Here is a 115343-nt window from a genome sequence, read left to right on the forward strand (position 1 = left end):
TTATTAAAGCCGCTTCGCCAGTCGTTAAGCTTTTCCAAAGTCATATTGAGCTAAATAACGATGCAGCTAAGCAACCAATCACTTTCGATAAGTTGGGTACTGGTGATTACTTAGTGAAAGGCTCATTGGGTTTTGCTCAGGAAGGCTGGTACATTGAAGTACCTAAGGATGCCAACGGTAATACGGTAGTAGCAGTTGAATATTCAACCTTAGAAAATGGTGATCTTTCAATTAAAACTTATAAACGTAAGTTTGATGTGGAAAAGGCAGCCATTGTAGCTGATCTCGAAAATCCACTTGATATTCCAGAAGGCCGCTGGATTGATATTCGTCTGCATGAAGAACCTGAACCAGAGCCTGAAGAGCCGTTGAGTGAAACACCAGTGGATTTCCAGCCTACTAACTTATCTCAGGCAGTTGCTGCAGCCATGAATGGCGTGGAACCGCCAGAAATCTCAGACACAGACGAAACACTTTAATAACCCGCTTAAAAAGTGGGTTTTTTATTGCCTAAATTTTGGAGAACCATAAATGAGTTCAGGCGCAAAAATTCGATTATATGCTTGTGAAGAAGCAGTTTTAGGAACAACTCCAGCAAACCCGATCTGGTACACAGTTCGCCGTGTAAGTGATGGTTTATCTGAAAATGTTTCTACTGAAGAAAGCAGTGAAGTGGTTGATTCACGTTTTCGACAAGGTGGGGTAGTTACTGAAGCAGAAGTAGCAGGTCAGTTAGAGTTTGAATTATCACTTGGAACATTTGATCTATTCCTAAGTGCTTTAGCCTTCAATAATTGGGCGGGTAACGCTTTAAGTTTTGGTGGTACGGTACGTAAGTCATTAACGCTGGTTAAAGTTTTCGAAGATGTTGGCCAAGTCTTTATTTATCGTGGAGTACAGGTAAATACCGGTGAAATTACCATTCAAACAACCGGGAAGATCACTGGTAACTTTGGTTTAGTAGGTAGCTCGTTTACTCGTCAGCAAACGAACCCTGTAGTGAATCCGGTTGCAGCTTCGACTCGTCCGCTTGTCAGTATGCCAAACGTGGAAAACTTGCTTATTAATGGTCAATCAATTCAAGGTAAAGCGTGCATGCAATCGCTTACGCTTTCAATTAATAACAACCTTGAAGCAATCCGTTGTATCGGCTCAGGCAAATACACACCAGAGTTCTACATTGAAAAGATGATGGATATCGAAGCAAATGCTTCCTTCATGTTCTCGGCAACTGCGGCAGGGTGGATTGATGCCATTAAAACCCGAGATGTGTTTACTCTGACCTTTGATATTAAAGACAGCAAAGGCAGTAAATACTCGTTTAACTTCCCTCAATTAGAAGTGATGGAAGCCAATCACCCGGATGGTGGGGGTGATGACATCATTACTGTAGACATCAACTTTGCTCAAGTTCGTACAGCTCCAACGATTGTACGTGCTCTTGTGTAATCGGCTTAATCAGTAACAAAGCCTATGGAATCACATGGGCTTTTTAATTTCTAAAATTTCAGAGGTTGCTATGGCTTTAAAAGTTGGAATTATTAAAAGCTCGGACGTATCAAAATGGTGTGAATATAAGGATTCTGATGGGCAAGTACAGGCTGAGTTCAAAGTCCGTGGTATCGCTTATAAGCCTTTTCAGGTAGCTATAGAACGTGCAGGGAACCAGATCTCGTCTAAAGGCTACGATGTGATGGTGAAAGATGAAGATGCCAAGCTTTACCATGAATTGTTAATGGATGCATGTGCTGCCCATTTAATAGAAGACTGGAAAGGTGTGGTATTTGCCGAAGTAGTGGATGGTAAAACGGTCGAGACCGAAAAACCGTATACACCTGAGAATGCATCAAAGCTTCTAAATCTAGGTGACATTGGCATTTCGATCTGGTTATTCATCAAAGAGCAGGCACATAAGATTCAAGAAGAAGCAGATCAAGACAAGGCTTTAATTCTGGGAAAGTCATCGAGCTCTACAAATACCAAAAAACGTATGCGTCGAAAACGCCGCACGAAATCGAACAAATCAAATTCTTAGGTGGCCACATTCCGGATCCGCCGGAATATTCTTATGAGGCTGAATCTATCCTTTCGGCATTTAGCACTATTTGCAGATCCAGACGGTATGAGCAAAGCATCCCCTTATCATTAGACCAACAGGCAATCAATGTCTATGCTGAGCATAATGATTTGCCTGTTGCTGCTCATATCTTTAATGACTGTGTTTTTGCTTTGGATAACCTGTTTCTGGATGAGGCGCATAAGAAGGCGACGCAACGAGCGACGAAGACTTAAATGCTGACTTTCGGGACATAACTTAGACTTTGCGACGTGATATAGCGCGATTGATGTAACATAATACGGTCAAGTGGTTGACATTGGCACGACGATTCTGTATTGACACTGCTGTCATTAGTGGGTACGCTTGATGGTATAGAGACCCTGTTATCAAATGATAAGAGGGTATTTTTGTCACAGGAGGTTCGAATATGAACTTTTCGTTTATTTTTAACAATTCAAATAAAACCGATAACAAAAAAGAAGCTAGCAAGCTTATGTCTGATGCAGCGGATTCTTTTAAAAGAGCTATGCAAGAAAGTGCTACTCAGTATAATGACCATAGAAAAAAAGCTGAGGAGCAAATAAACCGTGGCGCAAAACTCACCAACCACAGAATCAATCTTTGATTTTTTTTACCTAGACAATCCAAAAATAAAATCATTTTATGCTCAGCTTAATGGACTAGGCTCCTTGAATGCTCTTAAAAATACAAGCCAAATTGGAGACACAAGGAAGTTGGAGGCTACAGTTGGTGTTCCTGCCGTAACAGGCGGAAAACTTGCTAATGACCACACTGTAAACACTACTTCAGAGCATCTTTATGATGGTATTCCTACTATGCCAAGAGAGATGATTAACCGGTTAGATGAACTAGGGTTCATTAACAGAGAGTTAAATGATGACATGCTGGGAAATCTTGTATTGCTTGAGGGACGCTTAGGGGTCACTGATATCGGTGTAGTTAAGGAGTTGGTTGAACCAGCTTTAAACTTTTACATCAAGGACTTAACCAAAAAGAATACCAAGGAAGCTCGGGAATTAGCAAAAGCATTAAAAGAAAACACCAAAGATGCAGCCAATATGGTTAGAGGAATACCTTTTGGGCTTGAGGCCAAGCTACTTCATGACACTGGACAAAAAGATGAAGAAACTGGTGTAAGTTTGTGTAATGAAGTATGGATGACATTGAATAGGGATGAAATTGTAGGTACCCCAACTGATTTGAATTTTAAACATAGTGAGTTTCTAGCTGGTAGCTGGTATGTTTTGGGTGTATTGGATGCTTTACCTTTTGATAATTTCACTTTTAATACAGATCCAAATGAATTTAGAGATGGTGTGGTCAGTATGATAAAAATGGTGAGAGAGTTTGCTGGCAGACCTCAGACCGCCTACGGTATTACCCCAATAGCAATATTTAGAGTTTTGAAACCAAAACTCTAGTAACATGATTAAAGACCACCTTCGGGTGGTCTTGCTTTATGTGACATTTAGTAACCAGTTTGTTAAAGTTAGTACACTTTATAACAAACGGTGAAATTCATGAAAAAATTATTGGCTACTGGATTATTGAGTTTGGGATTAGTTGGGTGTGCTACTACCCCTCAGCAACCATCAGAACCTGTAAAGTTTGAAAAGGTTTATCAAATAGATGGATTAAAGCAAGGCCAAATTTATGATGGCGCGCGTCAATGGTTTGCAACAGCTTTTCGCTCAGCAAATGCAGTAATTCAGTACGAAGATAAGACTACGGGTTCAATTATTGGCAAAGGTAATATGCCATACCGTTGTTCTGGGTTTGCTGATTGTATGACTGTTACTGCTGGTGATCGAGTAGATTTCACAGTGCGCGTAGATACAAAAGATGGGAAAATGAAAGTAAGTTACGATAATCTTACTCACTATAAACCAGCACAGGTAATTAGCGGAGTTCGCTATAGTGAAACCAATCGTACTATTACCGAAAATTATCCATCAGCTAAAATAATTATGGATGAATTAAATAAATCATCTGATCAAATGGCTGAAAAGATCAAAACTCAACAAAAAGTTAATGCTGATTGGTAAAGCAACTTTATTCACAAACCCACTCATTGAGTGGGTTTTTTATTGCCTAGAGGAAAGTAAAGATGGCACAAGAATCGCGTTTGGTTGTTGTTATTGATTCGCAGAATGCTGTACGGAATGCTAAGGCTTTAGCTGATGAAATGTCTAAAATTACCGAAAAAGGTGATTCAGCTACACGTACTTCCAAAGAACTGGGCAATCAAATCAACGTCACAAATAATATTGTTCAAAAATTTAATACCACGGTTAACAATTCTTCGTCTGTGGTAGGTAAAACTGGTGAAGCCACTAAACAAGCATCGCAGCAAGTCCAAAAATATGGACAAGAAATAAAAACGACAACACAAGAATTAGACAAGCAAGAAAAGTCTGCTCGTTCTTACAGTACAGCTATAAAGTCCTTAGCAGGATATATGGCTGGTTTAGTAACGATTAATGCTGCCATTAATAATATGGACACTTATACGGGCCTTCAGAACCGTCTAAAGCTCGTTACTAATAATCAGGCTGAATTGAATAAAGCGACTGAAGATACATTCCAGATCGCACAAAAAACCTATTCAGCTTGGGATTCTGTTTTACAGGTGTACCAACGTTTTAGTGACAATGCTCAAACACTGAATTTAACTATGGATGATACGGCTCGCTTAACTGAAACGGTATCAAAAGCTGTAGCAATTAGTGGAGCTAGCGCAGAAGCTGCTGATGCCGCTTTAGTCCAATTCGGGCAAGCTTTAGCAAGCGGCACATTACGTGGTGAAGAGCTTAACTCTGTAATGGAGCAAACACCAGCTTTAGCAAAAGCTATTGCACAAGGTATGGGCATCACCGTTGGTCAGCTACGGTCAGTAGCTGCAGAAGGCAAAATTACTTCAAAAGAAATCGTTAAAGCACTTAAAAACGCCCAAGACGATGTGGATGCACTTTTCGCTAAAACTGATATCACAATTGGTCAATCACTCACTCTTTTAAATAACGAAATCATTAAATTTGTTGGAGAGGCTGGTAAAGGTAGTGGTGCAGCACAGGTATTAGCTGGATCCATTCAAACTCTTGCAAGTAATTTAGATTTAATTGCTGATGGGGCTTTGGTCGTTGGTATTGGTTATATAACTCGTGCAATTTTAATTAAGAGTACAGCGGTTAAAGAGGGGATGGCATCAACATTAGCGAGCCGGCAAGCCTCTGTATTAAATGCTCAAGCAGAATATGCAGAAGCTACCGCTGCTTTGAATGCAGCAAAAGCTCATCTCGCGAATGTGCGAGCAACAAATGCCGAAACCCAAGCTAAATTTGGAGCAACTGCGGCAGCAACTCGATACGCACAAGCACAGGCAGCAGTAACTGCTGCTACAAATGCACAAACTGCTGCGCAAACTAGGCTCTCAGCAGCTTCTTCTTTAGTTGGTAGTATTGGTAGTCGAGCATTAGGACTTATCGGCGGACCAATTGGAGCAATTACCCTAGGAGTATCCGCTCTAGCAGCAACATATACTTATTTTAAAGGTAAGGCAGAAGAAGCGAATAGAACACTTGCTGAACAAGCCGAAGTGGCTAACCGTACAGCTGAAGAATTAAAAGGCTTAAAAGGTGAGGCAAAAACTAAAGCTATTAATGACTTAACAACGGCCTTTAAAGCTCAAAATGAGGAGTTGAAAAAAACAGAAATGGCTGTTGGTTCAGCTTTAATTGATATTCAAAACTTCGGTAAAGGTAATGTTGAACTTACAAGGATTTCTAATGAAGCTCGATTGGGCACAATTAGCTACAAGGAGGCTATGGAGCAACTTGCTAAACAGAAGTTACCTCCAAGCTTAAGAGATGCATTAAAGGAGCAAATCGACAAATACAATGAGGCTTATGAAAAAGCTGATAAGACCAAAACAGCCATTAAATTGTTTGGTATTGAAGTTATCTTAACAGGTAACAAAGCACAAAATGCAGCAATTGAGCAGCAGAAACATGCTGATGCTATCAAGAATACAAAACAGGCTGCAGATGAGGCTCAAAAGTCCTTACAGAAATTGTATGCAGATAAATTATGGGATACGCAATTTGTCGAGATAGTAATGAAAAAGGGTTTTTCTGAGTCTCAGGCTAATGATTTACTGAAGCTTTATAAAGATTCATTAGCTAAGGGTCTTAAGGCAGCAGACCGAGAGGCTATGAAAGCATTAACGGATACTTGGAAAGCAGAAGAATCAATCAAAGCCATCACGGATGCTAGAACTGATTCTATACGTGAGCAAAACAAGGAGCTTAAAAATCAGCAAAAAGTACTAAATGTAAATGCGAAAGTTCTAGCAAATGCTTCAAAATTCGGCTTTGCAGATCTAGAGTCTAAATACAAACTTCCATCAGGAACATTATCCGCGATTCATATGATCGAATCGAAAGGTAATGCAAAAGCCTATAACAAAGAAACCGGGGCGACTGGTGGATTTCAGTTTCTCGAAGGTACTGCCAAGCAATATGGCGTAAAAGACCGCACTGATTTAGCACAGTCTGCTGAAGGTGCGGCTAAGTATATGTCTTATCTTTTGAAGCTTTTTAAAGGTGATTTAGAAAAGGCTGTACGTGCATACCATGCAGGTGAAGGCAATGTAATGAAGGGTAAAGGTATTGGTAAAAATAATAATCAATACTGGAAAGACTATCAAAGTTATATGGCTGGTATTAATGGCTATTCTGCTGGCGATATTTCATCAAAAGACTTTGATAAGCTTATTCAAGATACAACTAAAATGGCTGAGGAGCAGGCAAAACTTCGCCTTCAGTTGGAGAATGAGGTTGCTAATCAAGTAACAAAGATTAGGAATGATCTGGCCAAAAAACTTGAGGATGTTGATAAAGCTAACTTTAGCCCAGAACGCAAGGCCGAAATTAAAGCAGAACTTCAAGCACGTGCAGATAATGATATTGCCATTGCTGAGCAAGCTACAAAGACTAAGCTTGATTCTTTCCGTGATTTCACCAAGTCGGAAGAGCAGCTTTTAAAGGACAGTTTTGCAAAACGTCAATTTGAAGCCGAACACGACTTAGAGATGACGAAAGAACAGCGTAAAGAAGCTGTTAATTTGTTAGCTCAACAGTTGCAACAAGAATTAGGTTTACTAAAACTTGCTCAAGAGCAACGTTTGTTTCAAGCTAAATTATTCTTGCTTTCAGAAACTGAGGCAATGCAAGAACGCTACCGATTGGAGCGAGAAGAAATTGCTAAAACAGTAAAAGATGAGGAGGAAAAACGTAAGCGACTGGCATTATCACGTGATCAAGAACGATTAGAAGCACTTGATCGTGCAGCAAAAGCTGGTCAAGCATGGGGTGGTATTCAAGCTGATATGAATGGCAGTGGTGAGTTCTATAGACTAGATCAAGAACGATCTAGCCGCCTAAGTGCCGCGACAAATCTACTTGATAGTCAGCAAGGTGTGGTTAATTTAAATGAACAAAATTCTATTGAGGCTTTAAATGCACAATTTGAGCAACAGCTTATAAGTCAGCAGGATTACGAAAACCAGAAAACAGCTATCATTCAAGCTGCTCAAGATCAACGTAATCAGATTGCTGCCGAATATGCAAAGAATGCTCAGGATATTGAAGATAAGTATCAGCAAGACCGCTTGAACACTCAAATTGCATTTGGTGGCCAAATGATGGGTTCTCTTACATCTATGTTTGGTTCAATGTTTGGAGAGCAATCTAAAGCTTACAAAATCATGTTCGCTGCAGATAAAGCTTATGCGATTGCAGCTGCGGGTATTGCGATTCAGCAAAATATTGCAGCAGCTTCAAAAGCTGGTTTTCCTCTTAACATTCCATTAATTGCTGGAGCTGTTGCACAGGGTGCAAGCATCATTGCAAACATCCGGGCAATCAAAGATCAAGGTTTTGCGGAAGGTGGTTATACAGGTCGAGGTGGGAAATATCAGCCTGCTGGTATTGTCCATAAAGGAGAGGTGGTCTGGTCCCAAGAAGATATTAAACGCTGGGGGGGAGTTGGTTTAGTTGAGAAAATGCGTAAGAGTGCAAACCCTGAAGCTTTTCTCAATAACAATGCCTCAGCTGATAGTGTCATGCGCCGTGCAATGATGAGCTCTAATGCCTTTATAGAAAGCCAAAAGCAAGCTGACATCTTTAATCAACCGGTTCAAGATACTCAGATTATCTATAAAGTTAATAGAGACACACCTAAGTTGGCGTCTTCGGCAAATTCTGACCTATTCCATGACGGTAAAGTCTATTTCTCATCCAATGGTTTAGTTCAGGATCGCTCAAATCTGGATGATGTTCAGGACTTTACTTTAGGAAGTACTTCACGCCCTCAAGCTGAGATTATGCCTTCAATTGAGCCAGCTTTACCGACAATCAATTTTAAAATTGAAGTGATTAATCAGGTGAGTGGGGCGACAGTTGAAGCCGAACAATTGGATGAGAAAACTGTCCGGATCATTGTTACAGATGAACTGGATAAGCAGCTTCCAAGAAAGGTACCGAAACTTGTAAGTGACCAAATCGCAAATCCAAACTCAACCATTAGTCGGTCTTTGACTGAGAATACGACAGCAAGACGGAATCGTACTTAATAATTTGAACCCTTTTCGGAGGGTTCATTTTCATAATATTTAAATTTCAAGGTGATAGAGTCTGTTTGCATTAAAATTGATGGTTAAGACATGAAAAAAATAATTGTAATTTCTACAACACTTTTAGGCCTTACGGGATGTGCCATTCCTGCGGTAAATAATCTCGTAAGATCTACAAATATGTATCAAGATGAAATAGCAGGTGATACAGCCAATTTAAGGGTTTATAGAAGTAATGTACCCATGGTGCAGTTCTATATTACTTATCAAAATAATGAGGGTGAAAAAATTTCAAAAAACCTAATAACTAAGCAGATTTCAAATAATTTAACAAAGTATGGCTCTATGCATGAGCCCAAAAAATTAAATATGCCTAAACCCACAATCAGTTTAAATAATGGTGAAGAGTTTTTTGAGTTTAAAGTACCCGCAAATAAGAAGTTAACTTTCAGGCTTACTTCTGTTATTGGGTCAACTACTATGTATAGTTGTGATGTAAAAATGGACTATCAGTTGGAAAGAAATGGAAATTATGAATTGATCCGTTTAAAACAGATCAAAGATTTTGTGAATCCAGCTTTACTGACTGAACCATCTCAAGATGGAGCTTACTGCAAGTTTGTAGTGAAAGAGATTTTTGAAGATGGTAAAGAAACTATTATTAAATCGATTTCTTAATGTTAAATCTTTTTTGTAATTAATTTAAATATCTAAACCTTATTTCATCAAACCACCCTTCGAGGTGGTTTTTTATTACCTGAAGGAAAGTTATGTACAAGTTAAAGCTAAATCCTCAGACCAGCGGCTATGGCGTAACACCGGGTGATGATGTAAAGCGTCAACAAATGGATGGTGGGCGTGGACGCTATTACATCGATGTAAAACGTAATAGCCACATTGTTGATGTTAACTGGAATTTAAGTAAAACCGATTTCAATAAAATGATGGCTTTCTGGCGGATCTATCAGAATAAGCCAGCCTCATTCTATGCGGATCTGGTCATTGATCAGGGAACACGTCAGCAATATCTATGCAATTTCATTCCAAACTCGTTCAAGACCAATGAAGTGAATGGCAACCTTTACCGGGTAAATGCACAGCTCGAAGTTGTTCAAAACCAGCCTAACCTTATCGCTGATCAGGCACTTATCAAAGATTGGGAGGTCTAATGGATAACGAATATGCCAAATTCTTTTTCAATCGAAAAGTAGATGTTTATCAATTGGAATGTATTGAACTATCACACCCTTCTTTTATGAATACTTACCGGGTAGTCCGTAATGATGATCGCGGGGTGTATGTTCAGCACAATGAAGGCGCGGGGCAAGTATTTTACGAATACCTTCCTATGACAATTCAAAGATCCGGAATGCTCGGTGATCTGGACCAGACTTTGACCGTTTCAATATCTGGGCTTGGTGATATTTTGCCGGATGAGTTTGAACGGGTAATTGAAGGCCAATATCCCGATGTAAAGCCAACAGTAAATTACCGGATTTACAGTTCAGACAATCTGAATTCTCCAATGTTTTATTTACTCGGACTGCAACTCTCCAGTGTTGCAATGAACCATAAAGCTGTGACATTCAAGGCTGAATCACCAAGATTAAATACTGCGAAGACTGGAGATATCTTTTCGCTTGATCGTTTTAGTGGTTTGAAGGGGGCTATATGAAGAGTCACGATCATTTGCTCGATAAGCAATATGACGAGGAACACTACAACTGTGTTCACTTCGCGCATGAAGCTGCAATGGATCTATATGATATTGATCGAGGAGAGGCGCTTGAGTTTTTTATGAAGCCCGTCAAAGAGAAGGTATTTCTGCCATCAAGATTGAAGTTACTAAATCCATTGCCCATGCCCAAGGAAGGCTGCATAGTCGCCTTTCACTCTAGATACCGAAACAAGCCCCCACATGTGGGGCTTTTTCGTTTGGGGCGTATTTTGCATTTGCAGGAATCAGGCGTTTCATGGATGCCAATTCAAGTCGTTCAAGCATTTGGATTTAATCGTGTGAGTTTCTATGATTAAGATTATTTATAAACAAGACCCTTTATCCGAAGACAAAACAATTGAACACGCTGAAACTTTGGGTCAATGGCTTACTTCAAAATATGACCATATGCCTGAGCATGTCCGTATTTTTCATACCATAAGCAATATGGATCATGCGGAAATTTCATTTGCGAATGAAGTCACACCGAAGAATGCATATGAATTAAAGCAGCTCGATTTCTTGCCAGGCACTTTCATTGTAATTGAGAATCCCAAGGGTATAGACCCCATAACTCTAGCTTGGATAGCGGTTGCTTCTATAGTTATGGGTGTGGCTGTTGCATTATTAATGCCTGTGCCCTCAATTACCCAAACCAACCAGAATAACAATCAATCCTCGTCTGCAAATAACGAATTATCAAACCGTGAAAATAAAACTCGCGTAAATGGTCGTATCGCAGATATTTATGGTGCCGCTAACGATACCCCTGATCTGATTACTGTGCCTTACAAGGTATATGAAAACAATGTCGAAGTAGAGCATGTTGTTGGTTGTATTGGTCGTGGTCACTATAAAATTAACGGTGCATATGACGGTGAAACCAACATTGTTGATATTGCCGGCGCATCGGTAGAAGTCTTTCGACCGGGTGTCGATATTGTCTCGGGTGAGCCATATTTCTCGCTTGGTACCGAAATTACAACTCCACCCTTAACGGTTCAGCATCAAACTTCTGTTAATGGCCAAGTTTTACGTCCTGCTGATACACAATCTTTAGAAGGTACGAACTACCTTCATTTTGCATATCCAAACGAGATTCTTCGGGCAACGGCAAACAACACAGATTTAACCACTAAGTTTGTAAGTAATGACCGCGTAGAAATCACGAATGCCTCATTCACGTTTAACGGCCAGACTTATGATTTAAACGGCACTTACAGTGTTCTATCGGTAGCTGATGATCGAATGACGTTATCAAATCCGGCGGCCGTTAATGCTAACTGGTTAAAAGTTAAAGAGTTAAGTGCCCAGCAAACAGCAGCTTTATCACCAAAGATCAGTTCAATAGGTGAAAAGTGGATTGGTCCATTCATTCTGGACAATGTCGAACGAAGTCGGGTGCTATGTAACTTTGTGGCCACAAATGGACTTTACACAGTTTCTTCAGGTGGAAATCAGGGAGCTGTAAACGTCACGATTGAAGTAGAAGTAACGCCGGTAAATGAATCGGGTGCAGCCATTGGTAATCCAATGCTAAAGCAGATCATTCTAAAGGGTTCGGCAAAGTCACGTCAGACAGTTGGCGCAACGCTGGATATGGTGACATTTCAAGGTCGCTGTAGTGTCCGTGCACGTCGTTTAACACCAACACCGGCGGTTACAACGGTAGTAGATGAAGTAAAGTGGCAGGCGCTTTATGGTGCTTATCCTTTGCAAAGCACAGTGTATGAACATGAAACGGTTTTTCGTGCGCGCACTTATGCAACCACTGGAGCTTTATCTGTTAAGTCCCGCAAGATCAATTTTGATCTTCAGCGGATGTTACCGACTTTTAAAAACGGCGCAATGACGACAGAGCTATTTCCAACATCAAGCTTTGCTGATGCATTGGTTTCAATGGCACTGGATGACAAGATAGGCCGCCGTACGATCGACGAAATAGATCTGGAAAATATCTATCGGACTTATAACGATGTAGTTGATTATTTTGGTACACCACTTGCGGCTGAGTTCTGTACTACGATTGATGATACAAACCTGTCTTTTGAAGAGCTGGTTACCAATCTTTGTGATGCCGTATTTTGTACCGCATATCGGCAAAACAATAAGCTCAAGCTTTATTTTGAACGTCCAACTGATAACTCGGTAATGCTGTTTAACTTCAGGAATATCATTCCGGATAGTTACAAGCATGACCTTACCTTTGGTGTGATGGATGACTACGATGGACTGATCTATGAATACACGGATCCGACCGACGATAGTCGTATCAATATCTATTTGCCAGACAAAGGAGCAAAGAACCCGAAAGAAGTGAAATCCGTTGGTGTACGGAATAAATGGCAAGCTCATTTTAATGCTTACCGGCTCTGGAACAAGCTTCGGTTCCAGCGTAAATCCATTACCTTTGATGCAGCACCTGAATCAGAATTACTGGTTTTACGTGACCGGATCGCTGTAGCTGATTATCGCAATGGTATTCATCAAAGCGGGGAAGTGGTACAGCAAGAGGGTTTAATCCTCACCTTAAGCCATGATGTAGATTTCATTGCAGGCAAGAGCTATGTGATTTATTTGCAAATGGGGGATGGCACAGTGGACCTTATTCCTGTTACCGCTGGATCTGCCAAGAACAAGGTGGTTTTAGGGCGGTTACCGAACGGGGCCTTAAAGCTAAGTCCTGATGATTTTGTAAATACCATCTATACAGTAGTTAATGACGATACCAAAGGCTCACTGCCTTATCTGGTTGCAAAAAGGGAACCGGCTGACCAGTTCTCTAATACCATTACGGCAATTAATTACGATGAACGTTATTACCTCAATGACAAGGACTTTATTGATGTGCCAGTAGATGATTCACCGATTTACATTCGATATGACCAGCTTGATATTAATTTGGCGCGTTTGTATCAGATGCAAAGAGGGGATTTGCCAACGACTGGCGAAATTAGCTTTGTAGTTGAAGCTGGTGCGCTGGTTTCAAGTTCGAGTTCTTACCGACCAGAAACCAGATTTGTCTATAAATTTGACTACAACTCTAGTCCTCCAAAACGAGAGTATATCGTTCCAGCTGCATCAGAATTACCTGCTATTGATACTGGTGAGTTTCCACCTGATCTGGTGGTGAATCTGACGATTAAAGGTGCTGTAGTTGGACGTGGTGGTGATGGCGGTTTACCTCATTTGGCATTTGGCGCTTGGGAAACGGATCCGGATTACAACTTTACCAAAACCCGCCGTGATGGGTTTCAGGGAGCACCCGGTTTATTGAACCGGCACAGCAAACTAAACCTGATTATTGATGGCGGTACTCTAGCTCGAGGCGGATCTGGTGGCGGCGCAACACCAAGCGGTATTTACACTGGATTGTCTTATGGTGTTCAGGGTATTCCGGGTGGGGCTGGTGCACCATTTGGAAGGGTCATGTCAGGCCAGCCAATTTCAAATGACTCACAAGACTGGCGTTGGTACTTTGGAAGCTATTTCAATGTTCTAAAAATCACTGATGCCGAAGCTTCGGTACCCGGTAAAGGTTATCGAACCCAAAATGACCGTTATGGATCTCCATTATCAGGTGATGGCGGTGGATGGGGCGAACGTGGTACCAAGTCTACCAATGGTGGAACATGGAATTGGCAATACCATGGAACGACGGAAGGCCAGCCGGGGCCGGGTGGACCTGCAATTGTTGGGGTGGCACCTCTAACAACTCAATTGATTAACGGAGGGAAAATCTTACAAACCCTTTAAACCTTAAAAGAACTATGAGCACCCAATTGGGGTGCTTTTTTATTGTCTAAAAATATCTGGAGAGATTTATGGAACCAGTTTCCACAAGCGGTTTAACAGCAATTTTAAAATTTTATGGTGCAGCAATTATGGTGACTTTAGCGGTCGCTTTAGTGGCAGCAGTTGTATTGATGACACGTATGCCTCGCTCACCACAAGAGTGGGCAGTTGGTTTGATCTGTACTGTTGTATCAAGCCTTGCTGGCGGCTCATTCATTATTGTGAAGTGGGGACTTCATGAATGGGTTACTGATGTATGGGGGATGATTGCTCTAGGTGGGTTCTTCTTTGTTTGTGGTTTACCCGGTTGGGCTTTAGTCCGTTGGATCTTTAATTTTATAGATAAACAGGAAGGTAAAACGATCGTTGAAGTAATCAAAGAGTTTAAGAAAGCCAGAAAAGACATTGAAAACAGCTAATGCCGCCTTCGGGAGGTTTTGTTTAGAAGTATCAAGTATAAGAGAGAAATTACCTGTTGACACTGCAAGCCGCTGACTACTACGAAAAACTATCGACAACCAATATTATGAAACGACCACCTTCGGGTGGTAATTCTTTTTTTACGGGTAGGAAAACGGGTATGAAGCGTGAGTCAACTAACAGAAACAATTTTTTAACAAAGTTAGCGGAAGCCCTTCCGCCTGATATTAAAAAACGGAAGGGGGTAAAGTTCGTCTATTAATTCTATAGGAAGTAAGAAATGTACTTTATTCCAAAAAAGCAAAAACCCCAGTGCGCCAACACTAGGGTTTTGGTTAACAGTTAAGGAGGGTTAACTATTAATGAATCAATCTGAGGAAAATGTTAGCACCAAACCCGGTATAAGTATAGAGGGTAAAATGAGTGAGAAAGACGCAGGTAGAGCTGCTGTAATCATGGCTTGGGGTAAAGCTATATCCCTAGTAATTGGTAGTGTTGCTGGAGCAATAACTGCTATTACGACTTTTTTTAAATATATATTTTAAAGCTATGAAACAAAACTTATGAAGCCGACTTATTTGAGATCGGCTTTTTATTGACTGTGCGCCTAAGGGCGCTTTTTTATTGTCTAAAGGAAACTTAAATGAACATCGAACAATACCTTGAAGAATTGATCAAACGTGAAGGCGGTTATGTAAATAACCCGGCAGATCGGGGCGGTGCAACCAAATACGGTATTACTGAAGCAGTTGCTCGAGCAAACGGATTTAAAGGAAACATGAAAGATTTGCCGCTTGATGTCGCCAAGTCTATTTATCGCAAAAACTATTGGACAGCTCCGCGTTTTGATCAGGTGAATACCGTTTCTTCAGCGGTAGCGGAGGAGTTATTAGACACAGGAGTAAATTGTGGTACTGGCTTTGCAAAACCTCTTTTACAGCGTGCACTAAACTTATTGAATAACCAGGGTAAAGCAGGTTGGCCAGATCTTACGGTCGACGGAATTTATGGACCTGCTACATTAAATGCTCTTAAAATTTATATGGCCAAACGTGGAAAAGATGGCGAGAAAGTATTAGTGCGAGTTCTTAATATCATGCAAGGCCAGCGCTACATTGAAATTTGTGAGCACAATCCAAGCCAAGAGCAGTTTTTCTATGGTTGGATCGCCAATCGAGTTGTTATATGAAAGTCTTTCATTGCAGACGATCAAAGATAGCTTTAACAATTACATTGCTGTGCATTCTATTTTCAGGATGCACAGCTCATACGATCAATAACAATGTGAGTGTTGGTATTTGTGTGAAAGCCCTCTGAGGAGAGCTTTTACAATTTATGCATTTTTTACATTACCTAACTGATTATTTTTACTAAAATAAATACATATTAAAATAGCAACTAATATTACTCCTGATGCTGCAAAACGGCTTAAGTCTAAACCTCCAGCGGAAAGGGGCTTATCTAGAAAGTCTCCAACTACAGCACCCAAAGGACGAGTTAAAATAAAAGTGCTCCAGAATAAAAATGTTCGTGAAACAGAAGTGAATTTATACAAAAACACCATCAATAAAATGAGTGCTGAGAAAAGAGCAATCCCGCCACTATAGCCTAATCCAATCGTATCTGCTGACCAGTCACCAAGAGCTGTACCCAAAGTTTGGCTAAAGGTAATTGTTAACCAATAAAAGACTTCTGATTTAGGTTTATTAACGGTATGAGGGGAGACGCTGCCTTCAACTTTATACCAACCCAATAATGAGACGATGACTAAGCCGAGGAGTAAGCTACTTCCTCCACTATAGCCAATACCTAAAGATCGAGTGACAAAGTCTGCTAATGTTGTACCAACAGTTGTACTCGCAATAATGGTAAACCAATATAAATATGGTTTATAACTTTTTGTCTTAATTTGACAGATCAATAAGATAATAAAAACTATGGCAAAAATAAAAGTACTAGTTAAATACCCAAGTTTCAATGACATTGAAAAACTATCTCCGCCAGTTTCACCAAAAGTAGTTGCGAAGATTTTAGTAATCCAGAATAGAAGGGTAACTTGGGGGACTTTAGTTATATACTCACTCATTTCATGACTTGAATTATTCATCTAAGAGTCTCAAATGATAAATTTATCAAACAATAAATTTTTAAAATTAAGATGAGCTTAAAGATTTGTTTTTAATAATATAGCTTTGTATTCTTATTGGTTACTAAGCTCATTTTTTAATTTCTATTTAAGTTTTACTAGCTAAGATTTCGAGTTTTTAATATTTAGTGGTTTTCAAATGCTAGTAAATTTTTTAAAATTCAAAGAGATATGTAATAATATTACACTATTAAATTTTAATTTGCTTTTATCTATCTGGCTAGGTTTATTTCTGAATATAGGTTTTTTTAAAAAAATCCATCAACTTACACCTTATAATGGTATTAAGTCAGTTCTTTTCTTAGGGGCGACATTAGTTATTTTAATAGCGGCATATAATTTAATTTTTCAATTAATAAATTGGAAATGGACTGCCAAAATCTTTGCAATTTTATTGATATTTATTGGTGGCTTTAGCTCTTATTTTGTAAACACATTGGGTATCATTATTTCACCCGACCAAATTCAAAATATGGTGCAGACCGATGTTTCGGAAGTTACCGATCTAATCTCTTTACGCTTTGTTTTATGGACAGTTTTTTTTGTTATTTTGCCCATTTTTTTAATTACTCAAGTTAAATTTAAACAAGAAAAAGCATCACGGTTGTTATTGAAGAAAGTATTCTCACTGGTAGCTTCATTTGCAGTGGTCGGTGTTTTACTTTTTACTTACTATGTCGATTTCGCTGCAATATTTCGTGAGCATCGTGATTTAAAAGGGATGATTTCACCGCAAAATAGTATTTCATCGCTTATGTCTTACTATCATAAGAAGGCTCCGAAGAAAAATCTGCCTCTTGTGATATATGGACAAGATGCTCATCAAGTTCAGCAAGTACAAAAGAACCTCCCTAAGTTAATGATACTTGTTGTAGGTGAAACGGCACGTGCCGAAAGTTTCTCTCTAAATGGGTATGCAAAAAATACGAATCCGGAGCTTTCTAAACAAGATATTTTCAACTTTTCGCAAGTGAGCTCATGCGGTACGGCGACAGCTGTTTCTGTGCCATGTATGTTCTCGGGTATGCCACGTGTAGATTATGATGAGCAATTAGCTAGTCACCGCGAAGGTTTATTAGATATTGCAAAACGTGCGGGTTACCAAGTGACTTGGATTGATAATAACTCGGGTTGTAAAGGTGCATGTGATCGCGTTGAACAATACCAGATTCCAGAAAACTTAAAGAAAAAATGGTGTAAAGATGGCGAATGTTATGATGACATTCTCATTGACAGCTTAAAGCAGTATTTGGCTACTATTGCCAAAGATGATGATCGTCCGCGTTTGATTGTTCTGCATCAAGTGGGTAGTCATGGACCTGCATATTACAAGCGTGCACCTGAGGCATATCAACCTTTTAAACCGACTTGTGATACTAATGCGATACAGGGCTGTTCGCAAACTGAATTGCTAAATAGTTATGATAATACAATTGTATATACAGACCATGTATTAAGCCAAATGATTAATACTCTAAAAGAAATATCAAAGTATCAGACAGGTTTATGGTATTTATCTGATCATGGCGAATCAACCGGAGAACATGGTTTATATTTACATGGTTCACCTTATGCAATCGCACCGAGCCAACAAACACATGTACCAATGATTATGTGGTTCTCTGAAAGTTGGAAACAACATAATCTTGCTCAAGTGAATTGTTTAAGCCAACAAACTAAACAAAAGTTAAGTCAGGATAATTTATTCCCAAGTTTGTTAAGTTTGCTGGATGTAAAAACTAAGGTAGTAAATAACAAACTTGATATGTTGAGCCAATGTAAATAAATATATTTTTAATTTATATAAAACGAAGCAAAATAGACTTGTTTCGTTTTATAAAATGTATTGGTTCGTAATTAGCACACATTTTAAGATCCCTCTAAAATTATTTAATAAACCTTCGTCAGCTATGCATCAAACTTACAACAATATAATTATTCTTAAAACCCAAAGACCACCCAGATTCTTTATAGAAAGGTTCACCATATTTAATTGTATGCTCGATATAAAAGTAAACCCAATATTTCATTTCTTAATTCTCAATTATTTAGTAAGTAATTTAATTTTTTCTAACCATTTTGCATATGCTTCAGTTTGCTGGGGTAGGTACTCATAATAATCATATGTGCCTTGTTCGCCAGACATTACATGGCCAATCATGAGTTGAGCCACATCACGCGATGTAAATGCACTGAAGTTAGTTCGTGCTGTTCTTCGTAGGTCATGAAGGGACCAATGCTTCATGTAAAAGTCATGATGTCGTCTTAGGCGTTCCATTAAGTAGGCTGGCAATGAATTTGAAGAACCATGGCTCATAGGGGTTGCTTCACTGTCATTAGTTAAGAAGTACTCACATGAGCTATAGTCGAAAGCTTCGACAATTAATGCCTCCATTTCAGGTAAAATAGGGCGAATGATTTCACGGCCAGTTTTCTTACCAGTCTTATTATTTACTACAGGAACAACCCATACTTTTCTTTTTAAATCGAAATCTGTCTTTTTAGCTTTTCTGAGTTCGCCATTTCTACAACCAAACATTAAACATAGTTTTAGGAAAATTTTGTTTTTAGGCAAAATATTTGATTCTTCAATAGCCATCAAAACCATTTTGATTTCTTCATCAGAAAGAAATCTGGTTCCTCTATTTCTCTCAATGCCCAAATCTTCCTTGGCATAAATGTCGGATAAAACATTTACTTCAAGTAACTGTCTTTTTTTAGCCCACTTAAGGACCTGTTTTGCATTCGTTAAAACCCGATCTGCGATAGAAGGTACTTCATCAGCTAGTTCTTCAAGTAAAGCTAACCATTGTTGCAATGTAATTCTGTCAACTGGTAAATCGCCAACTTCGGGAATTACGTGTTGCTCAAAGGTATTCTTAATTTGTTGGGCAGAAGTTTTCTTCTTCAGGCAATAACTTTCATACCAATCATTAAAAACTTCTTCAAATGTGCTTGCATCGATATATTTTTGCTGCTGTACACGAACTTCAACTTTAGGGTTCATTCCCTTATCTAATAGTGAACGCATTTCACTAGCTTTTACACGTGCATCTTTGAGAGAGATATGAGGGTAGGTACCAAGGTCTAAACGTTCAGCTTTTCCAGCAAAACGGTACCGAAGCTGAAAAACAATTTTACCTTTAGGTGAGACTCTGACACTCATTGAATCCCGATCTGCTATTTCTTCAACTTTATCACGTGCCTTGCCGTTATTAGCTTTCAGCCACACTTCAGTTAAAGCCATAGTCCACCTGTGTACATAATTTTGGTCGAGTAAGAGATAAGTGCGAATATGTACACGTATGTGTACATAATTGATGAGGCTTATTCTGTCCTAAAATGTCTTAGTATGTCTATATTAAAAATGGGGGAAATATTGAGAAATAAGGCTTTTATTGTAGTTTTTGTCTTAGTATGTCTTGGAGTGGCTAAATGGCATTAATTCTTTTGAACGATTAATGCCATAGTTGTTCCATATAAGCCATGACCCTGAGAGGCTTGTCAGGGTCAGTTACACAAAAAGTGAAGTCTTATTTTTGTTCAAGCCAAGCAGGTAATGCTGCCATAACTTGTCCAAACTTCTCGTTAAGTGGCGCGCCACCTTGTGCTAAGTCAGGTTTACCACCACCTTTACCACCTAACTCGGTCGCTAAATGTTTGATGATGTCACCTGCTTTTAGATTTGCAGTGTATTGTGACGCGACTGATGCAAGCAGGCTGACTTTGTCACCCTCTACACCTGCTAACACAATCACTGCGTTCTCTAATTTTGATTTTACACTGTCATGTAAGTTGCGAAGCGCTTTGGCATCAACACCCTGAACAGTAGTAATAAGCGTTTGACGACCAGCAATAGTTTGAACTTGGTCAATCAAATCAGCCGCTTGGAAGTTTGCCAATTTTTGGTTGAGTTGTTCAATCTGCTTTTGTAATGCAGAAACCAATTCTACATTAGCTTGTACACGCTCAACCGTTTGGTCTTTCTGTGCTTTTAATAAGCTATTAATGTGCTGGATATCATGATCAGCTTTTTGTACTACTTCTAATGCTTTAGTACCGGTCACTGCTTCAATACGACGTACGCCTGCAGCTACGCCACCTTCAGAAGTGATTTTGAATAAACCAATATCACCTGTACGTTTTACGTGAATACCGCCACAAAGTTCGATTGAGAAGTTTTTCTCGTCAATGACTGAGCCCATAGAGAGTACACGAACTTCATCACCGTATTTTTCACCGAACAACATCATTGCGCCTTTTGCTTTCGCAGTTTCAATGTCGAGTAGTTCAGTTGTTACGGCAGTATTTGCAATGATTTCAGCATTTACGAGACGTTCAACTTGTTGTAGTTGTTCAAATGACACAGGTTGGTCATTTGCAAAGTCAAAACGTAAGATATCACTTGCAACCAAAGAGCCTTTTTGTTGTACATGCGAACCTAAAATTTGACGAAGGGCAGCATGCAACAAGTGAGTTGCTGAGTGGTTACGCGCAGTAGCTTCACGAATGTCTGCTTTAACAATCGCTTCTACATTTTGATTGGTTTTAAGGTTACCAACAGTCACAATACCTTGATGAACAAAGGCACCACCAGACTTTTTCGTATCCTGAACTTCAAAAATACCTGTTTCGTTTTTGAAGATACCAGTATCACCAATCTGACCACCGCTTTCAGCATAGAAAGGAGTTTGGTTTAAAACGATAAGTGCTTCGTCGCCTTCAGAAACTTCATCAACTTGTACGCCATCTTTATAGATCGCTACAATCTGGCCTTGACCGGTTGTGTTGGTATAACCGTCGAACTGAGTTTCGCCTTCAACTTTTACAATGTTGTTATAGTCAACAGCAAATTTACCAGCATCACGCGCACGTTGACGCTGGGCAGCCATTTCAACTTCAAAACCTGCTTCATCAATAATAAAGCCACGTTCACGTGCAATATCAGCAGTTAAATCTGTTGGGAAACCATAAGTATCGTAAAGTTTAAATACAATCGCACCCGGAATAGTTTTATCTTTTAACTGAGCAAGTTCACCTTCAAGAAGTTTTAAACCTTGCTCTAAGGTTTTAGCAAACTGTTCTTCTTCACGAATTAAGGTTGCTTCAATGACTTCACGGCGAGCTTCTAACTCAGGATAAGCCTGTCCCATCACTTCAATTAATGGTTGCAACATTTTGTAGAAGAACGTACCTGTTGCGCCAAGCTTGTTACCGTGACGGACAGCACGGCGGATAATACGACGTAATACATAACCACGTCCTTCATTACTTGGGTTTACACCATCAGCAATTAAGAAGCAGCAAGAGCGGGCATGGTCTGCAACTACACGTAAAGAAGGCTGACCTTCATCTTCAATACCAATGATGTTTGCAGCAGCTTTTAATAAGTGTTGGAACAGGTCAATGTCATAGTTTGAATTAACATGTTGCAATACGGCAGAAATACGCTCTAAGCCCATACCTGTATCTACAGAAGGAGCAGGGAGTGGGTGAAGTACGCCATCAGCAGTACGGTTAAACTGCATGAAAACGTTGTTCCAGATTTCAATGAAACGGTCACCGTCTTCTTCAGGTGAACCAGGTAAACCACCCCAAATGTGTTCACCGTGGTCGAAGAAAATTTCTGAACATGGACCGCAAGGACCTGTATCACCCATTGCCCAGAAGTTATCTGATGCGTATTTTTCGCCTTTGTTATCACCAATACGGATAATACGTTCTGGTGCTAGGCCGATTTCTTTATTCCAGATGTCATAAGCTTCGTCATCAGTATGGTAAACCGTGACATAAAGTTTATCTTTCGGTAAAGCAAGCCATTGTTCGCTAGTTAAAAATTCCCATGCGAACTTGAGAGCATCACGTTTGAAATAGTCACCAAATGAGAAGTTACCCAACATTTCAAAGAATGTATGGTGACGAGCTGTATAACCAACATTATCTAAATCGTTATGTTTACCGCCTGCACGTACACATTTTTGTGATGTTGTTGCACGTACATAATCACGTTTTTCAAGACCTAAAAAACAGTCTTTAAACTGGTTCATCCCAGCATTTGTAAATAATAAAGTTGGGTCGTTGGCAGGAACAAGAGAACTCGATGCAACACGTGTATGCCCTTGCGTTTCAAAGTAGCGCAAAAATGCTTCACGAATTTCAGCAGATGTCATTAAACGAGTACTCACAACCAAGTCACTCCATATTTTCGAATTTGGCTAAAAGCATCACCACAAGTTTATTTGTTCATAAAACTCGCATGTGATACGGGGCTTATTTTTAAAAAACGCTAAATTGTAACGGAAAAACCCCACCGAACCAACGATTTTAGAGGGAATATCTTACAAAACTGTGATTTGGCTAAAAATCTATATTCAATTAGCCATGACGTGTTTTACTATATGCCTTCTTTCGCTTCTCGTTTTGTAGATAAGGATAGGTCATGCAACGTATCGCCATTAATGGGTTTGGCCGGATTGGACGTAATGTTTTACGTGCCTGGTTTGAGAGCCCGAAACAATTTCATTTTGAAATCGTGGCGATTAACGATATAGCAGATGTACATACACTGGTACATTTATTCAAATATGACTCAACCCATGGTCGTTTTAATGGCAAGGTTGATATCACCATTGAAAATGAAAAGATTTATTTAAATATTCAATCTAACCAGAGACTCTTAAAGGTTGAAGTTTTGCAGCAAAAACAGCCAGAACTTTTACCGTGGGCAAGTTTAAAAATTGATGTTGTACTTGAGTGTACAGGTTTATTCCGCTCCCATGCTGATGCTACCCGCCATTTAGAAGCAGGGGCTAAAAGGGTCATTATTGGCGCTGCGCCTTTTGATCATGTTGATGCTGCAATTGTTTATGGTGTTAACCATGCTGATGTGAAAGCGACTGATCAGATTATATCGAGTGTGTCATGTACGACACAGGCTTTAGTTCCACTGGTTAAAATCATTGATGATGCATTTGGCATAGAAACAGCGCTTATGACCGAAATTCATGCGGTAACAGCAGATCAGTCTGTGCTTGATCATGCGCATCGTGATTTGCGTCGTGCTAGAGCTTCTGGACAAAACATTATCCCGACTACTTCTAGTGCGCTTGGTGCTTTAAAGCGTGTGATGCCAAAAATGGAAGACCGTATTGATGGTTACTCAATTCGGGTACCTACCATTAATGTAGCGGCAATTGATTTAACGTTTATCGCGCAATCTCCAATTACGGTCCATCATATTAATGAATTGCTGATTAAAGCATCTCAAACAGATTATGCAGAAATTATGGCTGTAACAGATGAACCATTAGTTTCAAGTGATTTTAATCATTCGCCCTATTCACTTATTGTTGATTTAACTCAAACCATGGTTGTTGGACATCAAGCCAAAGTATTTGCTTGGTATGATAATGAATGGGGCTATGCAAATCGTTTATTGGATTTGTGTGATTCTTTCAAAAGTTAAATTTGGTTAATTGGAAACCGGGTGATAGTTCAGTTATTGCCCCATTCTTTGGTCTAAGAACTTTTATTGATAATGGAAGTCAAAAACAATAAGTCTTTGAATATTATTTTTAATTCATAGAGTCTACTTTTTGACTTTAGAGTTTATTAAGAAAGATTTATGCAAATTGTCAGGTGCATGGCACAAAGTATCATGCTACACTAAGAGAAATCGGGTGTGTTCCCGATTTTTTTATGTGGGGTCGTTCCACGTTGATCAGATTTTAGGCTTGAAATATGACCATTTCAGAGACATGGTTGCTGCCTGACGGGGTAGCAGATGTATTGCCGGAACAGGCGCAAGTCATTGAAAAACTTCGCCGTGAAGCTATAGATTTCCTCGCAGTACGAGGTTATCAACTGGTATATACACCATTTATCGAATACATCGAATCGTTGTCTTCATTATCAGAATCAAATCAAGACCTGGATTTAGTAACTTTTAAGGTGATTGACCAGCTTTCAGGCCGTTTACTCGGTATCCGTGCTGATATGACACCGCAAGTTGCACGTATTGATGCACATGTAAGACCTGTTGAAGGTGTTGCACGTTACTGTTACGCAGGGACTGTATTACATACAAAACCACAAAATTTCAATGCGACTCGCGCACCTTTACAATTAGGCGCAGAGTTATATGGGCACGATAGTATTGAAGCTGATGTCGAAATGGTCGACGTAATGCTTGGTCTAATTGAAAATGCCTATACTTTGCAAGGCGCACATTTAGACTTAGGGCATGTAGGTCTATTTCGTAGCTTAGTAAAATATGCTGGTCTTTCTAAAAATGAAGAGCATGAGTTATCTGATCTTTATCAAAGAAAAGCATTACCTGAGTTAGCTGAATTTACCCAAAATTTAAATATGGGTTCAGATTTCTATGCACTTGGCCGTTATGCAAGTGATTTAGATGCCTTACAAGCGCATTTAAGTGCAGATATTTTAAAAGATGCTGAATTTGATGCTGCATTAAATGCACTTAAAACCACTCTCGAACAGATTAAAAACCGTTGGCCAGCACTTAATGTTGGAATTGACGTGGTTGAACTTCGCAGTTACCACTACCACACTGGTTTGATGTATGCAGTTTATGCACCAAATCGTGCCGCACCTTTAGCGCAAGGTGGCCGTTATGATGGTATTGGGGAACACTTCGGTCGTGCACGTCCGGCTACCGGTTTTAGTTGTGATTTATATGCTTTAGGTGCGAACCAGTTTGCCGAAATCGAAACTGTAGTGGCACCTAAAGGTACAGAAGCTGATTTACTTAAAGCAATTGCGAATGCGCGTTCAGAGGGTTTACGTGTAGTTCAATTGTTAGGTAATGATGATTTAAGTTCTATTCCTTATGCAACACATCAATTGGTATTGCAAAACGGACAATGGAATATTGAAAAGATTTAAACGCCAGCAGTAAGTTTTTTACTGATGGTTTCCAATTTTAACAGCATGATGTAATGAGGCTATTATGGGCAAAAATGTTGTGGTACTTGGTACCCAATGGGGCGACGAAGGTAAAGGTAAAATCGTCGACCTGCTCACAGATCAGGCGGCTGCGGTAGTACGTTATCAAGGCGGACATAACGCAGGTCATACTCTTGTCGTAGGTGGTAAAAAGACTGTATTACACCTCATTCCATCAGGCATTTTACGTGAAAACGTATTGTGCTTAATTGGCAATGGCGTGGTGCTTTCACCAGCAGCATTAATTGAAGAAATGGGAATTTTGGAAGCTGAGGGTGTTCCGGTTAAGGAGCGTCTACGCATTTCTCCAAACTGTCCACTTATTTTGCCTAACCACATTGCTCTTGATCAGGCACGTGAGAAGAAACGTGGTAACGCTAAAATCGGTACTACAGGTCGTGGTATCGGTCCTGCGTACGAAGATAAAGTTGCGCGCCGTGCAGTGCGTGTTGCTGACCTTGTTCGTGGTGGTGCAGCGTTAGAAGAAAAACTAGCCGAAATGCTAGAGTTACATAACTTCCAATTGACTCAGTTCTACGGTGTAGAAGCGGTTAAATTTGAAGACGTATTGGCTCTTTGCAACCAATGGCGTGAAGTTCTTGCTCCATTAGTGATTGACGTAACTAAAGTATTACATGACTACCGCAAAGAAGGTAAGGCTGTAATGTTTGAAGGCGCTCAAGGTTCACTTCTAGACATCGACCACGGTACTTATCCGTATGTTACCAGCTCAAATACAACTGCTGGTGGTGTAAGTTCTGGTTCAGGTATGGGTCCTTTACATCTTGATTATGTATTAGGTATTACGAAAGCTTATACAACACGTGTAGGTGCTGGTCCGTTCCCAACTGAATTGGTTTACGATGCTGCGAGTGATTCTGGTGACCCAATTGGTAAACATTTGGGTACTGTGGGTCATGAGTTCGGTGCTTCTACTGGTCGTCAACGTCGTTGTGGTTGGTTTGATGCTGAAATCTTACGCCGCTCTGTAGATGTAAACTCACTTTCAGGTATTTGCTTAACTAAACTTGACGTTTTAGATGGTTTAGAAGAAGTGAAAATCTGTGTGGGTTATGAAAATACAGATTCAGGTTGTGTAGGTTCTTCTGATGCGGTTTCCTTCGAATGCTTGAAGCCAATTTATGAAACTATGCCAGGTTGGAGCGAGTCAACTGTTGGTTTAACGAGCATTGACCAATTACCTGCAAATGCTTTGGCTTATGTAAAACGTATTGAACAATTAATCGAATGTCCGATTGATATCGTTTCAACTGGTCCAGACCGTGCAGAAACAATCATTTTACGTCATCCATTCTCTGCGTAATTCGCAAAGATAAAAATAGCCTCCTAAAAGGGGGCTTTTTTATACCCTACTAAAGTGCAGTTTTGGTTTGGTTCGATTCAGATTAAAACATGATATATAGTTCAGGAATCATAGGCTCAGGATGAAGCTGCAACCCACTATTTCAAAAACCATTTTTTATTCTTTTTTATTTGCTATAGGTGGTTCACCCACATTAGCAATGCTGATTATTTATGGTCAAAATTATAATCCGGACTTCTTCATGACGGCATTTATGAGTCTTTCTGTCCTGATAGCTTGTGTCCTCATCCCTGTTGTTCTCATACAAAACAGTTATTTACTCTGGAAGAGGAAAAATCCTAATCTTGAAGAGAAAGTTAAGACTTTAAGTCACGTTTATCTTGGTTTAAACATAATATGTTTAATATTCTGGATTTATTTGATGACTTTATCTAATTGACCGTTACATAAATACTATGATCGTGAAGAAATGAGAGATTTAAAGCGTGAGTGGTATTTCTTATAATAAGTGCAAAAGAATAAACAGTTTTTTAACGATTTAGGTGACCCATGTTAATGAATAAAAAGTTCGTTCTAAGCTTGTGCGCAGCAGGTGCAGTAACAATTTCTGGTTGTGCCACAATGGCTGATATGGCAGGTGCAGATACCGCAACCTTAAATGCTCAATCTGCACAAAGTTTCAATAAAATGGTGCAGGAAGCGCGTGGTAAAGGTGCTTTAGATACAAGCTCAAGTACCTATAACCGTATTAATGCGGTTTTTAACCGTTTAAAACCTTATGCGAATCAAATGAATCAGACAGGCCAGCCATTTAGTTGGCAATTGGCTGTATTGAAGTCAGATACGATTAACGCTTACGTTGCACCTGGTGGCAAGGTCGTGTTTTATACAGGTATTGTAAATAAACTGAACTTGACTGATGCTGAAATTGCAGCAGTTATGGGCCATGAAATGACTCACGCCTTGGAAGAGCATGCAAAAAGTAAAATTGGCGCACAAGCTTTAACTGATTTAGCGTTAAATATTGGCTTAAGTCAGATTAATGGTGGTAATGTGAGTCAACTAGGCGCGGCTGCGGCTCAGTTAGGCACGCAAGTAGGTGTAGGTCTGCCATATTCTCGTAGTTTGGAAAGCCGTGCTGACCAAGGTGGTTTAATGCTAATGGCGCGTGCAGGTTATAACCCAAATGCAGCGATTACGCTTTGGGAAAAAATGAACAAGCTTGAAGGCAGTGGATCATCTTTCTTGTCTACTCACCCATCAAACGCTCAACGTATTAATGACATGCGTAAGAATTTACCTGCGGCATTAGCTATTTATAATGGTCGTAAGTAAGTTTTAACACTTATAGAACTGATGTTAAAAACGGATGCTTGAGCATCCGTTTTTGTTTTTAAGGAGCAGGATTAGGCTGTTGTATATGAATAGCCTCAATGCCTTGTAAAATCTCTGGTGAAAGCTCGATTTCAAAAGCTTGGATATTTTCTTTGAGCTGATCTAAATTGGTTGCACCAATAATTGTACTCGTCACAAAAAATTGCTGCTTAATAAAAGCCAGAGCCAATTGAGTCAGGCTTAAACCATGCTTTTCAGCAAGCTGTGCATATTGTTCAGTTGCCCATTCACTTTGCGGATTGCTGTATCTGCTAAAGCGAGGGAAGAGTGTAACGCGGGCATTGGCTGGTCGAGCCCCATTTCTAAATTTGCCAGTTAAATAACCAAAAGCAAGAGGAGAGTATGCAAGTAAACCTACACCCTCATATTTGGCAATTTCTGACATACCGATTTCATAGGTGCGATTAAGCAGACTATACGGATTTTGCACACTCACAAATTTACTCACACCTAAATTTTCAGCAAGCTGAAGAAACTTCATGGTGCCCCACGGTGTTTCATTAGATAAGCCGATATAACGAATGCGACCTCGATTAATCTCTTTTTGGAGAGCGAGTAATGTTTCTTCTAAGGGAGTAGTATCGTAATCATTTTGGGCTTGCTGATTACCATAAGCGAGTGTTCCAAAGAAGTTGGTATGGCGTTCAGGCCAATGTAATTGATAAAGATCTATATAATCAGTTTGTAAGCGTTTGAGAGAGCCATCAATTGCTTGTGAAATATGTTCACTATTAAACTTGGTATGGCCTTCTCGAATATGTGTTCCACCAAAACCAGGACCTGCAATTTTTGAAGCAAGGAATACTTTATCGCGCTGACCATGCTGTGCAAACCAATTGCCTAAGATGGTTTCGGTTGCTCCATATGTTTCTGGCTTAGGAGGCACGGAATACATCTCTGCCGTATCCCAAAAATATAAACCGTGTTCTAAAGCATAATTGAGTTGTTCGAAAGCTTCTTGTTGAGTATTTTGCTCACCAAATGTCATGGTACCTAAGCAAATTTCAGGAAGGTTAATGCCAGTGTGACCAAGTGGTTTAAATTGCATACTGCGAAATCCTTAAGAAATTTTAAGTTAGCCTAACGGAGAATATGTATTCAACTTAAATCATAAAAACAGAATAGTTTGTAAGCTTTGTGTATTAACTCATTGTTGCATATAAAAAAAGCAAACCGAAGTTTGCTCTTTATTCAATAATTACGAGTAATTATTCTTCGTCATCATAGTCTTCGTCAGTGACTGGGGTTTCTTCTAATGAAGTATCAAAAATTAGAATAGCTTTACCGTCAGTTTGAATCATACCTTGATCTTCTAAGGTCTTTAATACACGGCCAACCATTTCTCGCGAACACCCGACAATGCGTCCAATCTCTTGTCGAGTAATACGAATTTGACGGCCATTCGGCAAGATCATTGCTTCTGGTTGTGAAGATAGGTCGATTAAGCAACGCGCAATACGACCTGACACATCAATAAATGCAAGATCGGTCATTTTACGAGTTGTATTTTTTAAACGACGAACGAGTTGCGCGAAAACGGCATAGCTGAGATCTGGATACTGTTTGCTCAGTTCGTGGAAGTTGTCATATGAAATTTCTGCAATTTCACAGACATCACGGGTACGAACTTCAGCTGTACGTTGAGGGTTCGGTTCGAAAAGCCCCATTTCCCCAAAGAAGTCACCAGGATTCAAATATGCCACAACAATTTCACGTTCATCGTCTTCACGTAAAATAATTGAAACTGAGCCTTTTAAAATTAAATATAAAGATTTTGACTCTGTTCCGGCATCAACAATTGTGGTTCGTTTTGGATATCTGTTGATGTGAGCACGTTTTAACAATGCTTTAACGGATTCAGGTAGTTGCCCCGGAGATAAAGCATCTGTGCTGAGTTGTGAAAAATTTGAAGTCATGCTTGATATGTTCCGAATAGGGTAAACAATTCACACAAGCTCGAGATGAGCTATTACACAGAAGAGATGAAATTCCTTATCAACTCATTTTATGTTAGTGTACAAAACAAGGGTCTGTTGACATTTCACAGATGGTTGCGACATAAGACAATTTTTCTGGACGTTACGAAGCAAGAACTATGGAATTTAGTCATTCTAAATCAATAGAGCTTAACAACGAAACGAACAAAAAATCTGGCCTTGCGCTGCATCAAAGATGCTTTAATTGCACCTCAGATTCCGGCTGAAATTTAACAAACTTTATTACAAAACTGGACAAAGGATTGCCCTTGTCTGTGTTTTGCGTTTTATTTGGATTAATTTTTAGCTATTACGCAATCCATAGATGAAATGTCAACAGACCCTGCTTAAATTTATAATTTTTTTTGGGTAGTTGCAATGCAAACAAGTGTACATTGGCTAGAGAATGTTGCTTTTGAAGCGAAATCAGAGAGCGGTCATAGTGTAGTGATGGATGGCTCACCTGAGTACGGTGGTGAAAACCGTGGACCACGTCCTATGGAGTTGATATTAATGGGACTTGGTGGGTGTGCTTCGTTTGATATTGTGACTATTTTAAAGAAATCCCGTCAAGATGTGACGAATGTCGTATGTCAGCTTAAAGCTGAGAGAGCAGATGCAATTCCGGCAGTTTTCACCAAGATCCATTTACACTTTGTAGTGACAGGTAAAGCTGTAAAAGAAAAACAGGTCGCAAAAGCAGTAGAGCTATCAGCTGAGAAATATTGTTCAGCAAGTAAAATGCTTTCAGATGGTGGCGTAGAAATTACTCACGATTTTGAAATTATTGAAGCAGCGTAATTTTATTTGTGAATGCCTAAAAAATAAAAAGCTAACAGTCATGTTGGCTTTTTTTATGATAAGAATAATTAAAAAATAAAAGGAGAGTTAAGTGAATATCCGTTTAGCACAATGGGAAGATACCGAGACCATATGTTATTTACTTAAACAAATGGGATATTCACAGCCTTTAAAAGTAGTTCAAGAACAATTTCAAATACTAAGTAAAGATCCTAATGCGATTACGTTGGTCGCAGCTGACGATTTAAAAGTGTATGGAGTTTTATCGCTTTATTTTATTCCACAAATTGCCTTACAAGGTGAGTTTGCCAAAATATGTTATCTGTGTGTTGACGAGAAGATGCGTAGTAAAGGAGTGGGACATTTGCTTGTGCAAGAAGCAGAACGGTTAGCAAAGCAACGTGGTTGTGACCGAATGGAACTTCATTCGGGGATACAAAGACCTTTGGCACATCAATTTTACCTAAGAGAAGGCTATGTCGAAGCGCCAAAGTACTTTCGTAAAGCTTTAAATTAATGAGTCGTAGTTAGAAAAAGTTGAGGGTCTACCCGTGCATTGTTAAGGCTCATTCCCCAATGTAAATGAGGGCCTGTGACACGTCCTGTTTTACCGACTAGACCTAAAGTTTCCCCTTGACGAATATGCTGGCCTTTTTCTACTTTTATCTCGCTTAAATGGCAAAACATACTAATTAAGCCTTGGCCGTGATCGATTAATACAGTTTGTCCATTAAAAAAATAATGACCTGTTTGAACGACTACACCGTCTGCTGGAGCAATTACTTTTTGGCCTATTGGTGCTGGAATGTCTAGACCTGAGTGTGGAGCACGTTCTTCACCATTAAAAAAGCGTTTTCTTCCAAAAGAATTGGTAAATTTACCCGAAGTTGGGCGTATAAATTTTGGTAAGGCTTGCCACGAACTTTGCGTAAATGAACTATATACATCATTTTGTTCTTTAGCTTCTTGAGCGTAACGATCTAATTGACTTTGATTGGGATTTACATAGTCTTGATTGGTAACTTTAAGGCGTTGCTCAGCATATGGATAAGATTTAACTTCTATTTGAATAGGGGCTTTATTGGTATCGAGTTGAACACTACCAAGTGGAGTAGATAACGGAATGCCGAAAACAGCATAACGCTGCTGTCCTTCTTGGCTAATTAAAACCGGTTTGTGTTGAAAAGTGACCTGAGTAATATCCGAAGTTAAAGGAATAACTGCAATACCACCGGGTCTTCTTGAATCTTGGGGTAACTCCGCCATTGCTAGAGTCGAGCTGAAAAGACAAGTTGTTAATATAATATGTTTTAAGCGCATTTTTAATTTCAAAAAAAGGATGGAATTGGCAAGATAAATTAATTCTTAATTCGGGAATTCTCAATGAAGTCTTTGTGAAGACCATAAAATAGATGAGAGTAAATATAAATATTCAAGATATTTAATAAAATGTAGCCGAAGTGTACTTGAAATATATACAAAACAAACCCATATTATAATCGAGTTTTACTCGCAGTATTTTTTATAACTTAATGAAAAATATATAAAAATTTATTTGAAATCCGAAAAAGTGTTCCCATCTATTACACAAGTACGAATTTGTTGTGAGGAATAACAAGAATGCGATTTGAAAAATTTACGAACCGCTTGCAGCAAGCCCTCTCAGATGCTCAATCCTTAGCGATGGGTAAAGACCATACAGCTATAGCAGGTATTCATATTTTGAGTACTTTATTGGAAGAGCCGTCCAATATTAGTTTGTTGCAACAAGCAGGTGCACGGTTACCTGAACTTAAACAAAAGCTAGAGCAGGCTTTAAAAGATGCTCCGACTATTGCTAACCCGACGGGCGATGTCAATTTAAACCCAGAAGCAGTTAAAGCACTCAACTTGGCAGATCGATACGCGCAAAAAGCTGGCGATGAATTTTTGTCAACTGACTGGGTTTTATTGGGCTTGGCAGAAACTGGTGAAACAAAAAATATTTTAAGTGCCGTAGGTGTAACTCCCGACAGCTTACGCAAAGTAATTGAAAATATTCGAGGTAGTGACAAAGTCATGAGTAATAATCACGAAGACCAACGTGACTCACTTAATAAATATACGATTGATTTAACCGAGCGGGCTTTATCGGGGAAACTTGATCCGGTGATTGGGCGTGATGATGAGATCCGCCGTACCATTCAGGTCTTGTCACGCCGTACTAAAAATAACCCAGTACTCATTGGTGAACCTGGGGTAGGTAAAACCGCTATTGTTGAAGGTTTGGCACAACGTATTGTCAATGGTGAAGTACCAGAAGGCTTAAAGAATAAACGTGTTTTATCGTTAGATTTAGGTTCATTGCTTGCTGGTGCTAAGTATCGTGGTGAGTTTGAAGAACGTTTAAAAGCTGTTTTAAAAGATTTGGCGAAACACGAAGGCGAAATCATCTTATTCATTGACGAGTTACATACACTCGTTGGTGCTGGTAAAGGTGACGGCGCGATGGATGCAGGTAATATGTTAAAACCTGCGTTGGCTCGTGGTGAGTTGCGCTGTGTGGGTGCAACAACCTTAGATGAATATCGCCAATACATTGAAAAAGATGCAGCCTTGGAGCGTCGTTTCCAAAAAGTGCTGGTCGATGAACCAAGTGTAGAAGATACCATTGCGATTTTACGTGGTTTGAAAGAAAAGTATGCGACTCACCATGGCGTACAGATTTTAGACTCAGCGATTATTGCTGCGGCGAAAATGTCTCATCGTTATATTACAGACCGTCAATTACCAGACAAGGCGATTGACCTGATTGATGAGGCAGCTTCTCGTATTAAGATGGAAATCGATTCTAAGCCAGAAGCACTTGATAAACTTGATCGCCGTTTAATCCAGTTGAAAATGCAATTGGAAGCGGTGAAAAAAGATGAAGACGCAGGCAGTAAGGCCGAAGTTACTCATCTTGAAAAACAGATCGCTGAAGTCGAGAAAGAATACAACGATTTGGAAGAAGTGTGGAAAGCTGAGAAAACACTGGTAGAAGGCACTAAACAAGCTCAGGTTGAACTTGATAAAGCACGTATTGCTTTTGAAAAAGCTCAGCGTGAAGGCGATTTGGCAGAAGCAGCACGTTTGCAATATGGCGTAATTCCAGAGCTTCAAAAACAATTGGAGCAAGATGAAGTTGCTGAAGAAAACGAAGAGCCAAAACTCATTCGTACAAAAGTAACTGAAAATGAAATTGCCGAAGTCGTTAGTGCTGCAACAGGTATTCCGGTTGCTAAAATGATGCAAGGCGAGCGTGAAAAACTCCTTCATATGGAAGAGTTCTTACATGACCGTGTTGTAGGGCAAGATGAAGCAGTCGTTGCGGTATCGAATGCTGTTCGCCGTTCACGTGCCGGTTTGTCTGACCCGAATCGTCCTAGCGGATCATTCTTGTTCTTAGGACCCACAGGTGTTGGTAAAACTGAGTTGACTAAAGCTTTAGCTAACTTCTTGTTTGACAGTGATGATGCCATGATTCGTATTGATATGAGTGAATTCATGGAGAAACATTCTGTCAGCCGTTTAGTTGGTGCGCCTCCGGGTTACGTAGGTTACGAAGAGGGCGGGGTTTTAACCGAAGCTGTTCGCCGTAAACCATATAGCGTAGTATTGTTTGATGAGGTTGAAAAAGCGCATCCAGATGTCTTCAATATCTTGCTACAAGTGTTAGACGATGGACGCTTAACCGACTCACAAGGTCGTGTAGTGGACTTTAAAAACACGGTTATTGTGATGACATCGAACTTGGGTTCACAAGATGTACGTGAACTTGGTGAAGGTGCAACTGATGATGAAGTGCGTACTATTGTAATGAATGCGGTAAGTCAGCATTTCCGTCCGGAGTTTATTAACCGGATTGATGAGCTGGTGATTTTCCATTCACTCAAAAAAGCACAGATTCGTGGCATTGCCGATATTCAGTTGGACCGCTTACGCTCACGACTTGTTGATCGTGATATGAGTTTAACTGTAGATGACAGTGCATTTGACTTATTGATTGACGCTGGTTTTGATCCTGTATACGGAGCGCGTCCATTGAAACGTGCAATTCAACAACAGGTTGAAAATACACTAGCTCAAAAAATCTTGTCAGGTGACTTTGTTGCGGGTGATACCATTTTAGTTAAAGGCGAAAATGGTCACTTAGTGTTTGATAAGCTGAAACTCAGCTAAGTTTTTTCTGCTAAAACCGAAAAGAGAATATGGAAACATATTCTCTTTTTTTATATTTAACTTTTATGCTGATTTGAAGATATAAGCGCAATAATTGAGTCTGCTACTTTCTGTGTGAGAGTTTTAAGTTTTTGTTCGGCATGACCTGATAAAAAATAATGATAATGATAAATATGTCCTAGATAAGAAATACAAATAAAGAAAGTACCTACAGGTTTTTCCGTAGTTTCACTTCCGCCAGGTTTTAATAAACCTGTGCAGCTCACAACAATGTCAGCTTGTTGAAATAGGGTTTGACCAAGCCTGCACATTTCTTCAGTTACTTGTGGCGATTCTGCTGTGTAGGTTTCAATTAACTTTGGATCAACTTTTAAAACACTGATTTTAATACTGGGGTCATAACTGACTAACCCACCCAGTAAAATATCAGCACCACTATTTTTATGAATCGAAAACTGACTGGTTAAGTAACCTGAACTGGCACTTTCAATAAACGCGACTTTAAGTAAACGGTCTTCTAATAACTGACAGCATTGCTGAAGCATTATTCCACCTCGTATGGTGTTTATTTATGAATAAATCTAACTACAAATAAATTATAAAATCACGTTAAGTGATCTAAGGATCTGGTTCAAGTCTAAGATAAAAATCTATAAAACTATTTGAATATTCACAAAAAGCCTGTGAAGAATTTCAGGTTTTAAAATGATCAATGCTAATTATCGGGAAGTTTCTTTATAACATTGCGACAAGGTTAAAAACTTGTTAGTTTGATTCGATATAACAAACAATAACAATTTTAGGATGAACATGATGAACAATAAGCAAGGGTGTGTGCTGGGAATTTTAAGTTGTATAGCGGTATTACCGACGAATCTATGGGCTGCGCAGCCTATGAATGAAAGTGCGCTTGCAACTCAAACAGGAGCAGTAACGGCAGCTCTACCCGTAATTATTGCGAAAGCTCAAGATGATGCGAAGAAGCCAGAAATAGAGCAACGTCAAGTTCGGCAAACACTAGGGGATAACTATTTACAGCAGGTTCGATGGAATTCACTGCGCACAAGTGTGTTATCACCTTATCAAGAACAAAAGCAAAATCAGGTCATTGATGGAAAAGAGAAGAAAAAGTTAGAAATGGTTGCTCTGCCAGAAAGAGCTGATCGTTTTACGCGTTATGATTTTGAGTCAAAGAATGTACATGGTGAAGTTATCATTACCGTGAAGTAATGATAACTTCCTTTTTCAAATTCAGATTAACTTAATCCAGGATGTTGAATTTTCCATGCACGGTGGATTTTTTGATTACGTTTAAAATCGGGTCCAATCGTTTCAGAAGTAATTTCTTCAACGTCATATAAAGCCTCGATCTCTTCATCCATCTCAAAACCACGATAGTTATTTGAGAAGTAAAGTGTACCTTCACTTGTTAAGCGGTTCATTGCACGTTTAATCAAAGAGACGTGATCGCGCTGCACATCAAAAGTACCGTGGAACTTTTTAGAGTTAGAGAATGTTGGCGGATCAATAAAAATAAGATCATATTGTTCATGACCTTCTTTTAACCATTCAAAACAGTCACTTGCAAAGAACATATGCTGTTCGTCTGCATGATCTACCGTTAAACCGTTTAAAACGAAGTTTTCTTTTGACCAGCTCAAGTAAGTATTAGATAAATCTACACTGGTTGTACTTGCAGCGCCGCCTAAGGCCGCGTGTAAGCTGGCTGTCGAGGTATAACTATAAAGATTTAAGAAGTGCTTACCACGTGCTTCTTGAGCAATACGTAAACGCATTTGACGGTGGTCAAGGAACAAACCAGTATCAAGGTAGTCAGTTAGGTTCACTAAAATTTTAGCTTTACCTTCTTGCACGATGAAACGTTTATTGGCTGTACTTTGTTTGGTGTACTGATTGGTACCAGTTTGACGCGCACGTGTTTTAATAAAGATTGCATCGCGATTTAATCCTGTTACCGCACGAATAGCAGCAAGCGCTAAGTTGAAACGTTTTTTTGCTTTTTCAGGATCAATCTTTTTAGGTGGTGCATATTCCTGAACATGTAAACGGTCGCCGTATAAGTCTACAGCAAGGTTAAAGTCAGGGAGGTCTGCATCGTATAAACGTAAGCAATAGATATTTTCTTTGGTTGCCCACTTTTTCAAGGCAGTCATGTTCTTTTGCAAACGGTTAGCAAAGTCTTGAGCTTCTTCCATTTCAACAGGTTGAGCTTGCCAGTTTACCAAGAATGGTTGAGTGACTTTTTCAGGTTTAACTGTACCGAAACGAACATAAATCGGTAATTTACCATTCATTAAGCGTAATGTTTCTGGTGCTTCAAATGCTAAAACATCCGCTTGTTCAATTTGTGCGGCAATGATTGCTGCATATTGATTTGGGAAGTTCTTTTGTAAGAGGGCAGATAAGCCTAAGTAAAGAGAACGGTTAGAAGCTTTGTCACCTAAGCGCTCACCATATGGAGGGTTGGTAACGATAAAAGCAGTTTTATTTTCAGCACCGAAATCTGGCCAGTCTGCTAAAGTGCGCTCTTCAATTTGAATATCGCCTAGTAGCTTTTCAAAACCTGCTGCAATAATGTTTTCGCGTGTTGCTTTTACAGCTTCCCAGTCAGCATCGTATGCATAAAACTTAGGTAACGGTTGTTCAAGTGCTTTTTCATGACGCTCTGCTGCTTCGGCTTTGAGTGAAAGCCAGAGTTCACGGTCATGACCATGCCAACCATTAAAACCAAAACGACGTACAAGACCCGGCGCACGATCAGTTAAAATCATTAACGCTTCAATAATAAATGTGCCTGAACCACACATTGGATCAAGTACAATTTCCGGGTTACGTTCCTGAAGCTTGGCTTTTTGCAAAATTGCTGCTGCGAGGTTTTCTTTAATTGGCGCATCTGTCATGAAACGACGGTAGCCGCGTTTATGTAATGAATCACCAGATAAATCTAGACAGTAGGTATGCTCGGTTTTGCCCGCAAGCACATATAATGTAATTTCTGGTTGTTTGGTATCAATACTTGGGCGGCGACCTACAGCTTCCATAAAGGAATCAACAACACCGTCTTTTACACGAAGGGTTGCAAACTGCGTATTTACCTTAATTTCACGCTCTGCGTGTAAGCGAATTGCAAAGGTACTTTGTGGTGCAAAAATAAGTGACCAATCAAAACTAATTGCACCTTCATAAAGCTCTTCAGCTACATCACGTGCATCGTGGGTACGTTCAAGTTCATAAGTATGAATTGGAAGTAAAACACGTGAAGCAAGACGTGACCACATGCAAATACGGTAAGCATGTTCAAGCGTTCCTTCAATGATTAAACGTCCTGCTTTACGTTCTGTCACTTTGGTGCCAAGCTGTTCTATTTCTTCTTGTAAGAGGGTTTCTAAACCATCAGCACAAGTAATCCAATAGTGGTTTAAACGTAAAGAGGTATTCATAAACTCGATTGACCAAAACATATAAATATTAACGATGCAAAGTTTAACGTATTTTGGTGTCTAAAAGTTTTTAAATTATTGCAACCTATCACTTGGCAACCAATAAATTGATTTTTAAAGTTTAAAATATAAAAACTGGTATGTATTTTGCTAAATCTTTCGAAATAAAACTTATTTAATTAATCATTATTGATGGTTTTTAACCAATTTTTATGATTTGAATACATAGGGGAATATAAATGAAAGATGTGATGGGGAATGGTTTTATAGCGAATGCAGAAGCTTTCACACTAGCTACTCAAATTTATGTGCGTATGCGCAGAGTAACGGGACGGGTGATAGATGCAATGTATGTTGTTCAAAATAAAGACTATGCGAAATATGTAATTGCACTGGCACTAGAAGCAGAAGATGACGAATTAAAACGCTGTGTTGAACGATTAATGGTATTGACTGATTCAATACCAGAGCAGTCTCAAAAAGAAATGACAGTAAGTATTCAAACTAGTGAAGAATCAGAAATCACAGCCGAAGACATTTATCGGGCACAAGTTCCACATCATTATATTGGTGCTTTAAGGTAATCTGAGCACGGCTCTAAATTTTCTGGTCAATTTAGGGCCTTATTCTGTAAAGTTCTTCTGCGAAAAGAACGGAATTCAGCTACACTATGCACGTTTTCGCGATTCGACCCATAGGAATCCATTATGCATATTGCAGCGTTGCATCAACCGAGCCAGGTTCAGCTCAATCAAGACGGAAATTTAAAACATTTTTTAACGATTGAGGGCCTTTCAAAAGAAAACCTCACTAAGATTTTAGATACCGCGCAAAGCTTTTTAGATGATAATAATAATTTAATTAACCGCCCGCTTTTAGAAGGTCGGACGGTTATGAATCTCTTCTTTGAAAACTCTACCCGTACTCGTACTACTTTTGAAGCAGCAGCAAAACGTTTGTCTGCCAATGTATTGAACATTGATATTGCACGTTCTAGCACGTCAAAAGGTGAGACTTTACGAGATACGCTTTGGAACCTCGAAGCAATGGCTGCCGATATTTTTGTTGTACGTCATTCATCTTCAGGTGCTGCACATTTCATTGCTAAAGATGTATGTCCGAAAGTCGCAATTATTAATGCCGGAGATGGACGTCATGCCCATCCAACGCAAGCGATGCTCGATATGCTCACTATTCGCCGTGAGACAAAAAAACCATTTGAAGACTTGAGTGTTGCCATTATTGGTGACATTAAACACTCTCGCGTTGCGCGTTCAGATGTAGCTGCACTTCAAACACTCGGATGTAAAGATATCCGTGTGATTGCGCCGAACACCTTATTACCGGTTGGTTTTTCAGAATATGGCGACCATGTTCGTTTGTTCAATAACATGGATGAAGGCATTACCGGTTGTGATGTGATTATTGCTTTACGTATCCAAAATGAACGTATCGATTCACCAGCATTATCTTCGCAATCTGAATTTTACAGAATGTACGGTTTGAACAAAGAGCGCCTTAGCTTGGCTAAACCGGACTGTATTGTTATGCATCCGGGACCAATGAACCGTGGTGTAGAAATTGATTCGAGTATTGCTGATGGCGAACAGTCAGTGATTTTAAAACAGGTCACTAACGGTATTGCAGTTCGTATGGCTGTGCTGGCGTTGTCTATGCAAGGGCAACTCCAAGAACAAGGTTTAATTGAAGCGATTGCGTTGTAAGGAATGGATCACATGAGTATTGTAAAAATTGAAAATGTACGTGTGTTAGACCCAATCCAAAAAACAGACAGCGTACAAACTGTATATGTTCAAGACGGTAAGCTCATTGCCCCAGTCGATCAGGTTGAACAAACTATTGATGGTCAGGGTAAATGGTTAATGCCAACTATGGTTGATTTGTGTGCACGTTTGCGTGAACCGGGCCAACAGCAGCATGGAACGTTGAAATCAGAAGGTAAAGCTGCACGTGCTAACGGTATTTTGCACGTCATTACGCCGCCAGACTCAAAGCCGATTGTACAAGACAACGGTGCGCTTATTCATGGTTTAATTGAAAAAGCTTGGCATGATGGTGGTATTCACATGCATATCATCGGTGCCCAGACTCAAGGTCTAAATGGTAAGCAACCAGCAAATATGGCAGGTCTTAAAAAGGGTGGCTGTACTGCTGTTTCAAATGCGAATGCTGCTTTTGAAAATGATGATGTCGTTGTTCGTACATTAGAGTACGCTGCGGGTCTTGGTTTAACCGTCGTTTTCTATGCTGAAGAGCCACAACTTGCTAAAGATGGCTGTGCTCATGAAGGCTTTATTGCATCACGTCAAGGTTTACCAATGATTCCTGCAATTGCAGAAACCGTAGCGATTGCAAAATATCTGCTTATGATTGAAGCGACAGGTGTCAAAGCTCACTTTGGTTTGTTGTCTTGTGGCGCTTCGGTCGAATTAATTCGTGCTGCAAAAGCAAAAGGTTTACCGGTTACTGCCGATGTAGCAATGCATCAGTTACATTTAACTGAGCAACTAATTGATGGCTTCAATTCACTTGCACATGTTCGTCCACCATTACGTTCTGAGCAAGATAAAGAGCTTTTACGCCAGGGTCTAAAACAAGGTGTAATTGATGCAATCTGTACCCACCACGAGCCTTTAAGCAGTTCAGCTAAAATGGCTCCATTTGCAGAGACTCAACCGGGTATTACTGCATTTGATACTTATGTGGCTTTAGGTATTCAGCTCATTAATGAAGGTCTATTTGAACCTTTAGAATGGGTAACTAAAGTGACAAGTGCTCCTGCACAGGTAGCAAACATGACAGCTCGTTGGCAAGCTGAAGCAGGATGGGTGTTGGTAGATCCTGAGTTAAGCTGGACTGTAAGTAAAGACACTATTTTATCTCAAGGGAAAAACACCCCTTTATTGGGCCAAAAGCTTACAGGTAAAGTCTTACAGACTTTTGCTGTTTAATTTTAAGCCGCAAAATGCCAATATAAAATATAAACAGGTAGATCATAAAGATCTGCCTGTTTTGTAAATACTAGATGGAAAATTGTATATAAATTATTTAAAAAACAACAAAAGATTTCGAGCGCATTAGAATAAAAAACTATCAGCAAAGAGAAGTATTTGAATAATCAAAAAGTTGCTGGTTACGACGTATAAGATTCGGGAGAATAACCAATGTCGATAAACCCTATAGAACTGCTTAAAGAAAAAGTATCTTCAACAATATTAAATAATCAGGATGGATACCTCGGCGAAAAAACAAACGCTTTATCTAAGTTTTATCCAATTCTACTTTCATTATTAGCTGCTAAACCTGATCTTATAGGACAATTGAAAAACAGTTTGGCTCCGTCATTATCCGATCTTTTTTCTCATAATGAGCAAATTAAGAATACTGTGCTTACCCATTTAAGCGGTACAGCACCAAATAATGAAATCGAAAATACCCTCAATAGCGCATTAAAACCGAGCCTTAATGCAATTTCTGACGTTGCCGGAAATGATCAACAAAGTATTGTGAACTATTTACGTCAGCATGCTGAAACGATCCGTTCATATTTACCAGGATGGGCCGTGGGCTTATTAGCTCCATTAGGTATTGGAGCTGGTTTATCTTCTGTAACTTCATCGACAGCACCGCCACTTGCAGCAGCAACAGAGACTACGGGTAAATCTCGTGGTTTTTTACCCATTATTGCGCTCATTATTCTCGGGTTATTAATTGCTTGGTTGTGGCGCTCTTGCCAGCATAAAGAAGCTACACCTGCACCAGAAACTAAAGCTGCAAGCGGTGTAGAGGCCGCGGCTGCTCCAGCTACTTTAACTTTAAGCACCGATGATAAAGGTGCTGTGAGCCAGTGTCAGGCTGGAATTGGCGATCAAGGTTTCTTAGCGACATTACAAACTCAAGTTAAACAAGTCTTTTCAGCTACTAAAGATTGTGATGTTGATACAAGTCAAACTTATGCGGCTGCTTTTACCGATAAGGATGCTTTGGCAGGCGTGTTGGGTGCATTAAAAGGTATTCCAAACGCTTCTTTAGAATGGGTGGGTGACAAGATTACATTGAAAGCAGGTGATGCTGCAGCGTTAGAAGCGTTAACTGCTAAAGTAAAAGCACTTGTTCCACATACCGAAGTTGTTGCCGCAGCGCCAGAAACAGCTGAACAGTCTGTAAGCAACAGTTTAAGTGCTTCACAAACAGCCTTAACTGCAATTGACCCGAACAATGTAGATGTAAACGCACTAGTTAAAGCACTTAATTTACAAATTATTAACTTTGCGAGTGGCTCAAGTGACATTCCTGCAGATAACAAAGCTATTCTTGATCAAGCAGCAACCCTTTTAAATAAAGTGTCTGGTGTTAAATTAGATGTAGGTGGTCACACCGACTCAACAGGAAATGCCGCTGCTAATAAAGCGCTTTCTCAACGACGTGCTCAAGCAGTAGTAGATTATTTAGTTTCTAAAGGAGTGGATGCTTCTAAACTGGTTGCTAAAGGCCATGGTTCAGAACAGCCAGTTGCAGACAATACGACCGAAGAAGGACGCTTTAAAAACCGTCGTATTGAGTTTTCAGTAGCTCAATAAAAAACAGATTTTATTGAATTCTAATTTGAAAAAAGCTTCTCATTTTGAGAAGCTTTTTTTATAGAAATAAATATTGTTAGGTTGGCATGAAAATTAGTTTGTTAGGGAGTGGGCGTGTTGCCTTTCATTTGGCAAAGGTACTGTTGGCTCAAGGTCATCACATCGCACAAGTTTATGCGCGTGATTTTGAGAAAACCAAGAAGTTTGCAGAGCAAATTCAAGCGAAAGCATGTCAGTCTCTTCAAGAGTTTCAACCAAGCGATTTAATTATTCTAGCTGTTTCAGACAGTGCTATTGCTGAACTTGCAACGCAGGTACACGAGTTATTTCCCGAAACGCTTATGGTTCATACTTCGGGGAGTACAGACATTCAAGTCATCAGTCAGGTACATGAAAAAGCAGGGGTGTTTTATCCTTTGCAAACGTTCAGTCTTGAAAGAGACGTTGATTGGCAAGCCACTCCATTATTTGTAGAGGCGACCAATAAAGATGATTTAATCATACTTTCTGATTTAGCAAATAGCCTAAGTAAGCGAGTGTATCAATATACCTCTAAGCAACGTTTAACTTTGCATTTGGCAGCCGTGTTTGCCTGTAATTTTAGTAATTATTGTTTTGATATGGCAAAGCAAGTTGTAGATGCAGAGCAGGTCGACTTTGGCTTGCTTTACCCATTAATTCTGGAAACAGCAAAAAAAGCTACTGAAAATGATCCAAAGCAAATGCAAACAGGACCTGCAATGCGAGGAGATCAGAATATCTTGGTAATGCATCAAAGCTTATTAGCCCAAGCAAATCGAGATGATTTAAAACAGGTTTATCAACTTTTAAGTGATGGCATCGTAAAGCGCCATCACTCATCTTAATTTTAAGAGGTTAAGGTTGACCGTTATTGCCCCATTTTAAAAAGCCTTTACGCTGATTTAAACGTTCAAAATACTGGTCGACATGTTTAAGCGCTGGATGGTCAAAAGGAGTGGCTTTCCAGCGTTGCACAGACAGCCCAATTGGTATATCAGCTAGAGTAAACACAGTACCTGCAACATAGGCTTGAGTTTTTGCAAGTTGTTGATCGAGAATCTGCATTTGTTTATTCCACTGATCAATACCTTGTTGTAACAAATTCGGATCTTGATGAAGGGCTGAATGTCGAATGAGCGACATAAATGCATAAGTCCAACTGTTATTCAGTTCTATAGCTTGCCAATCAATCCACTGGTCAATAATAGCTCTTTGCTTAGCTTGAGTTGGGTAGAGTATATGGTCTTTATCATAAGCATTTGCTAGATAACGTATAATGCTATTCGACTGCCAAAGGACTAAGTCGCCATCTAAAATCACTGGAATTTGACCATTAGGATTTAATTGCAAAAATTCAGGAGATTGAGCGGAGCGGAAACCTATGCCCCAATCTTCTCTCTCATATGTAAGATTTAATTCGTCACATAGCCATAAGACTTTGCGAACATTAATAGAATTATCACGACCTAAGATTTTTAACATGTGTTGTCCTTAGTATTTTTAGTATGGCAAGTACCTTTTCTATAAATAACGAGATTGAGTTCAATTGGCAATCTTTAATTAGCCAGAAAAATGGACAAGATAAGTTATAGGTTTATTTAATTTTTAATATTGAAATGAAAAGGGCCTAGTTTGTTACTAAGCCCTGTTTCTTACTTAATCTTCTTAAAGATAAAGTCATTAATCTTATGACCTGACTCTATGCCACGGCGTTCAAACTTAGTCACTGGGCGCCATTCTGGTCGAGGATAACTGTTGCCTTTACCAGCCAAGTTTTCAAGGTTTGGACGGTTGTCTAAAACATCTAACATCCATTCAGCATACGGTTCCCAGTCTGTTGCAGCGTGGAATGTGCCACCAAGCTCAAGTTTTTGTTCAACCAATTGCATACGTTCATGAATAACGAAGCGGCGTTTGAAATGACGTTTCTTTTGCCAAGGGTCCGGGAAGTAAAGTTGTACGCAGTTGATACTGTTGTCAGGCATTTCACGTAGTACTTGAATTGCGTCAGCATCGAGTACACGTAAATTTTTAAGCTCTGCCATACCTGCTTCATAGACACATTGAGCAATGCCTGGTACATGGACTTCAATACCCACATAGTTGCGTTCAGGGTTCGCTTTAGCCATAAGCACTAAAGAACGGCCCATACCGAAACCGATTTCAACTGTTAAAGGGCGCTCCGGATGCTCAAAGTGCTGACGTAAGTCACCCACGGGATATTCCAAAATTAAATCGCGATGTTGTTCTAAAGCCGTGCGTTGAGACGTATTGAGTGGGGCTGAACGACGCATAAACGTCACAATTTCACGGTGTTCAGGCAAATTGTCCAATTCTGCAATTTGCGTTTGTAACTGATCGATCGACATAACCTTGGCAATATTGAAATTCAAATGCGGTATTTTAAGTCTTCAGGTGGTCAAGTCAAATGTTTCGGTGTTTTTCTTCATGTAGATGTCATGATCAATATTTAAGCTAAGAGGCTAATTAAAACTCACATGAACATTTTTACTCATGAAAACTTTTCAATTAAAAACACTTTCGGTTTTTTTAAGTGCATTAGGTGCATTTTCATATAGTTCTGTTGCTCAGGCACAGCTCATGTTTAGCCAGTATGTTGATGGTAGCAGTAATAAAAAAGGGTTAGAAATTTATAACCCGGATGGTACTACCGTTAACTTGGCTGATTATGAAATTCAACAATTTAATAATGGTGGGACTGCGAAAACAGCCACTTTCCGTTTACAAGGTACACTTGCAAGTAAACAAAAATTTTTGGTGGGGCGTTCAGAGTTACAGACAGAACTTGGCAATAAAGTAAATCAAGTGGCTGCATTGTCTTTTAATGGGGATGATGCAGTTGTGCTTGTTTATAAAGGCACACCTGTAGATCGTTTTGGCCGTATTGGGGAGCGACCTGAGGCAGGATGGGGAACTGCCGTTTCAAGCTTGGGAAATAGCTTTAAACGTATTGAAACTGAAAATCCAGCTTTGAGTATTGATCCGACAGCTGCATTTGATTTGGACCATTCATGGGCAGCATGGGCAAACCGAAATGATTTTACAAATCTATCAGGTACTACTACTCAGCCTCCTATTGAAACGGTCAGCTGTTCAAGCTCAGATACACCAATTGCCGATTTAGCAACATCAGCACAAAACCAGACTTATACCGTGCGTGGGGTAATTACTGCCGACTATCGTTATGCAAATGGTTTCTCAGGTTTTTATGTTCAAACACCTGATACGAAAGCACGTGCAAATGTGAGCAATGCCATTTTTGTTTATATTCCGAATAGTAGTACGGTGAAAGGTGGACAAATTGGTGATGAGGTTATTTTACGTGGCCGTTTAACCAGCTATCAAAATCAGCTACAGATTGACCAATTACAACAAGATATTCAAACCTGTAATAGCAATATGGCAAATCAGGTTCAGCCAATTAGCCTTGAACTACCATTTTCGAGCTTAACAGGCGGTTCAACCCATTCTCCGCAGCGTTATCAAGGCATGTTGGTGAAATTGCCTCAGACTTTAACGGTGAGTGAGAATTATAATTATGGTCGTTATGGTGAGTTATCGTTAAGTTTAGGTCGCTTATATATTCCAACCAATTTATATCCAGCGCTATCTCCTGAAGCTAAAGCTCTAGCTCAGAAAAATTTATTATCTAAAATTATTTTTGATGATGGTTATAACAACCAAAACCGTACGCCATGGTTACCTACAAATTTTAGTGCTGCCAATACATTGCGTTCAGGCTATCAGCTTAAAAATATCGAAGGGATTTTAGAATATCGTTTTAACGGTTGGCGCGTACAACCAGTGCTTGGACGTACGCAACCAGAAGTTGTTACTCAAACCAACCCGCGTCAAAATATTATTACGAAAAATGCCAATCATATTCGTGTAGCTTCATTTAACGTCTTGAACTATGACAATGGTGCAACAGGTTTCCCAACACAGCGTGGTGCAAACACACAAGCAGAGTTTGATAAACAGCACCGTAAAATTGTGAGTGCACTCAAATCGATTGATGCTGACGTTTACGGTTTAATGGAAATTGCCAACAATGGCTATGGCCCAAACAGCGCGATTGCTCATTTAACCAGTGCACTAGGTCCAGACTGGAAATATGTTATTCCTGAAAATCTGGATCGTTTAGGTAATGATGTTATTGCTGTTGCGATTATTTATAACAGCAAGCGTGTGAAGCCTTTAAATAAAGCTGTTGTGCTTGATTTAGGTGATAAAAACCGAACAACCTTAGCTCAAACTTTCCAAGCTGTTCGTGGTAATAAAACATTTACTGTTATTCCAAACCATTTGAAATCAAAAGGATGTAGTGGGGTAGATGCCAGCTCTTCTGATGCAGATCAAAATGATGGTCAGGGATGTTGGAATCCAACCCGTGTAAAAGCTGTTGATCAAATTGTACAGTGGCTAGCAAAAAATCCGACGCAAGTGCCTAAGCAAAATGCTTTACTCGTTGGAGACATGAATAGTTATGCAAAAGAGGCACCGATTTTGGCATTTGAAAAAGCCAATTATAAAGTCTTACTCAATGACGCTAAAGTTGGGCAAGGCGCTCAGGCGTACAGTTATGTTTTTGGGGTGGCAAGCGATGCAAATGGTAATGGTGGAGCGGGTAACTTAGACCATGCTATTGCTGATGCAGATTTATATCCAAAAGTAGTTCGTACTTTTGCTTGGCATATTAATGCTGACGAACCGACGGTTCTAGATTACAACGAAGAATATAAAACTGATGAGCAAAAAGCTTTGTTCTATGGCGAAGATGCCTATCGTTCTTCGGATCATGACCCTGTGATTGTCGATCTAGATTTAAATGGCAAAGACTCGAATCAGCCAAATGATAACCAGAAAAGTCCAATTTTCGATTTCTTATCTCAATTAATGGAATGGATTAGCCAGCTTTTTAAACGTAGTTAACGGTAAAAATGCGTGATGTGAATGTGTTTTATCATATTTTAAACAATCGTCACGCAAGACAACTTGCAAGGGAAAACTTTTTCAAGAATATTAGGTAGTGTAAGTAATTTATAAATTTACGCTTTTTTACAATTAAGGAATTGTACAAACCTTGCAGGTTTTTTAGAACCAATTTAAAACGTTAATGTGAGATAACAAGGATCAGATATGAAATTATATTATTCGCCAGGCGCATGTTCTTTAGCTGCACATATTATTTTAAATGAAATTAATGTTGATTTTGATTTAGAACGAGTAAATTTAAAAACACATAAAACAGAAAAAGGTGCAGATTATTATGAAATTAACCCAAAGGGATATGTACCAGCTTTAGAAATTAATCCGGGTTTAATTTTAACTGAAAACGTAGCGATTTTACCTTTCCTTGCTCAGCATGACCCTAAACAAGATTTGATTCCTCCTTCGGGCTTAGGCCGTGCGAAAGTATTAGAATGGTTGGGCTATTTAAATTCTGAACTGCATGATGCATACGCGGTATTTTTTGGGGCACCGTTAACAAATGATGAAAAAACCAAAGCTTATGCTGAAATCGACCGTCTTTTAAAATATATCGATAATTATTTGGCTGAGTCGGATTATGACTATTTGGTAAATGATAATTTTGGTCCAGCAGATGCGTATTTATTTGTTTTAACAAATTGGTCAAACTCAATTGAGCATGATTTAACGCCATATAAACATATTATTGCCTTACGTAATAAAGTTGCAGAACGTCAGTCAGTACAAATTGCAATGCGTGATGAAGGTTTAATTTCATAAGCAATTTTCAAAAGTATTAAAAAAGCCCCTAAGAAATAGGGGCTTTTTTAATACTAAAGCGAATTAGTGTTGAGCATCTTTTTTCACATCAGCAGCTGCATTTTCAACAGCTTGAGCTGTATCAGCAGTCGCTTTACGTGCAGTAGCTTCTGTTTCAGCTGCAGCTTTAGCAGTCGCATCAGCAGCGTGGTCGGTTGCAGCATCAATTTTAGCTGAAGCGTTGTCTGTTGCAGTTGCAATATCGCTCGCAGCTTGATCACCAGCAGATTTGATATCAGCACTTGCTTGTTGAGCAGCATTTTCTAAGTGTTCACCTGTAGTCGCGCCAGTTTCTGGAGCTTTATCTTTATTACAACCAACAAGGGCAACAGTCGCAGCAAGACCTAAAGCAACAAGTAATTTATTCATTGTGTTTTTCCTTCTAATTCATGGCATCCAAAATTATGGATGTCTAAAATATAAACATAAAGTAACTGATTAATAAAGATCGAAAATTGTTAAAAAGTTGTAACTCTAGTATTAAAAAAGCCTAGCATTTTGTAATGCTAGGCTTGAACTAAATGATAGTGATTTGACCGATTTTACTGCCCAGAACGAATGATGTAATCAAACGCAGAGAGTGATGCTTTAGCGCCTTCGCCTGTAGCAATAATGATCTGCTTGTAAGGTACAGTAGTACAGTCACCCGCAGCAAATACACCTTTCACATTGGTTTCGTTGCGGTCATTGACAATGATCTCGCCACGGTTGGTTAACTCAACCTCACTGTCTTTTAAGAAGTCAGTGTTTGGAAGTAAACCAATCTGTACAAAGATCCCTGCAAGCTCTACCACATGCTCTTCATCAGTCGCACGGTCTTTATATTTAAGACCGGTTACTTGTGAACCGTCACCCAACACTTCTGTGCTTAATGCATTCATAATCACAGTGGTGTTTGGCAAGCTGTTTAACTTGTTTTGCAAGACTTGGTCAGCACGAAGTTTAGTGTCAAACTCAACCAGAGTTACATGCTCAACAATACCTGCAAGGTCAATCGCCGCTTCAACACCTGAGTTACCACCACCAATCACGGCAACACGTTTGCCTTTGAACAATGGGCCATCACAGTGTGGACAGTACGCTACACCACGGGTACGGTATTCAGCTTCACCCGGTACATTCATTTCTCTCCAACGTGCCCCTGTTGAAAGGATCACAGTTTTCGATTCAAGTTTTGCACCGTTTTCAAGTTCAACTTCAACCAAACCGTTTGCTGTTTGGTCTGCACCAGTGATTTTGCTGACACGTTGCAGGTTCATGATATCCACATCGTATTCACGAACATGTGCTTCCATTTCAGCAGCAAACTTAGGACCTTGGGTCTTTTGTACAGAAGTGAAGTTTTCAATGTCCATGGTATCCATGACCTGACCACCAAAGCGTTCAGCCACGATACCTGTGTTAATGCCTTTACGTGCTGCATAGATTGCAGCTGTTGCACCCGCAGGTCCACCACCAATCACCAATACATCAAACGCATCTTTGGCATTGAGTGCTGCTGCGTCTTTTTCAGCTGAATTGGTATCAAGTTTTGCCACAATCTCTTCAAGGGTCATACGGCCTTGACCAATGTGTTCATTGTCCTGGAATACCATCGGTACAGCCATGATTTTGCGTTGTTCCACTTCGTCTTGGAAGAATGCACCATCAATCATGGTTGCCGTGGTGTTCGGGTTATAAATGGCAATCAGGTTAAGCGCCTGTACCACATCCGGACAGTTATGACAGCTTAATGATACGAATACATCAAAGTTAGCTTTGAGGTTTAAGCCTTTAATCTGATTTAAAACTTCATCTGACACTTTAGGTGCATAGCCAGACACTTGTAACAGAGCCAAGATCAAAGACGTAAACTCATGACCCATTGGTAAGCCTGCAAAGAATACACGAGGCTGTTCACCTGCTTTAGCCACACCAAAGCTTGGACGACGTGTATTATTACCGTCAAAACGGGCTGTTACCTTGTCAGAAAGCTCAGCGATTTCAGTTACTAATTCTTTAATTTGAGCAGCTTTATCTGATTCATCTAAAGCAGCAACTAATTCGATTGGACTTTCTAAACGTTCTAGGTAAGCTTTTAATTGAGTTTTAATGTTTTGATCTAACATCTGTTTTTACTCCAATGCATCCAAATTCTTTCAATAGATGCATAGTACGTTAAAACAATGAATAGGTAAAACAGTATGTTTTTATGAATTTAATCGTTTTTTTGAATGTTGGTTTGCAACAACGCGTAAGTTAAGAAAGTGCAAAAGAGCATCTTAATTTCATTTTTAGTTTTGCAGTATTTTAAAGTGAAAGTGTTTGAAAATTTATATATGTTATATGGCTGTAAAGATTTTATGTCATAACATTAAAAGGTACTTTCATGTCATTGCAACGCGGCATTTATCAGCATTATAAAGGTAATCTCTATCAAGTTTTTTCTGTAGCAAAACACAGTGAAACTGAAGAGGAATTGGTCGTTTATCAATGTTTATATGGTGATTATTCAACTTGGGTTCGACCACTTGATATGTTTACTGAAACCGTGCAAATGAGTGATGGTAGCGTCGTACCGCGTTTTAAATTAATACAAAGTACTTAAATAAAACGGCTGTCATATAAAGAAGGAGTAAAATAGATGCCAAATACTATTTTCTTACAAAGAGTTGCTGATTTATATGACACCTTTAAACAGCATGACTCGCAGCAATCCGATCGTTTACAACGGTATCGTAATATAGAAGTAGAATCTGCTCAGCTAATTTCCCAGCTTATTCGTATGCAGCAAGCCAAGTCTATTTTGGAAATTGGCACTTCAACAGGCTATTCAACTTTGTGGCTTGCTGAAGCTGCCCAAGCGACTGGTGGGCAAGTCATTACAGTTGAAATTGATGCAAAGCGAAGTGCAGAGGCAAAACGTCATGTAGCTGAGTTAGAGCTCAGTGAAATTGTTCAATTTTGGGTAGGAGATGCAGCCGATTACTTAAAAGCAGCTCAGGAAAAATTTGATTTTATTTTGTTAGACGCTGAACGCGATGCATATGAAAATTATTGGCCAGATTTAAAACGCCTAATGAAGCCTAAAGGTGGGGTTTTAGTCGTTGATAATGTGATATCTCATGCGGCAGAAGTAAATCGATTTATAGCCTTAATTAAAAAAGATCCGGATTACATGAGTAGCATTTTGCCTGTCGGCGCAGGTTTGTGTTTAGTGGTCACAAAATAGTTATGCTGAAATAATTTTTCATATTCCAGTTGGGGCCTGTTTTGAACAGGCCTTTTTTATAATTTTATGAGGCAATCACCAAAGAGAGTCGGGTAAAGTGCAAATTAAATTCTAAGTATTTGTGTACAAAAGCGGCTTTATCGGTTGAACGTAATAAGTTGTCATAAACAAACTCAGGAACAGGATGATAAAGATCTCCTGAGCCATCGCTATAAAAGATTTTTAAATGACGCGATGTCGCATTGTATTTCCATGAAGTGACGACCGCTGTATTCGCCATAAATGCACCCCTTTATGTCATATCAAACGTACTCAAAAATTAACCAGTTGTTTGTTTGACATTACTCAATGTTTAGGTAACGGGGAAGGGCAGAATTGTAAAAGTATCAGTAGAAAATGTGATGTGCTTATTCAAAACAAAAGAACCATCCGATAAAGGATGGTTCTTTAGGTTTTTAAAATCTAAGAGAGATTAGATTTTACCAACTAGGTCGATAGATGGAGCAAGAGTTGCTTCGCCTTCTTTCCATTTAGCTGGGCAAACTTCACCTGGGTGAGAATGTACGTATTGAGCAGCTTTTACTTTACGAAGAAGTTCAGATGCGTCACGACCGATACCGCCAGCGTTGATTTCAACGATTTGGATTTTACCTTCTGGATCGATAACGAAAGTACCACGGTCAGCTAAACCTTCAGACTCGATTAAAACGTCAAAGTTTTTAGAAAGAGTCCAAGTTGGATCGCCGATTAATGGGTATTGGATTTTCTTGATCGCGTCTGAAGTGTCGTGCCAAGCTTTGTGAGTGAAGTGAGTGTCAGTAGAAACACCGTAGATTTCCACGCCTAATTTTTGGAATTCAGCGTAGTTATCAGCTAAGTCTTCAAGCTCAGTAGGACATACGAAAGTGAAGTCAGCAGGATAGAAGAATACAACAGACCACTTACCTTTAAGGTTAGTTTCGTTCACTTCGATGAATTGGCCGTTGTGGTAAGCAGTTGCTTGGAAAGGTTTAACTTCAGTATTAATCAAGCTCATCATTGTCTCCATGATTGAGGTTTATATTTAAACTTGTTTACGAGATGTAGAATAAATAAAAATTCTTTATTGGGGAAATAGTATTTTTACATGACTAAAATCGGAAAATTGAATAAGTATGAAATTTTCGATTTTTAAGTCCCCAAATACTGTATTCGATTTGACTGCAAAAACATGTAAATCAAATGACAGTTATAGTAAAAGAAACTTGCCTAACAACATGAAGCTTACATACTAAAAATTCAAGGGTGAAATGTAAAAAAATTAAAAATATATAAAAAACCAATTGTTTTACCTTATGGTCATTAAGGCGTAAAATAGAGGATTGTTGAATTTTCAGGAAAATTTATCTGTGCTGAATGGTTTAAATATAGATCAGTGGGTGATGGCGAGAGATCGTTACCGTTTAAATCGTTTACGTAAAGATAAAAAAGCCAATACTGCAGAGATTGAAAAATTATTTGAACAGTCTAATGCTAAAGTTAGACAGCGTTTTGAACGCTTACCAAAAATCAAATTAAATCAGGACCTTCCTGTAACCCAATATGCTGACCGTTTAATAGAAGCGATTCAAAAGCATCAGGTCATTATTGTGGCAGGTGAAACAGGTTCAGGGAAAACTACTCAGCTCCCTCAAATTGCAATGTTAGCAGGGCGTGGCTTAACGGGCATGATTGGTCACACCCAGCCACGTCGTTTAGCTGCACGTAGTGTGTCGCAGCGTATTGCTGAAGAAGTCGGCGAAAAACTTGGCGAGTCAATTGGTTTTAAAATCCGTTTTAATGAACAAGGTTCGCAAGATTCGATTGTCCGGTTAATGACCGACGGTATTTTGCTTGCCGAGTTAGGCAATGACCGCTTCTTGTCTAAATATGACACCATTATTATTGATGAGGCGCATGAGCGCTCACTCAATATCGATTTTATTATGGGCTATTTAAAGCAGTTATTGCCAAAACGCCCAGATTTAAAAGTCATCGTGACTTCGGCAACTTTAGATGTAAATCGTTTTAGTAACTACTTTAATAATGCACCAATTTTTGAAGTAGAAGGGCGTAGTTATCCGGTTGAAGTGCGTTATCGCCCAATTTCAGAAATGAATATTGGTGGTAGTGATGACGACGAGTTCGATGACTTTGAAGAAAACCTGCCGCGTGCAGTCGTACAAGCTGTAGAGGAATGCTTTGCTGATGCCGAAGAAAAAGGCCATCCAGAACATGCAGATATTCTGATTTTCTCAAGTACAGAGCAAGAAATTCGAGAATTGCAGGAAACCTTACAAAAGTACGGGCCGAGACATACCGAAATTTTACCTTTGTATGCACGCTTAGCCGTTTCTGAGCAACAAAAGATTTTTAGCCCAAGTGGAAAGGGCCGCCGTATTATTATTGCGACGAACGTTGCAGAAACTGCACTGACTGTTCCTAATATTCGCTACGTGATTGATAGCGGCTTTGCACGTATATCTCGTTATAACTACCGTTCACGCGTGCAACGCTTACCGATTGAGGCAATTTCACAAGCTGCAGCAAATCAACGTAAAGGGCGTTGTGGTCGTGTTGCTCCAGGTGTGTGTATTCGTTTATATAGCGAAGAAGACTTTTTAAGTCGTCCTGAGTTTACCGAACCTGAAATTAAGCGAACCAATTTGGCATCGGTTATTCTGCAAATGCAGAGCTTAGGTTTAGGTGAGCTGGAAAACTTTGATTTCATTGAGCCGCCAGATTTCCGTCTAGTCAATGATGGTCGTAAGCTACTCATTGAGTTAGGCGCACTTAACGAGAAGAAAAATGAGCTGACTAAAGTCGGGCAAATGATGGCACGTATGCCAATTGATCCAAGACTTGCACGTATGATCGTGGGTGGTGCTCATTTTGGTGTACTCAAAGAAATTTTGGTGGTGGTCAGTGCACTTGCAGTTCAAGACCCGCGTGAACGTCCAGCAGATAAACAGATGCAAGCTGATCAAAAGCACGCACTATTCAAAGAGGCAGATTCAGATTTTCTGTTTTATTTAAAACTTTGGGATACTTTAAATCCTAAAGGTGAAGCAGGAATGTCGGAAAACAAGCGTCGTCAATTTGCTAAGCAGCATTTCTTAAGCTGGTTACGGTTACGGGAATGGAAACAGACACACCAACAGCTGGTTGAGCTGGCCGAAGGTTTAAAACTTAGTTTTAATGAAAAGCCTGCAAATTATGAAAATTTGCACCGTGCGTTGCTAACAGGTTTATTGTCTTTTATTGCTAATAAAACTGATGAACGTAATACCTTTATGGCAGTACGTCAGCAAAAGGCTAAAGTTTTTCCAGCCAGCACATTGCACAAAACCAATACTGCGTGGGTGATGGCTTTTGAGATGGTGGAAACCTCTCAAGTCTATTTACGTACATTAGCAAAAATTGATCCTGAATGGATTTTGCTTGCTGCACGCGACTTATTGAAATATCACTATTTCGAGCCGCATTGGTCTAAAAAAGCCGGTATTGTAAATGCTTATGCACAAATTTCATTGTTTGGTTTAATTATTGAACCGAAGCGTTTGGTTAATTTTGAGAAAGTTGACCAACCTGCTGCACATGAGATTTTCTTACGTGATGCATTAACCACAGGAAATCTGGGTACAGTTCCACCATTTTTAAAACACAACTTGCTTAAACTTGAAGAAGTAGAGCGAGTTGAAGATAAATTACGTCGCCGCGATTTGGTGGTCGATGAAGAAACGATTTATCAGTTCTATGCGTCGAAAATTCCTGAAGAAATTGCGAGTCGTCGTAGTTTTGAAGACTGGCGGGCAACTGTAGAAGCAAAAAATCCGCGTTATTTATACGTGGAAGATGATGCGCTTTGGCTCAATGACCGTCCGACCACACAGCAATTCCCTGATCATTTACATAATGGCCAGTTACGCTTGGCAACTACTTATCGTTTTGACCCAAGCCATGATGAAGATGGCGCAACGGTCCAAATTCCGGTACAGGCATTGCCTCAGGTAGATGAAAATATTTGGTCGTGGGGGATTCCAGGCTGGCGTTTAGATCTCATTGAAGCCTTATTGAAAGCCTTACCAAAAGATAAACGTCGTAACCTCGTACCGATCCCAGATACGGCGCGTAAGCTCATGCAAGGTATTGATGCTGTACATTTGCGGCAACATATTTTTAGCTATCTGGCGTTTGCTTTACGTGGTGAGCAGATTACTGAAAAAGATTTTTCATTTGAACGCATAGATCCGTATTTGGTGCCTTTTATTAAGGTGATTGATGAAAAAGGTAAATTGATCGCCAAAGGCCGTGACTTGGCTGAGTTGAAGGCTCGTTGTCGCGTAGAAACGCATCGTCCGGTGAAACAGCAAAAAGGTGAATTTAAAACCTTCCCTGAAAACTTTACCTTTGAAGCTTCACAGAAGGTGACAGGTGTTGTTGTTAAACAATATCAAGCTTTAGTGCCAACTAAAAATTTTGCCGAACTTGAGGCGAAAGATGAGTCCGGCGTGGTTATACAAACATTTAACGATCAGGCAGAGGCGATTAAACAGCATCGAGAAGGTATTATTCGTCTGGTCCATATGCAACTTGGCGATTTGGTTCGTCAGTTGAAAAAGCAGATTTCGAAACCGCTTGCGTTGGCTTATTCACCTTTAGGCGATAAAGCTAAACTTGAGCAAATGCTGGTATACGCGACTTTACAAATGGCAATTACGACTTTGCCAATCAATGCTGGTGAATTTAATCAATTGCTTGAACAAGTTAAAAAACAATTTTTGAGCTATGGGCAGCAAGCACTTGAGCAATTAAGTGATATTTATATTCAGTGGCAACAAATCCGTCGTCAACTTTTAGTACTTGATCCGGACGTATTTGGACGCAGTATCGATGATATTGAAGATCAACTCGATTTAATGTCACTCGGCAATTTTGTCTATTGCCAGCCAGTTGATCTTTGGCAGGAATATCCACGTTATTTAAAAGCGCTGCTATTGCGTTTAGATCGATTGCCAAATAATCTACAGCGAGATCATGCTGCTATTGACGATGTCGATCCATGGATGGACAAGGTATTTAAGTTCAAAAATGATCCAAGAATCAAAGAATTGTATTTGATGCTGGAAGAATTACGTATTTCTTTATTTTCTCAGCCGATGAAAACCAAGATGCCTATTTCGCCAACTCGACTACAAAAGTTATGGGATCGTTTGGGAATCAGTTAAAATAGATCGGGGTCTGTTTATGTTGTTTTTAGCTGGCAACGCAATTTATAAATGAAAGATTAACAGACCCTATTCATTTTTTTAGGAGTTTTACATGGGCATTCGTATCACAGGTACTGGGCTATTTCACCCAACAGAAATCATTTCTAATGAAGAACTGGCCGACAGTTTAAATGCTTATGTGGAACAATATAACCAAGAGAATGCAGAGAAAATTGCAGCAGGCGAGCTAGAAGAATTACGTGGTTCAAGTGCTGAATTTATTGAAAAAGCTTCTGGTATTAAGCGCCGTTACGTGATTGAAAAATCGGGTATTCTTGATCCAACACGTTTACGTCCGCGTTTGTCTGAACGTTCAAATGATGAACTTTCAATTCAAGCAGAGTGGGGCGTTATTGCTGCAAAACAGGCAATGGAAAATGCAGGTGTAACTGCTGAAGATATCGATGTTGTGATTTTGGCGTGTTCAAATATGCAGCGTGCTTATCCGGCTGTGGCAATTGAAATCCAGTCGGCACTTGGTATTCAAGGTTATGCTTACGACATGAACGTTGCGTGTTCAGCTGCTACTTTTGGTTTGAAACAAGCGGCAGATGCAATTCGTTCAGGTGCTCGCCGTGTTTTATTAGTGAATGTTGAGATTACATCTGGTCACCTAGACTACCGTAACCGTGATTGTCACTTCATTTTTGGTGATGTGGCGACCGCTTCTATTATTGAAGAAACCACTACTAAAACTGGTTTTGAAATTTTAGATATTCATTTATTTACTCAATTTTCAAATAACATTCGCAATAACTTTGGTTTCTTAAACCGTAGCGAAGATGCAGTGGTTGACGACAAGTTATTCCGTCAAGATGGCCGCAAAGTATTTAAAGATGTTTGTCCGTTGGTGGCAAAAATCATTAATGCGCAGTTGGAAAAAATGCAGTTAACTGCAAACGATATTAAGCGTTTCTGGTTACACCAAGCCAATGCCAACATGAATGAATTAATCTTGAAATATGTGGCTGGTAAAGATGCAGATCTAAGCCGTGCACCAATTATTCTAGATGAGTTTGCCAATACTTCTTCAGCAGGTGTAATTATTGCTTTACATCGTACAGGCCACGAAGTAGATGATGGTGAATATGGCGTGATTTCATCTTTCGGTGCTGGTTATTCAGTAGGTTCGATTGTTGTACAAAAGCATGTTGCTTAAGTTACTAGATTAATTAGAAACGCTCGTAAGAGCGTTTTTTTATGGCACAAAAATAATAAAGCGAGCCAAAATTAGCCCGCTTCATTTGAATCAAAAATAATTAAAACTTTTTAGTGTAGTTTACAAACAAGCGATCTTCACCAAAGTCATTGCCATGTTTTACGTTGTAATCAATTCGAATATATTGCAGGGCAAAGCCTTTTAAGAAAGGCTGTTGAAACGTATAGTTTAAAATCACATTCGACTCGGTTTCGTGGTTTTTCTCGCCATTTGCTGCTTTAAAGTCATGACCGTAAACATATTTCACCATCGCATTTAGGCCAGGCACATAGTCCTTAAAATCGTAGCCGTACATCACATGATAAGACTTCTCATCTTCTTTAAAGAAACCTGTAGCATTCCAGTTAATGAAATAGGTTTCTGGTAAAAAACCATCCGGTAATGGATAAGCCGACTCACCAATAATTTGCTGGTACCCCAAACCAAAGGTATGATTTTTCACTTTAAGTGTCTCTAATACCCCAATGTTTTGCGCATCGATATCAAAAGTATTGCCATCATCTTTTGCATTGAAGTATTTAAACTTAGAGGTGAGGGCAAAATTAGGTTGTTTCCAATTATGCTCAAGTCCTACATAGTGTTTATTGTAGAGGTCTTCTAAATTACCAAAGTAATATTCACCCTTGAGCGTCGGCGTAAATTGATAGCGCAGGTCAATATAATTTAAGCCATCAGATTCTTTGGTCATTCCATTTGCAGTGAAAGAAAACTTTTTAAAGTCCTCTTCATTGCGTGGCGACACTTTTTCAACTCGACCAATTTCTGCATAAAGCTGATCTGAAATTTGCGACTTAAGATTGGTTCCCCAATAAGAGGCAAGCAATTGTCGGCTGGCATCCACAGCCGTTACAGGTAAATCCAGCCAGAGTTCACCCACACTTAAAAGGGTTTTGTCGTAGCCTAGTTTTAAAGTTGTGCCGTATTTTAAAAAGTCAGATGCTTGAGATTGCGTTTCCTTATTAAAAGGTAAGACCGTGTCCGCAACATGTTTGTCTGAACTCAAGCGCACGGCGTATTGAACAGAAGCATCGGCACCAATCGTAATTGGCTTGTCTGCAATTTGCAGAGGGGTGTCATGCATTTTCGATTTATAAAATAATGAGGCTGCCTGAGACCAGCTACCCGTATCTTTGAGTGCATCATTGTCAAAATTACGGTTGATATAGGCATTCTTTAGCGTGAATTTCCATTCATCTTCGCTTTGTTGAGTGGTGTCTGCTGCCCATAAACTTGAGCTAGTTAATAAACCGAATAATGTGGCTATTGCTAAATTACATGGTTTAAAACGGTGTAAAAATTCCATAATCCATTTCCAAAAAGATGCGCTACTCCTCGGCGCATTTGTGTTTACTGCTGGGTAAGCGTGTTTTGAGGGTTAAACGTTGATGGTGTTTGTGCAGCAACAGAGGCTTTTAGATTGACCATAAATATTGCAAGTGCAGCAATCACACCCGGAATAGCAATCGCCAAGAAATTCATTTGGTGAGGAAGTTCAAATGAAAGTAAAGCACCTGTTAAAACTGGTCCAATAATCGCGCCAATACGGCCAATTCCCGATGCCCAGCCCATGCCAGTTGAACGAAGTGCTGTCGGATAGAACTGCGCAACAAAAGTGTAGAGTAAGATTTGTGAACCAATTGTGGCAGCACCGGCAATCGCAATCAGGCTATATAAAATAAGTTGTGGACTATTAATGCCAAGCAGAATTAAAGCTGCTGATCCCACAATAAACATAATGGTAATGACAGGTTTTAAATGAAATCTGTCTGCTAAAGCACCGCCACCAATTGCACCGACCATGCCGCCAATATTAAGTGCAAAGAGGAACAACATGCTCGCACCTAACGAATAGCCCGCTTGCAGCATGAGTTTAGGCAACCAGCTTCCTAAGGCATACACCATGAGTAAGCACATAAAGAAAGCAATCCAGAACATAAACGTGCTGAAGGCACGGCCTTGTTGGAAAAGCGCACGGACAGGTGCATCTGTTGTTGTACTTTCATTTAACACCAGTTGAGTATTGGCATTGACTTGAGTTTGAGGCGCAATTTTACTCACTATATTTTTTGCCTGTTCGCTATGATTAGATTTCACTAAAAAGGCAAGAGACTCTGGTAAAAATTTCCAAATGAGCGGGAGCAGTAACAAGGGAATACCAGCAATTAAAAACATGATTTGCCAGCCCATATCTTTTACGAGCCATGCACCGAGTAGCGCAGATGTCATGCCACCAATTGCATAGCCACTAAACATAATTGCGACCAATGTACTGCGGATTTTTTTAGGTGCATATTCGGTCATAAGTGCCACAACGTTTGGCATAACGCCACCAATCCCAAGACCTGCAATAAAGCGCAAAATAGCAAACTCAGTTGGTCCTTTGGCAAAGGCACCTATAAAGGTAAATCCGCTAAATAAGGTGACACAAATCAGGATGGTTTTTTTACGTCCAAGTTTGTCTGAAAGTGTGCCGAAAATCATGGCACCAAACATCATGCCGAATAGAGCGGCACTGGCGAGTAAACCAGCTTCAACAGCAGTTAACGACCATTGCTGCATTAACAGAGGAAGAGCAACCCCATAAATAACTAAATCATATCCATCAAAAATAATAATAAGTAAGCACCATATTAAAACTTTCCAATGAAAAGATGTAAAACGGGCTTTATCAATTAACTCATTAATATTAACCTTGCTTGTATCCATTTTCTTCACCTCCAATTTGTGAAGCATCGCGTTATTTTTTAATAAACTATTTTGTTATTGGAATAGAGTCAAAAACCTAATTGATATATCTTTATGTCTTTAAGGTATTGTATTTTTATTAAACTAAAATATTGAAAATTATAATTTATTTTAATAATTTTGGTTGTTGCTTTTGTTGTGTTTAAAATAGGGTTGAATATTGTATTGTGAGAATTTTAAGGATTTTATAGATATCTTTTTATAGATTTTATTGCTGAGAATCACAGCTAGAAATATAGCTAAATTTATATTAGGAATTAAAGTGAAAATAAATAAAAAATATTAAAGTCAATTATTTTAGAAACTCATCTTAAAAATGAAATTTAATTTATATTCAATAAAAATCGCCACATCAGAATTAGCAAATTATTTGCATCCTGATGTGGCGATTGAGGCTTTATTTTAGCTGGGGTATTTAGATAAAAACTTAATTTGTGGCTGGAGTTGATCGGGGTGTGAGAATGAAATGGGCGATTACACCAATGCAAATACCCCAAAAGACTGAGCTTAAGCCAAGAAAATGCATGCCTGATGCGGTGGCTAAAAAGGTAATAAGTGCAGCATCACGTTGACTATCATTTTTCATGGCAACAGAAATATTGGTGGCAATGGCACCAAGTAAGGCTAAACCTGCCAGTGCTGCAACCAACTCTTTAGGAAGTAAGCTAAATAGCATGACAATACTGCCAGCAAATAAGCCACCTAAAATATAAAAAATCCCGTTGGCGATTCCTGCGATGTAACGTTTTTCTTTCAGTTCATGTGCATCTTTGCCCATGCATAAAGCTGCGGTAATTGAGGCAAGCACAATCGTAATACCGCCGACACAGGCAACAGCTAACGAGGCAATACTGGTGGCCGTAATAATGGGCTTGGCTGGTGTGTCGTAACCGCTAAGTTTCATAATCGCCATACCCGGTAAAAATTGGCCGGTTAGACTGACTAAAATAAGAGGAACGGCGAGGTTGAGTGTTGAGTTCCATGTCCATTCTGGGCTAATCCACTCCGGAATAGCTAAACTAAAACTCACATCAACCGGATTCATTTTGCCTAAAATGAGGCTTAATAAAACTCCGGCAGCTAACACCCAAATCATGGTGTAGCGCGGCATTAAACGTTTGGCAATTAAAAAGACAATAAGCATGCTAAAAACAATAAACGGCATGCTATCAGACGCGGTAAATAGACCAATACCAAATTGAAAAAGAATACCAGCCATCATGCCGGCAGCGACGTCTTGCGGAATCCATTTTAGTAATTTGTCGAAGTAACCTGTAACGCCAATTAAAAAAATAACGATAGCAGAAGTAATATAGGCGGCTACTGCTTCATTCAACGAGATGTTTGGAAATAGGGTAACTAACAGGGCAGTACCCGGTGCTGACCATGCGGTTATGACAGGCGTTTTATATTTAATCGAAAGATAAATACCTGAAACGGCAGCACCAATTGAGATTCCCCAAATCCATGACACCATCATGTCGGTGGACACATGAGCACGCTGAGCAGCTTGGAAAAAAATAATCAGTGGGCCTGAGTAAGAAATTAAAACCGCAAGAAAGCCAGCAACTGTTGCTGATATGGACCAGTCATTTTTTAATGTCTTTAACAGGGTTGCCATGTGTGATTGCCTCCATGCAAATCATGTTATTTACCCAATCATGCAAAAAGATCAGGGTTAACCCTGATCTCCACCTCCGACCGAAATAACCGATCCGGTCATATATGATGCTTCGTCTGATGCAAGAAATAAAATTGCATTGACTTGTTCTTGAATTGTGCCATAACGGCCCATAAATGTTCGATCTATTGTTTGATCAACCACTTGCTGCATCCAGTCTTTTTCATTTTGACTTAATGGGTTGGCGTTTCGCGGTACTTTGCGAGGTGGTGCTTCGGTTCCACCCGTCGCAACAGCATTGACTCGAATTCCATCTTTAGCATGTTCAAAAGCAAGCGATGCCGTTAAAGCATTTACTCCACCTTTAGATGCCGAGTAGGGAATACGATTAATACCACGGGTTGCAATTGAAGACACATTTACAATCACCCCCGATTGTTGCTTAATCATGGCGGGTAACACAGCACGGCAGCACCATAACGTTGGAAACAATGAACGATTTACTTCCTTAATGATCTCTTCTTCGGAAAACTCTTCAAAAGGTTTCATCCAGATCGCGCCACCTACATTATTAATCAGGATATCTACCCGACCATAGTGTTCAATGGCTTTTGCAACTACCGCTTGAGCACCTGCATAGGTTTCAAGGTCAGCATTAATCGTGACGGCATTGCCATTTTCACTCTGAATTTCTTTGAGTACGTCTTCAACATATTCAGAGCGGTCAGCCATGATGACTTGGCCGCCTTCAGCTGCAACTTGCAGTGCCACGCCACGGCCAATACCTTGGGCACTACCCGTAACAATCACGACTTTATCGGTAAATCTTTGACGGTTTGACATAGATAACTTCTCCACCTTGAATTAGTTTGCAGAGAATTTTTCAAACAAGAAATTAGTAGGTTTGATATTTTCAGTTTCTAACCAGCCACGTACCGCTTCTACCATTGGCACTGGGCCACATAGGTAAACATCGACGTCGCCACCGTTTAACCATTCACTTTCAATATGACCAGTCACATAGCCTTTGCGTTCATGGTTACTCTCAGGGCTTGCGACCACAGTTCGATATTCAAACCATGGGAATTTTGCCTGCAACTCATTGAGTTTTTCTAGAGCAACCAAATCAAAGTCATTGGTCACGCCAAAGACTAAACGAACTGGTTGTTCTGAACCTTTTTCTTCAAGCACTTGTAACATCGACATAAATGGGGCAATACCAGTACCGCCTGCAAGCATTAGCACTGGACGCGCTACATTACGTAAGTAGAAGCTACCGAATGGACCTGTAAATGTCATTTTGTCGCCAGCTTTAGCATTCTTGCTTAAGAATTCACTCATCTTGCCATTTGGTACATTACGTACCACAAAGCCTGTTAAGCGATTGCCCGGTTTTGAGCTAAATGAATATGAACGTGTTTCACCAGTTTCTGGAATTGCAACGTTAACGTATTGGCCTGCAAGGAAATGAATATCCGGTTGGCCTTCATCAAGTTGAATATCAAATGTGATGGTTGAATCTGATAAATTTTCAACGCGGGCTAATGTACCTTGGAAGCTATGAATTTCTGTTTTGCAAACATCTGACGACGCCTGAATCTGGAATACCGCATCGGACGTTGGTCGACATTGGCAAGCAAGAATGTAGCCTTGCTCAGCTTCTTCTGGGGTTAATGCATCTTCAATATAGGTTTCTTCTGGCATGTCATAACTACCGGATTCGCAAAATGCGCGGCAAGTTCCACATGCACCGTCACGGCAATCCAAAGGAATATTAATTTTTTGGCGATAGGCTGCGTCAGATAGGGTTTCGCCTTGAGCTACGTTAATGAAACGTGTAACACCATCTTCAAATTGAAGTGCGATATTGTGGTTTGACATGGCATGTATCCTACAAAATATTTGAAACTTTTACCCTCAGCCAACAGTCCGTTTAACTGAGGGGGTATGTCTTAAAGGTGGTAGATATCAATCACTTGATTGATGTAGTCATTTTTCAAAACGACATACTTACTCAAGATTTTTGGTTGATCACCTGAAAAATCGATCACATAACGTGACATACCGAAATAGCTGTAATTTGTCTTGTAACGGAAACTTAAGGTATTCCAGTTAAAGCGAACGGTAACTTTGTCGCCGTCGCGATCGAGAACTTCAACGTTGGCAATATTGTGGCTTGTGCGTGTGTCCGGCATGGTTGCAGATGAGCGCTCGGTTTTAATACGGAACACTCGATCTTCTAAACCTTGACGGTCTGGATAATAAATAAGTGAAATTTCAGATTGCGGATCTTCAGTTAATCTATCGTCGTCGTCCCAAGCTGGCATCCAGAAAGAAGCTTCCGGTGCGTAACATTCAAGCCAGTCATCCCATTGTTCATCATCTAAAAAACGAGCTTCACGATAGAGAAACTGAGCAATATTTTCTAAAGTTGCTTTGTCTTGAGCACTCATGCTGTTTCTCCCTGATCAGCAATTTCTTTCTCTGATGCAATCGCGTGTTTCATGGTGTGTAACCAATATTGATGTTGGGCAAGATACAGACCTTCATCTTCAGTTTTGATACCACTTAACATGGGTTTTAAACCGATTTCGTTTGCTGCATCGTCTGGTCCATAAATCCAGTGTTTTGAACCACGGCACATGTCATTCCATTCAAGTGCAATACCTGCGTAGCCTGCCTGACAAGCACGGAACTCTTCTAAATCGTCTGGCGTTGCCATGCCTGAGGCATTGAAGAAATCTTCATATTGACGGATACGGCGTGCACGAGCTTCAGGTGCTTCACCTTTAGGCGCGATACAGTAAATGGTGACTTCGGTTTTATTGACCGAAAGTGGACGAAGTACACGAATTTGCGAACCGAATTGATCCATCAAATAAACATTTGGGTACAGACAAAGATTACGTGAACGCTCAATCATCCATTTCGACATCGCTTCACCGTATTTTTCGGTGTATTCGTCTGCTTTTGGGAAGTTAGGACGGTCTTCTGGGTTTGCCCATTGTGTCCACAGCAACATGTGACCATTTTCAAAGCCATACGAGCCACCGCCTTGTTTACCCCAAGAACCTGCACTCATCGCACGAATGTTATCGGCAGCTTGAGTTTCTTTACGGTGTTGAGTTGTTGCTGCGTAATTCCAGTGAACAGCAGAAACGTGATAACCATCGGCGCCATTTTCAGCAGTTAGTTTCCAGTTGCCTTCGTAGGTATAGGTAGATGAACCACGTAAAACTTCCAAACCATGTTCAGACTGGTCAACAATCATGTCGATGATTTTGGTGGTTTCACCCAAAAATTCTTCAAGCGAAGGAACATCGGGATTTAAGCTACCAAATAAGAAGCCTTTGTAGCTCTCAAAACGAGCTACCTTTTTAAGGTCGTGTGAGCCGTCTTGGTTAAAGCAGTCAGAGTAACCTGCGTCAGTTGGGTCTTTTACTTTGAGCAATTTACCTGAGTTATTAAAAGTCCAGCCGTGGAAAGGGCAAGTATACGTTGCTTTGTTACCACGCTTGTAACGGCAAAGTTGTGCTCCGCGGTGTGAACATGCATTGATCATGGCATTAAGTTCACCGTTACGGTTACGGGCAATGATAATCGGCTGACGACCAATATAAGTCGTGTAGTAGTCATTATTATTTGGAATTTGGCTTTCGTGTGCCAAGTAAACCCAGTTACCTTCGAAGATGTATTTCATTTCGAGGTCAAATAAGGCTTCATCAGTAAAAACTGAGCGGTGAAGTTTAAATTCACCTGTATCGATATTGTCTACAAGTAATTCATCAATACGGTCAAGATGGCTGGTATTGATTACAGGAATACGTGGCATGTCCGTTCTCCGACTTTCCAAAGGGTGGAAGTCATCAAGACCTTCGCTACGATTTAAAAGGTCTTGATATCCTAATATGTCAATGAAGCGTATAAACGCGTCGGGTGTTTAACCGCGAATGGATAAAGATAGATCGAATGTTGGCCAGTATGATTTCAATCGGTGCTATACAAGTGATCTATAACTTCATCGGGTTATTGCTTGTATATACCTTAAAAGAATGGTTAAACTGTGTCTAAGACTGAATTTGCATTTTAATATATCTTAAAGGTATGGAAACCTGATGGAACTAAGACATTTACGGTATTTTGTGGCTGTTGTAGAAGAACAGAGCTTCACCAAGGCAGCCGAAAAACTATTTATTGCTCAACCGCCTTTGAGTCGGCAAATCCAAAATTTGGAAAGTGAGCTTGGAATTCAACTCTTTGAGCGAGGAAGCCGCCCTTTACAGACCACGCCAGCAGGGCATTTCTTTTATCAGCACGCTGTTAAACTTTTGTCGAATGCTGAAGAAATAAAAAGTATGACCAAGCGTATTGGTCTCATCGAAAGAAGCATGACCATTGGTTTTGTCGGGTCTTTACTTTATGGGTTGCTGCCTCGAATCATTTATTTATTTCGTCAGCAGCAGCCGCATCTGAATATTCAGCTCATGGAATTAAGTACAACCGAACAGTTACAGGCCTTAAAAGAAGGCCGTATTGATGTCGGGTTTGGGCGTTTAAGAATTAGTGATCCCGCCGTGAGGCGAATTCTTTTACGTAAAGAGCGTTTGGTTGTTGCCGCGCATACCAGCCATCCAATTGCACAGCGCACAGAAGGGGTATATCTGGCCGATTTGATTGATGAAAAGATGTTTATGTATCCCACCTCGCCAAAACCGAACTTCTCAACCCAGCTTTTGAATATTTTTGCCGAACATAGTTTGGTTCCCAAAAATATGCATGAGATACGAGAAATTCAATTGGCTTTGGGCTTAGTCGCAGCGGGAGAAGGGATCTGTATTATTCCAGCAAGTGCCGATACTATTCGATTTCCACACTTAAACTATATTCCGATTTTAGATAACGGCGCGGTCAGCCCAATTTTTATTACTGCACGGGCAATGGACAGAAGTGAAGACTTACAATCATTGTTCGATTGTATTTATCAGGTTTATGATTTAGAAGGGATACCTTATCAACGGACTGTTTTTACACTCGACCAGAACCCGATAGATGATTCAAATGGTATCGACTCTTAAATAAGGGAGGTGCATAGCCTCAAGGTTGAAGCTATGCGTTGATGTGTTTTAGAAAGCCCAAATTAATTTTAGCCAGCTGGTATGGCCTTCGGGGCGATATTCGACTTCGGTTTCTTTTAGAAATTTGGCTTCAATAGACCAATTCTTATCGGCATATTGAATGCCTGGCCCAATTGCAAAAGCCTGTCCTTTAAACCCAATGTCACTTCCGTTTACTTTGTCATCTGTGGTTTGTTTAAAGGTATAGCCTTCAACTGCAACTTTGAGTTTTGGGTTAATGCGATAACCCAAGCTATAGTCACCCGCAATGTATTGTCCAGACTGGTAGTCGGTCGCGTCATTACGCGTATTCCAGCTATAAGACAATTTAGTAGATAGATCTAAACCTGCCGCGTTGGCATAACTATAGGCAATAATTGGTCGAATGGTGTGATAGTTTTTCCCGAGATTGGCTTCAACTGGATGTGTCGCACTTGGAGTGTCATATTCACCTGTCCCGAGCACAGTTTCTAGGGCTGCAATCCAGTGATGATTTCCTTGATGCCAGCCGAGCATGCCACCCAAAATCAAGTCTCCGAGACCTTGGTTTGAGTCAGCCATTCCATTTATTTTAAGCCTTTGATAAACCAATGGTTGGGCTGCATAAAAACCGAGTTGTCCATCCATAATTTTTTGATCGGTCATCCAAACCAACCGCGGAACCACAGCGTTGACATCAACATGGAACTGATTGGGACCATTTTGAAACTCTGATGCGTGGTAATTTTGATAATAACTGAGTAAGTAGACGCCAGCAGGTGGTAGAGCACCTGCCATCATACCTTCGGCACCTAAAGCAAAAGAGTCTGAGCCATTTTCTGTCGCAAATGCAGACGGAAGGTAAAGGGAGCTGATTACACCACATATGATTGCAGAGATTTTGTTATTCATAGAATGTCCTATTCTGTGTTGTTTGGCTTGTCACTAAAAAAACGTTATTCCTTAACGGTCTTTAAAAATTTGAGTCTGTTTAACCTGTAAATTTGGAATGCAGAACTCTTGTGAGCCTTGTATTTGCTTTCTAAATTACAAATACAAAGCTCATTTGAAAAAGCCGAGTGCTTAAAGGTTTATCTTTAAATATGTTTGAATAAAGCTGAACGCGATTGTCCGGCAGCACCATCGGCTGCACTTAAGAAGCGTTCAGTGTGAATGTCCCGTTCGAATAAGCGACTTTGCATGAGTGTTGAAATTGCCGAGTCGATCATGATGGGTGGGCCACACAAATACGCTTTGTGTCCACCACATCGATTTTCAAAGTAATCGGCAACAGCCTCATGCACAAATCCGGTAAATCCAGTCCATTGGTCTTCTGGTTTTGGTGCATTGAGAGCAGGGATATAGCGGAAGTTCGGATAGTCTTTTACGAGCTGTTCAAACAATTCTCGGTTGTATAGCTCTGCCAAGTCTCGTGCTCCTTGGAAGAGGTAAATCGTGCGACTATCTCCAGACTCAAGCAAATCTAAAATCATCGATTGTGGGCTTGAAAGACCTGAACCACCCGCAATGAAAATGGCATTTTGATCATCTGACTTGCGTACAAAAAATTGACCATAAGGGCCTGAAATATCGAGCTGATCACCTGTGGTAAGTTGTTCATGCACATAAGTCGTTGCTGCACCGCCTTCAACTTTACGAATATGCAGCTCAACGATGCCGACTTCACTTGGTGAGTTGGCAATTGAAAATGCACGAGTTCCTTCAATGTTTGGAAATTGGACATTGATATATTGGCCAGCTTGGAATTCGATTGAACGATCTAGTTGTAGACGAATACCCTTAATGGTCGGGGACAAGTCTTTTATTTCAATGACGGTCGCTTGATAGTCTTGAACCAAATGACCTAAGAAATCTGGGTCTTCATCGACATCGGCTTCAATGACCATGTCGGACTGTGGTTTGCAGCAGCAGGCAAGCACCTTATTTTCATCACGTTCAATATCCATGAGCGCAAAGGGAGAAGCTTCACCGACATCATAAAAACCATCGGTGACTTGAACCTTGCATGTCCCGCAAGTGCCATGACCACAGGCAAAGGGTAACCAAACACCTTGGCGTAAAGCTGCATCTAAAATGGTCTGGTCTTCTTCTACTTCAATCGTTGTTCCGATCGGTTCAATGGTGACTTGATAACTCATGACACACCTCCGAATTAAACGTAACTGTCGTTATAGCCATTTAATTCTGGCGTAACGAAACGAAGTAATGACTTATGACCAAAACCAAGCTCTGCCAAAGTTTTTGTACTTTCAGGACTAATTGTTTGACCATCTAAGGTGTATTGCACTTTTGACCAATCAATTTTGGCAAAATCTGGATGCTGGGCAAAACCACCTGTAATTTGTTGCTCAATCAACTGTCCAAAAGTTTGTTGAGGTGAGGCAAGCATGGCATGTGCTGAGCAAAAAAGGGTGTGATGATCCCAACCCACATAAAGTAAGAATTGATCACCATAGTTTTTTTGCAGATCAAGCGGTTCAAATTGATAATTGTTGTGTATCGCGCGAACAGTCATGTTCAATCTCCTTATTTCCTATCAGTCAGCTTGATGACTGCCTGAACAATTCCTTGTGTTTATGCTGCGTTGCCTTTCCATTTTTTCCAGCGCTGTTGGTCTGGTGAACCTTCAATATCCAGATTGTCGGCACCGACATTCATGCGGTAATAATCGCGGAGCATGGTTTCGAGGTCACCGCCACCACAGTTGCCTTGCAAAATTTGATTTACAGGTAGCCATGCTTGTATATATTTTTCAGGCTCGCGTTCGAAAATGTCATGACAACCATCTGAACAGGTGTGGTAGCGTTCGCCTTGGTAGATGCTATGGCGATAACTAAACTGAGTTGGGTCATCACCCATTTCGGTAAAGGTCATTGGAATCTGACAAACCTGACAAAGCTGTGGTAAACCTGCGCTATAGAAGCGTTTACCCTCGGCTTCCATTTTGCGAGCCAGCTCCCATTTTGGACGGTAGTATTTATCGAAAGTGTCTGGATATTTAGCCGATAACCAATCCATTTCTTCGTCAGTTGGAATCCAAGTATGGAAACCGGCAGCATGACCAAAGTTATAGAAAATCCACCATGCCTGATGTGAGACATGCTCTTTTTCTTTCACAATGACATCGCTATATTTCGGCATACGAATGCCATAACGGCTCAAATCTTTAAATAGTGCGCCGCCTGCCTGTTCAAAGTAAACTTCCCAAGCTTCTTTCCAAGACATCACTTTGTTTGGCAGCATGTAATCCATCATCATGCCTACAATTGAAAGCAAACGAGTTCCGCGCCAGAACCATTTATCAATCCATTCCTGCACAATTGGCACGTTGTCTTCATGCTGTTCGAGCAAGAATTTCACGATTTCAAGACCAAGCGTCATGTGACGCGCTTCATCAGACTGCGCACTAAAACCAAAGGTCACGGTTGCCATATCGCCGTTATAAGCTGCACCCGACATAAACGGAACAAACAGTAAGTTGGTAAGTACATATTCAAAAGCAAAACTAATCGCTAATAAAAACTCGAAAGGGCCAGCAGAACGGGCATCTTCGAAAAATGATTTAGGTACAGACAAATACCAAACGCGGTCATGCATGTGTGCCCAATCCTGAAAACCATCAAAGAACTTGTTGTAATGGCTCATGGCATGAATTTGAGTCTGTACATGACGCAGCTCATCAATCGACTGCATCTGAGAAGCAATACGTGCTCCAATTCCACTAAACTGGCGGCCTACATGGGCATAACCTTGATAAGCTTGATATTCAAGTGGAGTCACCGCCGTTAAAAAGAGTTTGATCGCATTTAAGTAGCGTTCATTACTGACATTCATCTGACCGTTGTTTTGAGCAAACGCATCAAAAATGGCATAAAGTTTTTTCTCTTTTTCTGCCTGATATTTCCAGTAAGCATCCATAGTTAAACGGAATGGATCTTCCCATTTAGACCAGTCCGTAATTTTGATGCCTTCAAACTCTTCATAAGGGAAGGCATCTTTACGGTCAGCATAGGAAAAGTCCCAGTCCAGATCACGGGTTAATGCACGGTAACGATCTTTCGCATTTAATTTTTTGCTGGTTTCTTTCGTTTGAGTTGTCATGATTGATCATCCTTAAATCTTTGTTAAACAACGTCTATGTTGTGATTAATTCCAATGAAGGCGGAAAGTATCGTCCTCTTCTTCGACGTTGCCGCCCAGCGTAATCATGTTGAGTTGTAATGATTGGATGTCCCAATCTTGGCCTAGTTTTTCAGATACGGTTTCGGCTTTAATCACCAAATCAGTTTCACTTTCAATTCGGATCATGGCGGGTAAATACTGAATTGAAGCTTCAGGGTTATCTTCTTCAATCGCTTCGAGGATGTAGCGTGAAGTATCGTTGTCTTGTAACGCGAGATAGACTTTAGACATGTTGCTTCTCCTTAAGCATTTGTAAGTGGTTGTAGGCCGAGTTTTTTTGCACGTTCAATAACGGCTTGTTCTGCTTGATCAATTGCCTCTGCTGTTAAGGCTGCTGTTGCCCAAGGTGTAAAGGCTGCTTTCACTTGAGCTAGAGACTCAGTGAACCATTCATTTAATAGCTGTTTGTTATGATCGGATTCTGCTGCCGCAGTTTTAATGACGGTGTCTGACCACTTACGTAAATCACCTAAAGTGTCTTTCATAAATTCAGTCAGCATGGCTAAGTCGCGAGCATTTTGAGTGACTAACCACTGATCAAACTGTTGATAGACGAGCTCTGTCACAAAGCAGTCAATCACAAGATTTTGTAATAAGAAAAGTTTGAAGTAGTCTTGCTCGGTGAGGCTTTCTTCACACAAACGTCTTAAGCATTGCCATGCAGGATGTTGCATCCAAGCCTGTTTTGCCTGTTGTAATGAATCACCGCTATTACTATCTAAAGCTAGACCAATACGTGAGATGTACTGCGCTATCCCTAAATGATCCATTGCGGCATAAATACAAGCTTGGGTAAGCACGGTGCCATAACCATAGGCACTGCCAGACATCATGTGTAAGTTTGCAGTTTGTTCAACGTGGCGAAATGGCAATAGGTACTCAATGACCTTAGCTTTGACTTCATCAGACAAATGTTCTGCAAGCTGACGTTTTTCAAAAAAAGCAAAATTACTTTCGGCGGTATCTTGTAACCGCGCACGGTGCTGAACATAAGTTCCATAATAGAATTGACGTGGATCTTTGAATGCATACCAATCTTGCATTTGCAGGACAGTATGGGTTTTATCATTTAAAGTCTTTTCAGGTTTCCACAGTGGGCGATAGTGAAAGTTAGCTTCTGCCTGTACATCAAAACTCACTTCTTGATATCGAGTTGCTGGCTTACTGCCAAATCGTCTTTCGATATAGGCATAGTTCTGGCGGATAGGTTCGACATTTGACGTTTTGATTTCTAAAGTCATGGCTTTATCTCCTTATATTTTTACATCTGATCATCGTGATCGTTGCTATTACGTTGCGTGCCGACTAAGGTTGCTTCAGTGCCATAGCGCCATTTTTCTTCCTGAGCATCATTAAAAGCTTGCTGCTCTTGGGTCATTTCAACCACTTGATTGGTTTTACAAAAATCATTAAATGCATGTTTAGGCAAAACCAGTTCCACAAATAGACTTGGGTCGTGAATGGCAAAATCGAATTCGATAAACTCTGCGTTTAAGTCGCCAGTGATCCGAATATATTTGGTTAATGCTTCGACTTGAGGTTGCGTCATGCTGTACTCCATCAAGACATGGTCTTGAAATTGATGAATGCTCCTTGCTCTCGCTACTAGCTTTACAAAAGCTATGCCAACTTTATTTTTGTTATTAAAAACAGATGATTAAGTTTTTTATGGAAAATGAGGAATTTTTTAAATTCACCATTTCATGAATTTTTTTGAATGGTGAAATAGATATATTCATGATTTGATGAAGAGAGCCGTAAAAATTTCTTTTTAGATTTTTTGAGGCTTTAAATGGAGAGATTTAGAAATACTTTTTTAGTATGAAGTTATGTCTTTAAGGTACTAGGACATATATCTGGTTCTTCGATAAGATGAGATAACACCCAAATGTGTTTAATGGATTAAAACAGATCACTCATGGCTCGAGTAAAATACGATACAACGGGACGATACGCAGATCATCCGCAAGAAATTCACGATTTGCTGTCTAAACTGCACTTTGATACTGCCCACGGCCAAATCTGGTTTGATGAATATCGGATGCTGCTTTTACACACCAGCATTATGGGATATTTGCGTAAAGATTTAGCGCACATGATTGGGCTTGAGCGGACTAAGCATTTCTTTATTCGTTTAGGGTATCAAGCTGGGTTAAAAGATGCAGAAGTTACAACAAAAATGCGTCCCGATTTAAATGAACACGATGCTTTTATGGCGGGTCCACAAATGCATGCGATTCGTGGAATGGTGCAAGTACAGGCCAACCAGCTCAATTTAAGCCATAATAAAAAACAATTTTATGCCGATTTAAATTGGCTTAACTCTTTTGAAGCCGATGTGCATTTAGAGCATTTTGGCCTAAGTGATGAACCTTCATGTTGGATGTTACTTGGCTATGCATGCGGATATAGCAGTTTTGCGACGGGCATGACTATTATTTATCAAGAAATAGAGTGTAAGGCCTGTGGCCACGAGCATTGCCGTATTATCGGTAAGCCTTTAGAAGAGTGGGAAAATGCAGATGAGCTAATTCAGTTCATGTCTCCCGAACCCATGGAAAAAGAACTCATTGCGTTGCAGGCTGAACTTTTTGAGCTTAAAAGATCAATTTATAGCGATAGCGAAGCTGATTACCAATTATTTAGTTCTGTGGGTAAGTCAGCATCTTATAAACAGGTCTGTGCATTATTAACAAAAGCAGCAGGTTCGAAAGTTTCTATTTTGCTACAAGGCGAAACAGGGGTTGGTAAAGAAGCTTTTGCACGAGGAGTTCATGAAAATAGCCAAAGAAAAGACCAACCTTTTATTGCGGTAAACTGTGCAGCGATTCCACTAGAGTTAATTGAGTCTGAATTATTCGGGGTAGAAAAAGGTGCCTATACAGGAGCACATCAGTCTCGCTTGGGTAAGTTTGAACGAGCCAATGGCGGTACGATTTTTTTAGATGAAGTGATTGAGCTTTCTCCTCGTGCACAAGCAGCACTATTACGCATTTTGCAGGAAGGTGAATTTGAGCGAGTAGGAGATTCACAGACACGTATTTTAGATGTCCGTGTAATTACAGCAACCAATGAAGATCTTGAGCAGGCTGTAAAAACAGGGCGATTTCGGGCAGATTTATATTATCGCTTAAATATTTTCCCAGTGCAGATTCCGCCTTTGCGAGAGCGCCGTGAAGACATTCCTTTACTGGTTGAACATTTTCTTCGTCGCTTTGAAAAAATGTACGGCAAAACCATTCAAGGTGTAAGTGAAAAGACCAAAGTTTTTATGCAGCAATATGAATGGCCAGGAAATATTCGTGAGTTAGAAAACTTATTAGAAAGGGCGGTTTTATTAACGGATGATCAGCAGCTGATTAAGTTAAATGCCATTTTTCCACAGATCAAGCATGACCCAGAGCAGGCGATAACTATAGAAACTGACTTTGGACAATTATTACAGCCAGAGTTTAATTTAGAAGAACACGAGAGACAGTTAATTTTAACAGCCCTAAAAAAAGCTAATCATAACGTGTCTGAAGCAGCACGTTTATTGGGAATAACTCGGGCGGCACTGGATTATCGAATTAAAAAATTTCAGATTTGAATCAATATCAACAAGCTCAAAAATAAAGGCCTAACTTTAAACGTTAGGCCTTATCGACTATTGCACTTTCGCTGGGAAACCATCTTCTTCAAGTGCTTCGGTAATTTTATCGACACTTTCACTGCTTTCAACAGTCACGATTTTGGTCGCTAAGTCTACATCTACTTTTGCATTTGGATCGACATCTTGAATCGTTGCAGTCACACCACGTGCGCAGCCACCACAAGTCATATTTTCAATAAGTAGTTTCATATTCATACTCCATCAAGAATGAGATGTTTGTTTGGATAACACTGAGTCTAAACCTTGTCATGATTGTAAGGTCAAGACCAAATTTTTAAAAAAATATGCTTGACCTTCCCATGATGGGAATCTGTATGCTCAATACAGAATATTAAATTTTGCAGATTTGCAGAGGTGTTTGATGGACTCAAAAACCACAAAATTGCCAGCATATAGTGAAACACTCTCAATTGAGGGCATGACTTGTGCCTCCTGTGTAGGACGTGTCGAAAAAGCACTTAAGAAAGTTGAAAATGTAGAGATTGCCAACGTTAATTTGGCAACAGAAAAGGCCGTTGTTTATTCAAATCAACCGATTCAGCGCGAAGCACTGGTTAAAGCAGTTGAACGTGCGGGTTATGATGTTCCAAAAGCTGCACCAGTGGAGTTGTCTATTGAGGGCATGACCTGTGCATCTTGTGTTGCACGTGTTGAAAAAGCCCTCAAAAAAGTAGACGGTGTTCAAGAGGCAACTGTCAACTTAGCAACAGAGCAGGCTTGGGTACAAGCAGATGCATCAGTCAATGTTGAAGACTTAATTCGTGCTGTTAAAAAAGCAGGTTATGACGCGAAAGCATCTGAAAAAAATCAAGATGAGCAACTCGATAAAAAAGCGTCAGAGTTAGACCAGCTTAAAAAAGATTTGATCATTTCGATTGTGTTGGCCTTACCTGTGTTTATTTTGGAAATGGGTTCACATCTCATTCCAGCTTTTCACATGTGGGTCATGCATACCATTGGTCAATACAATAGCTGGCTTTTACAGTTTGTTTTGACCACATTAATACTCGTTTTTCCTGGTCGCCGTTTTTACCAAAAAGGGATTCCAGCCTTATGGCGTTTGGCGCCAGATATGAACTCGCTGGTCGCTGTTGGAACTTTAGCTGCCTACAGTTTCTCAGTCGTGGCAACCTTTATGCCGCAGGTATTACCACAAGGCACGGTCAATGTTTACTTTGAAGCGGCTGCTGTAATTGTCAGTTTAATTTTACTCGGACGTTATTTTGAAGCAAAAGCTAAAGGACGTACTTCGCAAGCGATTCAACATTTAGTAGGAATGCAGCCAAAAACAGCCCGTATTCAACGTGATGGTAAAGTGGTTGAAGTTGCTGTTGCTGAAGTGGTCAGTGGAACTATTGTAGAAATTCGTCCGGGTGAGCGTGTGCCAGTCGATGGTGAGGTGGTTGAAGGGCACAGCTATATTGATGAATCTATGATTACGGGTGAGCCTGTTCCTGTTGAAAAAATAATAGGGCAACAAGTAGTTGGGGGTACAGTCAATCAAAACGGTACTCTAAACATTCGGGCAACCGCCGTTGGTTCTTCATCTGTACTTTCACAAATTATTCGCATGGTTGAACAAGCCCAAGGTTCTAAACTTCCGATTCAGGGCTTAGTCGATAAAGTCACTATGTGGTTTGTGCCTGTAGTCATGTTAATTGCTGCAATTACTTTCTTGGTTTGGTTTATTTGGGGACCAGAGCCTGCGCTAACTTTTGGCTTGGTGAATGCTGTTGCGGTACTGATTATTGCTTGTCCTTGTGCGATGGGGCTTGCAACACCAACTTCTATTATGGTCGGTACTGGACGTGGTGCCCAGTTAGGTGTCTTGTTCCGTAAAGGTGAAGCTTTGCAGCTTTTACAAGAAGCACAGGTCGTTGCCGTTGATAAAACCGGTACACTCACCGAAGGCAAACCGACACTGACAGACTTTAATGTGCAATCAGGTTTTGAACGTAAACAAGTGTTGACTTTAGTTGCCTCTGTTGAAGCCAAATCTGAACACCCAATTGCCCTTGCGATTGTTCAAGCAGCAGAAAGCGAAGGCCTAAACTTATTACCAGTAACAGCATTTAACTCGATTACAGGTTCAGGTATTGAAGCGGAAGTTTCAGGCCAAAAAGTACAAATTGGCGCAGACCGTTATATGCACCAACTTGGTTTAGACACCAGCTCATTCCAAGCGATTGCTGCTCAGTTAGGTGAAGAAGGCAAAACACCACTCTATGTTGCCATTGACCAGCAACTTGCAGCAATTATTGCCGTGGCAGACCCAATTAAAGAAACAACCTATGCTGCGATTGAAGCCTTACATAAATTAGGTCTCAAAGTGGCCATGATTACAGGAGACAACCGTCATACGGCGCAAGCGATTGCCAAAAAGCTGAACATTGATGAAGTTGTGGCAGAGGTTTTACCCGAAGGCAAAGTGGACACAGTTCGCCAATTGCAAAAACAGTATGGTCGCTTAGCTTTTGTAGGTGATGGCATTAACGATGCGCCAGCCTTGGCACAAGCGGACGTGGGCTTAGCCATTGGTACAGGAACTGATGTTGCGATTGAAGCTGCCGATGTGGTGCTGATGTCAGGTAGTTTAAAAGGCGTACCGAACGCAATTGCGCTAAGTAAAGCAACTATGCGAAACATACGCCAAAACCTGTTCTGGGCATTTGTATATAACGTTGCGCTGATTCCAATTGCAGCAGGTGCGCTATATCCAGCATTTGGTGTATTACTTTCACCTATGTTTGCAGCAGGCGCGATGGCACTTTCTTCGGTCTTTGTTTTAGGCAATGCGTTACGCTTAAAACGCTTTCATGCGCCAGTACAGTAAGCGTGCTGAAAATCAACTTTTGGTTTAAGATCATGACAGCAGGTCTTAAACCAAATTTAATATTTGAGGTGTGAGATGAATATCGGTCAGGCATCCAAACATTCGGGCATTTCAGCGAAAATGATTCGCTACTATGAAGAAATCGGTTTACTTGAAGCAGCTCAGCGTTCTGCTTCTGGCTATCGTATTTATTCAGAAACAGACCTTAAAACTTTAAACTTTTTAAAACATGCCAGAGAGTTAGGTTTTTCATCTGAACAGATGAAAGAGCTTATTTCGCTTTGGAAAAATACAGATCGGCATAGTGCAGAGGTGAAAGCTTTAACCGTAAAACACATTGCCGAATTAAAGCAAAAAATTGCTCATTTACAGGAAATGGTTAATATTTTGCAGGCTTCAGCTGATGATTGCTGTGGTGACCAACAGGCTTCGTGTGCGATTTTAGACCACATTGAAAAAGGTGTAGGGGTAAGTTAAACCTTATAAAAATAAAAAAGGAAAAATCATGGCTTATACAGCTTCTTGTCTTTGTAATGGGATTCAACTTCGTATTAATGCCGAATTAGAACCCATCATGGTCTGTCATTGTAAGCAATGCCAAAAAGCACAAGGAGCTGCTTTTGCGGCCACCACTCAAGTACAAAAAAGCGATTTAGAGATTGTACAGGGTGAAAATCTTTTGCAAGCGTATTTTGCATCGCCTAATAAAAAGAGAGTGTTCTGTAAAACTTGTGGTTCACCTGTCTGGAGTGAACGTTTAGATAAACCTGATGTGGTGCGTTTAAGGGTAGGGCTCATTAATGAAGAAATATCGACGCCAGTCATCTCTCATGCTTTTGTCAATTCACAAGTGAAGTGGTATCCAATTTGTGATACGGCTCGCCAGTACCCAAATGGCGTCGAAAACCCTTGAAATATGAAGGTTTGAAGTATTTTATTCATTTGTAAAAAAACGTGAACAGCACTAGCCATGAATAAATAATGTGCTATAAATGTACTTAAGGTAATCGTAATATCTCCTCGATCCACAGGGAAACTTGGGACAGGGCAAAAGATACGATAAGACCTTATAAACAGCTAGCAAAGAGCAAATAAAAATGGATAGATACATTTTTTGAGTGCTCAACGTTGCAGAAAAGCCCGTGAAACGGGCTTTTTTAATGCCTATGAAAAGTTATTTCTAAGTGTGGGATAGCTTATGTTTTTAAACTATTTAAGAAAAAGTAATGTAAAAATAATAAAATATTTCAAATATACAGACTATTCTGTATTGCAATTTATTTTTATTAAGGGTACATTTAGTTAACGGTTTAAAGTTCAAGCTTAATAATGAACTCATGGTCGTTGTGGGAGATCTAAGAGCCTGCATTTTCCCCAAGATGCGGGTTTTTTTTATGCCTAAAAAAGTAATGACTCATCTGATCTAAAAATTTAATTCTTTGTTTTATAAAGTTTAAAAACCTACGAACGTAATAGGTCGTAGGTTTCTAAGCACGTCTAAAAATTAAGCACGATATGCCTGACAAGCTTGAGCACACGCTAAACATGCTTTTGCACAAACCTGGCAATGCTCATGTTCGTGTTTACTACACTCAGCTGCACATAGTTGACATGCATTAGCACATAACTGCATGGCTTGTTCAGCAAGTTCGGAATGTCTTAATTCTAAAGATGTGCATAACTGACAGGTTTCTACACAGGTTAAGCAGTGTTTGATGCACTCACGCATCATATGCACATGCTCTTCTTGTAAACATGCAGAGGCACAATGCTTACAAGCAAACATACATTCAATGCAGGCTTGAATAGAAGTAGATGCTTGATTAAACAGAGATTGATTTGGTTCTTGTGAGTTATTCATTTTAATATTCTCCTTTTGAAAGGCATTATTAAAAAACCGAATATTGTTATCTTTTTTCATTTTATAAAATCATTTTTCCTATCGGGCACTTTGAAATGAAAGATCTACAAATGCTCAATACGAGATTAACCTCGTATAAGAATGTTACAGGTACTTTGTTAGCTAAATTCTAAAAAGACAGTAAAACCTTAAGAAGAGATACCTAAAAACAAAAAATAAAATTTGTTTGGATATAATACTTTTGGCTAATTTTTTAATGTATGAAAATTAGGCAAATTATCAGTGTGAACTTTAAGGGCACACGTAATGGAAAACATTGAACAGTACGCTCACGGAGCTGAGCATGAAGTCCACGTACACTGCAAACGATCATTAAGCACTTTAATACTGAGTTTGTTTGTATTAATTGCAACTGGTCGATAAAGAAGAAGCACCCACGGGTGCTTTTTCTGTATGACTTGACTATGGGTGGATTAAATTAAGAACCTGTAAAGCCGCGGCGCTTTTTGTAGGCTTTACGATCATAAGAGGGAATATTGGACTTTTGAAGATCAATAGCCAATTGTTTTCTGCGTTGAAATTGCACTTCATTTAAAAGCGCATCATAGATTTTAGGTCGGTCAGTTTTAAACTTTTCTACATCCAGTGGAATCTTACTTTCCTCTTTAACAATATACAAAACTGAAACATTGGCATTGGTTTCATATACTGTCCAACCAACCCGTACTGTATAGAGGCCGGTTTTCTGATCCTTTCCTAAATAAGATTTAAAACCATCGGGATGAGGGCGTACATAAGCATTCATCATGCATCCTCCATCAACTATTTAATTCGATGAAAGCGGCGATCAATGAATTGATGGGAATGATACATCTATTCAGTAAAATCACGATTTTCATGTGTATATATATTGATCAATTTGATAATTTCAAGCTCTGTAATTTTTCTTTTTTGTGGGATGAAAAACGTGAGAATTTGTCTAAAAAAGATACAAAAATAACCACTTCATTTTTATAGATAAATTAAGTCTATTTTTAACTTAAATTTGGTTTTTTTAAAATTTATGTGACGTATTTTGCAAATTTAAAATTGAATAATTTATAGTGAAGCTTGAGTTCATTTTTTATTAATAATTTGATTTTAAAAAATAAAAAATATTTGTAATATTTCTTGTTACAACGATTTTGTCGACAATACAGGATTGTTTTTGACATATTTCGCCTAGCGTAATCAATAGAGTTTTTTGCCTATGGTGTCATTTTTATTTATTGGACTTGTAGTCACTATTTTGTTGACTCCAGGACCAACAAATACATTATTAGCCTCGGCTGGCATACAAGCAGGGGTAAAGCATTCTCTTAAGTTGATTCCGGCAGAGGTCATAGGTTACCTGATCGCAATTACCTCATGGGGTGTTTTACTTGAATCGGTGTCTCATTTCATTCCATGGCTTCCAGCCATATTAAAGCTGATGAGTGCGGGCTTTATACTCTATCTTGCTTTTAAACTCTGGATGACATCGTCTGAAGATATTAAGTTAGACCGACCGCTTATTACGCCAAAAGCTTTATTTCTTGCGACACTTTTAAATCCGAAAGCTTTACTTTTTGCTTCAGCGATTTTTCCCCATGCAGCGTGGGAAGTTCCTCATTTATATTTTATTCACATTGTTGTCTTTTTAGCTTTAATTACCCCAATTGCTTTTTTATGGATTATGTTTGGTACAGTATTAATCTCAAATAAAGTCACTTGGTTAAATCAACGTAACTTACAACGTATTGCTGCATTTATTTTAACTTTTTTTGGCCATGCCAATCGGCTATTCAGCGATTAGCTCATTTTAGACCTAACAAATTAATTTATATTAAAAAATTTAATATACAGGAGTTGTTTCATGAAGAGATTAAAAGTCGTTATTAAAGATCAGTTTGACCAAGAAAGTATTGCTTTAGCAAAGGTTAGGCCTGCGAACGATCAGAAATTAGAGCTGTATAAAAGTGTAGAGCATATCGAAATTGATGACGATATTATTCTACCGAATATGGATTTACTCTATGAAAATCCAAAAGATGGAAAAATTTATAAATTAGTTGGCCCGTTTAATGAAGATGAATTATAGAGGGGCGAAGAAAAGTTGATTTTTTCTTCTGTTTTAGTGTTGCTTAAAATAAAAGCAAACTAACGTATAGACACAATTAAAATCTTGAACACCAAGGGGTCCTTATGGGACTATGTTTCTGCAAAAATGTGACCTAATCCACATTTTTGTATTTCAGGACTAAGTGGTGTTCACTAAGCCCATTTCTTCAATGAGAAGTAGAAATGGGCTTTTTTTATGGAAATTTATTCTTTAAAAGTTTCATCTAAAGCTTGCTGGACTGCTTCAATGCGAGATTTGCAAGCTTTATAAGCACCAATGGATTCTTCAACAATCTTCATCAAATTATCAATATCCGGGCTTTCCTGAGATTCAAGTAATTCGGCATTTCGCTTTAAAATGTCATGACCTTCTTTAAAAGTCAGTTCTTTATCATTCATTTGGAATTACCTCGGTAATATTAGCGTTAATTGCTCCATCTTGCATATCAACAGTAATGCTAGAGCTAGTGATTTGGTGAATGGAACGAATTGCTTTGCCTTCTGATCTTACAATTGCATAACCTTTTGCTTGAATTTGTTTCGGGTTTTGCAAAAGAATTTCTCGCATAAGAGATTCAGTTTGCGATAGAGAAAATTTAACTTGTTGCTGTGAAACAAATTGAATGCGTTCCTTTATCTGCTCAAGGAACTGGTGAGCTGAATTAAGCTGAGCTTGGGCAGAGGATTTAATATGTTGTAGATATTGATCACTCTTACTTTGGTAGGTCGTAATTTGATGTTGTGACAAGAGTTTGATTGTTTGTAGGTTGTCTACAGCTTCTTGTACACGTTCAACAATATGGTTGCGAATACCCGCAATCACTTTACTTGGAGTGTCAAACGAACGGTGTGCAATCTCGTCAAGGATAGTACGATCTTTTTCATGTCCAATACCGACCCAAATCGGCACGCTGCGTTTACAGAGGAGGGCGGCGAGCTCATAATCATTTAAGTAAGCTAAGTCATTTACAGCGCCACCCCCGCGAATAATTACAATCAGGTCGGGTGGAAAGTTAAAATTATTTGCCCATTGTTTTAAACCTGTTGCCAACGACTCCATAAGACTGACGGCAGCCGTATTTCCCTGAAAGGTCGCACTTTGATAAACAAAATGACAAACCCCATTTCGCTCAAGAGCATCCGCATCCTTTTTAAAGTCACCTAAACCCGCAGCATTTTGAGGAGCAATAACTAATACATTTTGAATATCAAAAGGAGTAGGGAGAAGTTTATTCTTATGTATTAACCCTTCTTGAGTTAAACGTTCTACAATTTGTTGATAACGTTTTGCAATTTCTCCAAGTGTAAAACTTGAGTCTATTTCTTCAATATTGACTGAAAATCCATATTGCGGATCGAAACGAGCTCTAATTTTGATTAAAACGTTTAAATCACTAGCTAACTCAATACCTGTTTCACGTTCAAACTTGAGAACAATTTTACTGGCTGAAAATTTCCAGATAGTCGCTTTACAGCTTGCAATGACCTTGTCGGTGTCAGTATCTTTTTCTGCGAGCTCTAAATAATAATGTCCACCTTTAACATTTAAATTCCGAATTTCCGCTCTCACCCATACAGGCTCGTCAAAGGTCAGGCGTATGACTTCCTGCACTGTACCGAGATATTCACTAAGAGAGAGCTGAGGATCAGACATATAAACTATAAATGATGGGTTGAAACTAGATAGTATAAAAGCTACCCAAGCATGGCAATTGTTGTCTATGAATAACAGGTTCTGTTTAAAATAAATACAACAATTTAGAGCGTTAAAATTGAAATTGAGGGGGCTTATTTAATTTGAGCGGATAAAAAGAAAAATTAATAAAAAGATAATTCTTAATAATTACAACCGATTAAAAAATAAAGTTTGCTTTATAAAATATATAAGCGTATAAAGCTTACTTCCAATTGCGGGGTGGAGCAGTCTGGTAGCTCGTCGGGCTCATAACCCGAAGGTCGTTGGTTCAAATCCGACCCCCGCATCCAAAATATTATGCTCTGTGATGTACTACTTTTCATGATACGAAATCATGGAAAGCAATTAGCTTATAAATAACCCTATATCAAGCTAAATATTAAATTCTAGACGAATTGTCCATACCTTAAATCTAGCGTTCTAATTAAATACCGTTAAATCACATGAGCTCAGTGATGAGTGAATGATTGTGAATATAGTAAATGAGTGGCAAATCGCCACAGCCGTAAATGGCAATGAAATTAATGTGAGGATTGTTCCTCACGTCCGTAAGCAAAACTCGCTTGATGGTTATCGTTGGGTTGAGGTTGGAAAGAAAATTCAGCTTCAAACTGGTGAAGAAATTGAGTTAAACCAAGACGGAAAAAGCTTTTATGCTGGGTTTAATCAACTTTATCGTTTAAATACATATTGTTGATAAAATCATGGTAATAAAGCAAAAAAACCTATCCCTTTTAAAGGAGATAGGTTTTTTTATATCAAGAAGAAGTTAAATAATTAAAGTTATAAAAAGACGAAAGTGATGAAAAAGGTCTTATTATTACTTTAGCTATATTTAATAACTAAATTAGCCTGCTCTCCAGAACTGACGCCCCATGACCTTAAAGTTTTTACCGTTCTCTTCGGTGACACGTCGGTCTCTAAATTTTTCATTTAAACTATGCAAAATTAAAGAGCCATCTGCCTCTTTAAAAATTTGTTTAATCATGCCTTCACCAGCAAAATAAACGGCATAGATTTCACCATCAATTACTTCTGTTTGAGAAATATCAATACCGACCAGATCACCATCTTTGATGTAATCGGTCATACTATCGCCCTTAGCTTTGATAATACGCATGCATTCCTGAGCAACACGTTTTTCTTTAAAGAATGAAGCGGGGAAAGGAATTTTTCCGTTAATTGCATCAAAATGAAATTCAATTGATTCGCCTGTACCACAAGAAAAACTCGCTTCAACTACTTCGATCCAGACATATTGGTCTGCTGCATCGTTATTCACGACAGTAGGACTAAATACATCACTTTCTCTAAAAGAGTCTTCTGAGTTTCCTGTAGTAAGCCAATAAGCATCTACACCTAAAAACTGTGCAATGAGTGGAAGAAAAGCAGATTTTAAATTCTTCCCCGATTCTAAAGCTTGATAAGCAGGCTGAGACATCTTTACTGCTTCAGCAACCTCTGCCTGTGTTTTTTTAGCTTTAATCCTTGAATCTTTTAAACGGTCTTTAAGAGCCATAATGATCGCACCAGCTAACTTATAACAAATATATAACTTAAGTTATATTTAGTAAAACAACTATAGTTATTGACTAATAATAACTATAGTTATAATATCAGTTATAAGGGCATATTGATAGAACGAAAATAATATTTTATTTGAAATTTATTTCTTAATTTTATCAATACCTTATTAAGAAAGTAACGATTATTCTGCCTCACTGGACGACAGAATATAAAAATGGCGATAGTCGATGAGTGGTTTGTAAAGACTATTAAAAACAAGAAATGGAATAAAAAAAGCCCGATTCCGTGGATCAGGCTTAATGTTCGTCGATAAAGGGTATCAAGAACATGAAGAATCTAACAAAGAATTTAATGCGTCACAAAAGTTTCCGATATACGGCAACCTGTTATCTCAACTTTTTGGTCAAAAAAGAGAGGTTATCTAGCGGTGCAGTTTTACTGAGGCTTATGTCATTCATAGCGGTTTAAAAAGAACAAGAGCGACTAGATTAAATCTGTGTACATAGCAGAGTTAGATATAAAAATATGAAAAATAACAAAGCAGTAGCCATGATTATTTTTCAAAAAATTACACTTTAGGCAGGATTAAATTATGGAAAATTTTTTAACTTCAAATGGGCTAGCTGCCGCTTTTAACCTTTATGGCACTGTCATGATGGTGGCTTTAGCAGTGAGCTTAGTTGTTGCAGTAGTTTTAATTATGCGCTTTCCACGTTCACCTCAAGAATGGGTCGTTGGTTTGATTTGTACGGTTGTTTCAAGCTTGACTGGTGGCTCATTCATTATCATGAAATGGAATTTACATGAGTGGGTGACAGATATATGGGGAATGATCACTTTAGGTGGATTCTTCTTTATTTGTGGCTTACCTGGTTGGGCAATTGTGAGGTGGATATTTAATTTCATTAATAAACAAGAAGGAAAAACCATTGTTGAAGTCATGAAAGATCTAAAAAAAGCGAAAGATGATATCCAAAGCTAATAGCTGTTTGGCCCTAATAAAGATGAGGACAACTCTTATGAATATTGAACAATATTTAGATGCACTAATAAAACGCGAAGGTGGCTATGTAAATGATCCACTTGATCATGGGCATGCGACTAAATTTGGAATTACACAAGCCGTTGCTCGTAGTTATGGTTATCAAGGTGCAATGGAGAATTTAACGTTAGAGACAGCCAGAGAAATTTATAGGAATCAATATTGGCTTGAGCCGCGATTTGATCAAGTTAATTTGATCAGTGCACTTATTGCTGAAGAGTTATTCGACACGGGTGTGAATTGTGGCATTAGTTTCACAAAACCACTTTTACAACGTGCATTAAATTTATTGAATAGGCAGGGCAAAGAAGGCTGGGTAGACCTTAAGGTAGATGGTGAATATGGGCCAGCCACTTTGCAGGCTTTAATAAAATATATTAAAAACCGTGGTAAGGAAGGTGAAAAAGTGCTGGTACGGCTTCTTAATATTATGCAAGGCCAACGCTATATTGAAATTACGGAAACAAATCCGAAGCATGAGCAATTCTTTTATGGATGGCTTGCTAATCGTATCAGCTTATAAAAAAGCCAACTTGCTAAAGCTATTGAGTTATAGCCTTACAAGTTGGCTCACTTTCATAAAATAGTTTTATTGAGTAATAAGTAAAACTGCTAAAAGAAAAAATATACAACCACTGACTTTATTGAGCTTAGAAAAATTATTTCCGGCAAGCATCTTCTCTTTGAATATAGAGGAAAAGTTGGCATAAACTAAATGAATTAAAAATCCGATCAAGCAGAATGTTAAAGATAAAATCAAAAACTGATTTAATATTTCTTTTTTAATATCAATAAACTGTGGGAAAAGGGCAATAAAAAAGACAATTGTTTTGGGATTAAGTAGTGAGGCAAACAACCCTTGATAGAAAAGCTTTGATTTCTTTATCCCTTTTCCATTATGTTTAGTTTCTAATAAGTCTTGAGTGGGGGATTTTTTAATAAAATTTTTATAACCTAAGTACATTAAGTAAAAGGCCCCAATAAATTTTAAAGCAGTGAAGATAGTAGGGTTGCTAGTAATAATAAGTCCGACACCGCTTGCAGAAATCACAGCGATAATAAACATACCAATAATTAAACCACTAATGCCAAATAAAGCTGTTCTCACACCATAATTTATTGAATTTGTTACTGTAAATAAAACGCCTGGGCCTGGGCTTGATAAAGTAAGAAAAGCAATGGTTATAAAAACTAAAAGACCGCTCACGTTGATACTTCCTGTTTATCATCAATATGTTAATTGCATGCCTACTTTAAAGCAGAATAGGAATTATGTATACAGACAAGTATGTATAATTTATAAAAAAGTAAATTAATAGGATAATATTTGAAAGTTCCTACACAATCTTATTTTTAACTTATTTGAAAATTAAAAATCCAATGCTTTAAAAAGCATTAAATATGTTTAATTAATATATAGATACAGTGTTAGAAAACTATATTTAAATATCATTGAAAATCAGTTAGAAAGTTAGAATTTGATACCTTTGTATTCAATAAGAAATGAATTAATTAAGATATCGATTGCAATTCGTTAAGAAGCGTGTATAGTCGACACTAACTACAAAAATATTCATGTTACCCAAAGTCTCTCTTTTCGCAGTTTTATTTATAATCCTCCGTATATTTTTAGATATTTAAGTAGAATGTGTATTTTTTAGTTCTATTGGTTTGCCCAATAATAAATGATAATGTTTTTAAAAGTTAGGATTAATTTATGTCTAATACTACTGGTACAGTAAAATGGTTTAATGAAACTAAAGGTTTCGGTTTTATTCAAACTGATGAAGGTAAAGATGTTTTTGCACATTTTTCTGAGATTCAAACACAAGGCTTTAAAGTTCTTTTAGAAGGTCAGCGTGTTCAGTTTACTGTAACACAGGGTAAAAAAGGCCCACAAGCTTCGAATATCACAATTGTGACGAATGCTTAAACTAAAGTAATTTGATGATTTTAGACGATTTGATCTGTAGTGATTTGCTCAATTAAACGGCTCTAATCATCAAGATAGTTAAAAAACCCACTTCTTCCTTTGTGGGTTTTTTATATGGATAATTAAATAAGTTGATTATTTGTTTTATATAATATAGAAATTAGAATTGTGTTGTATAAGTTGACTTTATAACTGGTATAAAAATGGATATTTGTATTGGCGGTATTTTAAACGGTAAAGTAAGAAAGAATAATGAAAATTATTTCTCTATAGGAAATCCTCATTCAGATGATGTAACGGAGTATCACAAGCAATATTTCCATTTGGATGGAAAGCTTTTATCATTTTGGGTGTGTAATGAAATCAATTTTCAAGAAGCCTCCAGAATAGCTGAAAGTTTCTTTAAAAAAGAACAAAGTTTTTATTAAGTAAATTTTAATTAAATACTTTAAGTCTGGTAAGCCTATTTCTTTAATGAGATAAGCTAAAAATTATTTTTAATTACATATTTTTAACAATTTAGATTAATTTGTTATTCATAAAGTCATAAGTAAAGAGTAATCTTAGCTCAGAATTTAAAATCGTTGTAAAATTAAACTTAACATTCATGAAAATTTATTAAATTTTTCTTGTCTTAACGGTGCATGACTTACGTCATAAATAATATTTCTTTTTGTAGTATATCTAAAGGAAGGAAATAATTCTAAATGTTGAATATAGTACAGCCTAATATTTGCTTCATTGGTAGCAGTAATTTGTCTTTAGCTTTAATTGGAGGTTTAGTTTTAAAAGGCTTTCAAAGAGAAAAAATTAATCTAATAGAGGAAGTCAAATTTGAGAATCAAATCATTCTAAAGCAAAAGCAACATGAGGTGAAAAAGGCAGATATAGTTGTTCTATTACTAGACCCAAAAGACTTAAAGGCTATACTGGCGCCCTTAAAAAAATGGTTAGCTGATAAAACTATTGTGTCGATGATGGCCGGAGTTAATATTCAACAATTAACGAGCATTACGGGTTCAAAAAAAATTATCAGAGTCATTTCTAATCCCCCTGTATTAACTTATACAGGTACCCATGTGTTAATTGGTTCAGACTATTTAGAGCCTTTAGATAAAGAAGTGATAGAAACAATTTACTCAGCCACAGGGCGAACCTATTGGGCAAATTCAGAATCCCAAAGTGACGCGATTATTGCTTTATCGGGTTCAGGGCCAGCTTACTTCTTCTATATTCTGGACAGTATGGTGAAAACAGGGGTGTCTATGGGGTTAGATAAGCAATTTGCTTTAGATCTAATACTTCAAGCTGCATCAGGCGCTGTAGAAATGGTTCGTAAAAGTAATGTTCAGCCTAGTGAGTTATGTGGCAAGGTCACATTAGCGAATGGCATTACAGAGTCTGCATTACGAATGTTTGAATTAGGCAACCTCTCTGATGATATTCGGCTGGCTTTAAAAGCAGCTTACCATCGTAGTAAAGAAATAAGCTTAGAAATTAATGCAGAAATTACGAGACACTAGCTTTAGCTGATTACAAAGTACCTTCCAAATATTAACACCTTATATTTGGAAGGTATTTTTTTAACCACCCTGGTTTAGCCGTATAAAGGTAAAGCAAACATTATCTTTCAAAGAACCATCAAAACGGCTACTTTAAAAATTAATTATTAGCTCAAGTTATGGAATTTGTAGGAAATACTCCCAAATAATAAAACCTAAGCCAAACCCTAGCATTGAATAGAGGGTAATAATAAATAGTACAAAACTAGCTTTATTTTTCTTTCTTAAAAAACTCATGTTAGCTACCTCGTGTCTAGATACTTACTATCATGAAGAAAGGCAAGGTGTAATCATAGATACAGAATTTTTTCAAAAAAATATAACAGATGGGTAGGTGTTATAACCTCATCTTTAATTAAGTTTTTCTTCAAATTTATGACTGAAAAAAGACTAAAGTATGGTGAATCTAGAAGCATGAAAGGTACTTATAAAAATTATTTCTACATTGTTTTTTAATGATAATTTATTACTCATGTTGTGTGAAAAATAATCATTTACAATTGAAAGAAAATATTTCTAATTAGTTAAAAGTATTAAATAAAATTGTGAAACATTTAACATTAGTTTGACTATTTGTGTTCCGTTATGGTGCAATTTTACATAATATAGGTAGTTCTTACATTGTTTTAAATTTATTTGCACTCAATTACAATTAAGACTTCATAATTAGAAGATGAATTTTTTTATTTTCAATTATTTATAATAATATTGAGGAGGAAGAAATGCCAAAGTATTTAGCTATAGCGGAGAAAGTATACAAGGAAATTAAAAAAGATAATTTATTTACTGAAGATACCATTCAAAATTTAAATTGTTTAATTAGCTTGATTCGTAAAGCAATTAAAGGTACTGAGTTCAAACTTAAGTACAATTTTATAAATTTTGAAGAATGCTTAAATCAATTTAATAAAGAAAAATCAGTGCATATTGATTTAAGTCTTATGCCCAAGTTTAAAAATGAAGATGAATTCATTTTGTGGCTTGCAGGCTTTATTGAGCGAATGACAATTGGAGGGAAAGAGAAGCTTCCTCCAATTTCAAACTATATTCCAAAAGGCTTTAAAATTGATCAAGCCGAAATTCCTGTGGCTGCTGAACCAAGCAAAGAAGAAAATGCTGAGATGATTATTAACTACTTTAAATCTGAGGATTTCATTAAAAATAATAAAATATCCTCTTAAATATAGAAGTATTTGTCCACCTTACTTCTATATCTGGCTGATAATATTCAGCTACCGCCTTCTGGGGCGGTTTTTTTATTTAACAAGCTTAAATGATAGTATATAAAACTTAACAAAAATGTCAGTAAATATGGAAATGTTTTATAAAGAATTAATAATGACATAAAAAATAATAAGTTGGAGATTATATTGTTATTCTTATTAAAATATTTTTCACATAAAAATAATCTTAAATTACGTATAGAAACATTTACTGGTACATAATTTCCAAAAAAATAGGATGATGAAGAGATGAATGAGAATGCTGAACTCATTAAATATTTAGATATTGCCGAAAATGTATACGAAAATATGTATGAAAAGTACCAGATTACGGATAACCCTGTAACCAATCTCAATAGAGTGATGGCAGAAATTAGAAAAGAAGCCGAACAAAATGATTTAAAGTTAAAATATACCAAAATTGATTTTGAAGAATGTTTAACTAAGCCTCTTTCTGAAAGAGAGATAAAAGTTGACTTAAGTCTACTTCCTCGTTTTGAGTATAGGGATGAATTTATTTTATGGCTCACTAATTTTATTAGAAATATTAGTGTGCAAAAAAAGTTCGTAAAACAAAAGTACTATTTTAATTAGCTTTATAAACTTTTTAACTACTCAAAACTATTAATAAACTTTATAGAACAGCGATATAAAAAGAAAAATAAAGCGCACCTTTGTAGAGGTAACTTACATGAAGAATATTACTGAAAAATCACTTTTTGATGTTTTTACCCAGCATCAAGCTTATCTCTACCGAGCATCATCGCGATCGGTAAATGAACTTTATAAGTTTTTTAATAGTGAAACGATGGATATGCTTGATCGGTTAAGCAATTTAATGAAAGAGCTGAATGAAACTGAGAGGTTTGCTCTTGCTGGTGGAGAGTATACAACTCAGCATCTAAAAAACATTCAACTTGTTATTTCGAACTGGTTTAATTCAATTAGCACTGTTTTACCGGAAATTTTTACTCACTCGGCAATTGCTTTGGCTATATATGAGTCAAACTATATGGCCAAACTATTTGGTAAGGTTATTAAAGATTTAGAGGGAGAGCAGCTTTATCGGTCAATAAAACGAGTGCCTTTGGCTGGCGGTGCCTTGGTTGATGAATCCTTAGCTCAAATTGGTGAAAATGCCCTTCAACGCATTGAATATGCTATTCGGGATGGTATGAATACCGGGATGACGCCTCAGCAAATCATCAAACGTATTACAGGTACAAAACGCCTTAAGTACGAAGATGGATTGCTCAACAGTACCAGAATCGATATTGAAAGAATTATTAGAACGCTACGTAGCCATATATCAAATCAGGTCTATTTATATAACTTCAAAAATTTTAATTTTGAATATGTAAGGTTTGTGAGCGTTTTAGATGGCAGGACTTCTAAAATCTGTGCAGCCATTGACGGTTCTATTTGGAAACTGAATGACCCGGCGAAAAGAGTGCCACCTTTGCATCCGAATTGCCGAAGTATTCTGGTTCCCGTAAGTAAGGATGGAAGGCTTATTGGGAACCGATCTTTCGTTATGGATGAAAGAAAAGTACGAGATATTCCTAAAGATGAGCGGACTCAGTTAATGGGTCAAATAGATGCAAATATTTCCTTCAAAGAATTTTTTAATCTGACCGATAATTTTTTCCAAAAAGAATGGTTAGGCCCTAAACGTTATAAGTTATATAAAGAAGGGCAATTTGATTTTGATAAATTTTTTGATCCAAAGGGGCGACTCTATACTTTGGATGAATTGAGAGAATTAGATGAACGAACTTTTAAAATACTTGGGTTATAGCTTCATTGTTCTCCACCAAAATAATAACGCCAATAAACTCACACATGCGCCTAGACTACATACGCCGAGCCATCCTGCATAAGCATAAGTCGCTGTTGTGCTGATTGCACCCAGTCCACTACCTATTGCATAAAAGAGCATGTATAGACCCACAAGCCGGCTATGCGCTTCTGGGCGAGTACGAAAAATCATACTTTGGTTGGTCACATGCAGGGCTTGTCCACCTAAGTCGAGCAATACTATGCCAATCACCAGCGCCCAAAGTGAGTAGGTCATAAGTGAAAGCGGCCACCATGCGAGCAGCAATATTAACAGTGCTGCCAAGCTTGTGCGCTGAGCATATCCGCGGTCGGCCCATTGGCCAGCACGAGTGGCGGCTAGAGCACCGATTACACCGAACAGTCCAAAAGACCCAATTACAGTATGCGAAAAGTTATAGGGTGGTGCACTTAACGGTAGTACCAATGCGCTCCAGAAAATATTAAATGCCGCGAACATGAATAAGGCTAATACACCGCGTACTTGTAGGACTTTTTCTTGGCGCAGTAGCTTTAACATAGAAGTTAGAAGCTGCGAGTAGCGCATGGTAACAGGCTGAACATTTAAATGAGGGAGTCGTCTCCAAAGTGGTAAGGCAATCATGAGCATAATGATAGCTGCGCAAAAGTACACGCCGCGCCAACCCGCTATATCACTTATTCCTCCTGAAAATACACGGGCAAGTAGTAACCCAATGAACACACCGCTCTGTGCAGTACCGACCGCATGCCCTTGCTCATGTGGGGCCGCAGCACTTGCAGCATAGGCAATAAGTCCTTGTGTCATAGCTGTGCCGAGTAGACCCACCGCAAGCATTCCTGTCAAAAGAACAATTGTAGAGTGGGCAAAGGCAACCATTAGCAATGCAGATATTAAAGCCAGTAACTGTATAGCCATTAACCGACGCCGATTTATAAGATCACCCAACGGCACTAAAAACACGAGGGCAAGTGCACAACCTATTTGAGTGGCTGTAACCACACCACCAATGGCGGCATGACTAACATTAAAGTCACTCGCCAAGATGTCGAGCAAAGGCTGTGCATAATAGACATTTGCTACGCTTACACCACTTGCTATAGCAAATAGTAAAACTACGCTACGAGGTAGGTTCGAATGCGTTTTATTGTTATCTACCGAAGACGTTGAAAATGCAAGAGAAGCTTTCATTGTCCTAAATCCATTCAATCTAGTTTTAAAATGCAACTAGTTGAATATTAGATTGACTGGTTTTAAAATGCAACTAGATATCTTGTTACTGATTATTGGTAAGGAAACTCAATGCCTAACTCAACATTGATGAAAGAAGAACCTTGTCCTGTTGCACGCTGCGTCAATCTCATCGGAGATCGCTGGTCACTGCTTATTGTGCGTGATGCTTTTGATGGAATGCGCCGTTTTGGAGATTTCCAGCGGAGCTTAGGCGTTGCACGAAATATTCTTTCTGACCGGCTGAAAAAGTTGGTGGAAGCAGGTGTTCTCGAAATGCAAGATGCTTCAGATGGTACGGCTTATCAGGAATATGTGTTGACCACTAAAGGGGAGAGTTTATTTCCTGTGATTGTTGCTCTACGTCAGTGGGGAGAACACAATTTATTTGAAAGTGGTGAGCGCCATTCTCTATTAATTGATAAAAATACAGGTCAGCAAATTCCATTTATGGCACCAGTCACAGCAGATGGAAAAGTGCTTAATGCTTCTGACACCCATGTGCAAAAGGTCAAATAAAATAAGAGAATAGAAAAATTAACCTTTTTTAACTTAAATTTTGGGAGATTAATTGCTAACCTTGCGCGTCAAATTAAGGTGAGATTATGAGATTTATATTCCTCTTTATAAGCGCAATTTCAATTCAATGTTATGCAGCATCCGAAGCGATGGAGCTTCATTACTGTGAAACTGTGAAAAAAGCAGCGAGTGGCGTGATGGATGCTAGACAACATGAAGTACCAGCTAAAGAGTTACATGACATCGCCAATCATCTTGAAGAGCAACAAGCCAAACAACTTTATCAAGAGCTTATTAAATCTGCATATTCTTCAAAATTATTTGAAGACCCTCTCATTAAGTCAAAAGCTGTCGAAAATTTTCAAACCACGTGGCATGAACAATGTTTGGCAAAAGAATTAGCTAAAAATATGTGAGTGTTAGGGGAAATGGCTAGCTTAGGTTGGAAGATAGAACTTTATTTCTTACTTACCTCTTCACGAACACTGGCTAAGCGCGGTAAAGAAGAAGAGAAGGTATTAGTTCGAGTTCTTAATATCATGCAAGGCCAACGTTACATTGAAATCTGTGAACGAAATCCTACCCAAGAGCAATTCTTTTATGGTTGGATCCGCTAACCGCGTTTCACTATGAAGGTTTTGATTTCGCTGTGTATGCTACTTTCAGGTTGCACAGCTCATACGATATCTACAAAAGTGCATGTCACTGTTTGTGTGCAGTGTGTGAATTAAAGTCTTTAGGAGAACGCTTTTTTATAGATGGGCGAATAAGTTAAATTGGTTTAAATTTTCTTTAAATATATTTAATTTTAGCTTTAGTATCTATAAGTTAATATAACGAGCTTTATTGTTATTTTCGTAAAAATAAAAAATAAAAATTGTTTTTAAGTTAATGTTTTTTAAAATTATATATATTTCATATTTACATTAATAAGATTGGATACAGGTGCATGATTTATTATTAAATTTATATCATCTACTTTAAATAAGCTATTTACCCTTTGCGAAGAATATCAACGAGCGGTATAAATATGGTTGATTGAATAATGAATAAATAACCCCAAACTTGAATTTACAAGTAAGGATATAGATTGGAAGTATGAAAAAGCTACCCATAGGTAGAAATACTCATGAATTAAGTTAAAGGATATTGGTATGAAAGCTATTTTAACGAAGAAAATTATTAGCTGTATCGCAATTAGTGGTGTTTTAAGTTTCAGTGCATTTGAGATTATGGCAGCGAATCAACAAACTATAAATGATGGGAAGAATCACTCTAAAATATTAAATGAAAACCATGAAAATTTGACTGATAGTCAAATTTTCAAGATATTAAGTACAGCTAATAATGGTGAAATTAAGCAGGCAAAAACTGCATTGCCAAAATTAAAAATGGATGAAGCTAAGAAATATGCTGAAATGATGATTAAAGAACATTCAGCTAATGAAAAAAATGCACAAGCGTTGGCAAGTCGGTTACAGTTGATTTCACAAACCAGTAATCTTAGTAAATCATTGCAAAATGATAGTGATAAAATTGTTAGTAAGCTTAATCAAATAACATCAGATACTGATAAAAATTATATGATGAGTCAAGTTAAAGTTCACCGTAAAGTTTTGACGATAATTGATAAGCAGTTAATACCAAACACGAAAAGTTCTGAATTAAAAAATATGCTCGTACAAACACGTGATGCTGTTGCGAAACACTTAAAAGCAGCTGAAGATATATTTAAAAATATGAAATAATATATAATTATTATCTTTTAAAGATACATTTAAAAAGCCTAGTATTAATTAACTAGGCTTTTTAAATTGCATATACATAAAATCATAATTTCCTGCAGGGTATTGTAAAACTAAAATGTTATGGGTAATGTTTAATCTAGCGAAATATAATGATTATGGGATAAAGGATGATATAATTGTGAAGACTATTTGAATAAGAATTTTTATTGATGAGAAATAATTTCTTTAATGAATAACATCTCCTTACTTAATAGGGGTGTTTATGAAACATAACTAACCTAAAGGTGAATTATAATAATAATTGTCAAGCATATTTCAAAAGTTCTTTTAATATTCTAGCTCTTTTGAAAGACACTAGATTTTAAAATATAGGGAGTAAGAAAATGGTAAATACAAAACAATCAAATTCAGTTGGTAGTCATACTACTCAAAAAGAGCCATCTTCTAATGGTAATGTATCAAATAGCAAACCATTACAAGACATTTCATCCACAATTGATAATGCTCGTCCAGATTTAAACTCTCCACCGATTAATAACAATCATGTACCCAATATGAATGAAGGGGGAGAGAATTTGGTTGCTACAGGTGCAGGAACCTTGGGAGGAGCGGCGGTAGGTGCTGCATTTGGTGTTGTTGGCGGCCCTCCAGGTGCTGTTGTTGGGGGGATTATTGGTGGTGTGGTAGGGGCAATAGCAGGTAGTGATATAGCTCAAACAAATAATCAAAAAGATGATAGTAATGACTGGCAAGAAGAAGATAATTATTGGCGAGAAAACTATAAAAAAATGCCATATTATACTGAAGACAAGAATCTAGAATATGATCGTGATTATCGGGCGGCTTATCGTTTAGGTTATGAAAATCGTGTAGATAATAATGCAGAAATTAATTTTTCCGAGGTTGAATCTAAATTGAAAACTAAATGGGAGCAAGTTAAAGGCAGTTCACGTCTACAGTGGGAGGAAGCTAAATTTGCTGTAGAAGATGGATTGAAAAAAATTCATCCTTAAGTCATTTAATACTTAGAAAGTCTCCTCAATGGGGGAGACTTTGCGATAATATACTTTTAAGCTAATTTTTAATTTCAATATCAATAAAAACTTAATGATGGGTTTAATCATAAAATATTAATTATATTTTCATTATTCTTTCTTCTTTAGGCATTTAAGCATTTGAACAATTAAGCGGGCACTCTTCATTTTCTGCCTTCTTCTTGATAGTACTGTTCAAAAGGGGCATAGAAGGAGATATGGATTTTTTCAGACTCAGGATTAGCCTGTTCAGATTGTAATTCTAATAATTTTTTAGCGGGCCATTGTTCACACTCACTCGCAGTATCTCGAGTAGCTGTATAATGTTTACCTAAATAACGGACAGTGATGCGTCACGCGTCTCCGCGCTTAACCGGCTTTTGCATAATAACACTCCAAATTTCGTGGTGTCGCAACGGAAATATAAAGCGTTTTTTAATGCGAATTTTGATTGTTTTGAGTAGTCAAAGCCAACCAATAGCTAATAAAAAACCACCTAATTCTTTCGAATTAAGTGGTTTTTGAATTTTGGAGCGGGAAACGAGACTCGAACTCGCGACCCCAACCTTGGCAAGGTTATGCTCTACCAACTGAGCTATTCCCGCAATGTGAGCACATTATAGAGTGTTTCATTAAAGTGTCAACACTCTTGTGATCTAATTGAACGTTTAATCAGCACGACGCCAAACTGTACCTTGACGTGTATCTTCAAGAACTACGCCTTGCTCAAGTAAAGACTGACGAATACTATCTGCTTTCGCAAAGTCTTTTGCTTTTTTCGCATCAACACGTTGTTGAATGAAATCTTCAATTTCAGCATCAGACAAGGCAAGTGCATCTTGTCCAATATCTGATTTTAAGAAATCATCTACATTGTGTTGTACCAAACCTAAAATGTTGGTGAGGTGACGTAATGTCGAATAAAGCACAGTCGCTTGGTCAGCTTGCTCTTCTTTTACAGCACGGTTTAACTCTTTGTTCAGTTCAAACAATACAGCCATTGCTTCGGCAGTATTGAAATCGTCACACATTGCATTGTTAAAGCGTTCAATAAAGCTTTGATCAAGCGTTTCAGTTGTCGTTTGACCGTACACTTGTTGATAAGCTTTAAATGAATGATAGAAACGAGTTAAAGAAGTTTTTGCCTCTTTAAGTGCTACATCAGAGAAGTTCACAGGGCTACGATAGTGTGAAGACACAATAAAGTAGCGGATCACTTCAGGATGGAATTTCTCCATTACGTCACGAATCGTAAAGAAGTTGCCTAAAGATTTAGACATCTTTTCACCGTCAACGTTAATAAAGCCAACATGCATCCAGTAGTTTACATATTGCTCACCAGTCGAAGCTTCACTTTGCGCAATTTCATTTTCATGGTGCGGGAACATTAAATCTGAACCGCCACCATGAATGTCAAAGTGATTGCCTAGGCAGCAAGTCGACATTGCAGAACATTCAATGTGCCAACCCGGACGGCCATTACCCCAAGGGGATGCCCAAGATGGTTCATTTTCTTTTGCATGTTTCCAAAGCACAAAGTCAAAAGGATGTTTCTTTTCAACTTCTACATCAACACGCTCACTTGCGCCAGCTTGCATGTCATCAAGCTTACGGCCAGAGAGACGACCATATTTTTCAAATTTGGTGACTTCAAAATAAACATCGCCGTTTGAAGCAGGGTAAGCAGCGCCTTTGTTGACTAGATTGCCAATCATATTTTGCATCTGGTCGATATATTCAGTCGCTTTAGGTGCTTCATCTGGTGCTAAACAGCCTAAGTTCGCTGCATCTTCATTCATGGCATCGATGAAACGCGTGGTGAGCTGTTGGATTGTTTCACCATTCTCATTCGCACGTTTGATGATTTTGTCGTCAATATCGGTAATGTTGCGAATGTAGCGGACTTTCCAGCCTTGACTACGCAAAAAACGGATAATGTAGTCAAATGCAACCATAACTCGAGCATGTCCGATATGACAGTAGTCGTAAACGGTCATACCGCACACGTACATATCGATGTGACCTTCTTTGCGAGGTACAAATTCAACTTTTTTTCGTTGCTCAGAGTTATATAAAACAAACGGTTGCATAAGGGTTTTCAAACACTCAACAAAAATAGTGTTACATCATAACTGATGCATCATTTTTAACAAAGTTTTATGCATGAATTTTATAAGCTTGTGAAATCTTATACATTTAAAAACGTGTAACTGATTGAGTTATGCTAGAATGCCCCCAAATCTTTTGATTAAAATCACCGATCTCAACCAGAGATCAGATCAATTATTTTGAGTCAAACTCGTATGCCTAATCCTACAGATTTCCAAAGCAGTGCATTAGCGACATTGCGCATTGAGCAACAAGCCATAGATGTATTAGCAACACAAATTGATGACCGTTTTAATCGTGCTTGTGAAATATTATTACAATGCAAAGGTCGTGTTGTGATCACGGGTATGGGTAAATCTGGGCATATTGGCCGAAAAATGGCAGCGACATTTGCTTCGACAGGTACGCCGTCTTTCTTTATGCATCCTGGCGAAGCAGGGCATGGCGATTTAGGAATGCTGGTTCGTGGCGATGTACTTATTGCAATTTCCAACTCGGGAAAAAGCGATGAAATCATGATGTTAATGCCACTCATTAAGCATCTTGGTGTACCTCTTATTACGATTAGTCGTGATGATAAAGGCCCAATGCCGCAAAATGCAGATATTGCTTTAACTCTAGGTGAGTCTGACGAAGCATGCCCTTTAGGCTTGGCGCCTACTTCAAGTACGACAGCGACTTTGGTTTTAGGCGATGCTTTAGCAGTTGCTTTACTTGAAGCTCGTGGTTTTACTGCTGATGACTTTGCTCGTTCGCATCCGGCGGGTGCGTTGGGTAAGCGTTTACTGTTACATGTAAAACATTTAATGCATACAGGCGACGAGTTACCAAAAGTTTCACCTGATACACCAATGAATCAAGTGCTTTACGAGATCTCAAATAAGCGTTTAGGTTTGACAACAATTGTTGATGAACAAGACCATCTACTCGGTATTTTTACAGATGGGGATTTACGTCGTCTCATCGATAAACAACAAGGGTTTGATGTAAATTTACCTGTGTCTGAAGTGATGACAAAGAAACCGTCAACGATCTCTCAAGAAGCACGAGCTGTAGAAGCTTTACAACAACTTAACCAGAAAAAAATCAGTCAGTTTGTGGTAGTCGATGACCAGAACAAAGTGATTGGTGTAATTAGTATGCATGACCTTATTCAGGCAGGGGTGAATTAATCAATGGCATCGTATGCATTGTTAGAACAAGCACGTCATTTGCAGGCATTGGTTCTGGATGTTGATGGTATTTTAAGTGATGGCTTTGTGACATTAACCAACACGGGCGATGAAATTAAATCATTCGACATTCGTGATGGTTTGGGTATGAAACTTGCGCAACAAGCGGGTATGAAAGTCATCATTATTACTGGACGAAAAAGTAATATCGTTGAAAAACGCATGTCCGATTTAGGTGTCGATCTGGTTTTCCAAGGCCGTGAAGATAAAGGCTCGGCGCTACGTGAAGCGTGTGCACAGTTTAATATCCTACCTTCAGACTGCTTATATATGGGTGATGATTGGCCGGATCTTTCAGCATTTGCCATTGCCGGAATGAGTGTTACTGTTCCAAACGGACATGAGGAAGTGCGCCGTCGTGCAGATTTGGTAACACAGGCGATGGGTGGTCGTGGAGCTGTGCGTGAAGTTTGTGATATGTTGCTGATCGCAAAAGGCATTTACCAAGAACTTCTTGAAAAATATCTTGCAGTACCGCATTAATAACAAGATTACTTAAAAAGGTAGGCTATTCCTGCTCATGGATACCAGAGTTTTATATATTGTTGCTGTAGTGGTTGCTGCTGTGAGTGGTGGTTACTACTACTATAGTGGCAAGGCAAAAAAACTGGACATTGGTTCGGCGAAGAATATGACTTATTCGGCGCAGGGCGTCCATTTGACTCAAACTGATGACAAAGGCAATTTGTATATTCGTGCTGAAGTTCGTCAGCTTGAACAGGATATGCAACAAAAAACGTCAAAGTTGGATCAACTCAATGCCACTATGTATAAATTAGGTAAAGTTGATGCAACATTCTTTGCTAAACAAGCTTATGGATATGATGATAATCAAAAGGTTGTGTTATCGGGTGATGTGGTAGCCACTAAGCTGGCACCGCAAGGAACCATTGAGTTTCAAACCGATGAATTAACTGGTTATCCAAAAACTAGAGACATTGAAACTAATCATCAAGTGACAGTTCAGTCTCCACAAGGCGAGTTTGTGAGCAAAGGACTAAAAGCCAATTTGAATAATGGTCAGTACGAATTTTTTAATATTCGAGGAAAGTATGCACCAAAGTCTTAATTTAAAACGTTCTTCAGCTTTCCTAAAACAAGCTGCGGTAATTACATTCGTTGCTTTATCATCTGCTTCGACTTTTGCTTTGCCGTCTGACCGTAATCAACAAATTTCGTTAGTGGCAGACCGTGCAACTTATAATGAAAAAACCGGTTTGACGACTTATACGGGTAATGTCGTGATTGAGCAGGGCACCATGAAGCTTCAGGCCGACTCAATTGTTGCTACGCTAAACTCTAAACGTGAAATTCAAACGATCACTGCTAAAGGTAGACCGTCTAAGTTTCAGCAACAAATAAGTGCTGATAAAGGTATTGCACGCGGTGAAGGACAAACGATTGTTTATAATGCAGATACAGGCATTATTACCTTGTCTGGCGGTGCATATTTATACCAAGATGGTTCTAGTATTCGCGGTAACACCCTGAAATATAGTATGAATAAGGGTGATGTTGAAGCTCAAGGTTCTTCTTCAAACCGTGTACAAATCATTATTCCACCTTCAAGTTCAAAAAGTTTCCCAGGAGCGCGTGACTAATGCAGCAAGCTCTTCAACAACCGCAAACTTTGTGTATTAAACACTTAGCAAAAAACTATAGTAAGCGTTGGGTTGTCAAAGACGTCTCTTTTAGTATGCAAAGTGGACAGATTGTTGGTTTGCTTGGTCCTAACGGCGCTGGAAAAACCACCAGTTTCTATATGGTGGTTGGACTAGTGCGCATGGATAAAGGTGAGATTCATCTTGATGACCTAGATATGTCAGACCTAGCGATGCATGAACGTGCGCGTAAGGGGATTGGTTATTTACCTCAAGAAGCTTCTATCTTTAGAAAATTGACGATTGCTGAAAATATTATGTCGATCTTAGAGACGCGTAAAGATTTGAATAAACAGCAACGTCAGCAGCGCCTTACTGAGTTATTAAATGACTTTAAAATTAGTCATATTAAAGATTCATTGGGAATGAGTGTATCTGGTGGTGAACGTCGTCGTGCAGAAATTGCACGTGCTTTGGCCGCAGATCCGAAATTTATGCTTTTGGATGAGCCGTTCGCTGGTGTTGACCCAATTTCAGTGGGCGATATTAAAGATATTATCCAGACCTTAAAGGATCGCGGTATTGGTGTCCTCATTACCGATCACAATGTTCGTGAAACTTTAGCAATTTGTGAACGTGCTTATATTGTAAGTGAAGGCTCGGTAATTGCCGAAGGCACACCACAAGAAATTTTAGACAATGAACAGGTACGTAAAGTCTATTTAGGTGATGATTTCACAGTTTAATTAAAGACATTAATCTGTTTGGTTAAAAAGAGGTCAAGGCCTCTTTTTTTATTTTTTAGTATTTTATAAATAAAAACAAATACATATATCAATCATTTAATGAAAAAATAATGTGTGATTTATTCCATCAATTATGCTGCTTTAGGTGAAAAACTATGTAGAATGTAGAAGCTTTTAAACGATAACAAACAAGATCAACAAGATAAGCATGATTGGATATAACCAAAGAAGAGTAAGAGGGATATGTAGAAAGCAGGCTTTCCTGAAAGGGCTTATGCTTTTAAGTACACTACATGTACCTGTCGTGATATATGCTGCTAAGCCAAGTGAGCAATACCACACCCTGAAAGAGAACTTGTCACAACTTTTTGTCCCTAAAAGTAGTGATGACTTTAAAGTTGCCAAAATGCACAAGCTTAGTAATTTTAAGCTAGACCGTTCTATTGTGCAGGAATTTCCTACTGTTCAACTTAATGATAATCGAGCTTCATCTTTTTCTAACTTGCCATCTAGAACGATGACATTGCAAGATGCGGTAAAAATTGCCATTCAGCGTAGCCCCGATATTTCACAATCTATTGCAACTTTAGCAGGTCAAAATTCAGGAGTTGACGTTGCTAAAGCCGGTTACTATCCCCAGCTTTCAGGAGGGATTACGACTGGTGATTTAAGCAGTGGAGAACGAGGTCGGCAGTTATTAACCTTAAGTGCTACTCAAATGCTTTATGACTTCGGTAAAGTCAAATCAGGTGTTGATGTTGAAGAAGCGAAAGTTCAGGTTGAACAAGCCAATGTCTTGGTTAGCGTTGATACTAGCTTTGGATGTTGCACAGACCATTGTGAATATTCAGCGTTATCTACAGCTTAATAAAATTGCTGAGCAGCAAATCGCCGGTATTCGACGTATTCAGGAAATTGCTAACCTGCGTGCAAACGCTGGTGTCGCGAGTCAAGCCGACCCAATTCAGGCGCAGTCATACTTACAGGCAGCGCAGTCTGCTTTAATTGCTCAGCAATCATTATTACGTCAATACCAACAGCATTTAAGAACCTTATTAGGTGCAGATGTTAGTCATACCGGATGGATTATTTCCGATGATCTCGTGAAGCAATCTGATCTTTATGGTGAACCTGAGTTTAATACTATTCCAAAAATGATTGCCGCGCAGGCAGGTGTTGAGGTTGCAAAAGCTCAAAAACAACAAACCCGTTTAACCCGATATCCGACCTTGGCTGTGAAAGGTTCGGTAAGTCAGGCGATTAATGGTAAAAACCCGAATAACGACAAAGATGACGGTTTATATAGTTCAGTCATGCTTGAAGCAACCAGTCAGTTTTACCAAGGCGGTGCTACCGCTTCACAAGTAAAAATGGCAAGTTATGCCGAAGAAGCTGCAAAAGCCAAAGTGAATTCGGTGTATATGGATGTTCTGGACCAAATTAGAACAAGTCGCGAACAGATTGAAAATAAACAGCGTCAAATGCAGGTTTTGGCAAGTCGCCAAGCAACAACGGTTCGTACACGTGAACTCTATCAAGAGCAATACAAGCTCGGTACGCGTTCATTGGTCGATTTATTAAATGCTGAACAAGCTATTCATAGTGCCAACTCAGAACTCGAATCAGCACGTTATGACATTTATAGCAGCATTGTTCAGTACATTGAAGCAACAGGACGTTCCCGCCAAGCCTATGGCTTAAATAATATTTCAATTCAGGGGTTCGAAGTACAACCATGATGACAAAAATAAATTACCAGCCTTGGCTACAGGCGGTCTTAACTATTGCTAAACATTATCGAATAGAGCCTTCAGAAGAAAGAATTCGTTTACAACTTGATTGGAACCAAAATCAGAATTTAGATAACGTCTTGCAGTTAATGACACGTCAAGTCGGTCTGAATCTTCGTAAGGCACCATTTTCCTTAGACTTACTCAATCCATGGCGTTTACCTGTCATGGTGGAGTTTAATGATGGCCAAGTCGGTGTAATCGATAAGGCCGATACACAAGGAAATGTGAGTATCCAGTTCAGTGGAGATCAGGGCCTTTCGCAAAGTTTATCTTTAGACGCTTTAAAAACTACACTTAAAAATGTCTATATCTTGCGTCCTGAAACATCTATACCAGATGCACGTATTGACGAATATATCAAACCTTATGAAGCCAACTGGTTCTGGTCAATCGTTTTAAGAGATTGGAAACGCTACGTTGATATTATGTTTGCCTCGCTGATTGCCAATGTGCTGGCACTGGCAACCATTATTTTCTCGATGCAAGTGTATGACCGCGTGGTTCCTTCCCAGTCAATTCCCACTTTATGGGTTTTGGCGGGTGGTGTACTGATTGCCGCTCTTTTTGAGTTTACCTTACGTGTTTCACGAGTATATTTATCCGATATTATTGGTAAACGTGCTGACTTACGTGTGTCGGATCGTGTATTTGGCCATGCCTTAAGAATTAAAAATAAAGATCGCTCGAAATCTACAGGTAGTTTTATTTCCCAGATTCGTGAACTCGAAGGCGTTCGTGAACTGGTCACCTCAACTACAATTAGTGCGATTGCCGATTTTCCGTTCTTTTTCCTATTCTTAGTAATTTTTGCCATTATTGGTGGAAAACTGTTCTGGGTAATGCTACTTGTTGTGCCGCTTATGATCTTGCCAGGTATTTTGGTACAGAAGAAGCTGGCTCAACTGGCACAAGAAGGCATGAGAGAATCTTCAATTCGTAACGCAATTTTGGTAGAAGCGGTACAAGGTATTGAAGACATTAAGCTCTTACGTGCTGAATCACGTTTCCAAAACCAATGGAACCATATGAATGAAGTCTCAGCCGACATTGGTATGAGGCAGCGTAAAATTGTGGGTACCTTAATGGCTTGGACCCAAATGGTTCAGGGTTTAACTTATGCCATTGTGGTGTTAGTGGGCTGTTTTGCGGTAATGGACGGTGAAATGACCACAGGTGCGTTAGTCGCATGTTCAATTTTATCTTCGCGTATGTTAGGGCCAATTGCCCAGATTACGGGCGTATTAGGTCGTCTACAACAGGCAAAAGTTGCTAAGCAAAGTTTAGATGAACTTATGCAACGTCCGATTGATCAGGCCGACCGTTCACATCTGGTACACAAAGCTGTTTTAAATGGCGACTATGAATTAAAAAATATCTTGTTCCAATATGGGGAAGAAGATCCGAGACCAAGTCTTGCGATCCGCCATTTAAAAATTCGTGCCGGAGAAAAAATTGCGATTTTGGGTCGTAATGGTGCTGGTAAGTCAACATTGCTTCAGCTTTTATCTGGCATGCAGGTTCCAACTCAGGGAGCTGTGCATTTAGATGGACTCGATCTTTCTTTAATCGACCCATCAGATGTACGCCGAGATATGGGGCTACTCAACCAGAATGCACATTTATTCTACGGAACAATCCGTGAAAACCTGACTTTAGGTGCACCGCTTGCAACAGATGAAGACATTCTTCGTGCATTGGTAGTAACAGGTGCTTTATCTTTTGTTCAAGAGAAAAAAGAAGGCTTGGATTACTTGGTTTTAGAAGGAGGCGTTGGTTTCTCTGGTGGTCAGAAACAAGCGTTATTATTGGCTCGTTTATTGATTCGTCAACCGAATATTTTATTGCTTGATGAGCCGACAGCAGCCATTGATGATGTTGCAGAGAAACAATTAATTGATCATCTCAAAGGATGGTTAGCACACCGAACGTTGGTTGTGGCGACCCACCGCCGAGCTGTTCTTGAACTAGTGGACCGTATTATTGTTGTCAATGAAGGCAAAATCGTGATGGATGGACCACGAGATCAGGTACTTAATCAATCTACAGCCCAACAAAAACAAGTGAGCCAAGGGGGCAATTCATGAGCGAACAACAACAAGAACTTACCCGTTCAATGAATGTATCTTATAGTGAACCACCATTACCGCGTGCCAGTTTAGTCATCTGGATCGTGGGCATTGGTTTAGTGATTTTCTTTATCTGGGCATGGTTTTTTAAGCTTGAAGAAGTTTCAACCGGTACAGGTAAGGTTATCCCATCATCTAAAGAACAGGTCATCCAGTCTTTAGAGGGCGGTATTTTAACTAAGCTAAATGTACAAGAAGGCGATATTGTCCAAAAAGGGCAAATTCTTGCTCAGCTTGACCCAACCCGTTTTGCTTCAAATGTGGGTGAGTCGAGATCTTTATTAATTGCAGCTCAAGCCACAGCAGCACGTTTACGTGCGGAAGTGAACGGTACACCATTGGTTTTCCCTGAAATAGTTGCACAAGATCCGAAGCTTGTTCATGAAGAGACTGCTTTGTATGAATCACGCAGAGCCGATCTTGAACAAACGCTTTCAGGATTAAGACAGGCTTTACAACTGGTTCAGCAAGAATTGGCCATGACAGAGCCTTTGGTTGCTAAAGGTGCTGCTAGTGAGGTTGAGGTTTTACGCTTACGCCGTGAAGCAAATGATTTGCAAAACAAGATGAACGATGCACGTAACCAATACTACGTTAAAGCACGTGAAGAGTTATCTAAAGCAAATACTGACACGCAAACTCAACAACAGGTGGTCATGGGCCGTAACGACAGTTTACAACGTGCCGTATTTAAAGCCCCTGTGCGCGGTGTGGTAAAAGAAATTACAGTGACAACGCATGGCGGTGTGATTCCACAAAACGGTAAGTTAATGACCATCGTTCCAATTGATGAACAGTTATTAATTGAAGCCCGTATTTTGCCCCGTGACATTGCGTTCATTCGTCCGGGACAAGAAGCTTTGGTTAAGATCACGGCCTATGACTACTCAATTTATGGTGGTTTAAAAGGTAAGGTTACGGTTATTTCTCCAGATACCATTCGCGATGAAGTGAAACAGGATCAATTCTATTATCGTGTTTATATCCGAACTGACTCCGACAAGCTTTACAATAAAGAAGGTAAAGCATTCGGTATTACACCGGGTATGGTGGCAACTGTAGATATTCGTACGGGTGAGAAAACTGTACTGGATTACTTACTTAAACCATTTAATAAAGCCAAAGAAGCATTAAGAGAAAGATAAGAAAAAAAGCCCCGAAATTCGGGGCTTTTTTATAGGTTTGCTTCTATTAAATTCACGTTATAATTTGATTTTTATTATGCTTTATTTCATTTATGGCTTTTACGATTGCATCACCCGTTACTTTTGAAGAAGAAATTAAAAAAAGTAGATTTCAGGCGATTGCTGCGCCAGTAGAAAATGAACAGCAAGTGAAAGAGTTTTTAGAATTAAATAAAGATATCTCGACCACACATCAATGTTGGGCATGGAAAATTGGTCATAACGTTCGCTTTAATGATGATGGGGAACCATCTGGTACAGCGGGACGTCCAATTCTGGCAACTATTGAAGGAAATGACCTGACTAATATTATTGTCATGGTGAACCGCTGGTATGGCGGTATAAAACTGGGAACTGGTGGGCTTGTTCGGGCATATGGTGGTTGTGCCGGACAATCGTTATTGTTAGCTGAACGTATTGAACTGATTGCCAAGAAAACGATTCATTTTTCTTGTCATTTTAATGAGTGGGCCATTTTTCAGTATGAACTGACACAGCAGCAAATTGAATATCAGGAAAGTTATACTGCAACAGGTGTCGATATTGAAGCGAGACTACAGATTCACCAAATTGAACCACTCGCTCTAAAACTGCGAGATGTAACTCGTGGTCGCGAAGAATTAAAAGTTGAGGAGGAATTGACTGATGGCTGATTCTTTACTCAAGTACCGCGAGCAACATAAACACCGTTTAAATTATATGCCATGGCTATATTGGACATTGAAACCCAAACACCGTGTTTGGGCGGAAGAATGGCAAAAAGAATATCAGGCTTATTTAATGGATATGGAAACGGTCGAGATCGGGGAGAACTGTTTTATTTCACCGTTAGCTCATATTTTTGCCGAGCCGGGTCGGAAAATTAAGATTGGTGATAATTGTTTTATTGCGGCAGATTGTAGTTTGCATGGACCGCTTGAGATTGGTAATGAGGTTGCAATTAACCACCACTGTATCTTAGATGGCGGTCGAGCAGGCATAAAACTGCATGATCAAGTTCGTATTGCTGCTTATTGTCATCTCTATGCATTTGATCATGGCATGCAACTCGACCGTCCACTTTACCAACAGCCGGTTCGCTCACAGGGTATCGAAATTGAAAAAGATGTTTGGTTAGGTGCGCATGTCGGAATTAAAGACGGGATTAAAATTGGGAAACATGCTGTAGTTGGCATGAATAGTATGGTGACAAAAGATGTGGAGCCGTACCATATTGTGGGAGGAAACCCAGCAAAATTTATCCGTTTAAGAGAATAATGCAGTCTCAAGAATGTAATAAAATGTTTGATCTTTAAACAAAAAAGTGGATTTTAATACATAAACCTTAACATACGGATTTTTATCTATGTTAAGTTAAAGCTAAGTTATAGAAAAATCTCCAAGGCAAATAGACCTGAAGAAGAGAGGCAAAAATGAACCGTGTTATCGCGTGTATTGACTCATCACCTTGTATTAATGCTATTGCAGATGCAGCGGCTTGGGTTGCGAAAGCAACTGGACGAGAGCTTGTATTATTACAAATTCTAGATTACTACCCGGCAAGTTATCACCTTGGTGAAATTAGCGGTGTAATCGGCTTTGAAAGCAATGCAATGTTGCTTAAAGAGTTAGCTGAATTAGAGCAGAAACAAAGTGAACTCGCTTTAGATTACAGCAATAATTTACTCAGACATATCTCTGACTTAATTAAAGAAAAACACGGAATTACTTGCTCAAAAATTCAGGAAAAAGGGGATTTTCTAGAGCAAAGTTTTAATCTCTTACACGAAAACGATATCGTGATTTTAGGTCGCGTAGGCGAAAGAGCTGCCGAAAAACATAAACCGATTGGCAGCAATGTTGAAAACTTTATCCGCGGTGCAAATTGTACGGTTTTGACCATTGGTGAAAACTTCAAAGTTCCGACACGTTTTATTTTCGCTTATGAATACTCTCCGACATGTCAAAAAATGATGCGCCGTATTGCGCAAAGTGACCTATTACGGACTTTACAGTGCCATTTAGTTTATGTCGGTGACCATCCTGAAATATTGAATGAACCAGAGCATTACTTGAAACAAGCGGGGCTAGATGTAGTAACCGTTTATAGATACGGTGATGTGGCGCAAAATATTCTAGAGTACCAACAAGAACATGGTATTCAAATTATTGTGCTCGGCGCATTTAGCCATAGCAAAATACATCAGTTTTTCTTGGGAAGTATTGCAACCACGATTTTCCGTAACGCGACTGTACCATTACTTGTGGCTAAATGATGAGATTTGCATATAGTTATCCGCAAATCTTGTGGATAACTATATGGAAAAGCAGGGGTAATAAAAGTAATTTGTTGATTATAAATAATAAAATGAAAAAGATGATTTTTTAACCATTATTTCACAATTGCAATTGCAAAACCATCATGACCTTTTGAGCCAACCGTTTGTAAAGCTGTGCAAGACAAAATTTGCGGATGATTTTCTAGGGCTTTAAAGGTTTCACGAATGCCTTCAATACTTGGTTTTTTGTTTTCAGGATTCAAAATATCACCAGCACGGATGACATTATCTAGCACAATAATAGTGCCCGATTTTGAAAATTTGAGACTGAGTTCTAAATATTCCGGATAGCCCTGTTTATCGGCATCGATAAAGATAAAATCAAAAGGCTCAATCGACTGAGGATCAATTGCAGAAAGTACATCGGCAGCACGGCCTAATTTAAGCTCAACTTTTACAGGCAGGTTGGCATGATCGATATTCTTTTGAGCCATTTCTGCATGAGTATCACGACCTTCAATGGTAAGCAAATAGCCATCTTCAGGCAGTGCACGTCCTAACCAGATTGTACTGTAGGCAGCAAAGGTCCCAATTTCTAAAACACGCTTGCATTTATTCATCTGAATGAGCATTTGCAAGAACATTCCTTGATTTGGAGCAACTGCAAGATGATTTGAAAAGCCGTGTTCGTCGGTATTTTTTAATGCAAAGTCGAGTCGAGGATCTTCGGGAATTAAATGTGAATCGATATATTCGTCAATGTCTGTCCACATCTGCTGCATAGTCAAATTTACCTGTATGTTGATAGGCGTATTTTAAACGTTTATGACTAGAGTGCAAAAATCTTCGATTCAAGAAATTTTGGTTGATTATAGAATGAGCAAATCCCCTTAAACTGAAGCGCATAAGGGGATTTATATTTTAGAAATTACACATTGACGTATTGCGGGTTAAGTCAGGTCCCCAAGTACGATAGCCTTGAGTATCAATATGGATTTGTCCTGAACTATATAAACCAATACCTAAATTTAAACTTTGGCCGTGCTGAGCCCAGAACTGACACAATTTAAACTTCGTATTTTCAATAAAAGCATAGTCTTGGGGCTGTGGAACTTCTGGTCCAATACGAAAATCAATGGCAGAGTTAAATAAATGCTTAGAAGAACTTGCGCCGCCTGCACATTCATTTAAAGGTAAGTCTCGATAAACCGAAGTTACCTCAAAGTCGGTTAAAACTTTTGCAGCAATTAGATATTTAAAGACACGTAAGGTCGATAAAGAATTATTCCAAAGCTCACGGTTAGGTACCGCATACTCTGAACGGCCACACTTCTGCCAATCACGAGCGGATCTTAATAATTCAAAACTTGGTACGATACCTGCCACATCATGACGCGCCAGAAATTTTTCATATTCGCGTACACGTTCATAATGATCGCCTGTATTTAACCAAGCGCGATAGGAAGCAGGTTCAACTTTAGGTGGAATTGGACGTTCGATAATAACGCGCTCTTGAGGAATAAAGATGCGCTTACCGCTTGGAGAGGTTTTGCCTGTTGTTGTGTGTTGAGGAGAGCTGGCGCAACCCACCATAATCGCAGGGATTATGCATAGGGGCAGCATGCTCTGCAAAAACTTCCGCATAAGAAAAATCAAAAGCTTATAAATATTGCGCCTATTTTAATGCAAAACAGTGCACAAATTACGAGGAATTTGCAATGAAATGTTTGAATAGGGTATAAAAAAGATCAGCGGTTGCTGATCTTTTTGAAATTATTTTTCTAGATACTGTAACTTATCTGGTTTGCCGTTCCATTCTTCACGGTCAGCAGGCTGTTCACCAATTTGGGTAATGTTAGGCCACTTTTGAGAAAGTTCAGCATTTAATTCAATAAATACTTCTTGACCTTCTGGTAGCTCATCTTCAGAGAAAATTGCATTTGCAGGGCATTCTGGTTCACACAATGCACAGTCAATACATTCATCCGGATTAATCACTAGGAAATTCGGACCTTCGTAAAAACAGTCTACAGGACAAACTTCTACGCAATCTTGGTATTTACATTTAATACAATTTTCAGTGACAACAAAGGTCATGGCGACAGCTACCTAAAAAATATGGTTTCATTTCGAATAGCTTATTTTAGGCAAAAAAGGGGTAAACAAACAATTGCTTTTATTGATATTGTTTATTTATACATATGAAGATAAGTTAATACATTGATATTCAAAAGAATGTTTCAGCTTAAATAAGAGCTAAATTATAAAATCAGGATAATAATAAGTTTTATAAAACAATAGCTTAAATAATTTTTTTGACATGAGTTTTAATGTCATTTGGGTCAAGGTATCTGTTTAGGCAGACACCTCAACTACAACATTTACTTTTAAATTTTGCCTCTATGCTGAATTGATATACAAAAAATCTTTAAGTAATGAGCTTAAAGTGTACAAAGTAAATGGATGTCTTCTGGTTCAAGTTCCCATAATTGACGATCTGGGTGCTTTAATACGACCGCGCCATGCTTTATATAGAAATCTACTGTACGCTTACTTGGAGTGGCTGAAATATAAAGTTGATGGGCTTCCAATTGCTTGGCCGATTCTTTTGCCGCTTGCATCAGCTTTGCACCAATACCTTTGCCTTGTTGATCGGCATCGACGTAAAAATATTGCAGTAATTTTGCATTAGGATAATCAGTAACAGTCTGATTCGAGACTACACTAATGCCAGCCAACTGTTCAGACGCATCAAAAGCACCGATAAATAAAGCCCCTTGTTCATAAAGTTCTTTTAATTTGGGCGGATCATTTTCTAAATGATAAGCATCCCAATGTTTAACATCATAAAAACAATCTGTTAATTCTAAGTGTTCTTGTTTTTGTAAGTAGAGTTGGGTAATCAGTTCACGACGATTAATATGTTGCCAAATTAAATCGATCTCTGTGTATTGTAATGGCCTTAAGAAAATAGAAATTTTATTCTCCTTAAAGTAAGAGCAAACATGCCTATACACATGTTTGCTCAATGAGTGATTATGAATTAAGCGCTGCTTTTAGCTCATAAAGCTGTTCAAGTGCCTGACGAGGAGTCAGGTTGTCTACTTCGATTTGCTTAAGTAAATCGAGGGCAGGTGAAGAGACTTCAACTTCTATCACTTTCTCTATGACTTGAGTGCTTGGGGTAACTTCTGAATCTAAAGTTGCAAACAAATCACTTTGAACACTAGTTTGTAAATGCTGCTGTTGTTGCTTCTCTAAAATACGTAAACGCTTCTGAGCTTCTTTAATCACATTAGCTGGAATACCGGCTAATTTTGCAACTTGTAAACCATGACTTTGGCTCGCTGGTCCTTGTTGGACTTTATGCAATAAAATGAGATTACCATTTAACTCTTGAGCAGTGACATGGTAGTTATCAATACCAGGTTCGCTACCCAACTCTGTTAATTCGAAATAGTGGGTCGCGAACAAGCAAAGACATTTAACGCGTTTGGTTAAATCAACCACACAAGCCCACGCTAAAGAAAGACCATCATAGGTACTGGTTCCGCGACCAACTTCATCCATTAACACGAGCGATTGATTCGTTGCATGGTGCAAGATTTGTGAAGTTTCAGTCATCTCAACCATAAAGGTCGATTTGCCTGTCGATAAGTCGTCGGCTGAACCAATACGGGTAAAAATACGGTCGATTGGGCCAAGTTTGGCAGCTCGTGCCGGGACATAACTACCGCAGTAAGCAAGCAAACT

At 39.0% G+C, this 115343-nt stretch carries 106 protein-coding genes, 2 tRNA genes and 7 pseudogenes (1 of these 115 running past the window's edge); 70 read left to right on the forward strand and 45 right to left on the reverse strand.

Going from position 1 to position 115343, the window contains the following annotated elements:
* From NQ782_RS02775 to NQ782_RS02845, 15 genes and pseudogenes are all read left to right on the forward strand, one after another.
* Positions 1-479, forward strand: a pseudogene (locus NQ782_RS02775) (phage tail protein); the annotation flags it as partial.
* A 52-nt stretch (positions 480-531) separates the two neighbouring features.
* Complete coding sequence (locus tag NQ782_RS02780) at positions 532-1449, forward strand: phage tail tube protein (RefSeq protein WP_032018981.1); 918 nt, start codon at positions 532-534, stop codon at positions 1447-1449.
* A gap of 70 nt (positions 1450-1519) precedes the next feature.
* A complete protein-coding gene (locus NQ782_RS02785; RefSeq protein ID WP_032018979.1) occupies positions 1520-2035 on the forward strand; it encodes a hypothetical protein in 516 nt (171 codons plus the stop codon).
* A 451-nt stretch (positions 2036-2486) separates the two neighbouring features.
* Entirely contained in the window at positions 2487-2684 is a 198-nt protein-coding gene (locus NQ782_RS02790; RefSeq protein ID WP_001011615.1) for a hypothetical protein, read from the forward strand.
* Positions 2647-3501, forward strand: a complete 855-nt coding sequence (locus NQ782_RS02795; RefSeq protein WP_032018977.1) for a hypothetical protein — start codon at positions 2647-2649, stop codon at positions 3499-3501. Before NQ782_RS02790 ends, NQ782_RS02795 begins: the two co-directional genes overlap by 38 nt.
* Positions 3502-3600: 99 nt before the next feature.
* Positions 3601-4125 (forward strand): DUF4468 domain-containing protein, encoded by a 525-nt coding sequence (locus NQ782_RS02800; RefSeq protein WP_000734557.1) that lies wholly within the window; start codon positions 3601-3603, stop codon positions 4123-4125.
* A gap of 62 nt (positions 4126-4187) precedes the next feature.
* Positions 4188-8711, forward strand: a complete 4524-nt coding sequence (locus tag NQ782_RS02805; RefSeq protein ID WP_086223971.1) for a tape measure protein — start codon at positions 4188-4190, stop codon at positions 8709-8711.
* Positions 8712-8801: 90 nt separating this feature from the next.
* Complete coding sequence (locus tag NQ782_RS02810) at positions 8802-9389, forward strand: hypothetical protein (protein ID WP_024432453.1); 588 nt, start codon at positions 8802-8804, stop codon at positions 9387-9389.
* A 92-nt stretch (positions 9390-9481) separates the two neighbouring features.
* Positions 9482-9880: a hypothetical protein gene (locus tag NQ782_RS02815; protein WP_000277440.1), complete on the forward strand. Its 399-nt coding sequence runs from the start codon at positions 9482-9484 to the stop codon at positions 9878-9880.
* Positions 9880-10386, forward strand: coding sequence for a DUF1833 family protein (locus tag NQ782_RS02820; protein WP_000368390.1), 507 nt, complete (start codon positions 9880-9882; stop codon positions 10384-10386). Before NQ782_RS02815 ends, NQ782_RS02820 begins: the two co-directional genes overlap by 1 nt.
* Positions 10383-10745 carry a hypothetical protein gene (locus tag NQ782_RS02825; RefSeq protein ID WP_000835156.1) on the forward strand — a complete coding sequence of 121 codons (363 nt, stop codon included), beginning with the start codon at positions 10383-10385 and terminating at the stop codon, positions 10743-10745. The genes NQ782_RS02820 and NQ782_RS02825 overlap by 4 nt, the downstream gene beginning before the upstream one ends.
* Entirely contained in the window at positions 10738-14184 is a 3447-nt protein-coding gene (locus tag NQ782_RS02830; RefSeq protein ID WP_071217531.1) for a host specificity factor TipJ family phage tail protein, read from the forward strand. The genes NQ782_RS02825 and NQ782_RS02830 overlap by 8 nt, the downstream gene beginning before the upstream one ends.
* A gap of 68 nt (positions 14185-14252) precedes the next feature.
* The gene (locus tag NQ782_RS02835) at positions 14253-14642 is read left to right on the forward strand and encodes a hypothetical protein (RefSeq protein ID WP_000433918.1); all 390 of its coding nucleotides are present in this window, start codon (positions 14253-14255) and stop codon (positions 14640-14642) included.
* A gap of 363 nt (positions 14643-15005) precedes the next feature.
* On the forward strand, positions 15006-15188 hold the full coding sequence (locus NQ782_RS02840) for a hypothetical protein (protein WP_001076396.1): 183 nt from the start codon (positions 15006-15008) through the stop codon (positions 15186-15188).
* A 98-nt stretch (positions 15189-15286) separates the two neighbouring features.
* Complete coding sequence (locus NQ782_RS02845) at positions 15287-15832, forward strand: glycoside hydrolase family 108 protein (protein WP_001019744.1); 546 nt, start codon at positions 15287-15289, stop codon at positions 15830-15832.
* 144 nt (positions 15833-15976) lie between these two features.
* Here the strand turns inward: NQ782_RS02845 and NQ782_RS02850 are convergent, their stop codons facing one another.
* On the reverse strand, positions 15977-16750 hold the full coding sequence (locus tag NQ782_RS02850) for a hypothetical protein (protein WP_016654260.1): 774 nt from the start codon (positions 16748-16750) through the stop codon (positions 15977-15979).
* A 178-nt stretch (positions 16751-16928) separates the two neighbouring features.
* Here NQ782_RS02850 and NQ782_RS02855 point away from each other — a divergent pair, with 178 nt between their 5' ends.
* Positions 16929-18575, forward strand: a complete 1647-nt coding sequence (locus NQ782_RS02855; protein ID WP_097355253.1) for a phosphoethanolamine transferase — start codon at positions 16929-16931, stop codon at positions 18573-18575.
* A gap of 258 nt (positions 18576-18833) precedes the next feature.
* Here the strand turns inward: NQ782_RS02855 and NQ782_RS02860 are convergent, their stop codons facing one another.
* Both NQ782_RS02860 and alaS read right to left on the reverse strand, forming a co-directional pair.
* Positions 18834-20036, reverse strand: coding sequence for a site-specific integrase (locus NQ782_RS02860; protein WP_057093468.1), 1203 nt, complete (start codon positions 20034-20036; stop codon positions 18834-18836).
* A 286-nt stretch (positions 20037-20322) separates the two neighbouring features.
* Positions 20323-22959, reverse strand: a complete 2637-nt coding sequence (gene alaS, locus NQ782_RS02865) for an alanine--tRNA ligase (protein ID WP_057093466.1) — start codon at positions 22957-22959, stop codon at positions 20323-20325.
* A gap of 269 nt (positions 22960-23228) precedes the next feature.
* Here alaS and gap point away from each other — a divergent pair, with 269 nt between their 5' ends.
* The 5 genes from gap (at position 23229) to NQ782_RS02890 (ending at position 28415) form a co-directional block, all read left to right on the forward strand.
* The gene (gene gap, locus NQ782_RS02870; protein ID WP_001188823.1) at positions 23229-24254 is read left to right on the forward strand and encodes a type I glyceraldehyde-3-phosphate dehydrogenase; all 1026 of its coding nucleotides are present in this window, start codon (positions 23229-23231) and stop codon (positions 24252-24254) included.
* A gap of 275 nt (positions 24255-24529) precedes the next feature.
* Positions 24530-25696: an ATP phosphoribosyltransferase regulatory subunit gene (locus NQ782_RS02875; protein WP_000155680.1), complete on the forward strand. Its 1167-nt coding sequence runs from the start codon at positions 24530-24532 to the stop codon at positions 25694-25696.
* A 64-nt stretch (positions 25697-25760) separates the two neighbouring features.
* Positions 25761-27080, forward strand: coding sequence for an adenylosuccinate synthase (locus tag NQ782_RS02880; protein ID WP_000517792.1), 1320 nt, complete (start codon positions 25761-25763; stop codon positions 27078-27080).
* Between the two features lie 121 nt (positions 27081-27201).
* Entirely contained in the window at positions 27202-27519 is a 318-nt protein-coding gene (locus NQ782_RS02885; protein WP_000776215.1) for a hypothetical protein, read from the forward strand.
* A 116-nt stretch (positions 27520-27635) separates the two neighbouring features.
* A complete protein-coding gene (locus NQ782_RS02890) occupies positions 27636-28415 on the forward strand; it encodes a M48 family metallopeptidase (RefSeq protein ID WP_001034598.1) in 780 nt (259 codons plus the stop codon).
* A 58-nt stretch (positions 28416-28473) separates the two neighbouring features.
* On the opposite strand, the gene NQ782_RS02895 is transcribed toward NQ782_RS02890, so the two are convergent.
* Together NQ782_RS02895 and crp are read right to left on the reverse strand one after the other, a co-directional pair.
* Entirely contained in the window at positions 28474-29523 is a 1050-nt protein-coding gene (locus tag NQ782_RS02895; protein WP_001159805.1) for an NADP(H)-dependent aldo-keto reductase, read from the reverse strand.
* A 160-nt stretch (positions 29524-29683) separates the two neighbouring features.
* On the reverse strand, positions 29684-30391 hold the full coding sequence (crp, locus tag NQ782_RS02900) for a cAMP-activated global transcriptional regulator CRP (RefSeq protein ID WP_000203217.1): 708 nt from the start codon (positions 30389-30391) through the stop codon (positions 29684-29686).
* Between the two features lie 240 nt (positions 30392-30631).
* Between crp and NQ782_RS02905 the strand changes: the two are divergent.
* From NQ782_RS02905 to NQ782_RS02915, 3 genes and pseudogenes are all read left to right on the forward strand, one after another.
* Positions 30632-30751 (forward strand): annotated as a pseudogene (locus NQ782_RS02905) (hypothetical protein).
* Positions 30752-30829: 78 nt separating this feature from the next.
* On the forward strand, positions 30830-31252 hold the full coding sequence (locus NQ782_RS02910; RefSeq protein ID WP_001195082.1) for an OsmC family protein: 423 nt from the start codon (positions 30830-30832) through the stop codon (positions 31250-31252).
* A 91-nt stretch (positions 31253-31343) separates the two neighbouring features.
* Positions 31344-31769 carry a GNAT family N-acetyltransferase gene (locus NQ782_RS02915; protein ID WP_001026236.1) on the forward strand — a complete coding sequence of 142 codons (426 nt, stop codon included), beginning with the start codon at positions 31344-31346 and terminating at the stop codon, positions 31767-31769.
* On the opposite strand, the gene NQ782_RS02920 is transcribed toward NQ782_RS02915, so the two are convergent.
* Positions 31766-32572: a peptidoglycan DD-metalloendopeptidase family protein gene (locus NQ782_RS02920; RefSeq protein WP_057093463.1), complete on the reverse strand. Its 807-nt coding sequence runs from the start codon at positions 32570-32572 to the stop codon at positions 31766-31768. The two genes, NQ782_RS02915 and NQ782_RS02920, sit on opposite strands and share 4 nt — an antisense overlap.
* Before the next feature lie 300 nt (positions 32573-32872).
* Between NQ782_RS02920 and clpB the strand changes: the two genes are divergently transcribed.
* The gene (gene clpB / locus NQ782_RS02925; RefSeq protein ID WP_001210050.1) at positions 32873-35452 is read left to right on the forward strand and encodes an ATP-dependent chaperone ClpB; all 2580 of its coding nucleotides are present in this window, start codon (positions 32873-32875) and stop codon (positions 35450-35452) included.
* A 56-nt stretch (positions 35453-35508) separates the two neighbouring features.
* On the opposite strand, the gene NQ782_RS02930 is transcribed toward clpB, so the two are convergent.
* Positions 35509-35997 (reverse strand): CinA family protein, encoded by a 489-nt coding sequence (locus tag NQ782_RS02930; RefSeq protein ID WP_057093610.1) that lies wholly within the window; start codon positions 35995-35997, stop codon positions 35509-35511.
* A 268-nt stretch (positions 35998-36265) separates the two neighbouring features.
* Here NQ782_RS02930 and NQ782_RS02935 point away from each other — a divergent pair, with 268 nt between their 5' ends.
* Complete coding sequence (locus tag NQ782_RS02935) at positions 36266-36682, forward strand: hypothetical protein (protein WP_001060738.1); 417 nt, start codon at positions 36266-36268, stop codon at positions 36680-36682.
* Positions 36683-36708: 26 nt separating this feature from the next.
* On the opposite strand, the gene rlmKL is transcribed toward NQ782_RS02935, so the two are convergent.
* Positions 36709-38913 (reverse strand): bifunctional 23S rRNA (guanine(2069)-N(7))-methyltransferase RlmK/23S rRNA (guanine(2445)-N(2))-methyltransferase RlmL, encoded by a 2205-nt coding sequence (rlmKL, locus tag NQ782_RS02940; RefSeq protein ID WP_057093608.1) that lies wholly within the window; start codon positions 38911-38913, stop codon positions 36709-36711.
* Positions 38914-39152: 239 nt separating this feature from the next.
* Here rlmKL and NQ782_RS02945 point away from each other — a divergent pair, with 239 nt between their 5' ends.
* From NQ782_RS02945 to NQ782_RS02965, 5 genes are all read left to right on the forward strand, one after another.
* On the forward strand, positions 39153-39497 hold the full coding sequence (locus NQ782_RS02945; protein ID WP_000655897.1) for a hypothetical protein: 345 nt from the start codon (positions 39153-39155) through the stop codon (positions 39495-39497).
* A 123-nt stretch (positions 39498-39620) separates the two neighbouring features.
* A complete protein-coding gene (locus NQ782_RS02950; RefSeq protein ID WP_000546639.1) occupies positions 39621-40637 on the forward strand; it encodes an aspartate carbamoyltransferase catalytic subunit in 1017 nt (338 codons plus the stop codon).
* A gap of 12 nt (positions 40638-40649) precedes the next feature.
* A complete protein-coding gene (locus tag NQ782_RS02955) occupies positions 40650-41885 on the forward strand; it encodes a dihydroorotase (protein WP_000029362.1) in 1236 nt (411 codons plus the stop codon).
* Between the two features lie 213 nt (positions 41886-42098).
* Entirely contained in the window at positions 42099-43514 is a 1416-nt protein-coding gene (locus tag NQ782_RS02960) for an OmpA family protein (RefSeq protein WP_000026485.1), read from the forward strand.
* A gap of 86 nt (positions 43515-43600) precedes the next feature.
* Positions 43601-44380 (forward strand): Rossmann-like and DUF2520 domain-containing protein, encoded by a 780-nt coding sequence (locus NQ782_RS02965; RefSeq protein ID WP_057093436.1) that lies wholly within the window; start codon positions 43601-43603, stop codon positions 44378-44380.
* Between the two features lie 10 nt (positions 44381-44390).
* Here NQ782_RS02965 and NQ782_RS02970 read toward each other — a convergent pair whose 3' ends face one another.
* Entirely contained in the window at positions 44391-45017 is a 627-nt protein-coding gene (locus NQ782_RS02970; protein WP_005124403.1) for a glutathione S-transferase family protein, read from the reverse strand.
* Positions 45018-45187: 170 nt separating this feature from the next.
* Positions 45188-45904 carry a tRNA (guanosine(46)-N7)-methyltransferase TrmB gene (gene trmB / locus NQ782_RS02975; RefSeq protein ID WP_005124402.1) on the reverse strand — a complete coding sequence of 239 codons (717 nt, stop codon included), beginning with the start codon at positions 45902-45904 and terminating at the stop codon, positions 45188-45190.
* Between the two features lie 145 nt (positions 45905-46049).
* Here trmB and NQ782_RS02980 point away from each other — a divergent pair, with 145 nt between their 5' ends.
* Positions 46050-48488: an ExeM/NucH family extracellular endonuclease gene (locus NQ782_RS02980; RefSeq protein WP_005124401.1), complete on the forward strand. Its 2439-nt coding sequence runs from the start codon at positions 46050-46052 to the stop codon at positions 48486-48488.
* A 207-nt stretch (positions 48489-48695) separates the two neighbouring features.
* Positions 48696-49307 carry a glutathione binding-like protein gene (locus NQ782_RS02985; RefSeq protein ID WP_000781338.1) on the forward strand — a complete coding sequence of 204 codons (612 nt, stop codon included), beginning with the start codon at positions 48696-48698 and terminating at the stop codon, positions 49305-49307.
* A 63-nt stretch (positions 49308-49370) separates the two neighbouring features.
* Here NQ782_RS02985 and NQ782_RS02990 read toward each other — a convergent pair whose 3' ends face one another.
* Both NQ782_RS02990 and ahpF read right to left on the reverse strand, forming a co-directional pair.
* Positions 49371-49715 (reverse strand): hypothetical protein, encoded by a 345-nt coding sequence (locus tag NQ782_RS02990; RefSeq protein ID WP_001037894.1) that lies wholly within the window; start codon positions 49713-49715, stop codon positions 49371-49373.
* A 173-nt stretch (positions 49716-49888) separates the two neighbouring features.
* A complete protein-coding gene (gene ahpF / locus NQ782_RS02995; protein ID WP_000886807.1) occupies positions 49889-51454 on the reverse strand; it encodes an alkyl hydroperoxide reductase subunit F in 1566 nt (521 codons plus the stop codon).
* Between the two features lie 260 nt (positions 51455-51714).
* Between ahpF and NQ782_RS03000 the strand changes: the two genes are divergently transcribed.
* Complete coding sequence (locus NQ782_RS03000; protein WP_000058246.1) at positions 51715-51933, forward strand: DUF1653 domain-containing protein; 219 nt, start codon at positions 51715-51717, stop codon at positions 51931-51933.
* Positions 51934-51969: 36 nt separating this feature from the next.
* Positions 51970-52557 carry an O-methyltransferase gene (locus tag NQ782_RS03005; RefSeq protein WP_001133993.1) on the forward strand — a complete coding sequence of 196 codons (588 nt, stop codon included), beginning with the start codon at positions 51970-51972 and terminating at the stop codon, positions 52555-52557.
* A gap of 64 nt (positions 52558-52621) precedes the next feature.
* Here the strand turns inward: NQ782_RS03005 and NQ782_RS03010 are convergent, their stop codons facing one another.
* Positions 52622-52837 (reverse strand): KTSC domain-containing protein, encoded by a 216-nt coding sequence (locus NQ782_RS03010; protein ID WP_000024050.1) that lies wholly within the window; start codon positions 52835-52837, stop codon positions 52622-52624.
* 192 nt (positions 52838-53029) lie between these two features.
* The gene (gene ahpC, locus NQ782_RS03015; RefSeq protein ID WP_000052794.1) at positions 53030-53593 is read right to left on the reverse strand and encodes an alkyl hydroperoxide reductase subunit C; all 564 of its coding nucleotides are present in this window, start codon (positions 53591-53593) and stop codon (positions 53030-53032) included.
* Positions 53594-53945: 352 nt separating this feature from the next.
* Between ahpC and hrpA the strand changes: the two genes are divergently transcribed.
* Together hrpA and NQ782_RS03025 are read left to right on the forward strand one after the other, a co-directional pair.
* Positions 53946-57803: an ATP-dependent RNA helicase HrpA gene (gene hrpA, locus NQ782_RS03020; RefSeq protein ID WP_000931786.1), complete on the forward strand. Its 3858-nt coding sequence runs from the start codon at positions 53946-53948 to the stop codon at positions 57801-57803.
* 94 nt (positions 57804-57897) lie between these two features.
* Positions 57898-59004, forward strand: a complete 1107-nt coding sequence (locus tag NQ782_RS03025) for a beta-ketoacyl-ACP synthase III (protein ID WP_000512836.1) — start codon at positions 57898-57900, stop codon at positions 59002-59004.
* 100 nt (positions 59005-59104) lie between these two features.
* On the opposite strand, the gene NQ782_RS03030 is transcribed toward NQ782_RS03025, so the two are convergent.
* The 7 genes and pseudogenes from NQ782_RS03030 to benA form a co-directional block, all read right to left on the reverse strand.
* Positions 59105-60367 (reverse strand): OprD family outer membrane porin, encoded by a 1263-nt coding sequence (locus NQ782_RS03030; RefSeq protein ID WP_031985955.1) that lies wholly within the window; start codon positions 60365-60367, stop codon positions 59105-59107.
* 44 nt (positions 60368-60411) lie between these two features.
* Positions 60412-61770 (reverse strand): aromatic acid/H+ symport family MFS transporter, encoded by a 1359-nt coding sequence (locus NQ782_RS03035; RefSeq protein WP_000381290.1) that lies wholly within the window; start codon positions 61768-61770, stop codon positions 60412-60414.
* Between the two features lie 466 nt (positions 61771-62236).
* Complete coding sequence (benE, locus tag NQ782_RS03040) at positions 62237-63430, reverse strand: benzoate/H(+) symporter BenE (protein ID WP_057093551.1); 1194 nt, start codon at positions 63428-63430, stop codon at positions 62237-62239.
* Positions 63431-63487: 57 nt separating this feature from the next.
* Positions 63488-64273, reverse strand: coding sequence for a 1,6-dihydroxycyclohexa-2,4-diene-1-carboxylate dehydrogenase (locus NQ782_RS03045; protein WP_057093547.1), 786 nt, complete (start codon positions 64271-64273; stop codon positions 63488-63490).
* A gap of 21 nt (positions 64274-64294) precedes the next feature.
* Positions 64295-65311: a benzoate 1,2-dioxygenase electron transfer component BenC gene (gene benC, locus NQ782_RS03050; RefSeq protein WP_057093545.1), complete on the reverse strand. Its 1017-nt coding sequence runs from the start codon at positions 65309-65311 to the stop codon at positions 64295-64297.
* A gap of 52 nt (positions 65312-65363) precedes the next feature.
* Positions 65364-65883: pseudogene (gene benB / locus NQ782_RS03055) on the reverse strand (benzoate 1,2-dioxygenase small subunit).
* Positions 65880-67262, reverse strand: a complete 1383-nt coding sequence (benA, locus tag NQ782_RS03060) for a benzoate 1,2-dioxygenase large subunit (protein ID WP_001137395.1) — start codon at positions 67260-67262, stop codon at positions 65880-65882. The pseudogene benB and the gene benA overlap by 4 nt, the downstream one beginning before the upstream one ends.
* A 283-nt stretch (positions 67263-67545) precedes the next feature.
* On the opposite strand from benA, the gene NQ782_RS03065 reads away from it, so the two are divergent.
* On the forward strand, positions 67546-68505 hold the full coding sequence (locus tag NQ782_RS03065) for a LysR family transcriptional regulator (RefSeq protein WP_000423281.1): 960 nt from the start codon (positions 67546-67548) through the stop codon (positions 68503-68505).
* A gap of 48 nt (positions 68506-68553) precedes the next feature.
* Here NQ782_RS03065 and NQ782_RS03070 read toward each other — a convergent pair whose 3' ends face one another.
* The 7 genes from NQ782_RS03070 to NQ782_RS03100 all read right to left on the reverse strand — a co-directional run bounded on the left by NQ782_RS03070 (position 68554) and on the right by NQ782_RS03100 (position 74275).
* Positions 68554-69435, reverse strand: coding sequence for a transporter (locus tag NQ782_RS03070; RefSeq protein WP_057093542.1), 882 nt, complete (start codon positions 69433-69435; stop codon positions 68554-68556).
* A gap of 185 nt (positions 69436-69620) precedes the next feature.
* The gene (locus tag NQ782_RS03075; RefSeq protein ID WP_000122050.1) at positions 69621-70682 is read right to left on the reverse strand and encodes an NADH:ubiquinone reductase (Na(+)-transporting) subunit F; all 1062 of its coding nucleotides are present in this window, start codon (positions 70680-70682) and stop codon (positions 69621-69623) included.
* A gap of 14 nt (positions 70683-70696) precedes the next feature.
* Positions 70697-71059, reverse strand: coding sequence for a phenol hydroxylase subunit P4 (locus NQ782_RS03080; RefSeq protein WP_005076914.1), 363 nt, complete (start codon positions 71057-71059; stop codon positions 70697-70699).
* Between the two features lie 59 nt (positions 71060-71118).
* Entirely contained in the window at positions 71119-72645 is a 1527-nt protein-coding gene (locus NQ782_RS03085; protein WP_000211828.1) for an aromatic/alkene/methane monooxygenase hydroxylase/oxygenase subunit alpha, read from the reverse strand.
* Positions 72646-72690: 45 nt separating this feature from the next.
* Entirely contained in the window at positions 72691-72957 is a 267-nt protein-coding gene (locus NQ782_RS03090; protein WP_057093540.1) for an MmoB/DmpM family protein, read from the reverse strand.
* Between the two features lie 11 nt (positions 72958-72968).
* Positions 72969-73967: an aromatic/alkene monooxygenase hydroxylase subunit beta gene (locus NQ782_RS03095; protein WP_057093536.1), complete on the reverse strand. Its 999-nt coding sequence runs from the start codon at positions 73965-73967 to the stop codon at positions 72969-72971.
* 20 nt (positions 73968-73987) lie between these two features.
* On the reverse strand, positions 73988-74275 hold the full coding sequence (locus NQ782_RS03100) for a phenol hydroxylase subunit (protein WP_000193470.1): 288 nt from the start codon (positions 74273-74275) through the stop codon (positions 73988-73990).
* A 369-nt stretch (positions 74276-74644) separates the two neighbouring features.
* On the opposite strand from NQ782_RS03100, the gene mobR reads away from it, so the two are divergent.
* Positions 74645-76315: a phenol degradation transcriptional regulator MobR gene (gene mobR / locus NQ782_RS03105; RefSeq protein WP_045544343.1), complete on the forward strand. Its 1671-nt coding sequence runs from the start codon at positions 74645-74647 to the stop codon at positions 76313-76315.
* Between the two features lie 57 nt (positions 76316-76372).
* Here mobR and NQ782_RS03110 read toward each other — a convergent pair whose 3' ends face one another.
* Positions 76373-76573: a heavy-metal-associated domain-containing protein gene (locus NQ782_RS03110; RefSeq protein WP_001985155.1), complete on the reverse strand. Its 201-nt coding sequence runs from the start codon at positions 76571-76573 to the stop codon at positions 76373-76375.
* A gap of 166 nt (positions 76574-76739) precedes the next feature.
* Here NQ782_RS03110 and NQ782_RS03115 point away from each other — a divergent pair, with 166 nt between their 5' ends.
* From NQ782_RS03115 to NQ782_RS03125, 3 genes are all read left to right on the forward strand, one after another.
* Positions 76740-79211 carry a heavy metal translocating P-type ATPase gene (locus NQ782_RS03115; RefSeq protein WP_057093534.1) on the forward strand — a complete coding sequence of 824 codons (2472 nt, stop codon included), beginning with the start codon at positions 76740-76742 and terminating at the stop codon, positions 79209-79211.
* Between the two features lie 75 nt (positions 79212-79286).
* On the forward strand, positions 79287-79688 hold the full coding sequence (cueR, locus tag NQ782_RS03120; protein ID WP_001020650.1) for a Cu(I)-responsive transcriptional regulator: 402 nt from the start codon (positions 79287-79289) through the stop codon (positions 79686-79688).
* A gap of 28 nt (positions 79689-79716) precedes the next feature.
* Complete coding sequence (locus NQ782_RS03125; RefSeq protein ID WP_057093530.1) at positions 79717-80124, forward strand: GFA family protein; 408 nt, start codon at positions 79717-79719, stop codon at positions 80122-80124.
* 591 nt (positions 80125-80715) lie between these two features.
* On the opposite strand, the gene NQ782_RS03130 is transcribed toward NQ782_RS03125, so the two are convergent.
* Together NQ782_RS03130 and NQ782_RS03135 are read right to left on the reverse strand one after the other, a co-directional pair.
* Positions 80716-81072 carry a four-helix bundle copper-binding protein gene (locus tag NQ782_RS03130; RefSeq protein ID WP_057094725.1) on the reverse strand — a complete coding sequence of 119 codons (357 nt, stop codon included), beginning with the start codon at positions 81070-81072 and terminating at the stop codon, positions 80716-80718.
* A 478-nt stretch (positions 81073-81550) separates the two neighbouring features.
* Entirely contained in the window at positions 81551-81880 is a 330-nt protein-coding gene (locus NQ782_RS03135; protein ID WP_000980496.1) for a hypothetical protein, read from the reverse strand.
* Between the two features lie 441 nt (positions 81881-82321).
* On the opposite strand from NQ782_RS03135, the pseudogene NQ782_RS03140 reads away from it, so the two are divergent.
* Together NQ782_RS03140 and NQ782_RS03145 are read left to right on the forward strand one after the other, a co-directional pair.
* Positions 82322-82916, forward strand: a pseudogene (locus tag NQ782_RS03140) (LysE family translocator).
* A gap of 50 nt (positions 82917-82966) precedes the next feature.
* Positions 82967-83191 carry a hypothetical protein gene (locus tag NQ782_RS03145; RefSeq protein ID WP_000825869.1) on the forward strand — a complete coding sequence of 75 codons (225 nt, stop codon included), beginning with the start codon at positions 82967-82969 and terminating at the stop codon, positions 83189-83191.
* A 224-nt stretch (positions 83192-83415) separates the two neighbouring features.
* On the opposite strand, the gene xseB is transcribed toward NQ782_RS03145, so the two are convergent.
* Positions 83416-83610, reverse strand: a complete 195-nt coding sequence (gene xseB / locus NQ782_RS03150; protein ID WP_000998196.1) for an exodeoxyribonuclease VII small subunit — start codon at positions 83608-83610, stop codon at positions 83416-83418.
* Positions 83603-84865 carry an exodeoxyribonuclease VII large subunit gene (gene xseA / locus NQ782_RS03155; RefSeq protein WP_057093833.1) on the reverse strand — a complete coding sequence of 421 codons (1263 nt, stop codon included), beginning with the start codon at positions 84863-84865 and terminating at the stop codon, positions 83603-83605. Before xseA ends, xseB begins: the two co-directional genes overlap by 8 nt.
* Positions 84866-85120: 255 nt before the next feature.
* Here xseA and NQ782_RS03160 point away from each other — a divergent pair.
* Both NQ782_RS03160 and NQ782_RS03165 read left to right on the forward strand, forming a co-directional pair.
* A tRNA-Met gene (locus NQ782_RS03160) sits at positions 85121-85197 on the forward strand.
* A gap of 173 nt (positions 85198-85370) precedes the next feature.
* Positions 85371-85604: a transposase gene (locus NQ782_RS03165; RefSeq protein WP_000636785.1), complete on the forward strand. Its 234-nt coding sequence runs from the start codon at positions 85371-85373 to the stop codon at positions 85602-85604.
* Between the two features lie 150 nt (positions 85605-85754).
* On the opposite strand, the gene NQ782_RS03170 is transcribed toward NQ782_RS03165, so the two are convergent.
* Positions 85755-86426 carry a LexA family transcriptional regulator gene (locus tag NQ782_RS03170; protein ID WP_001185369.1) on the reverse strand — a complete coding sequence of 224 codons (672 nt, stop codon included), beginning with the start codon at positions 86424-86426 and terminating at the stop codon, positions 85755-85757.
* A 600-nt stretch (positions 86427-87026) separates the two neighbouring features.
* Here NQ782_RS03170 and NQ782_RS03175 point away from each other — a divergent pair.
* Together NQ782_RS03175 and NQ782_RS03180 are read left to right on the forward strand one after the other, a co-directional pair.
* Positions 87027-87416 carry a hypothetical protein gene (locus NQ782_RS03175; protein ID WP_000427180.1) on the forward strand — a complete coding sequence of 130 codons (390 nt, stop codon included), beginning with the start codon at positions 87027-87029 and terminating at the stop codon, positions 87414-87416.
* 37 nt (positions 87417-87453) lie between these two features.
* Complete coding sequence (locus tag NQ782_RS03180) at positions 87454-87999, forward strand: glycoside hydrolase family 108 protein (protein WP_001019685.1); 546 nt, start codon at positions 87454-87456, stop codon at positions 87997-87999.
* A gap of 66 nt (positions 88000-88065) precedes the next feature.
* Here the strand turns inward: NQ782_RS03180 and NQ782_RS03185 are convergent, their stop codons facing one another.
* On the reverse strand, positions 88066-88683 hold the full coding sequence (locus NQ782_RS03185) for a LysE family translocator (protein WP_071210594.1): 618 nt from the start codon (positions 88681-88683) through the stop codon (positions 88066-88068).
* 510 nt (positions 88684-89193) lie between these two features.
* On the opposite strand from NQ782_RS03185, the gene NQ782_RS03190 reads away from it, so the two are divergent.
* From NQ782_RS03190 to NQ782_RS03200, 3 genes are all read left to right on the forward strand, one after another.
* Positions 89194-89409, forward strand: a complete 216-nt coding sequence (locus NQ782_RS03190) for a cold-shock protein (protein WP_000072673.1) — start codon at positions 89194-89196, stop codon at positions 89407-89409.
* Between the two features lie 203 nt (positions 89410-89612).
* Complete coding sequence (locus NQ782_RS03195; RefSeq protein WP_000350299.1) at positions 89613-89837, forward strand: hypothetical protein; 225 nt, start codon at positions 89613-89615, stop codon at positions 89835-89837.
* A 279-nt stretch (positions 89838-90116) separates the two neighbouring features.
* Complete coding sequence (locus tag NQ782_RS03200) at positions 90117-90932, forward strand: pyrroline-5-carboxylate reductase (RefSeq protein ID WP_000932376.1); 816 nt, start codon at positions 90117-90119, stop codon at positions 90930-90932.
* 156 nt (positions 90933-91088) lie between these two features.
* Here the strand turns inward: NQ782_RS03200 and NQ782_RS03205 are convergent, their stop codons facing one another.
* Positions 91089-91208 (reverse strand): hypothetical protein, encoded by a 120-nt coding sequence (locus NQ782_RS03205; protein WP_001982898.1) that lies wholly within the window; start codon positions 91206-91208, stop codon positions 91089-91091.
* Between the two features lie 485 nt (positions 91209-91693).
* Here NQ782_RS03205 and NQ782_RS03210 point away from each other — a divergent pair, with 485 nt between their 5' ends.
* The 3 genes from NQ782_RS03210 (at position 91694) to NQ782_RS03220 (ending at position 93992) form a co-directional block, all read left to right on the forward strand.
* Positions 91694-92152, forward strand: coding sequence for a hypothetical protein (locus NQ782_RS03210; RefSeq protein WP_001127325.1), 459 nt, complete (start codon positions 91694-91696; stop codon positions 92150-92152).
* Between the two features lie 291 nt (positions 92153-92443).
* Positions 92444-92788, forward strand: coding sequence for a hypothetical protein (locus NQ782_RS03215; protein WP_001004676.1), 345 nt, complete (start codon positions 92444-92446; stop codon positions 92786-92788).
* Positions 92789-92885: 97 nt separating this feature from the next.
* Positions 92886-93992: a minor capsid protein gene (locus NQ782_RS03220; RefSeq protein WP_031963108.1), complete on the forward strand. Its 1107-nt coding sequence runs from the start codon at positions 92886-92888 to the stop codon at positions 93990-93992.
* On the opposite strand, the gene NQ782_RS03225 is transcribed toward NQ782_RS03220, so the two are convergent.
* A complete protein-coding gene (locus NQ782_RS03225; RefSeq protein ID WP_000647849.1) occupies positions 93987-95201 on the reverse strand; it encodes an MFS transporter in 1215 nt (404 codons plus the stop codon). The two genes, NQ782_RS03220 and NQ782_RS03225, sit on opposite strands and share 6 nt — an antisense overlap.
* 111 nt (positions 95202-95312) lie before the next feature.
* On the opposite strand from NQ782_RS03225, the gene NQ782_RS03230 reads away from it, so the two are divergent.
* The 5 genes and pseudogenes from NQ782_RS03230 to NQ782_RS03250 all read left to right on the forward strand — a co-directional run bounded on the left by NQ782_RS03230 (position 95313) and on the right by NQ782_RS03250 (position 98520).
* Positions 95313-95759 (forward strand): helix-turn-helix domain-containing protein, encoded by a 447-nt coding sequence (locus NQ782_RS03230; RefSeq protein WP_001133966.1) that lies wholly within the window; start codon positions 95313-95315, stop codon positions 95757-95759.
* Positions 95760-95845: 86 nt separating this feature from the next.
* The gene (locus tag NQ782_RS03235; RefSeq protein WP_001210983.1) at positions 95846-96175 is read left to right on the forward strand and encodes a hypothetical protein; all 330 of its coding nucleotides are present in this window, start codon (positions 95846-95848) and stop codon (positions 96173-96175) included.
* A 69-nt stretch (positions 96176-96244) separates the two neighbouring features.
* A pseudogene (locus NQ782_RS03240) lies at positions 96245-96376 on the forward strand (putative peptidoglycan-binding domain-containing protein); the annotation flags it as partial.
* A 537-nt stretch (positions 96377-96913) separates the two neighbouring features.
* On the forward strand, positions 96914-97507 hold the full coding sequence (locus tag NQ782_RS03245; RefSeq protein ID WP_000644342.1) for a DUF4142 domain-containing protein: 594 nt from the start codon (positions 96914-96916) through the stop codon (positions 97505-97507).
* A 383-nt stretch (positions 97508-97890) separates the two neighbouring features.
* On the forward strand, positions 97891-98520 hold the full coding sequence (locus NQ782_RS03250; RefSeq protein WP_031987988.1) for a glycine zipper: 630 nt from the start codon (positions 97891-97893) through the stop codon (positions 98518-98520).
* Between the two features lie 141 nt (positions 98521-98661).
* On the opposite strand, the pseudogene NQ782_RS03255 reads toward NQ782_RS03250, so the two are convergent.
* The 3 genes and pseudogenes from NQ782_RS03255 to cysS all read right to left on the reverse strand — a co-directional run.
* A pseudogene (locus tag NQ782_RS03255) lies at positions 98662-98891 on the reverse strand (hypothetical protein); the annotation flags it as partial.
* A gap of 179 nt (positions 98892-99070) precedes the next feature.
* Positions 99071-99146, reverse strand: a tRNA-Gly gene (locus NQ782_RS03260).
* Positions 99147-99209: 63 nt separating this feature from the next.
* Positions 99210-100631: a cysteine--tRNA ligase gene (gene cysS / locus NQ782_RS03265; RefSeq protein ID WP_001182279.1), complete on the reverse strand. Its 1422-nt coding sequence runs from the start codon at positions 100629-100631 to the stop codon at positions 99210-99212.
* A 213-nt stretch (positions 100632-100844) separates the two neighbouring features.
* Between cysS and NQ782_RS03270 the strand changes: the two genes are divergently transcribed.
* The 11 genes and pseudogenes from NQ782_RS03270 (at position 100845) to NQ782_RS03320 (ending at position 111587) form a co-directional block, all read left to right on the forward strand.
* A complete protein-coding gene (locus NQ782_RS03270; protein ID WP_001133552.1) occupies positions 100845-101822 on the forward strand; it encodes an SIS domain-containing protein in 978 nt (325 codons plus the stop codon).
* A 3-nt stretch (positions 101823-101825) separates the two neighbouring features.
* A complete protein-coding gene (locus NQ782_RS03275; protein ID WP_000179337.1) occupies positions 101826-102365 on the forward strand; it encodes an HAD family hydrolase in 540 nt (179 codons plus the stop codon).
* Between the two features lie 37 nt (positions 102366-102402).
* Positions 102403-102951, forward strand: a complete 549-nt coding sequence (lptC, locus tag NQ782_RS03280) for an LPS export ABC transporter periplasmic protein LptC (RefSeq protein ID WP_000381220.1) — start codon at positions 102403-102405, stop codon at positions 102949-102951.
* Positions 102935-103483 (forward strand): lipopolysaccharide transport periplasmic protein LptA, encoded by a 549-nt coding sequence (lptA, locus tag NQ782_RS03285; RefSeq protein ID WP_000554244.1) that lies wholly within the window; start codon positions 102935-102937, stop codon positions 103481-103483. Before lptC ends, lptA begins: the two co-directional genes overlap by 17 nt.
* Positions 103483-104229: an LPS export ABC transporter ATP-binding protein gene (lptB, locus tag NQ782_RS03290; RefSeq protein WP_001183458.1), complete on the forward strand. Its 747-nt coding sequence runs from the start codon at positions 103483-103485 to the stop codon at positions 104227-104229. The genes lptA and lptB overlap by 1 nt, the downstream gene beginning before the upstream one ends.
* Before the next feature lie 274 nt (positions 104230-104503).
* Positions 104504-105968, forward strand: a pseudogene (locus NQ782_RS03295) (TolC family protein).
* Positions 105965-108106, forward strand: a complete 2142-nt coding sequence (locus NQ782_RS03300; protein WP_000988402.1) for a type I secretion system permease/ATPase — start codon at positions 105965-105967, stop codon at positions 108104-108106. The pseudogene NQ782_RS03295 and the gene NQ782_RS03300 overlap by 4 nt, the downstream one beginning before the upstream one ends.
* On the forward strand, positions 108103-109293 hold the full coding sequence (locus NQ782_RS03305; protein ID WP_000003555.1) for an HlyD family type I secretion periplasmic adaptor subunit: 1191 nt from the start codon (positions 108103-108105) through the stop codon (positions 109291-109293). Before NQ782_RS03300 ends, NQ782_RS03305 begins: the two co-directional genes overlap by 4 nt.
* 92 nt (positions 109294-109385) lie before the next feature.
* Complete coding sequence (locus tag NQ782_RS03310) at positions 109386-109985, forward strand: YigZ family protein (protein ID WP_057094480.1); 600 nt, start codon at positions 109386-109388, stop codon at positions 109983-109985.
* Complete coding sequence (locus tag NQ782_RS03315; RefSeq protein ID WP_057094481.1) at positions 109978-110589, forward strand: DapH/DapD/GlmU-related protein; 612 nt, start codon at positions 109978-109980, stop codon at positions 110587-110589. Before NQ782_RS03310 ends, NQ782_RS03315 begins: the two co-directional genes overlap by 8 nt.
* A gap of 155 nt (positions 110590-110744) precedes the next feature.
* Positions 110745-111587 (forward strand): universal stress protein, encoded by an 843-nt coding sequence (locus tag NQ782_RS03320; RefSeq protein WP_001082436.1) that lies wholly within the window; start codon positions 110745-110747, stop codon positions 111585-111587.
* 116 nt (positions 111588-111703) lie between these two features.
* On the opposite strand, the gene NQ782_RS03325 is transcribed toward NQ782_RS03320, so the two are convergent.
* The 5 genes from NQ782_RS03325 to mutS all read right to left on the reverse strand — a co-directional run.
* Positions 111704-112372, reverse strand: coding sequence for an O-methyltransferase (locus NQ782_RS03325; RefSeq protein WP_001186837.1), 669 nt, complete (start codon positions 112370-112372; stop codon positions 111704-111706).
* Positions 112373-112511: 139 nt separating this feature from the next.
* Positions 112512-113234, reverse strand: coding sequence for a D-Ala-D-Ala carboxypeptidase family metallohydrolase (locus tag NQ782_RS03330; protein ID WP_001986294.1), 723 nt, complete (start codon positions 113232-113234; stop codon positions 112512-112514).
* 129 nt (positions 113235-113363) lie between these two features.
* On the reverse strand, positions 113364-113687 hold the full coding sequence (gene fdxA, locus NQ782_RS03335) for a ferredoxin FdxA (RefSeq protein ID WP_000144889.1): 324 nt from the start codon (positions 113685-113687) through the stop codon (positions 113364-113366).
* A gap of 344 nt (positions 113688-114031) precedes the next feature.
* The gene (locus tag NQ782_RS03340) at positions 114032-114562 is read right to left on the reverse strand and encodes a GNAT family N-acetyltransferase (protein ID WP_086230955.1); all 531 of its coding nucleotides are present in this window, start codon (positions 114560-114562) and stop codon (positions 114032-114034) included.
* Between the two features lie 64 nt (positions 114563-114626).
* Positions 114627-115343, reverse strand: the 3' end of a protein-coding gene (gene mutS, locus NQ782_RS03345) for a DNA mismatch repair protein MutS (protein ID WP_001083263.1). 1929 nt of this gene lie beyond the right edge of the window; 717 of the gene's 2646 nt are visible here — the last part of the coding sequence; its start codon lies off the right edge, out of view; it ends in the stop codon at positions 114627-114629.

Source organism: Acinetobacter sp. BD54 (assembly GCF_044778325.1).
Taxonomy (GTDB): Bacteria; Pseudomonadota; Gammaproteobacteria; order Pseudomonadales; family Moraxellaceae; genus Acinetobacter; species Acinetobacter baumannii.

Coding starts and splice junctions, on each gene's coding strand:
- NQ782_RS03025 (WP_000512836.1), top strand. CDS start 57,898: ATGGGCATTCGTATCACAGGTACTGGGCTATTTCACCCAACAGAAATC.
- NQ782_RS02825 (WP_000835156.1), top strand. CDS start 10,383: ATGAAGAGTCACGATCATTTGCTCGATAAGCAATATGACGAGGAACAC.
- NQ782_RS03095 (WP_057093536.1), bottom strand. CDS start 73,967: ATGACTTTAGAAATCAAAACGTCAAATGTCGAACCTATCCGCCAGAAC.
- NQ782_RS02800 (WP_000734557.1), top strand. CDS start 3,601: ATGAAAAAATTATTGGCTACTGGATTATTGAGTTTGGGATTAGTTGGG.
- gap (WP_001188823.1), top strand. CDS start 23,229: ATGCAACGTATCGCCATTAATGGGTTTGGCCGGATTGGACGTAATGTT.
- NQ782_RS03250 (WP_031987988.1), top strand. CDS start 97,891: ATGGTAAATACAAAACAATCAAATTCAGTTGGTAGTCATACTACTCAA.
- NQ782_RS03075 (WP_000122050.1), bottom strand. CDS start 70,682: ATGAGTTATCAAGTCACCATTGAACCGATCGGAACAACGATTGAAGTA.
- NQ782_RS02970 (WP_005124403.1), bottom strand. CDS start 45,017: ATGTTAAAAATCTTAGGTCGTGATAATTCTATTAATGTTCGCAAAGTC.
- NQ782_RS02850 (WP_016654260.1), bottom strand. CDS start 16,750: ATGAATAATTCAAGTCATGAAATGAGTGAGTATATAACTAAAGTCCCC.
- lptC (WP_000381220.1), top strand. CDS start 102,403: ATGGATACCAGAGTTTTATATATTGTTGCTGTAGTGGTTGCTGCTGTG.
- NQ782_RS02835 (WP_000433918.1), top strand. CDS start 14,253: ATGGAACCAGTTTCCACAAGCGGTTTAACAGCAATTTTAAAATTTTAT.
- NQ782_RS03305 (WP_000003555.1), top strand. CDS start 108,103: ATGAGCGAACAACAACAAGAACTTACCCGTTCAATGAATGTATCTTAT.
- NQ782_RS03080 (WP_005076914.1), bottom strand. CDS start 71,059: ATGACTGTTCGCGCGATACACAACAATTATCAATTTGAACCGCTTGAT.
- NQ782_RS02955 (WP_000029362.1), top strand. CDS start 40,650: ATGAGTATTGTAAAAATTGAAAATGTACGTGTGTTAGACCCAATCCAA.
- fdxA (WP_000144889.1), bottom strand. CDS start 113,687: ATGACCTTTGTTGTCACTGAAAATTGTATTAAATGTAAATACCAAGAT.
- NQ782_RS03175 (WP_000427180.1), top strand. CDS start 87,027: ATGGAAAATTTTTTAACTTCAAATGGGCTAGCTGCCGCTTTTAACCTT.
- NQ782_RS02880 (WP_000517792.1), top strand. CDS start 25,761: ATGGGCAAAAATGTTGTGGTACTTGGTACCCAATGGGGCGACGAAGGT.
- NQ782_RS03245 (WP_000644342.1), top strand. CDS start 96,914: ATGAAAGCTATTTTAACGAAGAAAATTATTAGCTGTATCGCAATTAGT.
- NQ782_RS02790 (WP_001011615.1), top strand. CDS start 2,487: ATGAACTTTTCGTTTATTTTTAACAATTCAAATAAAACCGATAACAAA.
- NQ782_RS03005 (WP_001133993.1), top strand. CDS start 51,970: ATGCCAAATACTATTTTCTTACAAAGAGTTGCTGATTTATATGACACC.
- clpB (WP_001210050.1), top strand. CDS start 32,873: ATGCGATTTGAAAAATTTACGAACCGCTTGCAGCAAGCCCTCTCAGAT.
- NQ782_RS03210 (WP_001127325.1), top strand. CDS start 91,694: ATGCCAAAGTATTTAGCTATAGCGGAGAAAGTATACAAGGAAATTAAA.
- NQ782_RS03165 (WP_000636785.1), top strand. CDS start 85,371: ATGATTGTGAATATAGTAAATGAGTGGCAAATCGCCACAGCCGTAAAT.
- NQ782_RS02895 (WP_001159805.1), bottom strand. CDS start 29,523: ATGCAATTTAAACCACTTGGTCACACTGGCATTAACCTTCCTGAAATT.
- NQ782_RS03125 (WP_057093530.1), top strand. CDS start 79,717: ATGGCTTATACAGCTTCTTGTCTTTGTAATGGGATTCAACTTCGTATT.
- xseB (WP_000998196.1), bottom strand. CDS start 83,610: ATGAATGATAAAGAACTGACTTTTAAAGAAGGTCATGACATTTTAAAG.
- NQ782_RS03170 (WP_001185369.1), bottom strand. CDS start 86,426: ATGGCTCTTAAAGACCGTTTAAAAGATTCAAGGATTAAAGCTAAAAAA.
- NQ782_RS03190 (WP_000072673.1), top strand. CDS start 89,194: ATGTCTAATACTACTGGTACAGTAAAATGGTTTAATGAAACTAAAGGT.
- NQ782_RS03180 (WP_001019685.1), top strand. CDS start 87,454: ATGAATATTGAACAATATTTAGATGCACTAATAAAACGCGAAGGTGGC.
- NQ782_RS03135 (WP_000980496.1), bottom strand. CDS start 81,880: ATGATGAATGCTTATGTACGCCCTCATCCCGATGGTTTTAAATCTTAT.
- NQ782_RS03085 (WP_000211828.1), bottom strand. CDS start 72,645: ATGACAACTCAAACGAAAGAAACCAGCAAAAAATTAAATGCGAAAGAT.
- NQ782_RS02820 (WP_000368390.1), top strand. CDS start 9,880: ATGGATAACGAATATGCCAAATTCTTTTTCAATCGAAAAGTAGATGTT.
- NQ782_RS03010 (WP_000024050.1), bottom strand. CDS start 52,837: ATGGCGAATACAGCGGTCGTCACTTCATGGAAATACAATGCGACATCG.
- NQ782_RS02890 (WP_001034598.1), top strand. CDS start 27,636: ATGAATAAAAAGTTCGTTCTAAGCTTGTGCGCAGCAGGTGCAGTAACA.
- NQ782_RS02950 (WP_000546639.1), top strand. CDS start 39,621: ATGCATATTGCAGCGTTGCATCAACCGAGCCAGGTTCAGCTCAATCAA.
- NQ782_RS02990 (WP_001037894.1), bottom strand. CDS start 49,715: ATGAATAAATTACTTGTTGCTTTAGGTCTTGCTGCGACTGTTGCCCTT.
- NQ782_RS03230 (WP_001133966.1), top strand. CDS start 95,313: ATGCCTAACTCAACATTGATGAAAGAAGAACCTTGTCCTGTTGCACGC.
- trmB (WP_005124402.1), bottom strand. CDS start 45,904: ATGTCGATCGATCAGTTACAAACGCAAATTGCAGAATTGGACAATTTG.
- NQ782_RS02860 (WP_057093468.1), bottom strand. CDS start 20,036: ATGGCTTTAACTGAAGTGTGGCTGAAAGCTAATAACGGCAAGGCACGT.
- rlmKL (WP_057093608.1), bottom strand. CDS start 38,913: ATGAATACCTCTTTACGTTTAAACCACTATTGGATTACTTGTGCTGAT.
- NQ782_RS03195 (WP_000350299.1), top strand. CDS start 89,613: ATGGATATTTGTATTGGCGGTATTTTAAACGGTAAAGTAAGAAAGAAT.
- alaS (WP_057093466.1), bottom strand. CDS start 22,959: ATGACATCTGCTGAAATTCGTGAAGCATTTTTGCGCTACTTTGAAACG.
- NQ782_RS02805 (WP_086223971.1), top strand. CDS start 4,188: ATGGCACAAGAATCGCGTTTGGTTGTTGTTATTGATTCGCAGAATGCT.
- NQ782_RS03300 (WP_000988402.1), top strand. CDS start 105,965: ATGATGACAAAAATAAATTACCAGCCTTGGCTACAGGCGGTCTTAACT.
- NQ782_RS02965 (WP_057093436.1), top strand. CDS start 43,601: ATGAAAATTAGTTTGTTAGGGAGTGGGCGTGTTGCCTTTCATTTGGCA.
- NQ782_RS03220 (WP_031963108.1), top strand. CDS start 92,886: ATGAAGAATATTACTGAAAAATCACTTTTTGATGTTTTTACCCAGCAT.
- NQ782_RS03225 (WP_000647849.1), bottom strand. CDS start 95,201: ATGAAAGCTTCTCTTGCATTTTCAACGTCTTCGGTAGATAACAATAAA.
- NQ782_RS03235 (WP_001210983.1), top strand. CDS start 95,846: ATGAGATTTATATTCCTCTTTATAAGCGCAATTTCAATTCAATGTTAT.
- NQ782_RS03030 (WP_031985955.1), bottom strand. CDS start 60,367: ATGGAATTTTTACACCGTTTTAAACCATGTAATTTAGCAATAGCCACA.
- NQ782_RS02810 (WP_024432453.1), top strand. CDS start 8,802: ATGAAAAAAATAATTGTAATTTCTACAACACTTTTAGGCCTTACGGGA.
- benC (WP_057093545.1), bottom strand. CDS start 65,311: ATGTCAAACCACAATATCGCACTTCAATTTGAAGATGGTGTTACACGT.
- NQ782_RS02785 (WP_032018979.1), top strand. CDS start 1,520: ATGGCTTTAAAAGTTGGAATTATTAAAAGCTCGGACGTATCAAAATGG.
- NQ782_RS03215 (WP_001004676.1), top strand. CDS start 92,444: ATGAATGAGAATGCTGAACTCATTAAATATTTAGATATTGCCGAAAAT.
- lptB (WP_001183458.1), top strand. CDS start 103,483: ATGCAGCAAGCTCTTCAACAACCGCAAACTTTGTGTATTAAACACTTA.
- lptA (WP_000554244.1), top strand. CDS start 102,935: ATGCACCAAAGTCTTAATTTAAAACGTTCTTCAGCTTTCCTAAAACAA.
- NQ782_RS02980 (WP_005124401.1), top strand. CDS start 46,050: ATGAAAACTTTTCAATTAAAAACACTTTCGGTTTTTTTAAGTGCATTA.
- NQ782_RS03115 (WP_057093534.1), top strand. CDS start 76,740: ATGGACTCAAAAACCACAAAATTGCCAGCATATAGTGAAACACTCTCA.
- NQ782_RS03275 (WP_000179337.1), top strand. CDS start 101,826: ATGGCATCGTATGCATTGTTAGAACAAGCACGTCATTTGCAGGCATTG.
- NQ782_RS03045 (WP_057093547.1), bottom strand. CDS start 64,273: ATGTCAAACCGTCAAAGATTTACCGATAAAGTCGTGATTGTTACGGGT.
- xseA (WP_057093833.1), bottom strand. CDS start 84,865: ATGTCTGATCCTCAGCTCTCTCTTAGTGAATATCTCGGTACAGTGCAG.
- NQ782_RS02910 (WP_001195082.1), top strand. CDS start 30,830: ATGCAAACAAGTGTACATTGGCTAGAGAATGTTGCTTTTGAAGCGAAA.
- NQ782_RS02855 (WP_097355253.1), top strand. CDS start 16,929: ATGCTAGTAAATTTTTTAAAATTCAAAGAGATATGTAATAATATTACA.
- NQ782_RS03330 (WP_001986294.1), bottom strand. CDS start 113,234: ATGCGGAAGTTTTTGCAGAGCATGCTGCCCCTATGCATAATCCCTGCG.
- NQ782_RS02945 (WP_000655897.1), top strand. CDS start 39,153: ATGAAAGATGTGATGGGGAATGGTTTTATAGCGAATGCAGAAGCTTTC.
- NQ782_RS02875 (WP_000155680.1), top strand. CDS start 24,530: ATGACCATTTCAGAGACATGGTTGCTGCCTGACGGGGTAGCAGATGTA.
- NQ782_RS03090 (WP_057093540.1), bottom strand. CDS start 72,957: ATGTCTAAAGTCTATCTCGCGTTACAAGACAACGATACTTCACGCTAC.
- NQ782_RS03320 (WP_001082436.1), top strand. CDS start 110,745: ATGAACCGTGTTATCGCGTGTATTGACTCATCACCTTGTATTAATGCT.
- NQ782_RS03315 (WP_057094481.1), top strand. CDS start 109,978: ATGGCTGATTCTTTACTCAAGTACCGCGAGCAACATAAACACCGTTTA.
- NQ782_RS03325 (WP_001186837.1), bottom strand. CDS start 112,372: ATGCAGCAGATGTGGACAGACATTGACGAATATATCGATTCACATTTA.
- NQ782_RS03310 (WP_057094480.1), top strand. CDS start 109,386: ATGGCTTTTACGATTGCATCACCCGTTACTTTTGAAGAAGAAATTAAA.
- NQ782_RS03205 (WP_001982898.1), bottom strand. CDS start 91,208: ATGAGTTTTTTAAGAAAGAAAAATAAAGCTAGTTTTGTACTATTTATT.
- NQ782_RS03200 (WP_000932376.1), top strand. CDS start 90,117: ATGTTGAATATAGTACAGCCTAATATTTGCTTCATTGGTAGCAGTAAT.
- ahpF (WP_000886807.1), bottom strand. CDS start 51,454: ATGTTAGATCAAAACATTAAAACTCAATTAAAAGCTTACCTAGAACGT.
- cueR (WP_001020650.1), top strand. CDS start 79,287: ATGAATATCGGTCAGGCATCCAAACATTCGGGCATTTCAGCGAAAATG.
- benA (WP_001137395.1), bottom strand. CDS start 67,262: ATGCCACGTATTCCTGTAATCAATACCAGCCATCTTGACCGTATTGAT.
- NQ782_RS02920 (WP_057093463.1), bottom strand. CDS start 32,572: ATGCGCTTAAAACATATTATATTAACAACTTGTCTTTTCAGCTCGACT.
- NQ782_RS03065 (WP_000423281.1), top strand. CDS start 67,546: ATGGAACTAAGACATTTACGGTATTTTGTGGCTGTTGTAGAAGAACAG.
- ahpC (WP_000052794.1), bottom strand. CDS start 53,593: ATGAGCTTGATTAATACTGAAGTTAAACCTTTCCAAGCAACTGCTTAC.
- NQ782_RS02830 (WP_071217531.1), top strand. CDS start 10,738: ATGATTAAGATTATTTATAAACAAGACCCTTTATCCGAAGACAAAACA.
- NQ782_RS02780 (WP_032018981.1), top strand. CDS start 532: ATGAGTTCAGGCGCAAAAATTCGATTATATGCTTGTGAAGAAGCAGTT.
- NQ782_RS02845 (WP_001019744.1), top strand. CDS start 15,287: ATGAACATCGAACAATACCTTGAAGAATTGATCAAACGTGAAGGCGGT.
- NQ782_RS03130 (WP_057094725.1), bottom strand. CDS start 81,072: ATGAATAACTCACAAGAACCAAATCAATCTCTGTTTAATCAAGCATCT.
- NQ782_RS02885 (WP_000776215.1), top strand. CDS start 27,202: ATGAAGCTGCAACCCACTATTTCAAAAACCATTTTTTATTCTTTTTTA.
- NQ782_RS03070 (WP_057093542.1), bottom strand. CDS start 69,435: ATGAATAACAAAATCTCTGCAATCATATGTGGTGTAATCAGCTCCCTT.
- NQ782_RS02935 (WP_001060738.1), top strand. CDS start 36,266: ATGAACAATAAGCAAGGGTGTGTGCTGGGAATTTTAAGTTGTATAGCG.
- NQ782_RS02960 (WP_000026485.1), top strand. CDS start 42,099: ATGTCGATAAACCCTATAGAACTGCTTAAAGAAAAAGTATCTTCAACA.
- crp (WP_000203217.1), bottom strand. CDS start 30,391: ATGACTTCAAATTTTTCACAACTCAGCACAGATGCTTTATCTCCGGGG.
- NQ782_RS03145 (WP_000825869.1), top strand. CDS start 82,967: ATGAAGAGATTAAAAGTCGTTATTAAAGATCAGTTTGACCAAGAAAGT.
- NQ782_RS03270 (WP_001133552.1), top strand. CDS start 100,845: ATGCCTAATCCTACAGATTTCCAAAGCAGTGCATTAGCGACATTGCGC.
- NQ782_RS03110 (WP_001985155.1), bottom strand. CDS start 76,573: ATGAATATGAAACTACTTATTGAAAATATGACTTGTGGTGGCTGCGCA.
- NQ782_RS03035 (WP_000381290.1), bottom strand. CDS start 61,770: ATGGATACAAGCAAGGTTAATATTAATGAGTTAATTGATAAAGCCCGT.
- NQ782_RS03000 (WP_000058246.1), top strand. CDS start 51,715: ATGTCATTGCAACGCGGCATTTATCAGCATTATAAAGGTAATCTCTAT.
- NQ782_RS02985 (WP_000781338.1), top strand. CDS start 48,696: ATGAAATTATATTATTCGCCAGGCGCATGTTCTTTAGCTGCACATATT.
- NQ782_RS02815 (WP_000277440.1), top strand. CDS start 9,482: ATGTACAAGTTAAAGCTAAATCCTCAGACCAGCGGCTATGGCGTAACA.
- NQ782_RS02930 (WP_057093610.1), bottom strand. CDS start 35,997: ATGCTTCAGCAATGCTGTCAGTTATTAGAAGACCGTTTACTTAAAGTC.
- mobR (WP_045544343.1), top strand. CDS start 74,645: ATGGCTCGAGTAAAATACGATACAACGGGACGATACGCAGATCATCCG.
- NQ782_RS02840 (WP_001076396.1), top strand. CDS start 15,006: ATGAATCAATCTGAGGAAAATGTTAGCACCAAACCCGGTATAAGTATA.
- NQ782_RS03100 (WP_000193470.1), bottom strand. CDS start 74,275: ATGACGCAACCTCAAGTCGAAGCATTAACCAAATATATTCGGATCACT.
- cysS (WP_001182279.1), bottom strand. CDS start 100,631: ATGCAACCGTTTGTTTTATATAACTCTGAGCAACGAAAAAAAGTTGAA.
- benE (WP_057093551.1), bottom strand. CDS start 63,430: ATGGCAACCCTGTTAAAGACATTAAAAAATGACTGGTCCATATCAGCA.